Source organism: Janthinobacterium sp. FW305-129 (genome assembly GCF_020858115.1).
Classification (GTDB): Bacteria; Pseudomonadota; Gammaproteobacteria; order Burkholderiales; family Burkholderiaceae_D; genus Janthinobacterium.
This window is the reverse complement of sequence record NZ_JACYMM010000009.1, coordinates 139,429-254,771: the sequence shown is the minus strand read 5'-3', so window position 1 is coordinate 254,771 and position 115,343 is coordinate 139,429. Positions and strand designations below refer to the sequence as shown.

Annotated in this window: 96 protein-coding genes (1 of these 96 running past the window's edge); 52 read left to right on the top strand and 44 right to left on the bottom strand. The window is 63.4% G+C overall.

The features are described from left to right. Positions 1-51: 51 nt before the first annotated feature. The 7 genes from IGS61_RS19630 to IGS61_RS19600 form a co-directional block, all read right to left on the bottom strand. Positions 52-225 (bottom strand): Flp family type IVb pilin, encoded by a 174-nt coding sequence (locus IGS61_RS19630; protein ID WP_230541201.1) that lies wholly within the window; start codon positions 223-225, stop codon positions 52-54. Positions 226-308: 83 nt separating this feature from the next. Further along, the gene (locus IGS61_RS19625; protein ID WP_158300249.1) at positions 309-455 is read right to left on the bottom strand and encodes a hypothetical protein; all 147 of its coding nucleotides are present in this window, start codon (positions 453-455) and stop codon (positions 309-311) included. Between the two features lie 255 nt (positions 456-710). Next, entirely contained in the window at positions 711-1,412 is a 702-nt protein-coding gene (locus tag IGS61_RS19620; protein ID WP_230541200.1) for a response regulator, read from the bottom strand. Beyond that, positions 1,409-3,076 (bottom strand): sensor histidine kinase, encoded by a 1,668-nt coding sequence (locus IGS61_RS27980; RefSeq protein WP_230541199.1) that lies wholly within the window; start codon positions 3,074-3,076, stop codon positions 1,409-1,411. Before IGS61_RS27980 ends, IGS61_RS19620 begins: the two co-directional genes overlap by 4 nt. A 149-nt stretch (positions 3,077-3,225) precedes the next feature. Beyond that, positions 3,226-4,197: a sensor domain-containing diguanylate cyclase gene (locus IGS61_RS19610; protein ID WP_230541198.1), complete on the bottom strand. Its 972-nt coding sequence runs from the start codon at positions 4,195-4,197 to the stop codon at positions 3,226-3,228. Between the two features lie 5 nt (positions 4,198-4,202). Further along, positions 4,203-4,829, bottom strand: a complete 627-nt coding sequence (locus IGS61_RS19605; RefSeq protein ID WP_230541197.1) for a chemotaxis protein CheC — start codon at positions 4,827-4,829, stop codon at positions 4,203-4,205. A gap of 2 nt (positions 4,830-4,831) precedes the next feature. After that, positions 4,832-5,200, bottom strand: coding sequence for a response regulator (locus IGS61_RS19600; protein WP_230541196.1), 369 nt, complete (start codon positions 5,198-5,200; stop codon positions 4,832-4,834). Between the two features lie 206 nt (positions 5,201-5,406). On the opposite strand from IGS61_RS19600, the gene rpiA reads away from it, so the two are divergent. Continuing rightward, on the top strand, positions 5,407-6,084 hold the full coding sequence (gene rpiA / locus IGS61_RS19595; protein ID WP_230541195.1) for a ribose-5-phosphate isomerase RpiA: 678 nt from the start codon (positions 5,407-5,409) through the stop codon (positions 6,082-6,084). Positions 6,085-6,120: 36 nt separating this feature from the next. On the opposite strand, the gene IGS61_RS19590 is transcribed toward rpiA, so the two are convergent. Both IGS61_RS19590 and IGS61_RS19585 read right to left on the bottom strand, forming a co-directional pair. Then, a complete protein-coding gene (locus IGS61_RS19590; protein ID WP_230541194.1) occupies positions 6,121-6,645 on the bottom strand; it encodes a DUF6622 family protein in 525 nt (174 codons plus the stop codon). Positions 6,646-6,821: 176 nt separating this feature from the next. Continuing rightward, on the bottom strand, positions 6,822-7,094 hold the full coding sequence (locus tag IGS61_RS19585) for an oxidative damage protection protein (RefSeq protein WP_034750797.1): 273 nt from the start codon (positions 7,092-7,094) through the stop codon (positions 6,822-6,824). 219 nt (positions 7,095-7,313) lie between these two features. Between IGS61_RS19585 and kdsA the strand changes: the two genes are divergently transcribed. After that, on the top strand, positions 7,314-8,159 hold the full coding sequence (kdsA, locus tag IGS61_RS19580; protein ID WP_034750794.1) for a 3-deoxy-8-phosphooctulonate synthase: 846 nt from the start codon (positions 7,314-7,316) through the stop codon (positions 8,157-8,159). Between the two features lie 62 nt (positions 8,160-8,221). On the opposite strand, the gene argA is transcribed toward kdsA, so the two are convergent. Further along, positions 8,222-9,532 carry an amino-acid N-acetyltransferase gene (gene argA / locus IGS61_RS19575; protein WP_046685875.1) on the bottom strand — a complete coding sequence of 437 codons (1,311 nt, stop codon included), beginning with the start codon at positions 9,530-9,532 and terminating at the stop codon, positions 8,222-8,224. A 56-nt stretch (positions 9,533-9,588) separates the two neighbouring features. On the opposite strand from argA, the gene hrpA reads away from it, so the two are divergent. Next, positions 9,589-13,770: an ATP-dependent RNA helicase HrpA gene (hrpA, locus tag IGS61_RS19570; protein ID WP_230541193.1), complete on the top strand. Its 4,182-nt coding sequence runs from the start codon at positions 9,589-9,591 to the stop codon at positions 13,768-13,770. 76 nt (positions 13,771-13,846) lie between these two features. Here the strand turns inward: hrpA and IGS61_RS19565 are convergent, their stop codons facing one another. Further along, complete coding sequence (locus IGS61_RS19565; RefSeq protein ID WP_230541192.1) at positions 13,847-14,407, bottom strand: PRC-barrel domain-containing protein; 561 nt, start codon at positions 14,405-14,407, stop codon at positions 13,847-13,849. Positions 14,408-14,590: 183 nt separating this feature from the next. Here IGS61_RS19565 and IGS61_RS19560 point away from each other — a divergent pair, with 183 nt between their 5' ends. The 3 genes from IGS61_RS19560 (at position 14,591) to IGS61_RS19550 (ending at position 19,475) form a co-directional block, all read left to right on the top strand. After that, the gene (locus tag IGS61_RS19560) at positions 14,591-15,835 is read left to right on the top strand and encodes an extracellular catalytic domain type 1 short-chain-length polyhydroxyalkanoate depolymerase (protein ID WP_329958076.1); all 1,245 of its coding nucleotides are present in this window, start codon (positions 14,591-14,593) and stop codon (positions 15,833-15,835) included. A gap of 308 nt (positions 15,836-16,143) precedes the next feature. Next, positions 16,144-17,358 carry an MFS transporter gene (locus IGS61_RS19555; RefSeq protein WP_230541191.1) on the top strand — a complete coding sequence of 405 codons (1,215 nt, stop codon included), beginning with the start codon at positions 16,144-16,146 and terminating at the stop codon, positions 17,356-17,358. A gap of 83 nt (positions 17,359-17,441) precedes the next feature. Next, the gene (locus IGS61_RS19550; RefSeq protein ID WP_230541190.1) at positions 17,442-19,475 is read left to right on the top strand and encodes a GNAT family N-acetyltransferase; all 2,034 of its coding nucleotides are present in this window, start codon (positions 17,442-17,444) and stop codon (positions 19,473-19,475) included. Positions 19,476-19,526: 51 nt separating this feature from the next. Here the strand turns inward: IGS61_RS19550 and IGS61_RS19545 are convergent, their stop codons facing one another. Then, positions 19,527-20,792, bottom strand: coding sequence for a putative Na+/H+ antiporter (locus tag IGS61_RS19545; RefSeq protein ID WP_230541189.1), 1,266 nt, complete (start codon positions 20,790-20,792; stop codon positions 19,527-19,529). A gap of 206 nt (positions 20,793-20,998) precedes the next feature. Here IGS61_RS19545 and imuA point away from each other — a divergent pair, with 206 nt between their 5' ends. The 4 genes from imuA to IGS61_RS19525 all read left to right on the top strand — a co-directional run bounded on the left by imuA (position 20,999) and on the right by IGS61_RS19525 (position 24,753). After that, positions 20,999-21,709, top strand: a complete 711-nt coding sequence (gene imuA, locus IGS61_RS19540) for a translesion DNA synthesis-associated protein ImuA (RefSeq protein WP_230541188.1) — start codon at positions 20,999-21,001, stop codon at positions 21,707-21,709. Next, positions 21,639-23,126 (top strand): Y-family DNA polymerase, encoded by a 1,488-nt coding sequence (locus tag IGS61_RS19535; RefSeq protein ID WP_230541187.1) that lies wholly within the window; start codon positions 21,639-21,641, stop codon positions 23,124-23,126. Before imuA ends, IGS61_RS19535 begins: the two co-directional genes overlap by 71 nt. 83 nt (positions 23,127-23,209) lie before the next feature. Then, entirely contained in the window at positions 23,210-23,914 is a 705-nt protein-coding gene (locus tag IGS61_RS19530; RefSeq protein ID WP_230541186.1) for a glutathione S-transferase N-terminal domain-containing protein, read from the top strand. Between the two features lie 80 nt (positions 23,915-23,994). Further along, positions 23,995-24,753 (top strand): alpha/beta hydrolase family protein, encoded by a 759-nt coding sequence (locus IGS61_RS19525; protein ID WP_230541185.1) that lies wholly within the window; start codon positions 23,995-23,997, stop codon positions 24,751-24,753. A 78-nt stretch (positions 24,754-24,831) separates the two neighbouring features. Here IGS61_RS19525 and IGS61_RS19520 read toward each other — a convergent pair whose 3' ends face one another. Continuing rightward, positions 24,832-25,182 (bottom strand): hypothetical protein, encoded by a 351-nt coding sequence (locus tag IGS61_RS19520; RefSeq protein ID WP_035827997.1) that lies wholly within the window; start codon positions 25,180-25,182, stop codon positions 24,832-24,834. Between the two features lie 70 nt (positions 25,183-25,252). After that, complete coding sequence (locus tag IGS61_RS19515; RefSeq protein WP_230541184.1) at positions 25,253-27,130, bottom strand: M61 family metallopeptidase; 1,878 nt, start codon at positions 27,128-27,130, stop codon at positions 25,253-25,255. A 193-nt stretch (positions 27,131-27,323) separates the two neighbouring features. Between IGS61_RS19515 and IGS61_RS19510 the strand changes: the two genes are divergently transcribed. The 5 genes from IGS61_RS19510 (at position 27,324) to coaD (ending at position 32,864) form a co-directional block, all read left to right on the top strand. Beyond that, complete coding sequence (locus tag IGS61_RS19510; RefSeq protein ID WP_230541183.1) at positions 27,324-27,800, top strand: Hsp20 family protein; 477 nt, start codon at positions 27,324-27,326, stop codon at positions 27,798-27,800. A gap of 258 nt (positions 27,801-28,058) precedes the next feature. Continuing rightward, positions 28,059-29,576, top strand: a complete 1,518-nt coding sequence (locus IGS61_RS19505) for a Do family serine endopeptidase (RefSeq protein WP_230541182.1) — start codon at positions 28,059-28,061, stop codon at positions 29,574-29,576. A gap of 51 nt (positions 29,577-29,627) precedes the next feature. Further along, positions 29,628-30,287 (top strand): response regulator, encoded by a 660-nt coding sequence (locus IGS61_RS19500; RefSeq protein WP_070221454.1) that lies wholly within the window; start codon positions 29,628-29,630, stop codon positions 30,285-30,287. Positions 30,288-30,289: 2 nt separating this feature from the next. Further along, positions 30,290-31,624, top strand: coding sequence for an ATP-binding protein (locus IGS61_RS19495; RefSeq protein ID WP_046685864.1), 1,335 nt, complete (start codon positions 30,290-30,292; stop codon positions 31,622-31,624). A 94-nt stretch (positions 31,625-31,718) separates the two neighbouring features. Continuing rightward, the gene (coaD, locus tag IGS61_RS19490; protein WP_230541181.1) at positions 31,719-32,864 is read left to right on the top strand and encodes a pantetheine-phosphate adenylyltransferase; all 1,146 of its coding nucleotides are present in this window, start codon (positions 31,719-31,721) and stop codon (positions 32,862-32,864) included. Between the two features lie 6 nt (positions 32,865-32,870). Here coaD and IGS61_RS19485 read toward each other — a convergent pair whose 3' ends face one another. The 4 genes from IGS61_RS19485 to IGS61_RS19470 form a co-directional block, all read right to left on the bottom strand. Continuing rightward, positions 32,871-33,467, bottom strand: a complete 597-nt coding sequence (locus tag IGS61_RS19485) for a 2-hydroxychromene-2-carboxylate isomerase (protein ID WP_230541180.1) — start codon at positions 33,465-33,467, stop codon at positions 32,871-32,873. Between the two features lie 15 nt (positions 33,468-33,482). Next, positions 33,483-35,681, bottom strand: coding sequence for an OsmC domain/YcaO domain-containing protein (locus tag IGS61_RS19480; protein ID WP_230541179.1), 2,199 nt, complete (start codon positions 35,679-35,681; stop codon positions 33,483-33,485). 336 nt (positions 35,682-36,017) lie between these two features. Then, a complete protein-coding gene (locus tag IGS61_RS19475; protein WP_230541178.1) occupies positions 36,018-38,420 on the bottom strand; it encodes a TonB-dependent receptor plug domain-containing protein in 2,403 nt (800 codons plus the stop codon). Between the two features lie 177 nt (positions 38,421-38,597). Beyond that, positions 38,598-39,383, bottom strand: a complete 786-nt coding sequence (locus tag IGS61_RS19470; protein WP_230541177.1) for a PhzF family phenazine biosynthesis protein — start codon at positions 39,381-39,383, stop codon at positions 38,598-38,600. 142 nt (positions 39,384-39,525) lie between these two features. Between IGS61_RS19470 and IGS61_RS19465 the strand changes: the two genes are divergently transcribed. From IGS61_RS19465 to IGS61_RS19450, 4 genes are all read left to right on the top strand, one after another. Continuing rightward, positions 39,526-39,891: a toxin-antitoxin system TumE family protein gene (locus IGS61_RS19465; RefSeq protein WP_219888546.1), complete on the top strand. Its 366-nt coding sequence runs from the start codon at positions 39,526-39,528 to the stop codon at positions 39,889-39,891. Continuing rightward, positions 39,888-40,238, top strand: coding sequence for an HVO_A0114 family putative DNA-binding protein (locus IGS61_RS19460; protein ID WP_230541176.1), 351 nt, complete (start codon positions 39,888-39,890; stop codon positions 40,236-40,238). Before IGS61_RS19465 ends, IGS61_RS19460 begins: the two co-directional genes overlap by 4 nt. 165 nt (positions 40,239-40,403) lie before the next feature. Next, a complete protein-coding gene (locus tag IGS61_RS19455) occupies positions 40,404-43,541 on the top strand; it encodes an error-prone DNA polymerase (RefSeq protein ID WP_230541175.1) in 3,138 nt (1,045 codons plus the stop codon). A gap of 39 nt (positions 43,542-43,580) precedes the next feature. Further along, the gene (locus IGS61_RS19450; protein WP_230541174.1) at positions 43,581-44,060 is read left to right on the top strand and encodes a GNAT family N-acetyltransferase; all 480 of its coding nucleotides are present in this window, start codon (positions 43,581-43,583) and stop codon (positions 44,058-44,060) included. Here IGS61_RS19450 and IGS61_RS19445 read toward each other — a convergent pair whose 3' ends face one another. Continuing rightward, positions 44,061-45,470, bottom strand: a complete 1,410-nt coding sequence (locus IGS61_RS19445; RefSeq protein ID WP_230541173.1) for an FAD-binding oxidoreductase — start codon at positions 45,468-45,470, stop codon at positions 44,061-44,063. Between the two features lie 183 nt (positions 45,471-45,653). Between IGS61_RS19445 and IGS61_RS19440 the strand changes: the two genes are divergently transcribed. From IGS61_RS19440 to IGS61_RS19420, 5 genes are all read left to right on the top strand, one after another. After that, the gene (locus tag IGS61_RS19440) at positions 45,654-46,559 is read left to right on the top strand and encodes a ChaN family lipoprotein (RefSeq protein WP_230541172.1); all 906 of its coding nucleotides are present in this window, start codon (positions 45,654-45,656) and stop codon (positions 46,557-46,559) included. Between the two features lie 105 nt (positions 46,560-46,664). After that, entirely contained in the window at positions 46,665-47,420 is a 756-nt protein-coding gene (gene exbB, locus IGS61_RS19435; RefSeq protein WP_329958075.1) for a tonB-system energizer ExbB, read from the top strand. A 2-nt stretch (positions 47,421-47,422) separates the two neighbouring features. Next, a complete protein-coding gene (gene exbD, locus IGS61_RS19430) occupies positions 47,423-47,848 on the top strand; it encodes a TonB system transport protein ExbD (protein ID WP_230541171.1) in 426 nt (141 codons plus the stop codon). Further along, entirely contained in the window at positions 47,845-48,618 is a 774-nt protein-coding gene (locus tag IGS61_RS19425) for an energy transducer TonB family protein (RefSeq protein ID WP_230541170.1), read from the top strand. The genes exbD and IGS61_RS19425 overlap by 4 nt, the downstream gene beginning before the upstream one ends. Before the next feature lie 51 nt (positions 48,619-48,669). Further along, on the top strand, positions 48,670-50,937 hold the full coding sequence (locus IGS61_RS19420; protein ID WP_230541169.1) for a TonB-dependent receptor domain-containing protein: 2,268 nt from the start codon (positions 48,670-48,672) through the stop codon (positions 50,935-50,937). A gap of 30 nt (positions 50,938-50,967) precedes the next feature. Here the strand turns inward: IGS61_RS19420 and IGS61_RS19415 are convergent, their stop codons facing one another. Next, positions 50,968-51,375, bottom strand: a complete 408-nt coding sequence (locus tag IGS61_RS19415; protein WP_070221439.1) for a PRC-barrel domain-containing protein — start codon at positions 51,373-51,375, stop codon at positions 50,968-50,970. 247 nt (positions 51,376-51,622) lie between these two features. On the opposite strand from IGS61_RS19415, the gene IGS61_RS19410 reads away from it, so the two are divergent. The 3 genes from IGS61_RS19410 to ftsB all read left to right on the top strand — a co-directional run bounded on the left by IGS61_RS19410 (position 51,623) and on the right by ftsB (position 55,085). Then, positions 51,623-53,275, top strand: coding sequence for a CTP synthase (locus tag IGS61_RS19410; protein WP_230541168.1), 1,653 nt, complete (start codon positions 51,623-51,625; stop codon positions 53,273-53,275). A gap of 141 nt (positions 53,276-53,416) precedes the next feature. Further along, positions 53,417-54,700 (top strand): phosphopyruvate hydratase, encoded by a 1,284-nt coding sequence (gene eno, locus IGS61_RS19405; RefSeq protein ID WP_034750709.1) that lies wholly within the window; start codon positions 53,417-53,419, stop codon positions 54,698-54,700. Positions 54,701-54,761: 61 nt separating this feature from the next. Further along, a complete protein-coding gene (gene ftsB, locus IGS61_RS19400) occupies positions 54,762-55,085 on the top strand; it encodes a cell division protein FtsB (RefSeq protein ID WP_035821182.1) in 324 nt (107 codons plus the stop codon). A gap of 311 nt (positions 55,086-55,396) precedes the next feature. Here ftsB and IGS61_RS19395 read toward each other — a convergent pair whose 3' ends face one another. The 5 genes from IGS61_RS19395 to IGS61_RS19375 all read right to left on the bottom strand — a co-directional run bounded on the left by IGS61_RS19395 (position 55,397) and on the right by IGS61_RS19375 (position 61,031). Next, positions 55,397-55,678 (bottom strand): hypothetical protein, encoded by a 282-nt coding sequence (locus IGS61_RS19395; protein WP_230541167.1) that lies wholly within the window; start codon positions 55,676-55,678, stop codon positions 55,397-55,399. A 152-nt stretch (positions 55,679-55,830) separates the two neighbouring features. Beyond that, positions 55,831-56,973, bottom strand: a complete 1,143-nt coding sequence (locus IGS61_RS19390) for a glycerophosphodiester phosphodiesterase (RefSeq protein WP_230541166.1) — start codon at positions 56,971-56,973, stop codon at positions 55,831-55,833. After that, positions 56,973-59,381 carry a TonB-dependent receptor gene (locus tag IGS61_RS19385; RefSeq protein ID WP_230541165.1) on the bottom strand — a complete coding sequence of 803 codons (2,409 nt, stop codon included), beginning with the start codon at positions 59,379-59,381 and terminating at the stop codon, positions 56,973-56,975. Before IGS61_RS19385 ends, IGS61_RS19390 begins: the two co-directional genes overlap by 1 nt. A 140-nt stretch (positions 59,382-59,521) precedes the next feature. Further along, complete coding sequence (gene hslO, locus IGS61_RS19380) at positions 59,522-60,502, bottom strand: Hsp33 family molecular chaperone HslO (protein ID WP_070291788.1); 981 nt, start codon at positions 60,500-60,502, stop codon at positions 59,522-59,524. A 4-nt stretch (positions 60,503-60,506) separates the two neighbouring features. Then, positions 60,507-61,031 (bottom strand): gamma carbonic anhydrase family protein, encoded by a 525-nt coding sequence (locus IGS61_RS19375; protein WP_230541164.1) that lies wholly within the window; start codon positions 61,029-61,031, stop codon positions 60,507-60,509. A 206-nt stretch (positions 61,032-61,237) separates the two neighbouring features. Here IGS61_RS19375 and IGS61_RS19370 point away from each other — a divergent pair, with 206 nt between their 5' ends. From IGS61_RS19370 to bamC, 8 genes are all read left to right on the top strand, one after another. Beyond that, complete coding sequence (locus IGS61_RS19370) at positions 61,238-62,113, top strand: alpha/beta fold hydrolase (protein WP_230541163.1); 876 nt, start codon at positions 61,238-61,240, stop codon at positions 62,111-62,113. A gap of 90 nt (positions 62,114-62,203) precedes the next feature. After that, positions 62,204-63,037, top strand: coding sequence for a 3',5'-nucleoside bisphosphate phosphatase (locus tag IGS61_RS19365; protein ID WP_230541162.1), 834 nt, complete (start codon positions 62,204-62,206; stop codon positions 63,035-63,037). A 102-nt stretch (positions 63,038-63,139) separates the two neighbouring features. Next, positions 63,140-64,024, top strand: coding sequence for a protease HtpX (gene htpX, locus IGS61_RS19360; RefSeq protein WP_070303511.1), 885 nt, complete (start codon positions 63,140-63,142; stop codon positions 64,022-64,024). Between the two features lie 38 nt (positions 64,025-64,062). Beyond that, positions 64,063-64,686 carry an L-threonylcarbamoyladenylate synthase gene (locus IGS61_RS19355; protein ID WP_230541161.1) on the top strand — a complete coding sequence of 208 codons (624 nt, stop codon included), beginning with the start codon at positions 64,063-64,065 and terminating at the stop codon, positions 64,684-64,686. Positions 64,687-64,780: 94 nt separating this feature from the next. Then, a complete protein-coding gene (locus tag IGS61_RS19350; protein ID WP_077407640.1) occupies positions 64,781-65,458 on the top strand; it encodes a site-2 protease family protein in 678 nt (225 codons plus the stop codon). Between the two features lie 42 nt (positions 65,459-65,500). Then, complete coding sequence (locus IGS61_RS19345) at positions 65,501-66,073, top strand: class I SAM-dependent methyltransferase (protein WP_099666949.1); 573 nt, start codon at positions 65,501-65,503, stop codon at positions 66,071-66,073. Between the two features lie 84 nt (positions 66,074-66,157). After that, on the top strand, positions 66,158-67,036 hold the full coding sequence (gene dapA, locus IGS61_RS19340; RefSeq protein WP_034750679.1) for a 4-hydroxy-tetrahydrodipicolinate synthase: 879 nt from the start codon (positions 66,158-66,160) through the stop codon (positions 67,034-67,036). Positions 67,037-67,116: 80 nt separating this feature from the next. Next, complete coding sequence (gene bamC / locus IGS61_RS19335) at positions 67,117-68,313, top strand: outer membrane protein assembly factor BamC (RefSeq protein ID WP_230541160.1); 1,197 nt, start codon at positions 67,117-67,119, stop codon at positions 68,311-68,313. A gap of 173 nt (positions 68,314-68,486) precedes the next feature. Here bamC and IGS61_RS19330 read toward each other — a convergent pair whose 3' ends face one another. Continuing rightward, complete coding sequence (locus IGS61_RS19330; RefSeq protein ID WP_131687525.1) at positions 68,487-68,741, bottom strand: hypothetical protein; 255 nt, start codon at positions 68,739-68,741, stop codon at positions 68,487-68,489. Between the two features lie 353 nt (positions 68,742-69,094). After that, positions 69,095-70,216 (bottom strand): cupin domain-containing protein, encoded by a 1,122-nt coding sequence (locus IGS61_RS19325; protein ID WP_230541159.1) that lies wholly within the window; start codon positions 70,214-70,216, stop codon positions 69,095-69,097. 93 nt (positions 70,217-70,309) lie between these two features. Here IGS61_RS19325 and IGS61_RS19320 point away from each other — a divergent pair, with 93 nt between their 5' ends. Then, a complete protein-coding gene (locus IGS61_RS19320; RefSeq protein WP_230541158.1) occupies positions 70,310-70,855 on the top strand; it encodes an FKBP-type peptidyl-prolyl cis-trans isomerase in 546 nt (181 codons plus the stop codon). Positions 70,856-70,909: 54 nt separating this feature from the next. Here IGS61_RS19320 and IGS61_RS19315 read toward each other — a convergent pair whose 3' ends face one another. The 4 genes from IGS61_RS19315 to IGS61_RS19300 form a co-directional block, all read right to left on the bottom strand. After that, positions 70,910-71,947 (bottom strand): hypothetical protein, encoded by a 1,038-nt coding sequence (locus IGS61_RS19315; RefSeq protein ID WP_230541157.1) that lies wholly within the window; start codon positions 71,945-71,947, stop codon positions 70,910-70,912. Next, positions 71,944-74,637: a DNA mismatch repair protein MutS gene (gene mutS, locus IGS61_RS19310; protein WP_230541156.1), complete on the bottom strand. Its 2,694-nt coding sequence runs from the start codon at positions 74,635-74,637 to the stop codon at positions 71,944-71,946. The genes IGS61_RS19315 and mutS overlap by 4 nt, the downstream gene beginning before the upstream one ends. Before the next feature lie 390 nt (positions 74,638-75,027). Next, complete coding sequence (locus IGS61_RS19305) at positions 75,028-75,585, bottom strand: hypothetical protein (RefSeq protein WP_230541155.1); 558 nt, start codon at positions 75,583-75,585, stop codon at positions 75,028-75,030. Then, complete coding sequence (locus IGS61_RS19300) at positions 75,582-77,822, bottom strand: serine/threonine-protein kinase (RefSeq protein ID WP_268993950.1); 2,241 nt, start codon at positions 77,820-77,822, stop codon at positions 75,582-75,584. The genes IGS61_RS19305 and IGS61_RS19300 overlap by 4 nt, the downstream gene beginning before the upstream one ends. Positions 77,823-78,132: 310 nt before the next feature. Between IGS61_RS19300 and IGS61_RS19295 the strand changes: the two genes are divergently transcribed. Continuing rightward, the gene (locus IGS61_RS19295) at positions 78,133-78,396 is read left to right on the top strand and encodes a PAAR domain-containing protein (RefSeq protein ID WP_230541153.1); all 264 of its coding nucleotides are present in this window, start codon (positions 78,133-78,135) and stop codon (positions 78,394-78,396) included. Here the strand turns inward: IGS61_RS19295 and IGS61_RS19290 are convergent. The 7 genes from IGS61_RS19290 to IGS61_RS19260 form a co-directional block, all read right to left on the bottom strand. Further along, the gene (locus tag IGS61_RS19290) at positions 78,393-79,715 is read right to left on the bottom strand and encodes an aspartate aminotransferase family protein (RefSeq protein WP_230541152.1); all 1,323 of its coding nucleotides are present in this window, start codon (positions 79,713-79,715) and stop codon (positions 78,393-78,395) included. The genes IGS61_RS19295 and IGS61_RS19290 overlap by 4 nt on opposite strands. An 82-nt stretch (positions 79,716-79,797) precedes the next feature. Next, on the bottom strand, positions 79,798-80,694 hold the full coding sequence (locus tag IGS61_RS19285; protein ID WP_230541151.1) for a MurR/RpiR family transcriptional regulator: 897 nt from the start codon (positions 80,692-80,694) through the stop codon (positions 79,798-79,800). Between the two features lie 44 nt (positions 80,695-80,738). Then, on the bottom strand, positions 80,739-81,023 hold the full coding sequence (locus IGS61_RS19280; protein ID WP_230541150.1) for a hypothetical protein: 285 nt from the start codon (positions 81,021-81,023) through the stop codon (positions 80,739-80,741). Positions 81,024-81,194: 171 nt separating this feature from the next. Further along, a complete protein-coding gene (locus IGS61_RS19275) occupies positions 81,195-83,855 on the bottom strand; it encodes a TonB-dependent receptor (RefSeq protein WP_230541149.1) in 2,661 nt (886 codons plus the stop codon). A gap of 227 nt (positions 83,856-84,082) precedes the next feature. After that, positions 84,083-87,229 carry an EAL domain-containing protein gene (locus IGS61_RS19270; RefSeq protein ID WP_230541148.1) on the bottom strand — a complete coding sequence of 1,049 codons (3,147 nt, stop codon included), beginning with the start codon at positions 87,227-87,229 and terminating at the stop codon, positions 84,083-84,085. Between the two features lie 172 nt (positions 87,230-87,401). Then, a complete protein-coding gene (cphA, locus tag IGS61_RS19265) occupies positions 87,402-89,972 on the bottom strand; it encodes a cyanophycin synthetase (RefSeq protein WP_230541147.1) in 2,571 nt (856 codons plus the stop codon). 62 nt (positions 89,973-90,034) lie between these two features. Next, positions 90,035-92,212 (bottom strand): cyanophycin synthetase, encoded by a 2,178-nt coding sequence (locus tag IGS61_RS19260; RefSeq protein WP_230541146.1) that lies wholly within the window; start codon positions 92,210-92,212, stop codon positions 90,035-90,037. A 467-nt stretch (positions 92,213-92,679) separates the two neighbouring features. On the opposite strand from IGS61_RS19260, the gene IGS61_RS19255 reads away from it, so the two are divergent. Together IGS61_RS19255 and IGS61_RS19250 are read left to right on the top strand one after the other, a co-directional pair. Continuing rightward, positions 92,680-94,950 carry a cyanophycin metabolism-associated ABC transporter gene (locus tag IGS61_RS19255; RefSeq protein WP_230541145.1) on the top strand — a complete coding sequence of 757 codons (2,271 nt, stop codon included), beginning with the start codon at positions 92,680-92,682 and terminating at the stop codon, positions 94,948-94,950. 2 nt (positions 94,951-94,952) lie between these two features. After that, a complete protein-coding gene (locus IGS61_RS19250) occupies positions 94,953-95,423 on the top strand; it encodes a cyanophycin metabolism-associated DUF1854 family protein (RefSeq protein ID WP_230541144.1) in 471 nt (156 codons plus the stop codon). A 42-nt stretch (positions 95,424-95,465) separates the two neighbouring features. Here the strand turns inward: IGS61_RS19250 and IGS61_RS19245 are convergent, their stop codons facing one another. Further along, a complete protein-coding gene (locus IGS61_RS19245; protein WP_230541143.1) occupies positions 95,466-95,984 on the bottom strand; it encodes a hypothetical protein in 519 nt (172 codons plus the stop codon). 155 nt (positions 95,985-96,139) lie between these two features. Then, complete coding sequence (locus IGS61_RS19240; protein WP_230541142.1) at positions 96,140-97,654, bottom strand: AMP nucleosidase; 1,515 nt, start codon at positions 97,652-97,654, stop codon at positions 96,140-96,142. Between the two features lie 113 nt (positions 97,655-97,767). Between IGS61_RS19240 and IGS61_RS19235 the strand changes: the two genes are divergently transcribed. From IGS61_RS19235 to IGS61_RS19220, 4 genes are all read left to right on the top strand, one after another. Further along, positions 97,768-98,367, top strand: coding sequence for a TetR/AcrR family transcriptional regulator (locus tag IGS61_RS19235; RefSeq protein WP_230541141.1), 600 nt, complete (start codon positions 97,768-97,770; stop codon positions 98,365-98,367). Between the two features lie 17 nt (positions 98,368-98,384). Next, positions 98,385-99,188 carry a type I methionyl aminopeptidase gene (map, locus tag IGS61_RS19230; protein ID WP_230541140.1) on the top strand — a complete coding sequence of 268 codons (804 nt, stop codon included), beginning with the start codon at positions 98,385-98,387 and terminating at the stop codon, positions 99,186-99,188. Between the two features lie 2 nt (positions 99,189-99,190). Next, a complete protein-coding gene (locus IGS61_RS19225; RefSeq protein ID WP_230541139.1) occupies positions 99,191-99,592 on the top strand; it encodes a hypothetical protein in 402 nt (133 codons plus the stop codon). A 78-nt stretch (positions 99,593-99,670) separates the two neighbouring features. Further along, entirely contained in the window at positions 99,671-100,321 is a 651-nt protein-coding gene (locus IGS61_RS19220) for an FABP family protein (RefSeq protein WP_230541138.1), read from the top strand. On the opposite strand, the gene IGS61_RS19215 is transcribed toward IGS61_RS19220, so the two are convergent. Then, positions 100,318-102,780, bottom strand: coding sequence for a tetratricopeptide repeat protein (locus IGS61_RS19215; RefSeq protein ID WP_230541137.1), 2,463 nt, complete (start codon positions 102,778-102,780; stop codon positions 100,318-100,320). The genes IGS61_RS19220 and IGS61_RS19215 overlap by 4 nt on opposite strands. 81 nt (positions 102,781-102,861) lie before the next feature. Then, entirely contained in the window at positions 102,862-103,641 is a 780-nt protein-coding gene (locus IGS61_RS19210) for an AraC family transcriptional regulator (protein WP_230541136.1), read from the bottom strand. Positions 103,642-103,742: 101 nt separating this feature from the next. Between IGS61_RS19210 and IGS61_RS19205 the strand changes: the two genes are divergently transcribed. Beyond that, positions 103,743-104,636, top strand: coding sequence for a DMT family transporter (locus tag IGS61_RS19205; protein ID WP_230541135.1), 894 nt, complete (start codon positions 103,743-103,745; stop codon positions 104,634-104,636). 38 nt (positions 104,637-104,674) lie between these two features. Then, a complete protein-coding gene (locus IGS61_RS19200; protein WP_230541134.1) occupies positions 104,675-105,262 on the top strand; it encodes an O-methyltransferase in 588 nt (195 codons plus the stop codon). Here the strand turns inward: IGS61_RS19200 and IGS61_RS19195 are convergent, their stop codons facing one another. Next, positions 105,263-105,772 carry a GAF domain-containing protein gene (locus tag IGS61_RS19195; protein ID WP_329958074.1) on the bottom strand — a complete coding sequence of 170 codons (510 nt, stop codon included), beginning with the start codon at positions 105,770-105,772 and terminating at the stop codon, positions 105,263-105,265. Positions 105,773-105,839: 67 nt separating this feature from the next. Then, positions 105,840-106,730, bottom strand: a complete 891-nt coding sequence (locus IGS61_RS19190; RefSeq protein WP_230541133.1) for a LysR family transcriptional regulator — start codon at positions 106,728-106,730, stop codon at positions 105,840-105,842. Positions 106,731-106,815: 85 nt separating this feature from the next. On the opposite strand from IGS61_RS19190, the gene IGS61_RS19185 reads away from it, so the two are divergent. The 7 genes from IGS61_RS19185 to IGS61_RS19155 all read left to right on the top strand — a co-directional run. Next, positions 106,816-107,808 carry an aldo/keto reductase gene (locus IGS61_RS19185; RefSeq protein WP_230541132.1) on the top strand — a complete coding sequence of 331 codons (993 nt, stop codon included), beginning with the start codon at positions 106,816-106,818 and terminating at the stop codon, positions 107,806-107,808. A 124-nt stretch (positions 107,809-107,932) separates the two neighbouring features. Next, positions 107,933-108,757, top strand: coding sequence for a CheR family methyltransferase (locus tag IGS61_RS19180; RefSeq protein ID WP_230541131.1), 825 nt, complete (start codon positions 107,933-107,935; stop codon positions 108,755-108,757). A 1-nt stretch (position 108,758) separates the two neighbouring features. Further along, positions 108,759-109,367 (top strand): chemotaxis protein CheB, encoded by a 609-nt coding sequence (locus IGS61_RS19175; RefSeq protein WP_230541130.1) that lies wholly within the window; start codon positions 108,759-108,761, stop codon positions 109,365-109,367. 106 nt (positions 109,368-109,473) lie between these two features. Continuing rightward, positions 109,474-110,598 (top strand): hybrid sensor histidine kinase/response regulator, encoded by a 1,125-nt coding sequence (locus IGS61_RS19170; protein WP_230541129.1) that lies wholly within the window; start codon positions 109,474-109,476, stop codon positions 110,596-110,598. Then, positions 110,595-113,993, top strand: a complete 3,399-nt coding sequence (locus tag IGS61_RS19165) for a hybrid sensor histidine kinase/response regulator (protein ID WP_230541128.1) — start codon at positions 110,595-110,597, stop codon at positions 113,991-113,993. Before IGS61_RS19170 ends, IGS61_RS19165 begins: the two co-directional genes overlap by 4 nt. 57 nt (positions 113,994-114,050) lie before the next feature. Further along, on the top strand, positions 114,051-114,449 hold the full coding sequence (locus IGS61_RS19160) for an MAPEG family protein (RefSeq protein ID WP_230541127.1): 399 nt from the start codon (positions 114,051-114,053) through the stop codon (positions 114,447-114,449). Positions 114,450-114,555: 106 nt separating this feature from the next. Then, positions 114,556-115,343, top strand: the beginning of a protein-coding gene (locus tag IGS61_RS19155) for a RecQ family ATP-dependent DNA helicase (protein WP_230541126.1). The gene runs 901 nt beyond the window's last position; the window shows 788 of its 1,689 coding nt (coding positions 1-788); it begins with the start codon at positions 114,556-114,558; its stop codon lies beyond the right edge, outside the window.

Below are 115,343 nucleotides of genomic sequence, written 5' to 3'. Positions count from 1 at the left end.
GTGGGGCAGCGTAGTCCGGGCTGGCGCTGGGCCGGCCCGGACAGCACCGCGTCAGGCATTGGCGGTGGTGAGCTTGGAGCCGATGGTGCTGAAGGTTTTTTTCAGCTGCGTGCCGACGATGGTGACGGCGGCGATGATCACCACGGCAATCAGGGCAGCGATCAGGCCATACTCAATTGCGGTGACGCCATCTTCTTCGCGGATAAAGTTTTTGATGAGGTTCATGACAACTCCTGGTGGTGGTTAAGGTACAGCGGTGGGTAAAACGGCATTGCAGTGTTGCTTTCTGGTGCTTTGACCTGGCGGGGTCATGGGCTCTCGCCCAGTGCCAGCAGTCCGATGATGCAGACCACCGCCATGAGGGCCGCCACCAGGGCATAGCGGTAGAACGCAGCCTTTTCCTTGCCCTGCAAATAGGTGATCAGGGCTGTCGGAAGGAACTTGTCAAAGCGCATGCTGTGCTCCGTGTCGTGGTGGGCCGCGCGGTGATTTGCACTCCGGTAAATCCACTATAGAAGTCGGCACATTGATCTACATCAGAAGAACATCCTTTTATTGCAAGGAGGAACTGCTTGTTTTTTTCGTGACAATTGTCATGGTCGAGCTGGACGCGCGGGGGCGTGCCCAGGCTGGCCATTGAGGCCGCTGGCGTCGCTGCAGGGAGGGGGAGGCGCGCGGCGAGGCAGGCGCCGCGCGGTGCTGCGGTGGTGTCAGGCGCCGGGCGGCAATTGGCCCAGCTGGTGCTTGGTGGCGTAGGCGTACAGCTCCAGGCGGTTGTACACGCCCAGCTTGCGGTAGATCGAGGTCAGGTGATTGCGCAAGGTATGTTCGGAGATGAACAGCTGGTCCGCCAGCAGCTTGGCCGGCGTGCCGCTGCCGTGCACCAGCGCGGCGATGATCTTGCGTTCCTTGATGGTCAGGCTGGCGACGGCGATGGCTTGCGCCGAGCCGCCGCCCGGCTGGGTCAGCTGCGTCAGCATGCGTCCCAGCATCGCGTGCTCCAGCCACAGTTCGCCGTGATACACCTTTTCGATGGCCTTGAGCACCATTTCCGCCGGCGCATCCTTGCTGACGATGCCGCGCGCGCCTTTGAGCACCGTCTGGTCCAGGATGGCCTGGTCGTGGCTGGCCGTCAGCACCAGCACGCGCGTGCTGCCGCATTGCGCCAGCGCGGGCAGGATGGCCAGCGAGCTGATGCCCCCCAGGTCCAGGTCCAGCACGATCACATCCGGTTGCAGCGCCTTCGCCAGTTCCAGCGCCTCGGCGCTGTCGGACGCCGTGGCGACCACGCGCATGCCCGAGTGTTCGCCGCCGATCAGCCGCTCCAGGCCCCACAGCATGGTCTTGTGATCGTCCACCAGCATGACGCTGATGGTATGGCTGGGCGGTGGCATGGCACGACTGTCATTCATATGGGGATCTCGATTTGCACGGAAGTGTTGCCCAACATGCTATGCGTGACGCGGGCCGTGCCGCCCAGGGCGGCGGCGCGCTCGGCCAGCGAGTCGGGCAGGAAGTCGGGCACGTGCGCGGCCGCGCATTCGTTGTCTATGCTGATGTGCAACGCGCCCTGCACGCAGGTCAGCTTGACGGCGCCATGGCGCGCCGACGTATGCTTGCGGATATTGCTCATGCCCTCGTTGACGATCTGGAACACCTCGGCCGCCAGGCGGTCGTTGATGTGCAGGTCGCCTTCGATATGCAGGGCGATGTCGATGCCGTAGAACTCGCGGATTTGCGTGGCCTGGCGGCGCAGCGCCACCAGCAGTTCCGGCTCGCTTTGCACCTGGCCATTCTTGAACGTGCGCGCGTAGCTGCGCAGGTCGGTGATCACCTGGCCCGACATGAGGATCAGCTTTTCCAGCTCGGGCAGCAGCGGGTTGCCCGGCGTGGCTTCGTTGCGCAGGGCGGCCAGGCCGTGGCGCAAGCCGATGTACGGCTGGATGGCCGTGTCATGCAGGTCGCGCGCGATCTTTTCGCGCTCGCGCGAGGCCGCCTGCGACGCCAGGCGGTCGAGCAGGTCGATATTTTCAATGACGGGAAACGCTTGCGCGCCGATATGGCTGAGAAACAGGGCATCCGTCTTGCTCATGCTCGTGGCGGACACGACAAAGATGCGTCCCTTGCCATTGCGCAAGGGCAGCGGCGCGCTGATGAATGCATGCGCTTCGAGCAGTTCGGCCAGGCGGGCGCCGGCCGCATCGTCATGCCGCAGCCAGCGCCCGCTGTCGGGATCGAGCATGCGCGCGCCGCCCGTCCACGGCAGCCAGCGGCCGGCGGGCTGGTTGTACAGCGCGATTTTATCGAGCGGAAAAGCAAGCAGGGGGCTGGCCGCGTCGTCGCTGAGGAGCGAACTGGTATGCACGACGCCCGTGCCCGTATAAATCACGCTGCGCAGCGACCAGACCCGCGAGCCCTTGTCCTGCATGATCAGCAGGCAACTGCGGCCATTGAAATAACTGCGGGTCTTTTCCAGCACCGAGGTGATGGTCTGGTCGACGCCGAAACGGGGATTGGACAGCTGGCTGACGTCGCGCAGCAGCGCCAGGTGGCTGCGCTGGGTGATGGCCGAACCGCCCCAGTAGGCGATCATGTAGCCGAGCGCCAGCAGGAAGGTGGTGCGCAGCAGCAGGCGCGACAGTTCCGCATCCGTTTCGCCGAACAGGGCGGTGGCGGCGAACAGGCCGGCCGAGGCCAGGGTGACGCGCGCACCTTCCTCGAAGCCCCGCTGGAACGAGGAGGTCAGGATGGCAAAGAAAAAAAACAGGAAGAATAAATTGTTGTGGCTGCTGGTGGAAAACACGATCAGCGCATACCAGGCCACGTCCAGCCAGTACAGCAGGATGTCCTGCGGCAGGCTGAAACCCAGCAGGGCCAGCAGGTAGAGCAGCAGGCTGTGCAGGGTGTACGCGGAAAAGATCAGCCAGGTGATCTTGCTCAGCTTGCCGGCGCTTTCGGGGTCGATGAACAGAGTCAGCAAGGTAGCGCTCGACAGCAGCAGGCGCATGCCGTTCACCATGGTCGTATCCATGCCGGCACCCGGCAAGCCGGATCTGAGGGGAGGATCGAGATTCACAAGCGCTCCTGGCCGTGCCCCGCATGGGCGGGCCGCGCAGGGATAGATACCACAGATAAATTCTTGTTGTTGTTGCTGCAATCAGTAACGAGTCTACGCACACGCCGTAAAGATGTCTACTGGAATCCTTTGCCCTGCGTTGCTTTTTTTTACAGCGGCTGCACCATCACGCGGTTGCGCCCGGCACCCTTGGCCAGGTACAGGGCGCGGTCGGCGGCGCCGATCAGGGCGGAGATGGCCAGCGGCTGCTGCGGGTGCTGCGTGGCGATGCCGATGCTGACCGTGACGTGCTTGACGTCGTTGCCCGTCTTGGCATGCGGAATGCGCAAGTCGGCCGCCCGCTGGCGGATCGCCTCGGCCATGCTCAGCGCTTGCTCGGCCTCCGTGTCGGGCAGGATGGCGGCAAACTCTTCGCCGCCATAGCGCGCCAGCAGGTCGGTGGGGCGCTGCAGCATGGCGGCCAGTTCGGCCGCCACGCGGATCAGGCAATCGTCGCCCTGCTGGTGGCCGTAGTGGTCGTTGTAATCCTTGAAGTGGTCGATGTCGATCATCAGCAGCGACAACGGGCTGCTGGTACGCGTGGCGCGCCGCATTTCCTTTTCGATGGCCACGTCGAAGTGGCGGCGGTTGGCGATGCCCGTCAAGCCATCGGAAAAGGTTTGCGAGCGCAAGACCATGGTCTGTTCGCGCAGCAGCTTTTCGCGGCCCACGGCGATGGTGACATCATTGATCTGGATCAGGCAGTGGCGCGGCGAAGCGGGTAAATTGATCGGTGTGACGGCGATCGCCTGCTGCATGCGTTCCTCGCCGTCGTTGCCACCTGCGGTCGCGCCATGCGTGTACAGGGCAAACGGCGCCTTGTGCAGCGTTTGCGACAGCAGCGACTGGAAATTGTCGCGCAGGGCCTGGGTGATGGCCGAATCGATGCGCTTGTGCCGCAGTTCCGGAAAGACGGCGAAAAAATCCTGGCCCAGCACGGCGTTCGCCTGACAGGCCGAGTGGCGCGCCATCCAGTTATTCCACAGCACGATGCGGTGCTGCTCATCGAGCACGATGGCGCCCAGGTTCACGGCGCCGAGTATGCTCTCGAGCAGGGCAAGTCGGTGTAAGGCATCCGGCATGATCGTCACGCCTGTCCCAGAACCTTGGCCAGGTAGCGGCTGACCTGCTGCTTCAGGTCGTGCAAGGCGGACAGGTCGAGCACGAATGCCACATAGCCATGGATCTGGTGCTTGGACAGCACGAAGTCGATATGCAGCATCAGCACGACGGCCTCGTCATCCTGGCCGCCGAACGAGGACAGGATTTCCGCGCTGGTGCCCACGTGGTACAGAGGCAGCGAACCATGCAGTTCGCTGTCGAACAGGTTGGCCAGGGTTCCGACGCAGGAATTGAGGATGATGTTGCCGATCTCGCTCATCGCTTCCTGTTCCATCTCCGTCAGTTCCTGCAGCGGCATGGCGTCGCCCACCATCAGGCGCACGATTTCCAGGCTCTTATCTTCGGGAAACATCAGGATGGCTTCGGTGGCGAAGGCGCCATCGTAATGCTGGCTGACGCCGCAGATGCGATCGCCATCCTTCTTGCTTCCCAGCAAGGCGGCCGCGTCGGCACGGTTCAGGAAGGTGATCGACGGCACCGACATGGTGACTTCTTCATTCACGATCTCGCTCATGGCCGCCGCCGCATGGCCCACCCCGATGTTGAATATCTCTACCAAGGCATCGTTTTCGAGTTCGGAGAGATTGACCATGCTCACAGTCCCAGGGAATCGATCAGCTGGTGGATGCGCGTTTCCGTGATCGGTTTTTCCATGAAGCCGACTTTCATTTCGCTGGCGCGGTTGCGGGTTGCGTTCTGCACATTGGCCGTGACGAGAATGATGTGCGTCTGCGGGCACAGCGCGCGCAATTGTTCCGCCGCTGCGATGCCGCCCATGCCGGGCATGTTGACATCCAGTAGTATCAGCACAGGGGTAACGGTCTTGACTTTTTCCAGGGCTTCCTCACCCGTCGCCGCCTCAATCACTTGCCAGTCGGCATGTTTGCTGAGGATGAACTGATGCGACATCAAACGTGAAACCCGGCTGTCATCGACAACAAGTACCTGCTTACTGTGATTCATGTGCTATTCCTGAAACGTCATATCGGTCAATCGTTCCATTTTCGCATATTTTAGAGGGCATAGAGTGTAATTGGGTGCGCAATTGCCCTAGGGCAAGGTTTTCCCGTTTGCCTGTTGTATTGAGTCGCCCCATCGGTCATGATGGCCGGCTGGCCGGGCTGGCAATCCGTTAAAATAGCGCCATTCCTCACTTTAGCCTGAATGCCATGACCCAAGACGAATTGAAGCAAGCCGTAGCCCGCGCCGCCATTGACTATGTAGTCGATGGTGAAATCATCGGTGTCGGTACCGGCTCCACCGCCAACTTTTTCATCGATGAACTGGCCAAGATCAAGGACCGCATCAAAGGCACGGTTGCGTCGTCCGAAGCGACGGCCGCGCGCCTGGCAGGCCATGGGATTCCCGTCTTCGACCTCAACGACGTCGAGTCGATCGCCGTCTACATCGACGGCGCCGATGAAATCACGGCCAGCGGCGCCATGATCAAGGGCGGCGGCGCGGCATTGACGCGCGAGAAGATTGTTGCTTCCGTAGCGAAACAGTTCGTCTGCATCGCCGACGGCTCCAAACTGGTCGAGACCCTCGGTGCCTTCCCGCTGCCGGTGGAAGTGGTGCCGATGGCGCGCGCCGCCGTCTCGCGCCAGCTGGCCGCGCTGGGCGGCACGCCCCGCTTGCGCCTGAAGGCCGGCAGCACCGAAGCATTCATCACCGACAACGGCGGCGAAATCATCGACGTCGTGGGCTTGCAGATTGCCGACCCGGTGGCGCTGGAGCAGCAGATCAACCAGATCGTCGGCGTCATCGCCGTCGGCCTGTTCGCCGTGCGCGGCGCCAACGTTTGCCTGCTGGGCATGCCGGAAGGCGTGCGTACGCTGGCCTACTAAGACGATAGCCGGCGTTCGCCGGCGTTTGCATCTGATCTACACGGCGGCCCCTTGCGGGCCGCTTGTCATTTGCGCCGCCCGGTACACGGCCACGGTGCGCAGCAAGCCACCGAGGAAGATGCCGCTGAAGCAGCCATAGGCGAGGCAGACTGGCAGGCTGAAGCCGATTGCATGGGCGTAGGCCGGCGCGATGGCCAGGGTCACGGCGACAGCATATTTCATGCAGAAGATACTCATCATCAAGGTCAACGGCACCCAGCTGCCGGGGCGCTGCACGCTGGCCCGTTCGGGAATGGCGACTATCTTGCGCGTATCGACCAGCGACCATGCCAGCGCCGCGCCGGCCAGGGCGCCGATTGCCCAGGCGAATGGCGCGCTGCCGGCCAAGCCGAAGCTGCCATGCACGCCGCTCAGGGACAGGGCCAGCATGACCAGGGGAATGATGCACAGCTTGCGCAAGGTTACTTCGCGCGCGCGGCTGGCCAGCACGCCGCGGTACACGAGGAAGCCCAGGATGGCCCAGACATACAGGGGAGTGTGGCTGAAGATTTGCTGCAACATGGTGTCCGCCTTGGAATGAGGTTGTCGATGGCGTACTGTGCCAGCCGGCGGCAGGGGCGGCGAGCGGGGTGCGACGAAACGGGGAAGGTAAGCCGTGAAACAGCATCAGGCTGCGTGAAACGGGGAGGGGAATGCTACCCGTGGCGCGGCGGCCACGGACATTCAAAGCGAAAAACTTACTCGGTAGGGGGGACGTAACCCATGGCCGCATCGGCGCCATCACCGAAGAAATGCTTTTCCATCTGCGTGGCCAGGTATTTGCGGGCGCGCGCGTCGGCCAGGTTCAAACGGTTTTCATTGACCAGCATGGTCTGGTGCTTGAGCCAGGCGGCCCACGCTTCTTTCGACACCGATTCGTAAATCTTCTTGCCCAGTTCGCCCGGGTACGGCGGGAAATCCAGTCCTTCGGCTTCCTTGTTGAGTTTGATGCAGTGGATCGTGCGGGCCATCTGTGCTCCTGAATCAGTGTAGAGATAAAGCGTGATTATAAGGTACTTTGCGTGTCTCCTCGCGGGGCCGTCGCGGCCTGGCCACGCGCCGTTTGCCGCGCCCTTGCGCTGGATCAAATTTGATCTGCGCCGCCCTAGCTAGTAAGATGCCTTGTCGCGCCAGCCGCTGGCTGCGCCTCTTCCAAGCAAGTAGTAATAATTAACCAATATGGAATCCCTATGACCTCAGTGAAAGTCCATGGCATCGATGTCAGCAATACAGGCAGCTTCGCGCTGTTTGGCGGCATCAACGTGCTCGAATCGCGCGATCTCGCCATGCGCGCCTGCGAAGAATATGTGCGCGTCACGCAAAAACTGGGCATTCCCTATGTGTTCAAGGCCAGTTTCGACAAGGCCAACCGTTCCTCGATCCATTCCTACCGCGGCCCGGGCCTGGAAGAAGGCATGCGCATCTTCCAGGACGTCAAGGCGGCGTTCGGCGTGCCCGTGATTACCGACGTGCATGAGCCATGGCAGGCACAGCAGGTGGCCGAAGTGGTCGACGTGCTGCAATTGCCCGCCTTCCTGGCGCGCCAGACGGACCTCGTCGTGGCGCTGGCGAAAACGGGTAAAGTGATCAACATCAAGAAGCCGCAATTTTTGAGCCCTGGCCAGATGGCCAATATCGTCGAGAAATTCAAGGAAGCGGGCAACGACCAGTTGATCCTGTGCGACCGCGGCACCTGCCTCGGCTATGACAACCTGGTAGTCGACATGCTGGGATTTGGCGTCATGAAAAAGACCTGTGACGACTTGCCGATCATTTTCGATGTCACGCATGCGCTGCAGCAGCGCGACCCCGGTGGCGCCGCCTCGGGCGGCCGCCGCCAGCAAGTGGCGGACCTGGCCCGCGCCGGCCTGGCCGTCGGCATCGCCGGCCTGTTCCTGGAAGCCCACCCTGACCCTGACAACGCCCGCTGCGACGGCCCCAGCGCCTTGCCGCTGGACCAGCTGGAACCGTTCCTGGCGCAGTTGAAGGCGCTCGATGACCTGGTGAAATCGTTTGCCCCGCTGAACATCAAATAATTGATTATCAAATATTGATATTGCGCAAAGAAAAAGCCCGGCATGCCGGGCTTTTTCACGTGTTACAGGGTTTTAATTAGGACTTGCGATTTGCGTTGCCAGTTATACATATGCTGGCGATCCTTCGGCAAGTCGTCGACGGTGGCCGGCACGAAGCCGCGTTTCTTGAACCAGTGCGAGGTGCGCGTGGTCAGCACGAACAGTTTGTTCAGGCCGGCGGCGCGCGCGCGGTTTTCCATGTGTTTCAGGATACGCTCGCCGTCGCCCTGGGCTTGCACTTCCGGATTGACGGTCAAACAGGCCATTTCCGCCATTTTTTGCGCCGGGAACGGGTACAGGGCGGCGCAGCCGAAGATCACGCCGTCATGCTCGATGACGGAGAAGTAATCGATTTCGCGTTCGATCAGCTCGCGGCCCCGCTTCACCAAAGTGCCGTCCGCTTCCAGCGGTTCGATCAGTTTGATGATGCCGCCCACGTCCTCGATGGTGGCCTGGCGCAGGCTTTCCAGGTTTTCGTGGCTGATCATGGTGCCCACGCCATCATGGGTGAACAATTCCAGCAGGGCCGAACCGTCCATCGAGAACGGTACGATGTGCGAGCGCTCGACGCCGTTGTGGCATGCCTTGACGCAATGTTTCAGGTAAAACGCCGTGGCGTCGGGCAGGAAGCCGGCCATCAGCACGGCTTCGGCCTGGTGCGACGACAGTTCGCGGATTTCCACGCCCGTGGCGTCTTCCATCATCGGCGTTTCGGTAATGAAAATCAGCTTGTCCGCGTGCAGGGCGATGGCGGCGCTGCACGCCACGTCTTCCATGGTCAGATTAAACGCTTCGCCCGTCGGCGAGAAGCCCAGCGGCGAGAGCAGCACCAGGCCGTCCGAACCGAGGATGGAGTGGATGGTTTCGGCGTCGACCTTGCGCGTGATGCCCGTCAGCTCCAGGTCCACGCCATCGATCACGCCCAGCGGGCGCGCCGTGATGAAGTTGCCGGAAATGATACGGATGGCCGCATGCGACATGGGCGTGTTCGGCAAGCCCTGGCTGAACGCGGCCTCGATATCGAGGCGCAGCTCGCCGGCCGCTTCCTTGGCGCATTCCAGCGCGGCGATATCCGTGATGCGCACGCCGTTGTGAAAACGGCCTTCGACGTTACGCAGCGCCAGTTGTTCCGCCACCTGCGGCCGCGAGCCGTAGACGACGGTGACATTGATGTCCAGCGCATGCAGCAGGGACAAATCATGGGCCAGCACCTGCAGCGCCCCGGCGCTGACGAGTTCACCGGGGAAGGCGACCACGAAGGTCTTGCCGCGAAAGGCGTGGATGTAGGGCGCGACGGAGCGCAGCCATTGGACGAATTGGGTAGGGTTTTCCATTAAGCGCATTATAATTCGCTGCGCGATGTGCGCGCTTAAAATACCTGTAAAAAACAATGTCTTCAGCCAGCAATAAGTCTTCCCCTCCTTCCACCGTTGCAAATGTGCCCGCCAGCGGGGATGTTGCCATGCCTGCCGCCACGCCTGCGCAAGGCCGATCACGCCCGCCCGTGAGCCAGCAAAGGCAGCAATCGCCGCGCGCGGAACAGCAGAAACAGCAACAGCAGCAGCGCGCGCCGCGTCCGCCGCGCGAGGGGCAGGAAAGCCGCGACGCGGCCCGTGCCGCGCGCGAAGCGGAAAAGGCTTTCCGCAATCCGCTGCCGCCGATTACGTATCCGGAAGACTTGCCCGTCTCGGGCCGGCGCGAAGAAATCGCCAAGGCCCTGATGGACAACCAGGTCATCATCGTCTCGGGCGAGACGGGTTCCGGCAAGACGACCCAATTGCCGAAGATTTGCCTGGAACTGGGACGGGGGCAGAAGGGCCTGATCGGCCACACGCAGCCGCGGCGTATCGCCGCTTCCTCGACGGCCAAGCGCATCGCGCAGGAGCTGGGCACGCCGCTGGGCGAAACCGTGGGCTTCAAGGTGCGCTTTGCCGACACGCTGACCAAGGGCGCGTCCGTCAAGCTGATGACGGACGGCATCTTGCTGGCCGAGACGCAGACCGACCCGTTGTTGAAAAATTACGACACCATCATCATCGATGAAGCGCACGAACGCAGCCTGAACATCGATTTCCTGCTTGGCTATCTGAAACAGCTGCTGCCGCGCCGGCCCGATCTGAAAATCATCATCACCTCGGCCACCATCGATGCCGAGCGCTTCGCGCGCCATTTCGGCACGCCGGAAAAACCCGCGCCCGTGATCGAAGTGTCGGGCCGTTTGTACCAGGTGGAAGTGCGCTACCGCCCCGTGGAACGCGAGCAGGTGGCCATGCCGGGTGCCGCGAACGCGGACAAGCCCGGCCAGAGAACGGCTGCCGCGCGCGAAAAGCGCGACCTGATGGACGCCGTCGTCGATGGCGTGGAAGAGCTGTGCCGCATCGGCTCGGGCGACGTGCTGGTGTTCTTGCCGGGTGAGCGCGAAATCCGCGACTGTGCCGAAGCGCTGCGCAAGCACCATCCGCCGCACGTGGAAATCCTGCCCCTGTTCGCCCGCCTGTCGGCCGAAGAGCAGGAGCGCGTGTTTAAAACCAGCAATGCGCGCCGCATCGTGCTGGCCACCAACGTGGCGGAAACCTCGCTGACGGTGCCCGGCATCCGCTATGTGGTCGACGCGGGCCTGGCGCGCGTGAAGCGCTACAGCTACCGCAATAAAGTCGAGCAGCTGCAGGTCGAGCCGATCGCCCAGTCGGCCGCCAACCAGCGCGCCGGCCGTTGCGGCCGCGTGGCCGATGGCGTCTGCATCCGCCTGTACGAAGAGCAGGATTATTTGCTGCGCCCCAAGTTCACGGAGCCGGAAATCCTGCGTTCCTCGCTGGCGGCCGTCATCCTGCGCATGAAGTCGCTGCACCTGACGGATGTGGAAACCTTCCCCTTCATCGAGCCGCCGCTGGCGCGCGCGGTGGCCGACGGTTATCAACTGCTGCAGGAACTCGGTGCCGTCGATGAAGTCAACAAACTCACGCCGCTGGGCAACAAGCTGGCCAAGCTGCCGCTCGACCCCCGCGTGGGCCGCATGATTTTGGCCGCGCTCGATAACGCCTGCCTGACGGAAGTGCTGATCGTCGCTTCCGCTTTGTCCGTGCAGGACCCGCGCGACCGCCCGATGGAGCACCAGCAGGCGGCCGACGAGGCGCACAAGAAATTTGCCGATGAAAAGTCGGAATTCCTGAGCTATTTGAAAATCTGGCGCTGGTTCGAATCCGCCATCGAGCACAAGAAGACCAACCGCCAGTTGCAGGACAATTGCCGCACGAATTTCCTGTCGCAGATGCGCTTGCGCGAATGGCGCGACGTGCACTCGCAGTTGTTGACCATTGTCAAGGAACAGGGCTGGCGCCTGAACGAAGCGCCCGCCACCTATGATAATCTGCACATGGCCTTGTTGACTGGCTTGCTGGGCAATATCGGCTTCAAGGGCGAGGACGAGCCGGGCGCGGGGTATTTGGGCGCGCGCGGCATCAAGTTCCACATCTGGCCTGGTTCTTCGCTGCTGAAAAAACCGGGCAAGTGGATCATGGCGGCCGAGCTGGTCGACACGACGCGGCTGTACGCGCGCTGCGTGGCGCAGATCCAGCCCGAGTGGCTGGAAAAAGTGGGCGAGCACCTGCTGAAGAAATCGTGGGGCGAACCGCGCTGGGAAAAACGCTCGGCGCAAGTGACGGCGTCCGAACGGGCGACTTTATATGGACTGGTGGTGTACAGCCAGCGCCGCATCAATTACGGCAACTTCAACTTGCCGGAAGCGCGCGAAATCTTCATCCGCGACGCCCTCGTCGGCGGCGACTTCGACACGCGCGCGCCGTTCTTTGCGCACAACCATAAACTGATCAAGGATATCGAAAACCTTGAGCACAAGTCGCGCCGCCTGGACGTGCTGGTCGACGATGAACTGATCGCCGCCTTCTACGACAAGTTGCTGCCGGCGGACGTGTGCAATGGCGCCGGTTTCGAAAAGTGGCACAAGGAAGCCACGCGCGAGAATCCGAAGCTGCTGTACCTGAACCGCGAAGAGCTGATGCGCCACGAGGCGGCCGGCGTGACGACGGACCTGTTCCCGAAAACCATGTCCGTGACGGGCCTGGAAATGGGCCTCACGTATCACTTCGAGCCGGGCAGCGTGCGCGATGGCGTGACCTTGAGCGTGCCCCTGTATGCGCTGAACCAGTTGCCGCGCGAGCGTTGCGAATGGCTGGTGCCGGGCATGCTGAAGGAAAAAGTGCACCTGCTGCTCAAGTCCTTGCCGCAAAAGCTGCGCCGCCACTGCGTGCCGCTGCCTGATTACGCGGCCAAGTTCTGCGAGCGCGTGCATGAAGCGGGCGTGTTTGGCCGCGGTGACCTGATCGATGCCATCATCCTCGACATCCGCACGCAAATCACGATCAATGTGCTGACGACGGACTTCAAGCCGGAAACCCTGCCTGCCCATCACTTCATGAATTTCAAGGTGATCGACGAGCATGGCCGCCAGCTGGACATGGGCCGCAACCTGGCCACCCTGCAGGCGGAATTCGGCGGCCAGGCGCGCCAGAGTTTCCAGAAGCTGGCCGAAGTGTCGGGCGTCTCGGGCACGGGTACGCCCGGCGCCAAGGTGGCGGGCGCGCAGGTGGCGTCGCGGCTGCAGGCGCAAGCGCAGGGCGCCGCCAACGCGGCGGCCGGCAAGGGTGGCGCGCCGGCCAGGGGCGCTGCCCCGGCCCCGGCATCCCCGAATGCCACCGTCTCGCAGCACATGGGTTTGACGGCCTGGACCTTCGGCGAGCTGCCGGAGCTGCTGGAAATCGTGCAGGGCAAGCTGACACTGATCGGTTTCCCCGCCCTGGTCGACAAGGGCACGCATTGCGACCTGGAAGTGTTCGACGACCCGACCGTGGCCGCCCGTACGCACAAGGTCGGTTTGCGCCGTTTATTTGCGCTGCAGATGAAGGAGCAGATCAAGTACGTCGAGAAAAGCATTCCTGGTTTACAGCAGATGGGCATGCAATTCATGGCTCTGGGCTCGCAGGAAGAGCTGCGCGAGCAAATCATCAACAAGGCGCTCGATATTGCCTGCTTGCAAGATCCGCTGCCGCTGGACGCCGCCTCGTTCGCCAAGCGGCAGGCGGAAGGCAAGTCGCGCCTGGTCTTGCTGGTCAATGAAATCGCCCGTTTGCTGTCGCAAGTGCTGACGGAATTCCACGGCTTGCCGAAGCGCCTGCAAAATATTCCTGCCGCGGCCGCATCCGATATCCAGGCGCAGCTGCAGGGCCTCGTGCATAAACGTTTCCTGACGGAAAACGAGTACACGCAACTCGCGCATTTCCCCCGCTATCTGAAGGCGATCAATGTGCGCCTGGAAAAACTGCGCGCCGATCCCGCCCGCGACACCAAGTTGATGGCCGAATGGCAATCGGCGGCCGCGCCGTACTTGCGCCAGGCCAAGGACCGCCAGGCCGGCAAGAACACGGATCCGAAACTGGTCGACTTCCGCTGGATGCTGGAAGAGCTGCGCGTGTCGCTGTTTGCGCAGGAGTTGCGCACGCCGATGCCGGTGTCTGCCAAGCGGCAGCAGAAGGTATGGGAATCCATGCAGCGGTGATGGCACCTCTATAAACCTAGAGGCGCCGTGACGCTAACGATGGTCAGCAATGTAGCTAATCCCACCTTCGTTTATCCTATTCATCGTCGCTGAGTGATGAGCGCGAGCCGCTCTGGCTGCCCGTGCCGGCGCGGCTGCCGCTCATGGAGGTGCCGGACATGCTGCCTTCGCTGCCCGATTGCAGGCTGGCGCCGCCGCGCAGGTCGCTGCCGGATGGCATGCGGCTGCCCGCCATGCTGCCGTAGCGCGTGCCGCTGCCATAGAAGGCTTCCATCTGCTGGTTCCAGGCGTCGCTGCCCATGTCGGGCCAGTTGTTCTTGTCGAAGCCGGGCGCGTCTTTCAGCTGGCTTTTGTCCACGTTCAGCAGGAAGCGCTTGTTGACGGTGTCCAGCGTCAGGCGTTCCCAGGGCACGGCAAACAATTTGTCGCCCATGCCCAGGATGCCGCCGAAGGACAGCACGGCATAGGCGATCTGGCCCGTGCGCATGTCGAGCATGATTTCCTTGATATCGCCCAATTCCTCGTCGTTGTGATTGTAGACTTCGTCCCCGATCAGGGTATCGGCGCCCATCAGGGCCGGCCCGGGGCCGTCGTGGTTGCGGTACATGCCCAGGATGTCGCGATCCAGGTAGCTCATGGTGTTCTCTCCTCGTGAAGTGCTGATCGAACACCCAGATTACGCATGCACACAGGGTCGCATTTGATCTGCCTCAATGGTGCCAAGGGCACTTTTATCCGTGCGCAAACGTACGGTGCCGTGGTCCAATTGCGGTACTCTATGCGTTCTACGGAGGAGGCCGCACATGCTGACGATGCAACGATGCACAGGGATGAACTTGCGGGTCGCTCCACCACGACAGCTGCGCTGCAAGCCATGGTGAAGCCCGCCACCAAATGGCTGCGCGGGCTATTGCGCGCCGGCAAGGCGCAGCAGCGCACGGCGACCAAGCTGGCCAAGGTGCTGTTCGGGCCCGTGCCGGCCAAGCCCAGGGTCCGCAAGGCAGTGAACAAAACCGGTGCCAAGGCCAGGCCGACGCCGCGCGCCCGACCCGCCAGCGACGCGCTGCCGTCGCTGGCGCCGTTTGCCACGCCCCTGTCGCCCCCGCGCGTGCGCAAGCGAACGGCGCCCCCGCCGGGCAAATGGCTGGCCGCCCACTATGCGCCGCTGCCGGAGCTGGGGCAGTTGCCGGGCCGGCGCCTGCCGTATTTCCTGTACCTGCCCGAGAAGGCGCCCAGCGCCGCCATGCGCAGCCGGGGCCGGCCGCTGCTGGTGATGCTGCACGGCTGCGAGCAGAGTGCCACGCAGTTTGCCGAAGGCACGCGCATGAACCGCTTGGCCGAACGCAAGGGCTATGCCGTGCTGTATCCGCAGCAATCGCTGCGTTCGCATGCGCGCCGCTGCTGGAAGTGGTACGACAAGCTGACGCAGGAGGGCGGCGGCGACGTGCGCCTGATCGTCGGCGCCATCGAGCAGGTGGCGGCCCGCCATGCGATCGACCGCGCGCGCATCTATATCTGCGGCATTTCCGCTGGCGCCGGCATGGCGCATATCGTGGCCCTGAACCATCCGCATCTGTTCGCCGCGCTGGGTCTGCATTCGGGGCCCGTGTTTGGCGCCGGGCATAACCTGATCGGCGCGCTGGGCGTGATGCAGCATGGCGCCGCCGCCCGCTTGGACGCGGCCATCGATGAAGTGCTGGCGCGCCAGCCCGCGTTCCCCGGCCTGCCCACCATCCTGCTGCAGGGGCTGGCCGACAAGGTGGTGCGGCCCATTAACCAGACGCAGCTGGTGCGCCAGAGCGTGCGCGTCAACCGCATGCCTGCCGACACGCTGGTGACGGCGCAGCGCCTGCCCGGCGGCGCGGCGGGCGGGCGCAATCCGGCCCATGCTTATGCGCTGCACGATTATCAGGTGGGCAAGCAGGTGCTGCTGCGCGTGGCGCAGGTCGAGCACCTCGAGCACGCGTGGAGCGGCGGCGACGCCAGCCTGCCGTTCAACGACAAGGCCAGGCCCGACGCCAGCAAGATGCTGCTCGATTTCTTCGCCGGCCACCGCCGCCGCTGAGCCGCCGCGCCGCGCGCCGCAACGGCGCGGCAGGGCACTGGTACGCATCGCTCTTTCCTTCCCCGCATGCCCGCTGCCGCGCGCCGGCATGCGGGCCGCGCCCTTTTCAGCCCGGGTACCATTGCCGCCATACCATGCGCATTTTCATAAGTGGTATTGCTGCGGTATTTAAAAATCACAAAAACAGGCGTCAAAAACCCTAACTGGTATACAATTGGTACACGTTTTCAGTGTGAGACGTGTCTGCCGTCCCATGCCCCGACGGCGGGCACGCACTGACGGCAGCCACCCACGTTACGGAACGCGCCATGTCCATCAAGTCCAGGCAGTTGCTGTGTTTTTTTGCGTTTTTTCTCGTTTTTGAGTTGAATATCTATCTGTCGAACGACATGATCATGCCGGCGATGCTGGGCATCGTCGACGAATTCAAGGCGGAGGAAAAATTCGTCCCCCTGGCCCTGAGCCTGTATTTGCTGGGCGGCAGCTCGCTGCAGATATTCCTGGGGCCTTTGGCCGATACCATCGGCAAGCGCAAGCTTGTGCTCACCGGCAATACCTTGTTCCTGCTGGCGACCTTGGCCGTACCGTTTGCCACTTCCATCGAGCAATTTCTCGCCGTGCGCTTCATCCAGGGCATGGGCTGCTGCTTCATCTTCGTCGGCTATGCCATGATCCATGAACTGTTCGACGACATGGCGGCCGTCAAGCTCAGCAGCATTCTGTCGAGCACCACCATCCTCGCGCCCCTGGCCGGCCCCATCCTCGGCAGCGCCATCATCAGCCGGCTGGACTGGCGCTATGTGTTTTTCCTCTCCGGCCTGCTGGCGCTGCTGTCCCTGCTGGGCCTGTTCAAGACCATGCCGCGCACGGCGCCGGCGCGGCCGCGCCTGGACCTTGCCGCCATCGTGCGCAGCTATGCCGCCATTTTCAGCAACGGGCGCTTCATGTTCGGCATGTTCACGGCCGGGCTGGCCACCGTGCCCCTGACGGCCTGGATCGGCTTCTCGCCCATCTTCGTGCTGCAGGAAATGGGCGCGTCCTACGCCACGTATATCGCGCTGCAATGCGTGATTCTGTCGGGCTTCGTGATCAGCAGCATCGCCATCCAGCGCCTGCGCCAGGATTTTCCGCTCGTCCATCTGCTGCGCCTGGGCGGGCTGATCGCGGCCGCCGGCATGCTCGGTGCGGGCCTGGGCCGCCATCACGTCGACGTGTTTGCCGCCTGCATGTTCGTCTATTCCATCGGCTTCGGCCTGTTCAACGGCGCCCTGATACGCAGCGCGATCACGGCCAGCAAGGAATCGATGACCTTGACGACGGCTGCCATGAGCTTGCTGTACTGCATTTATCTGTCCGCCTGGCTGCAGTTGTACAACGTGCTGTGCCAGCGCTTCGGCTATTCGCTGGAAACGTATGCGCTGCTGAATATCCCCGTCATCGTGGTCATCACGGCCTGCCTGCTGTTGTTTACGCGGGGCATGGCGGGGCGCCGGGAAAGCGGGGTGCGGCTGGCCCGGCACTGATGGCGCAACGATGCGCATGTTCCCGACCTTGTTTTACCTCCTGCGACGTTTATTGACACTCTCCTGCGGAAAATGGTGCGCCCATGAAAATAGATGACCTGGCCTCGAAACACGATCAAGCAAAGATTTTCAACCTGGAATACGAGTTCCGCATTCACCGGCTGAAACTCGATTACATCACTCTGGCCGATATCCGGCCCCCCGGCATTGATTTGGCTCAACTGGCTGCGGAGCACCAGGCGGGCATCGCGGCCCTGCGCAGCTTCGTCGCCGGCAATTTTACGCATTTCAATGCCGCAAGCTGTTCCTCGCTCAGCTGCATCCCCACGCGCGCGCTCGGCGACGACGAGCGCTACCTGCACCGCATCTGGATGGGCGGGCCGCTGCCGGCCATCGCTGCCGAGGCGATCGGGCAGTGGGGCGCGGCGCTGGAAGAAGTGCGGCACAACGGCGGCGCGCCGTATGTCTCCATCCTGTGGGTGTGGGATGCGCAGCAGCTGCGCAATGACGAACGCTTCAGCCCCACGGGCGGTGCCGGGCGCTACACGATAGGCCGCTACGCCATCGGCGGCACGACCCTGCACATCAACTCGCTGCGCGCGCTGGCGCTCGATTTCGCGCCGGCCCGCTTCGATATCCTCGACACCCTGCATACGCAGCGCTACTTCGCCACCCTGTCCGATTATTTCCGCATCCTCATCATGTGCGAATACGGCGGCATGTACATGGATGTCGATACGATCCCGCACAATCCGGCGACGATTTTCCTGATGAAGCCGGAAGTGCCCGACTATTTCCAGCATGGGGAAGGCGAGGGCGAAGCGCGCCGGCATGTCAGCTGGATGAATCTGTTTCTCGATGAAACGGGCATGCTGATCGCCAAGAAGAACGACGCCGCGCTGCGCGTGATCCAGCGCAATGTGAATCTCGCGTATGCTGGCATTGAAGAGGCAATCCCCCGTTCCTGCCCGCAATTCGAGGCGCAGCTGTTTGGCCAGTTCTATGCTGAATGGAAGAAGAATCTGGGCGTGACCGTGCTCAGCCATGCCGAGTTCTACCAGCGCTATTGCGTGCTGTACGACGGCGTGCGCGAAGCGGTGGCGGGCGGCATCCGCGGCATGCGGCTGCTGGACGATATCATTACCGGCATGCACATCCCCTTGAGCGACGAGGAGCGGCGCGCGTATGCGCGCTGCGTGGCCCGGCTGGACGACATCGGCTGGCAACTCGACGATCCTTTGATCTTGCCCAATATCGTCGACGTGTTCGACATCGAGGAAGTGCCGCGCATGGCGTATGCTGCCCAGCTGCGGGCGGATATCGACCATTTTCACTATTACTCCGTGCTGTCGGACGACCCGCAGCTGGACCGCGTGAATGACGTCTTTTGCCGCTACCTGCTGGCCCACCGTTCGCAGCATATTGCCGCCGGCAATTTCTGGCGCCCCACCGTGGGCCGCCACGGCAGCCGCATGCCGGCCCCCGGCGATGCCGTCCCGCCAGGCGACGAGGCACAGGCGGGCTTGCTGTCGCATGCGCCGCTCACGCTGGTGGCGGGCGAACTGCTGGGCGACGAGGCGAAGAATCGCATGGCCAAATTGCTGTTTGCCACCAGCTATCTGGAATACTGTTCGTTTGGCAATAAACTCAATCTGCAGTTCGTCGAATTGCAGCGGCGGCAGAATATCGATCCGTATCTGGCGCACATCCACGGCCTGCATGACGAGGACGACCGTTTCATCGGCTTTTTCACGGCCGCGACGATGGCCGAGTTCCAGGCTTGCGGCGCCGAGTCATATTACCGCGATGACATGAAGGCGCTCGACGATGCGTATGACGCCTTCGTGCTCGCGCATGCGCGCGCCGACGACTGTTTCGTCAGCAGCCTGGCCATCGACGAGAAATACCGTGGCCAGGGCTTGTTCCGGCAAATGTTCCATGAAATCCGCGACCTGGCCAGTCGCAAGGGCTGTGCGCGCATCACCCTGACGGTGTGGGAAAAGAGCGAAGCGCTGCAAGTGTATCTGCACAAGGGTTTTCGCAGCGTGGGCACGTTCGACTATGCCTACAGCCTGTTCTATGACCGGCTGCATTTCCTCGTGTATGAAGGAAACTGAGGAGGGTAACTGAGGGGGCGGGGGCGGCAGGCAGCCGCCCCGCGAGGGTGCTTACAAAGCCAGGAAGGCCAGGCCGGCCACGGCCGTCGGCAGCAGGGCGCCGGCCAGCAGGCCGACGGCGCCGATCGATTCATCCTTGAAGCCGCGGCGCAGCAGGGCCACGCCGGCCGGGTTCGGCGCATTGGCGATGACGGTCAGGCCGCCGCCGGCCACGGCGCCGGCCATCAGCATGTATTTCGCTTCGTCCGTCATGCCGACGATCAGCGAACCGAGGTAGGTGAGGGCCGCATTGTCCGTGATCGCCGTCAAGCCCAGGGCGCCGAAGAACAGGGCCAGAGGTTTCAGGCTGGAAACGATGGGCTGCAGCCACCATTGCTGCATGCCGCCCAGTACCACCAGGCCGCCGAGGAAGAAGCCGACCAATAAACCTTCCTTGAGGATCAGCGGGCTTTGATAGCGCTCATACGCCTGCACGAAGCCGAGGAAGAACAGGAACAGGCCGATGAACAGCACGGGATGATGCGCCAGGGTAACGACGCCGGCCAGCACGATCATGTGCACGAGGCTGACGGCCAGCGGCACTTTCGGCGCTTCCACTTCGCCCGCTTTCGGCTTGATGTCGGAGGTGTTGCTGTGCAGATATTTGCGCAGCAATATGCTCACGCCCGTGGCATTCACCAGCACGGCGATGGCGGCTTTCCAGCCGAAATGGGTGGCCATGTAGGCGCTGTCCCAGTTCCATGTGGTGGCCACCATCAGCACGGGCGGCGCCGCGTACGAGGTGAGGGTGCCGCCGATGGAAACGTTGACGAACAGCACGCCCAGCGCACCATATTTCAGCCATTCGGGGATGCCCGGACGGAAGATTTGCGGCGCCAGCATCAGCGCGGCCAGGGTCATGGCGGCCGGTTCCGTGATCAGGGAGCCCGTCAGGGGCACGAGCGCCAGGCCCAGCCAGACGAGGGCCAGTTCCGTGCGCAGCGGCATCACGCGCGCCACGCCCTTGAGCAGGCGCTGCACGGCGTCCAGCACGGGGCGCGAGGCGGCCACGACCATGACGACGAAGACGAACAGCGGCTCCGTGTAATGGCGCGACTCGGCATACTCGATGGCCGCATCGCTGCCCGAGACAAAGGCCATGATGATGATCAGGATGAAGGCCCAGAAGCCGAACACGACTTCCACTTCGCCCAGCAGATGCAGCAAGCCCGCATGGCGGGGGTGGCGCCGCGATAATGTTTCAAACGACTTGGCGGCGAAGGTGTGGATGAGCGCAAGGCCGAAGACGATGGCGCTGATGATTTGGATGGTGGTCAAATGCGTTTCCTTATGGACGGAGGAAGCCGCCCGGTGCATTGCCGAGCGGTAAGGAGAGTGCTTATGGTACAGCAATCGATGCCAGAAACGGGGTTTTTCGGACATGGCGGAGCGGCCCCGGGCACGTTCTCTGGCAGATAAGCCTTGCCAAAAGCGGGGCCGGATAGTACTGTATATGCATACAGTATTTATCTCCCTAGCCAATTATGCAACATTCCCAATTGATGGCGTCGCCGGAAGCCTTGCATCCGTCTTTATGGCGCGCATCGCAGCTGGGCCAGGGCGCCGCGCGCTGCCTGGACACGGGCTTTGCCGCCTTGTCCGCGCAGCTGCCCGGCGGCGGCTGGCCCAGCGGCAGCCTCATCGATCTGCTGGTGCAGCAGCCGGGCAGCGGCGAATTGCGGCTGCTGGCGCCCGCGCTGGCGCAGCTGCCGGGCTTGCCCATCGTGCTGCTGCAGCCGCCCCATCCGCCGCAGGCGCTGGCCCTGGCCGCGCAGGGGCTGGCGCCGTCGCAATTGCTGTGGCTCAAAAGCGCCGGCAGCAAGGATGCCCTGTGGGCGGCGGAAAACATCTTGCGCAGCGGCATGTGCGGCGCCCTGCTGTTCTGGCAATCGCACGTGCGCGCCGACAGCCTGCGCCGGCTGCACCTGGCGGCGCAGTCGGGCAATACCCTGTTCTGCATGCTGCGCCCGCTGCACGGCGCGCAGGATGCGTCGCCGGCGCCCTTGCGCCTGTCCGTGCGCCCGGCCGCCGGCGGCATCGAGATCGGCTTCATCAAGCGCCGGGGGCCGCAGCGCGACGCGCCGTTGTTCCTGCCCCTGCAACCTCCTTCTTTATTGCTGCGTCATGCGACTCTGGATCGGCCTGTACCTGCCCCGGCTCCCGCTCGAAGTGTTTTGCCCGCGCTGGTCGGCTGACAGCCTCGGCGTGGTGCTGGAGCAGGAGCAAGTGATGGCCGTGTCGCCGCTGGCATTGGCCGCCGGCGTCAAGCCGGGCATGCGCCGCGCGGGCGCGCTGATGCTGGCGCCGCAGGCGCGCCTGCACGAACGCTCGCCCGAGCTGGAAGCGCAGGCCCTGCAGGCCGTGGCGCTGGCGCTGCTGCAATATTCGCCGCTGGTGGCGCAGGGCGAGGAAGCGACCCTGCTCGTCGACGCGGGCGCCAGCCTGCGCCTGTTCGGCGGCGTGCGCGCCCTGTGCCGGCACATCGCGGCCAGCTTGCGCGCACTCGGCTACACGGCCCAGCTGTCGTGCGCCCCCACGGCACGCGGCGCCTGGCTGCTGGCGCGCGCCGGCACGCGCCGGGGCCGCGTGCTGGGCATGGCCAGTCTGGTGCGCCGCCTCGACGGCTTGCCGTGCGCCTTGCTGCCGCCTGCGCGCGCCTGGCTGGACTGGTTCGAAGGCATCGGCTGCCGCACCCTGGGGCAGCTGCGCCACTTGCCGCGTCCGGGCTTGCAGCGCCGCTGCGGCGGGGCCTTGCTGGCCATGCTCGACGACGCGCATGGCCACGGCACGGAACTGTTCGTCTGGATCGAAGCGCCGCCCACGTTCCGCGCCAGCCTGGAATTGTTCGACCGCGTCGAGCACGCCGACGCGCTGCTGTTCGGCGCGCGCCGCCTGCTGCAGCAAATGACGGGCTGGCTGTGCGCGCGGCAATTCGCCGTCGAGCGCATACAGCTGCTGCTGGCGCACGAGCGGGGCAGGGTGGCGCGCCCGCCCACCGTCATCGACCTGGCCTTGGGCGAGGCCGTCTGGCGCGACGAGCATTTATTGCGTTTGCTCAAGGAGCGCCTGGCGCAGCTGGTGCTGGATGCGCCCGTGATCGGCCTCACCCTGGAAGCGCTGCAGGTGCAGCCGATGGCGCCGCCCAGCGATAGCCTGTTTCCCGAGCCGGGCGGCACGCCGCAGGAACGCCAGCGCCTGCTGGAATTGCTGGTGGCGCGCCTGGGCGCCGAGAATGTCTTGCAGGCAGTGCCGCGCGCCGATTACCGCCCCGAGGCGGCCAACCGGTGGCTGCCGCTGCCGGCCAAGGTCAGCGGCAAGAGCGCGCCACCCGACTTGCCGCCCGGCTTGCCCGGCATGCCCCGTCCCGGCTGGCTGCTGGCCCAGCCCATCGCCCTCTTGATGCGCGAGCACCGGCCCTTCTATGGCTCGCCTTTGAAAATGGTGTCCGTGGCCGAACGCATCGAGGCGGGCTGGTGGGGCCAGTCGCAGGCGCGCGATTATTTTATTGCGGAAGGCCTCGACCACGCCCATTACTGGGTCTACCGCGAACGCATCGCCGGCAGCGGAGAAGACGCCGCGCCGCGCTGGTTTTTGCATGGTTTGTTTGGCTGAAGGCGCTGTCCTGCTGAAACTGCCATGCTTGGCTATACTTGCTTTCTTGCGCCACGTCATACACTCACTCAATAAGGATTTTCATGTCCCAACTCTCCGACTTCCCCATCACCCAAAAATGGCCGGCCCGGCATCCCGAGCGCCTGCAGCTGTACTCGCTGCCCACGCCGAACGGCATCAAGGTGTCCATCCTGCTGGAAGAGCTGGGCCTGGCGTACGAGCCGCACCTGGTCAGCTTCGAGCAGAACGACCAGCTGTCGCCCGCCTTCCTGTCCCTCAATCCCAACAACAAGATTCCCGCCATCCTCGATCCGGACGGTCCCGGCGGCAAGCCGCTGGCCCTGTTCGAGTCGGGCGCCATCCTGCTGTACCTGGCGGAAAAGACGGGCAAGTTCCTGCCGCAGGACGCGGCCCTGCGCTACGAAACCATTCAATGGCTGATGTTCCAGATGGGCGGCATCGGCCCCATGTTCGGCCAGGTGGGCTTCTTCCATAAATTTGCCGGCAAGGAATACGAAGACAAGCGTCCGTTGCAACGCTATATCGGCGAAGCGAAGCGTTTGCTGGGCGTGCTCGAGCAGCGCCTGCAGGGCCGCGACTGGATCATGGGCAGCCAGTACACGATTGCCGACATCGCCATCTTCCCGTGGGTGCGCTGCCTCGTGGGCTTCTACGGCGCCGGCGAGCTCGTCGGTTTTGATAACTTCCCGAACGTGCGGCGCGCGCTGGACGCGTTTCTTGCCCGTCCCGCCGTCATCAAGGGGCTCGACATCCCGCAGCGCGGATAAGGTTGGCCAACTGCGGCAGCGGCCGGGCGGCGCTACAATGCGCAATCGGCCGCCCTGCGCGGCAGCTTTGATCTGAGACAATGAAATCCACCCGGCAAGATTTTCCCGGCGCGCACGGCCATGTGCTGGCGGCGCGCCTCGACGCGCCCGACGGCGCCATCCGCGCCTACGCGCTGTTCGCCCACTGTTTTACTTGCGGCAAGGACGTGCTGGCCGCGCGGCGCATCGCGCAAGGCTTGACGGAACACGGCATCGCCGTGCTGCGCTTCGACTTCACGGGACTGGGCGCCAGCGAGGGCGAGTTTGCCGCCACGAATTTCTCGTCGAATGTGGACGATTTGATCGCCGCCGCCGATTTCCTGCGGGCAAAACATGCTGCGCCGCAATTGCTGATCGGCCACAGCCTGGGTGGCGCCGCCGTGCTGGCCGCCGCCGCGCACGTGCCGGAAGCGACCGCCATTGCCACCCTGGCCGCGCCGAGCACGCCCGCCTACGTGACGCGCATGTTCAGCGAGCACCTGGAGCAGATCGCTGCCGAAGGCGAAGCGCTGGTGCAGCTGGAAGGGCGGCCCTTCCGCATCCGCCAGCAATTCGTCGACGACGCGGGCAGCCATAGTTTAAAGGAGCACATCGCCGGCCTGCGCCGTGCCCTGCTGGTGATGCACGCGCCGAACGACACGACGGTAAGCCTGTCGAACGCGATGGATATCTTTACGGCCGCAAAGCACCCGAAAAGTTTTGTCTCGCTCGACGATGCCGACCACTTATTGACGGGGCGCGATGATGCCGCGTATGTCGCCAACGTCATCGCCGCCTGGAGCGCGCGTTATATCAGCTAAGTAAGCAAGCGGTCGCCCATGAAAAACGCCGCGTCAGCAGAAGCTGGCGCGGCGCGCAGTAGATTTGGTCAGGTGTTCTCAGTCTTCGTCAAATTCGGCGGATAAATCCTTCCAGCCTTTACTAATTGCAAAGGCGGAAAATTCCTCGGGCGCTTCCAGGACGATCAGTTTCTTGTCCTGCAAGCCCAGGTCGCCGTGGCCGAAGTCGGGGCCGACGTAGCCGAGGCTGCGCAAGCGGGCCAGGATGTGGCCGACCAGGGTCTTGTCCTTGTAGGCGCCCGCTTCGAGCGGGGCGGCGAAGTCGACGTAGACGTCGATGATGCCGTAGCCTTCGTCGAAGATGCGGATGGCCTTGATGTCGTGGGCACGGCCGGAGCCGTCGGTGGCCTTGAAGGGGCCGCTGAGCTGGATGTCGGTGTCATTATTCATGCTGCCAGCATACACCAAAAGCCGGCCCCGCATGGGGCGCGCGGCGCAAAATCACCGGGCAATCCCCGCCTCAGCGCGCCTGCAGGATGGCCGACAGGCGGTCGCGCGTGCCGGCGATGCGCTCCAGTTGCGGGTAGCGCAAGCCGCCGTGGTAGTCGAGCGCCACCGTCTGGAATTGCTTGCCCTTTCTGACCAGCAAGTTGATCGGCTGCGGGCTCGTCCTGGCCGCCTGGATGGCCGCCTTCAGCAGCTTGGGCGTGTAAGCCGTGCCATTCACGGCGAGCAAGGTCGTGTTGCCCGACAAACCCGCCTGGAAGGCGGGGCCATCCCACAGCAGCTTGCCCAGCTTGCCATCCTTGTCGATGGTCAAGCCCAGAGAATAGCTCAGGTCCGTACTCTCGCCGCGCTCTTCATTGGCTTTCAGGAAGGGCGTGGGCGTGTCGCGGTAGACCAGCTTCCAGCCGGCGCGGGCCAGGCCATCGAGCGGCGCGCCGGGGCCGTGGCTCTCCAGGCGCGTGCGCAAAAAAGTGGCCCAGTCGTGCGGCTGCACGGCGTTCAGGGCCGCCACCACATCCTCGAACGTGTAGGGCAGGGGCGTGGTGCTGCCATCCTGCACGCCAAAGAAACTGCGGGCGAAGTCGTCCAGCGAGCGGCGCTCGCGGGACAGTGCGCGGATGGTGGTGTCGACGTCGAGCCAGACCAGCGCGCCTTCCATATAGTAATCCTCGTCGCGCTGCCAGCTGCTCCAGGCTATGGGGCGCCGGCCATTGATGATGGGATCGTTCGTCGTATCCTGCATGGTGCGCCAGCCGCGCCCGGGCATGACGTCGTAATGGGCCGCCGTCGCGGCAAACAGGTCGCGCATGTTGGCTGCCGCCACCAGGCCGGAGCGGGCTGCCAGCACATTGCCCCAGTACTGCGTCTGGCCTTCGTACACCCACAGCAGGCTGTTTTGCAGCGGCGTGTTGAAATCCGGCGTGTCCTGGCCGGCGGGGCGGCGGAACTTGCCGTTCCACGAATGCGCCAGCTCGTGCGGCAGCAGCGCGCGCTCCGCCTCGTTCTTGTCCCACTCGCTGAAATAGCCGGGCTTGACGCCGTTTTCGCTCGATTGCAGGTGTTCGCGGCCGATGCCGCCGAACTCGTCGCTCAGGGCCAGCAGGAAGTCATAGTGGCGGTAGTGGCGCGCGCCGAACAATTTATAGGCTTGCTGCAGCATGGCCCGGTGTTGTTCGATTTGCAGCGGCGACGCTTCCAGGCTGTCGGCGCTGTCGGCCATCACGTTCAGGTGCACGGGGATTTTGGCGCCCGGATCGAGGTCGATGCGCTCGAAATGGCGCCCCGCGAAGACGGGCGAGTCGACCAGGGTGTCGAGGTCCAGCGGCTCGAAATCGACTTGCTGGCCGGCTGGCGTGGCCGCCCGCGCGCGCACTTCCAGGGCGCTGGCAAATTCCCAGCCGGCCGGCAGGGTCAACGATGGCTGCACGAGGATGTCGCGCGCGGCGCGCCCGGCCGGATACAGTGTCATCGCATGCCATTGCACGCCCAGCATGGCACCCGTCATGGTGATGCGGCCCTGGCTCGTGTCGACGGGCGAGAGGAACTGGTATTGCGCTTCCACGCTGCTGGCGCCGGCCGGCACGTCGAGGTGAAAGGCGAACATGTTGACGGGATCGCGCCGCCATTCCAGGGGCTGGCCGTTGGCGGACAGGCGCAGGCCGGCCAGCTGGTTCAGGGGGCCGCTGGGACCGTGATTGCCCGGCACCCATTGCGGATACAGCAAGGTCAGCTTGCCGGGCGCGGCGGGAATGCTTGCGCGGATGCTGAACAGTTGCTGCGCCACATTGCTGGCGTCCACCTGCAGCACGATGGGGGGAGCCGTGGGCGAGGCGGCCTGGGCCGCAGTGGAAACGAGCAGGGACAAGGCGAAAGAGAGGAAGGCACGGGACATGGGGCGGCGGCTGGGTGGCAAACGGCGAGTCTAGCATTCTGTAAAAATTTCTTACAAATTTGAGGCCGTCTGGGGCGTTTTGCGCCAATTTCAAGGCCTTGAAAGGCGCTGGAGAGGCCGTATATCGGTAACAGGCGGATGCTCACGGTGAGGTCCGCCCCTCTTATCGCTTCATTTGAAAAGGATATTTATCATGCGTACTTTTGACCTTGCCCCCCTGTACCGTTCCGCCATCGGCTTCGACCGCCTGGCACAGTTACTCAACGAACAACGCGCCGATGCGCAACCGAGCTATCCGCCGTACAACATCGAACTGGTATCGGAAGATAAATACCGCATCGTGATGGCATTGGCCGGCTTCTCGCGCGAAGAGATCGACATCATCACGGAACGCGATTCGCTGCACGTCACGGGCCGCAAGCAGAAAGATGGCGTCGAGCGCACGTTCTTGCACCGCGGCATCGCTGCCCGCGATTTCGAACAGCGTTTCCAGCTGGCCAACCACGTGAAGGTCACGGGCGCCACGTTTGAAAACGGCATGCTGACCATCGACCTGGTGCGTGAAGTGCCGGAAGCGCTGAAACCGCGCAAGATCGAAATCGGCACCGGCGGCGATACCATCGCTGCCGCCGCTAACGTGAATGCGCTGGAACAGCGCCAGGCGGCCTGATCTGACTGCGGCGCCCCTCGGGCGCCCGGGCTAGCCTCTCCCATGCAGTAAAATACTGGCCGGTTGATCCGGCCAGTGTCACGTCTGGAGCCAGTTCGGGTCCTCCTTGATCGGCATGCAACATGCGTGCGGCAGGCAAGATTAAACCTTGCTTAAAGGCGCAAATGCCTGTTTCCAAATGGAAAAATGTTAAGCACCGCCTAAGACTCGTGGCCCACTATTGCATACATCAAAATCTCATTAAATGAGGAGCAATTCATGGAACAGCAAACGAATACCGCATCCCTGAAAATCAAACGCACCGTAGCCGCGCTGGCCGCGATCGGTGTGCTGGGTGCCGGCGGCGCCATGGTGGTGCATCAGAACAATGCCGGCGCGAATGCCGCAGCGGCCGCCGCCGCACCCGCACCCGTGGCTGCCGCCGTGGCGCCTGCCGCCAGCGCGCCGCTGGTGGCCTTGCCCGACTTTAGCCAGATCGCCGCGCGCAACAGCCCGGCCGTCGTCAATATCAGCGTCACGGGCAGCACCAAGGTGGCCTACGATCCCTCGGCCCAGGCCGGCAATGACGATTTCGGCAACGATCCGTTCTTCGAATTCTTCCGCCGCTTCCAGGGGCCGCAAGGCGGACAGCGCGGTGGCCGCGACGTGCCTACGCACGGCCTCGGTTCCGGCTTCATCGTCAGCCCCGACGGCGTCATCATGACGAATGCCCACGTGGTGCGCGATGCGCGCGAAGTGACCGTCAAGCTGAACGACCGCCGCGAATTCCGCGCCAAGGTGCTGGGCACGGATCCGAAGACCGATATTGCCGTGCTGAAAATCGACGCCAACAACCTGCCCATCGTGCCGCTCGGCCATTCGAGCGACCTGAAAGTGGGCGAGTGGGTGCTGGCCATCGGTTCGCCGTATGGCTTCGACAGCACGGTGACGGCCGGCGTCGTCAGCGCCAAGGGCCGTTCCCTGCCCGACGACAGCAATGTACCGTTCATCCAGACGGACGTGGCGGTGAACCCCGGCAACTCGGGCGGCCCGCTGTTCAACACGCGCGGCGAAGTGGTCGGCATCAATTCGCAGATCTACAGCCAGACGGGCGGCTTCCAGGGCCTGTCGTTCGCCATTCCGATCGACCTGGCCGGCCGCATCAAGGACCAGATCGTCGCCACAGGCAAGGCCAGCCACGCCAAGCTGGGCGTGACGGTGCAGGAGGTCAACCAGGGCTTTGCCGACTCGTTCAAGCTGGCCACGCCGGAAGGCGCGCTGGTGGCCAATGTCGAGCGGGGCAGCCCGGCCGACAAGGCGGGCCTGAAATCGGGCGACGTGGTGCGCAAGGTGAATGGCCAGCGCATCATCGGCTCGGCCGACTTGCCGGCGCTGGTGGGGACGTCCTTGCCGGGCGACAAGATCAGCATGGACGTCTGGCGTGATGGCAAGATCGTCAGCCTGACGGCAACCCTGGGCAATGCGGCCGACAAGGTGGCCGAAGTGGCGAAGAACGACAGCGCCGCCGGCAAGGTAAAGCTGGGCCTGGCCCTGCGTCCGTTACAATCGGATGAAAAGCGCGAGGCGGGTATCAGCGCCGGCCTGCTGGTGGAAGACGCGGGCGGCGCGGCGGCGAATGCCGGAGTGCAGCCGGGCGACGTGCTATTGTCGGTGAATGGCCGTCCCGTCAACACGGTCGAGCAGGTGCGCGACGTGGTGGAAAAATCCGCCAAGTCGGTGGCCTTGCTGATACAGCGCGGCCCCGATAAGATCTTCATTCCTGTGCGCCTCGGTTGATCTGGCGCAGGATGCAAGGTCGATAAAACAGTCAAGATGAAGGAGTAGGGCATGCGCTTATTGCTGGTAGAAGACGATACGATGATCGGCGAGGTGGTGCTCGACTTGCTGCGCGCCGAGCATTACGCGGTGGATTGGGTCAAGGATGGCGACATGGCCGATACGGCCCTGCAGACGCAGACCTATGACCTGGTGCTGCTGGACCTGGGCTTGCCGCGCAAGGATGGCCTTGACGTGCTGCGCTCGATGCGCTTGCGCAAGCTCGACACGCCCGTCCTCGTGGCCACGGCGCGCGATGCCGTCGAGCAGCGTATCGCCGGCCTGGACGCGGGCGCCGACGATTACGTATTAAAACCGTATGACCTCGATGAATTGCTGGCGCGCATACGCGCCCTGCTGCGGCGCGCCTCGGGCCGCCCGGAACCCGTTTTCGAGCACCAGGGCGTGTCCATCAATCCGCTGACGCGCGAAGTGATCGCCGAAGGCCATCCCGTGAACCTGTCGGCGCGCGAATGGGCCGTGCTGGAAGCATTGATCGCCCGCCCCGGCATCGTGCTGTCGCGCGCGCAACTGGAAGAAAAACTGTACAGCTGGAAGGATGAAGTCAACAGCAATGCCGTGGAAGTGTATATCCACGGCTTGCGCAAGAAGCTGGGCAGCGACTTGATCCAGAACGTGCGCGGCCTCGGCTACATGGTGCCCAAGGCATGAGGATGAAGGTCACGGTGACGCATTCGCTGCGCGGCCGCCTGCTGTGGTTCTTGCTGGCGGCCATCATCATGGCGGCCCTGGCGCAGGCCTCGATCGCCTACCGCAGCGCCCTGTACGACGCCGACCAGATCTTCGATTACCACATGCAGCAGATGGCCCTGTCGCTGCGCTCCGGCGCGCCGCTGGCCAACCATGCGCAAGCCTTGCCGGCCGACCCTGTCAACAACGACATGGTGGTGCAGGTGTGGACGCCGGACGGCGTGCAGGTGTTCCGTTCGATCACGCGCGCGGAATTGCCGCAGCGCGCCGTGCTGGGCTTTTCCAACGTGAAAGCCAACGGCACGACTTACCGCATCTTTTCCGTGCAAACCAGTTCCCAGACCGTGCAGATCGCCCAGGACATGGCCGTGCGCAAGCGCATGGCCGGCAGCCTGGCGCTGCGCACGGTCGGTCCCATCGCGCTGATGGCGCCGATTCTGATGCTGGTCGTCTGGTGGGTCGTCAGCGGTTCGCTGGCGCCCGTCTCGCGCGTGCGCAAGCAGGTGGCGGCGCGCCAGGCGGACGATTTATCTCCCGTCTCGGAAGCGGGCTTGCCCGACGAAGTACGGCCCCTCGTGCATGAACTCAATTTGCTGTTCGGGCGCGTCAAGACGGCGTTCGACGCCCAGCAGCACTTTGTTGCCGACGCCGCGCATGAATTGCGCACGCCGCTGGCGGCCCTGAAACTGCAGGTCTTGAGCCTGGAGCGGGCCGAATCGGAAGAAAAGCGCAGCCTGGCGATTTCCCGCGTCAGCGCCGGCATCGAGCGGGCCACGCGCCTGGTCGAGCAATTGCTGGTACTGGCGCGCCAGGAAGCGAGCGCCGCCAGCGGCGACCAGCTGCAGGCGGTGGACTTGAACGACGTCGTCAAGCGCGCGCTGGGCGACATGGCCGGCATCGCGCAGGCGCGCAAGATCGACCTGGGCCTGCATCACATGGATGCGGCCAAGGTGGCGGGCCAGGCCGATGCGCTCAACATCATGCTGCGCAACCTGGTCGACAACGCCATCAAGTACACGCCGCAGGGCGGCACGGTCGATATCGACCTGCGCGCCAGCCCCGTCGGCGTGACCTTGTCGGTGGAGGACAGCGGCCCCGGCATCCCGCCCGAGGAGCGCGAGCGCGTCTTCAGCCGCTTCTACCGCGTGCCCGGCACGGACGCCAACGGCAGCGGCCTGGGGCTGGCCATCATCAAGGCCATCGCCGAGCGCCATGGCGCGCGACTGGTGCTGGACAAATCCGAGCGCCTGGGCGGCCTGTGCGTGCGCGTGGAGTTCCCGCAAGCCGTGAAAAAATAGCGTTTTGATCATGATCTTTGGCCTGTTGCATTGACGCGCACGCCGCTGGCATATATTGTCTGCGCAATAAGCAATCAAGCAAACGGAGCGCAGCATGCAGAAGATCGGCTTTTCAGGCACCCTCGACCCCATCACCAACGGCCATATGTGGGTGATCGGCGAGGCGCGTTCGCTCGCCGACGAGGTGATCGTGTTCCTGTCGCAAAACCCCGCCAAGAAGCCGCAGTTCCCGGCCGAAGACCGCAAGCGCATCATCGAGCAGAGCGCGCGCGAGTGCGGCTGGGAGAATGTGCAGGTGGTCATCGTCAAGGGCGACTACACGGCGCGCGCGGCGAAAAAGCACGGCTGCGACTACCTGATCCGCGGCATCCGCACGACGGCCGATTTCGACTATGAAAACCTGATCCAGCAAACGAATGTGGACGTGCTGCAGGGCGCCAAGACGATCTTCGTCATGCCGCCGCGCGACCTCGGCTCCGTCAGCTCCAGCTTCGTCAAGGCGCTGGAAGGCCCCGTGGGCTGGAACTGGACCATGAAGAAATTCGTCCCCGGCCCCGCCTACCAGGCGTGGATACTCGACTGCCTGCGCAAGGAGTGGGAAGCGCTGTGGAATTACGCGACCGCGTCGCAGGCCGACATCGCGCTGGCGGACCACTGGTTCGCGCACCTGACGGGGCCGCAGGCTTACGGCGGCGCGGACCGCCACTATCACAACCTCGACCACCTGGTGCACGGTCTGTCCGAGATCCGCGTGTGGGCCGACAATACCTATGCGCCCAAGCGCGACAGCGCGCTGGTCAAGAAGGCGTTCTGGTTCCACGACGCCGTCTACAGCCACGACGAAGACGCCCTGTATTCGAGCGAAGAGGCCAGTGCCCAGCTGTGGCTGGCCAGCGGCCTCGATGCGGGCGACAACCAGGATGTGGCGCAATTGATACGCGCCACCGACCATTTCCAGGGCCCCGGTATCAGCCACGCGCTGAAAGACGCCATGCTCAGCGCTGACCTGGCCATCCTGGGGCAGGACGAAGAGGTGTACCAGGCCTACACGCAAGCCATCGTGCGCGAATACGCGCACGTGGACCCCGCGCGCTTCAACGAGCAGCGGGGCCTGGCGCTGCAGCATTTGTGCGGCAAGGCGCAGGCGGGCCAGCTGTTCGGCGATGCATACTTTGCCGACCAATACAACGAACGGGCCATTGAAAACATGCAGAAGGAAATCGCGGCGCTGGCCGGCTGATGCTCGTCAGGGGCGGGCGGCGGCATGCGCCAGCGCATCGTCGAGCCGGTCGTTGCCCCAGAAGAGTTCGCCGCCGCTGAGGAAGCTGGGGGCGCCGAACAGCTTCAGCGCTTGTGCCTGCTCGGTCTGGCGGCGCAGCCGTAGCTTGTTGTCCTGCGTCAAAGCCAGCGCCAGGATGGTGCGCGCATCGAGGCCCAGTTCCTGCAAAGCCTCGCTGACGGCTTCGAGGTTGTCGATGTCGCGGTCTTCGGCGAAATTCATCGTCATCATGCGGCGCGCAAAGGGTGCAATCCAGCCCTGGTCCGCGCCGATCAGCGCCACGCGCATGGGCAGCAGCGCCGTGCGGGGGAAGGAACTCGGTTGCTGCCATGGCAAACCGTACTTTTCACACTGGCGCGCCATGTCGCGCCACGTGTAGTCGCCCTTGATTTTTTGCAAGACGAACGGCGACGTCTCCCAGCCCAGCGCCTTGAAGACGACGCCCAGCAGGAAGGGTTTCCAGATCACTTGCACCTGCTTTTCACGCGCCAGCGCGTCGATGCGCATGGCGCTCAGGTAGCTGTAGTTGCTGCCGAAATCGAACCAGAATTCCAGTGTGGCCATGGCATCGTTTCCAGATCAGGCCGCCGCCGCCCTGGCGCGCGCCGCGTGCAGTTTCTTGAAGCTGTCGATCAGGCGCTGGTGCCGGTCGAGGCCTTCCAGCTGCATGCTGGTCGGGGTCAGGCCGAAGAAGCGCACGCTGCCATCTACCGAGCCCAGCACCGCGTCCATGCGGTCGTTGCCAAACATGCGGCGGAAATTGACGACGTAATCGTCCAGTTCCAGCTCGTCGTCGAGTTCCACTTCCAGCACCACGTTCAAGGCTTGATAGAACAGCTTGCGCTCGAGCGTGTTGTCGTTGTACTGCAGGAAGGTTTCCACCAGTTCTTTCGCTTCCTCGAATTGCTGCAAGGCGAGATGAATCAGCAGCTTCAATTCCAGGGTCGTCAGCTGGCCCCACACCGTGTTTTCGTCAAACTCGATGCCGATCAGGGTGGCGATGTCGCCGTACTCGTCGAGTTCGCTGTTTTCCAGCCGGTCGAGCAGGTCTTCCAGGCCGGCATCGTCCAGCTTATGCAGGTTCAGGATGTCGGCGCGGAACAGCAGCGCCTTGTTGGTGTTGTCCCAGATCAAATCTTCGACTGGATACACTTCCGAATAACCGGGCACAAGGATGCGGCAGGCCGTGGCGCCCAGCTGGTCATACACGGCCGTGTACACTTCCTTGCCCATGCCGGCGAGGATGCCGAACAGGGTCGCCGCTTCCTCGGCATTCGAGTTTTCGCCATGGCCGGAAAAATCCCATTCGACAAAATCGTAATCGGCCTTGGCGCTGAAGAAGCGCCACGAGACGATGCCGCTCGAATCGATGAAGTGCTCGACGAAGTTGTTCGGCTCGGTGACGGCTTCGCTGGCAAACGTGGGTTGCGGCAAGTCGTTCAAGCCTTCGAAGCTGCGGCCCTGCAGCAATTCCGTCAGGCTGCGCTCGAGCGCCACTTCCAGGCTCGGGTGCGCGCCGAACGAGGCAAACACGCCGCCCGTGCGCGGGTTCATCAGGGTGACGCACATCACCGGGTACACGCCGCCCAGCGACGCATCTTTTACCAGCACGGGGAAACCCTGTTCTTCCAGGCCCTGGATACCGGCCAGGATGCCCGGGTATTTCGCCAGCACTTCCTGCGGCACGTCGGGCAGGGCGATTTCGCCTTCGATGATTTCGCGCTTGACGGCCCGCTCGAAAATTTCCGACAGACATTGCACCTGCGCTTCGACCAAAGTATTGCCGGCGCTCATGCCATTGCTGACATACAAGTTTTCAATCAGGTTCGACGGGAAATACACGACCTCGCCGTCGGAATGGCGCACATACGGCAGCGAGCAGATGCCGCGCTCGGCATTGCCGGAGTTGGTGTCGATCAGGTGCGAGCCGCGCAGCTCGCCATCGGCATCGTAGATGTCGCGGCAGTATGCGTCGAGAATCTCCTTCGGCAGCGCATCCTTGCGGCCCGGCTTGAACCAGCGCTCGTTCGGGTAATGGACAAAATCCGCGTTGGCGATGTCCTCGCCCCAGAATGACCCGGCGTAGAAATGGTTGTTGCTGAGGCGCTCGATATACTCGCCCAGGGCCGACGCCAGCGCGCTTTCCTTGGTCGCGCCCTTGCCGTTGGTAAAGCACATGGGCGAATGCGCGTCGCGGATATGCAGCGACCACACGTTGGGAATGATGTTGCGCCACGAGGCGATCTCAATCTTGATGCCCAGGCCCGCCAGCAGGCCAGACATATTGGCGATGGTCTGTTCCAGCGGCAAGTCCTTGCCTACAATATAAGTGCTGGCTTCGCTGGCCGGATTGAGCATCAGCAAGGATTGCGCATCGGCATCCAGGTTCGCGACTTCTTCAATGACGAATTCGGGGCCCGTTTGCACCACTTTTTTCACCGTGCAACGGTCGATCGAGCGCAGGATGCCCTGGCGGTCCTTGGCCGAGATATCGGCCGGCAGCTCGACCTGGATCTTGAAAATCTGCTGGTAGCGGTTTTCCGGATCGACGATATTGTTTTGCGACAGGCGGATATTTTCCGTGGAAATATTGCGCGTATCGCAATACAACTTCACGAAGTAGGCCGCGCACAGTGCCGATGATGCCAAAAAGTAATCGAACGGGCCGGGCGCCGAGCCATCGCCCTTGTAGCGGATGGGCTGGTCGGCGATGACCGTAAAATCGTCGAACTTGGCTTCGAGACGCAGCTTGTCGAGAAAGTTGACTTTAATTTCCATGAGGTAATCCAATACTGTGCTTATGAGTTAGGCGCTATTATCCTTGCTTTCCGCCGCGGGACAAAGATTGTTCACTGCGGCCGTGCTGGCCGGGAGCCACTGGGGCAATGATGCAGGCATGATAGTTCATGGCTTTTCACCTATCGGACAGAACGTTATCTATATGATTACTCTTGCTGATATACAAAAATCGCAAGCTGTGATGGACGAGCTCGCGTCGCAGTGCGATGTTGGCCTTGGTCGTGCTGCGCGGACGTGAGTATATTGCCGCCCGCCTAAAAAAACAGCGGCTGCCCATGCTGGCGCAGCCGCTGTTGCTTCAGGCGGATACGGTGATCAGAACTTCACCCACAGCCGTCCGAAATACGAGGCGCCGTTCAGGCCGAACTGCACGCTGTCGTATTTGAAGCCGTTATCCGTCTCGTCCGCGTTCTGCGTGGTGGGCTTGACGTTGAAGATGTTGTTGCCGCCGAAGGTCAGCTTGGTGTTCTTGTTGATGCTGTAGGTGAAGCTCAGGTCGGCGGACGTCTTGGCCGCGTAGCGGGCGTTCGGTACGCCTTCGGCCGTGCCGCTGAAGGTGCCCAGGGTTTGCGGGCCAAAGTAGATGATGCGCAAGTCCGACTCCAGCTTGCCCGTGATGTAATCGAAGCCCAGCGTGGCTTTCGAACGGGGGCCGCCCTGTTCGATGAACAGGCGTTCGCGTTCGGACAGCAGCACGTCTTCAAAGCCCGTCAGCGAGGCGGGCGTCTTGACCTTCGTCACTTCCGTCTTGCTCAGGTTCAAGGCCAGGAAGGTGTTCAGGCGGTTGCCGGCGAATTCTCCCTTGTGCGAGGCCGTCAGGTCCAGGCCGCGCGTGCGCGTGTCGATGGAGTTGACGAAGAATTGCGCCTCTCCCACGCCCAGCAAGGCCAGGCGCGCGGCCAGGTCCGGGTAGTTGTCGGCATTGAAGCGGCCCGACAGCACGATGCGGTCCTTGATCTTGATGTTGTACAAGTCGGCCGTCACGGAAATGGCTTGCGTCGGCGTCCAGGTGGTGCCGAACGTAAAGCTGGTAGATTTTTCCTCTTTCAGCTTGGGAATGCCGGCCGCGTTGGCGACGGCGCCGCCGTTCGGCGCCAGCACCACGTCGGTGGGCACGCCGCCGATGAAGTCGGTGAAGGTGGACGAGAAATACACTTGCTGCAACGATGGCGCACGGAAACCAGTGCTGGCCGAGCCGCGCAGCAGCACGTTCGGCGCCACTTTATAGCTGGCGGCCAGCTTGCCCGTCACGGTGGAGCCGAAATCGCTGAATTTTTCATAGCGCAGGGCCGCCTGGGTTTTCAGGCGCTCCGTCCAGTCCAGTTCCACGTCGCCATACGCGGCGATGCTGTGGCGTTTGGCCTTGGTGGCATCGCCGGGCTGGAAGCCGGGAAAGCCCTGGCTGCCCGCATTGCCGCCCACGCCCACGCCGTCGGCATCGATGTAGGAGTTCGGCTCGCCCGCCATGATCTTGTATTCCTCGCTGCGGTACTCGGCGCCGAAGGCCACGTTCATGCCGCTCATCACCGTGTCGTAGTAGCGGCTGAAATCGGCGTTGCTGGTCAGCTGCTGGAACGAGAAGCCGCCCGCGTCAAAGTTGCTGGCGCTGACGCCCTTGCCGCCGTTCATCAAGTCGAGGTTGGCGATCGAGGCGTTCAAGGTATGGCTGATGTCGTAGCGCATCTTGTTGTAGCCATAGGTTTGCGAAAAGTCAGCATGCCATTCGCCGATCTGGCTGCGGTGGCCGATGGTGGCGTACTGGTCGTCGATCTTGCCGTTAATGAAGGGTACGAAGCCGTCCGGATACATGGCGGCCGAATTGCGCGATGGAATGTCGTCGCTGCCGATGCCGCCCCGGCCGAATGCGGCGCTGGAGGCGTCGCGCGTCTGCGCGCCGGCCGTGAAGTACAGCTTGCCCGTGCCGCTGGTGGCGTAGTCGCCATTCAGGTACAGGGTTTTGTTCTTGGACTTGGTGTCGCCGATGATGCGCATGCTGTCCGCGTCGGCGCGGTTCGAGCGGCCCCGGTCCAGGTATTCGCCCGTGATGGCCAGCGTGCCCTTGTCGCCCAGCGCGATGCCGCAGTAGGCGGAGGTCATGTAATTCTTGCCGTCGCCTTCGGAATACTGGCTGTAGCCGGCCACCGCTTCGCAGCCCAGGCTTTTCTTCAGTTCGATGTCGATCACGCCGGCAATGGCGTCCGAGCCGTACTGGGCGGCGGCACCGTCGCGCAGCACTTGCACGTTCTTGATCGCCAACAAGGGAATCGCATTCATGTCCGTGCCCGTGTTGCCGCGGTTGCGCGCGCCGAACAGGTTGACCAGGGCCGTCGTGTGGCGCCGCTTGCCGTTCACCAGCACGAGGGTCTGGTCGGAACCGAGGCCGCGCAGGGCGGCCGAATCGATCAGGTCGGCCCCGTCGGCGCCCGTCTGGCGCGTGGAGTTGAACGAGGGCGAAATGTATTGCAGCGATTGCGCCAGATCAAACTGGCCGCCTTGCTCGGCCACCCGGGAAATCGGGATGATATCGACGGGTACCATGGTATCGGTGGCGGAACTGGCGACGCGGCGCGAGCCGACCACGCTGACCGTTTGCACGGGACCGTCCGTGGCGGCCGCTTCCGTGCTTTGGGCCATGGCGGCGGGACTGAAGGCGGCCAGGGCGGCGCTGCCGTACAGGCTGATGAGGATGGCTTTACGCAAGGTGGTAAGGGTCGGCACGCAGTGTCTCCAAGTGGCTGATGAGCAAGATTCGTGACTTGATTCTAGTGCCATCATTTCAGCATTCACCAGCGATACTTTGTTTTGTTATTACAAATTTGCCGTAACTGTTGTTTCCTGGTTGATTATCTTTTTGCCGCTGCCCGGCTTGCCTTGTACTGGTGCGCAATGCTCCATTCAGGTGCTGCGCTGCACCATGCCGCCCACCCAGATTGCGTCTGCGCTGTATTGCACCTCGATCAGACACGGCTGCTGCGTCACGTGGCCCTGATGCAGGCGCAACGACTGTTGGCGGTGCGCCGCCAGCGCGCCCGCCGCCACGCCCGTGGCGCTGTCTTCCAGGGCCGGATCGCGGTGGTTGAAGTTGCGCCCCTCGTACTCGTGTTCGCCCGTGCGGCAATACACGTAGCAGCCGCTGACCTGGTGCAAGGCGCTCCAGTCGGCGATCAGTTCCAGGTTCGGCCGCAAGGAGCGCAGGGTGGTGCGGTCGGCCACTTCCAGCAGCAGCTTCGGGCTGCCGACGGAGGCGATGACGGGCGGCGACAGCAAGTGCATGTGCTGGCCCATGAGTTCGGACGGCACATATTTTTCCAGCATGACGGCCGGTGCCGGCTGCGAAGTCAAACCAATGAATAGCCCTTCCGCGCGGCGCACCAGCTGCAAGGCTTGCCCGCGCATGGCCGTGCTCACCGTCAAGGTTGCCGTGGCGCCGGGCGCCGTCAGCAGCACATGCGCGGCGGCCAGAGTGGCGTGCAGGCACAGGGGGCTGCGCGTGTGCGGATAAAAATAGTCGAGCACGATGCCGCCGTCCGCCTGCCGGTCGATGAAGACGCAGGCACTCACTTGCCGCTCGCGGGCGAAGGACTGGCGTGCCGTTTCGCCGCTGCTGTCGTTCTCCACGACCAGCGCCGCATTGCCGCCACTGGGCGCGGCGCCGAAACATTTTAATAAGTGGACGATCATGGCGGTCGATGCAAAAGGTAAAACACCAGCATAAACGAAAATAGGTACAAAGCTTCTCGATGTCTTGGCCGGATGGAGTCAAAGGCTGCAGTTATTGAGGCTTTCGTGGAATTGGCATATCAACAGATGATATACTTCCCGCATGCGGATCGATCCTGCCATTGATACATTGCTGGACCTGGATGGCTCCATCCTCGACCAGGATGGCGGTTATTGGATCAAGATAGAAGCCAGGCGGACGGAGGTATCGGATGAGATTCCTCATGGCATACGCTACTCGCTGACGCTGCATGAACCATATGGCAAACGCATTCTCGGTTACGACAATGCGCACATGGTAAAGCCGCCAAAGAAATTCAAATATGCGGGACGTATCGTGGCATTCGACCATAAACACCGGCATCCGTCAGATCAGGGCGTGCCATACGAATTCAAGGATGCGCAGCATCTCATCAATGATTTCTTTGCTGACGTGGACCGCGTTTTGCTGGAGGTGAAAAAGCAATGAAACCGATTTTTATTGGCATCATGCCGCAAGAGAAAATCCGCGAACGCGTGCTCGCCATCGCTCGCGGCATATATAAACCGGAGGAGGATGAGCCCAAGGTCTGGTTCACTTCGATCAAATCGCTGGCGGAAGTCCTGAGCGACGAAAACCGGGCGTTGTTGCACGTGATTCTGGAAACGCAACCGGAATCCATCTCTGCATTGGCTGAGATAACGGGCCGTAAACCGAGCAACCTGTCACGCACATTGAAAACAATGTCCAATTACGGCATCGTGGAATTGAAACGGGAGCGAAATCAAGTTCGCCCCGTAGCCACAGCGACGGAGTTCCGCATAGTTGCTAACTGATTTACCGGACTATCAATGTGATCTGTCATGCGACAGGCCAAAGCCAAGCGCAGGCCGGCAGACGTTCCGTGCGCCCATCAAAATGAATACTATCCGACTAGAACCGGTTACTTGATTCAGGATGAGTATATTATACTGTGTTTATGTACAGTATTGAGGTAGATCATGTGGGGCGCCGTCTTACCCGAGTATGCTGAGTTGTACTGCCTGAGCAATTTCAGCTTCCTGCATGGCGCCTCGCATGCGGAAGAGCTGGTGGCGCGCGCAGTCCAGCTCGGTTACAAGGCGTTGGCCATCACGGACGAGTGCTCGCTGGCCGGCGTCGTGCGTGCCCATGCGGTGGCCAAGCGGGCCGGTTTTCCCCTGATTATCGGCGCGCATTTTCATTTGACGCAGGCCGACGGCAGTCCGGGGCCGTCCCTGCTGGCGCTGGTGCGCGATGTCGATGGTTACGGCAACCTGTCGGAATTGATCACCATGGCGCGCACGCGGGCGGCCAAGGGGCGCTATCTGTTGACGCCGGACGATTTCACGGCGCCGTCGCCGGAGTTTGCCCATTTGCGGGGGCTGCCCGGCTGCCTGATGATCTTGCTGCCCAGCTATCCGGCCAAGGCGGAAACCGTGCGCGCGCAGGGAGAGTGGATGGCATCCACCTTTGGCGGCGAGCGCAGCTGGATAGGCTTGAACCTGCTGCAGCGGGCGCAGGATGACGCGCACCGCGGCGCCGTGCAAGAGGCGGGGCAGGCGCTGGGCTTGCCCGTGGTGGCCGTCGGCCATGTGTGCATGCACGTGCGGTCGCGCAAGCCCCTGCTCGACACCCTGTGCGCGATCCGCGTGGGCAAACCCGTGGGCGAGTGCGGCTATGCGCTGGCGCAAAACGCGGAGCAGCATTTGCGCGCGCGTTTGCGCCTGGCCAATGTGTATCCGCCGCAAGTACTGGCGGAAACCGTGCGCATTGCGGGTCAGTGCACGTTTTCGCTCGACAGCCTGCGCTATGACTATCCCGTCGAGTTGGTGCCGCACGGCCACACGCCGGCGACGTATCTGCGCGAAGAAACGTATGCGGGCGCGCGCATGCGCTTTCCGCTCGGTATTCCGGCCAACGTGCAGGAGCAGATCGAGCAGGAGCTGGAGCTGATCCGGGATCTTTCCTACGAAGCGTACTTTTTGACCGTCTACGACATCGTGCGCTTTGCGCGCTCGCAAAACATCCTGTGCCAAGGCCGGGGTTCGGCCGCCAATTCGGCCGTCTGCTATTGCCTGCACATCACGGAAGTGGACCCTGCGCGCGGCAATTGCCTGGTCGGGCGCTTCATGTCGCGCGAGCGCAACGAGCCGCCCGACATCGACGTCGATTTCGAGCACCAGCGGCGCGAAGAGGTCATCCAATATATCTACGGCAAATATGGCCGCGAGCGGGCCGCGCTGGCCGCCGTGGTGATCAGCTACCGGCCCAAAAGCGCCTTGCGCGACAGCGGCCGGGCGCTGGGGATCGACCTGGCCATCGTGGAAAAGGTGGCCAAGGCGCATCGCTGGTTCGACGGCAAGCGCGATCTGCTGGAGCGCCTGGCCGAATGCGGGCTCGACCCGGAGGCGGCACTGTCGCAGCAGTGGGCGGGCCTGGCGCAGCAATTGCTGGGCTTTCCCCGCCACCTGTCGCAGCATCCGGGCGGCTTTGTCATCGCGCAAGGAAAATTGTCGCGCCTGGTGCCGATCGAAAACGCCAGCATGGCCGAGCGCAGCGTCATCGAGTGGGACAAGAACGACCTGGAAGAACTGGGCTTGATGAAGGTCGACGTGCTGGCGCTGGGCATGCTGTCGGCCTTGCGCCGCGCCCTGGAACTGGTGAGTGGGCGGCGCGGCGAGGAATTTCGTTTGCAGGATATTCCCGCCGAAGACCCCGCTACCTACGACATGATGTGCGAGGCGGATACCATCGGCGTGTTCCAGATCGAGTCGCGCGCGCAGATGAGCATGTTGCCCCGGCTGCGGCCCCGTGAATTCTACGACCTCGTCATCGAAGTGGCGCTGGTGCGTCCCGGGCCCATCCAGGGCGGCATGGTGCATCCGTATCTGCAGCGGCGCCAGCAGAAGGAGCCGGTCGAGTATCCGAAGGGCCTGGAAAAGGCGCTGGGGCGCACCCTGGGCATCCCGATCTTCCAGGAGCAAGTGATGCAGGTGGCCATCATCGCGGCCGATTTCACGCCCGGCGAGGCGGACCAGTTGCGGCGCGCCATGGCGGCCTGGAAACGCAAGGGCGGCATGAACAATTACCATGACCGCATCGTCGACGCCATGGTGGACAATGGCTACGAGAAAGTATTTGCCGAGGCCATCTTCAGCCAGATCGAGGGTTTCGGCGAATACGGTTTTCCCGAGTCGCACGCGGCCAGTTTCGCCCTGCTCACGTACGCCAGTTCCTGGCTGAAATGCCACGAACCGGCCGCCTTCCTGTGCGCTTTGCTCAACAGCCAGCCCATGGGCTTTTACAGCCCCTCGCAACTGGTGCAGGATGGCCGCCGCCATGGCGTGCCGGTGCTGCCCGTCGACGTGGCCGTCAGCGGCTGGGAGGCAACCCTGGAAGGCGAGGGGCGTGCACCGGCCGTGCGCCTGGGCTTGAACAGCCTGTTCGGCATGCGCGCGGATGCGGCCCAACGCATCGAGGATGCGCGCGCCATCGCCGCCTTCGCCGACGTGGCCGACCTGGCCCGGCGTGGCGGCCTGGATCGCCATGACTTGCAGGTGTTGGCTGCCGGCAACGCCCTGCATGCGCTGGCCGGGCACCGGCGCGCGGCGCTGTGGCAGGCGGCCGGCGCCGTGCCCGACAGGGACTTGCTGCGCGATACCACGCAAGAGGAAGACTTGCCCGTGCTGGCCGCGCCGACGGAAGGCGAAAGCATCGTCAGCGATTACCGCGCGCAAGGCCTGACCCTGGGCCGCCACCCGCTGGCGCTGCTGCGCGCACAGTTGCTGGAGGAACGCTTTCTGCCAGCCGCGACGCTGGCCAGCTACACGGATGGCCAGCTGGCGCGCGCCTGCGGCATCGTCACCGTGCGCCAGCGTCCGGGCACGGCCAAGGGCGTCATCTTCATGACCCTGGAAGACGAGACGGGCACCGTCAATGTCATCGTCTGGCCCGACCTGGTGGAAAGCCAGCGGCGCGAAGTGCTGAGCGCGCCGCTGCTGGGCGTGTACGGCGTGTGGCAGCGCGAGGGCATCGTGCGCAACCTGGTGGCCAAGCGCCTGGTCGACATGTCGCACTTGCTGGGGCGCTTGCGCACGAGCAGTCGCGATTTTTGTTGAGGCTTGTCAATGTCGCCCAGGCGGTGGCATGATTGTCATATGACTACTTTACCCGAACCGACACTGCGCCCCGCCCTGGTCGCCGACGCGCCCGCCATCGTCGCCCTGATCGACGACCTGATGCCCTTTCTGACCCTGCACCCCGATGGCGCGGGGGCGGAAAAGTTCATCGAACATTGCCGCCGGCCCGCCATCGAAGGCTATCTGTCGCAGACCCGCTATGCGTATCAACTGGCGCATATCGACGGCGTACTGGCCGGCGTGGTGGCCATGCGCGACAACACGCATCTGTTCCACATGTTCGTGCCGCGCGCGCTGCACCGGCGCGGCATGGCGCGCCGCCTGTGGCAGGCAGCCCGCGATGCGTCGCTGGCCAGGGCCGATGTGACGGCGTTTACCGTCAATTCCTCCCTGTATGCCTTGCCCCTGTATGAAAGCCTGGGCTTTGTCGCCACGGGGCCGAAGGTGGAAATGGATGGCATCGCCTTCGTGCCGATGCGCATGGAATGGACGGCCTGATTACCAGCGCACGATCTTGCCCGGATTCATGATGTTCTTCGGATCCAGCGCGTGCTTGAGGGCGCGCATGGTGTCGATGGCGCCCTCGCCATGTTCTTCCACCAGGAAAGCCATCTTGTGCATGCCCACGCCGTGTTCTCCCGTGCAGGTGCCATCCATGCCGATGGCGCGCGTGACCATGTCGCTGTTGACCTTTTCCGCGCGGGCGATGTCGGCCGGGTCGTCGGGGTCGACCAGCATCTGCACGTGGAAATTGCCGTCGCCCACGTGGCCGATGATGGCGTAGGCGAGGCCCTGCGCTTCGCAATCGGCCTTGGTGGCGAGGATGCATTCGGCCAGGCGCGAAATCGGCACGCAGCAGTCGGTGGAAATGGCGCGGCTGCCGGGGCGCATCTGCAGCAGGGCGAAATATGCGTTGTGGCGCGCAGCCCACAGGCGCGAGCGGTCTTCGGGGCGGCTGGCCCACTCGAAATCGCTGGCGCCGTGCTCGGCCGTGATGGTTTGCACCAGTTGCGCCTGCTCGGCCACGCTGGCCGGCGTGCCGTGGAATTCAAACAGCAACAGCGGCTTTTCCGGCAGCGCCATCTTGTCGTAGGCATTGATGGCCTTGACGCCATTTTCATCGAGAAACTCGACCCGTGCCACAGGTATGCCCATCTGGATGGTCTGGATCACGGCGCTGACGGCTTCCCCCGTGCCGGGAAACGAACACACGGCCGCCGAAATCGCTTCCGGCAGCGGATACAGTTTTACCGTCACTTCCGTGATGATGCCCAGAGTCCCTTCGCTGCCGACAAATAGACGTGTCAGGTCGTAGCCGGCCGATGATTTTTTCGCCCGGGTCCCCGTCCTGATGATGCGGCCATCGGCCGTGACCACCGTCAGGGCCAGCACGTTTTCGCGCATGGTGCCGTAGCGCACGGCGTTCGTGCCGGACGCGCGCGTGGCCGCCATGCCGCCCAGCGAGGCATTCGCGCCCGGGTCGATGGGGAAGAACAGGCCCGTGTCGCGGATTTCCTCGTTCAGTTGCTTGCGCGTCACGCCCGCCTGCACGGTGGCCGTCAAGTCTTCATCATGCACTGCTACCATGTGATTCATTTGCGACAGATCAATCGTCACGCCGCCATGCAGGGCCAGCACGTGGCCTTCGAGCGAGGTGCCGCTGCCGTAGGCGATGACGGGCACGTCGTGCGCGCTGCACAGCTTGACGGCGGCCGCCACTTCCTCGGTGGAGTGGGCGAAGATGACGGCGTCCGGCAGCATCGGGGGATAGCTCGACTCGTCGCGGCCATGGTGTGCGCGCATGGCTTGTGTCATGGAAAAGCGGTCGGCAAAGATCAGGGAAAGTACGGCAGCAAGAGATTCTGGCAGCGGTTTTTTCAGTACCGCCAACTGGTCAGTTTGATTCACGCAAGTCCTCCGTTTTTTTTATTCTACTCCGCGCCCGGGGATTTCACCGAAGCACTATTTTTGCCAGTTGTAAAAAATTGCGCATGGTGCGCCATGCATGGGTTGTAAATGAGAATCATTTCTATTAGAATGCCCGCCAGTAGTTATTTTGCAATGCGTGCTTCCCCCCGAAAGGCCATGCCCATGAGATTTCCCCTGTCCCTCGCCGCCGTCCTGCCCGCCTGCGTGCTGGCGCTGAGCGCCTGCAGCAGCGTTGCGCCCGCCACTGGCACGTCCTCCGCCGCCACGGCGCAAGACGTGCGCCAGCTGGGCGAGATCGTCGATCTGCGCAGCGGCCAGCGCGTGACTGCCGATCAATTGCTGGCCCAGCTGGCCGCCGCCCCGCGCGTCATCGTGGGCGAGCAGCACGATCAGCTCAGCCACCACCGGATCGAGCAGTGGCTGCTGCAGCAGCTGCAGGGCCAGCGTCCGCAAGGCAGCGTGCTGCTGGAAATGCTGAACCCGGACCAGCAAGCCAAGGTGGACAAGGTCAAGCCGTGGCTGCAGACGGACCCCGTCGTGCGCCCCGAACACGTGGCCGAGCTGCTGGCCTGGCAGCCGGGCTGGAAGTGGGCACAATATGGCGACCTGGTGATGACCGTGATGCGCGCGCCGTATCCCGTCTGGTCGGCCAACCTGGACCGCAGCGAGATCAAGCAATTGTTTGTCGACAAGCCGGCCGTGCAGGGCAAGCATTCGAACCTGGCCAACGATGGCAAGGTGCATGACAAACTGAAAGACATCATCCGCGTGATGCACGACAACCAGATCGACGCGCCGCGCCTGGCCGCCATGTTGTCGGTGCAGCAGCAGCGCGACCGCCGCATGGCCGAGCGCCTGCTGGCCGCGCCCGCGCCGGCCCTGCTGATCGCCGGCGCCTACCACGCGCACAAGGACCTGGGCGTGCCGCTGCACGTGCGGGACTTGACGGGCGGCCCCGCGCCGCTGGTGCTCGTGCTGGCGCAGCAGGGCGCCACGGTGCAGGCGCCGCAGGCCGATTTCGTCTGGTACACGCCGGTGGCGGCGCCCGCCATCGCCAGCGCCAAATAAGTCATTGCATCTCCGCCGGGCGTTCAGCCCGGCACTCCTCCCCAGCAAGTCTCTTCGCAGCAGCCAGGTAGTCCGTCCGATTTTTTCTTACCTGTTGAAGCTTCCATGCGTATTTCCTGTCTCAAAGCCGCTGCTGGCGGCGTGTTTCTTTCCATCTTTCATTCCGGCGCACAAGCGTCCGCCTTGCCGCACGATATGTCGCCGCTGGGCATGTTTTTCGCCGCCGACCAGGTGGTGAAAAGCGTGCTCATCGGTTTGTTGATCGCCGCGCTGGCCACCTGGGTGGTCTTGCTGGTGAAGGGCGCCAGCTTGCTGCAAGCGCGGCGCGCGGCGGCGCAAGCCGTCGCCGTGCTGAAGACGGCCACGTCCTTGCCGGACGCGGCCGCCAAAGCGGAGGGCGCAGGCAGCACTTCGCTGGCGCAGCAGCTGCTCGACGACGTGCAGCAGGAACTGAACCTGTCGCACGCCAATGCACCGGCGGCGGCCCTGAAGGAGCGGGCCGGTTTTCGCCAGGAACAATTGATCGCGCACAAGGTACGCAGCATGACGCAAGGCATCGGCTTGCTGGCCAGCATAGGCGCCGTGGCGCCCTTCGTCGGGCTGTTCGGCACCGTGTGGGGCATCATGAACAGTTTCATCGGCATCGCCGTCAGCCAGAGCACGAACCTGGCCACCGTCGCGCCCGGCATCGCGGAAGCCTTGCTGGCGACAGCGCTGGGCCTGGTAGCGGCGATTCCCGCCGTCGTCATCTACAACGTCTTGAGTCGCGGCATCAATCAGGTCAAGGCGCAGCTGCGCGCCGCTTCCGCGCAAGTGCTGCTGATGCTCAGCCGCGACCTCGACATGCGCCAGCAGGCCTGAGCATGGCGTCCCTCTTTCCTTCGCCGGACGACGACGCGGCCGACATGCCGGAGTTGAGCGAGATCAATGTCACGCCCTTCATCGACGTGATGCTGGTGCTCTTGATCATCTTCATGGTGGTCTCGCCGCTGGCCACCGTCGACCTGAAGATCGACCTGCCGGCCGCCACGGCCAAGCCCGAGCCGCGTCCCGACAAGCCCCTGTTCGTTTCCCTGAGGGCTGACCACAGCCTGTATCTGGGCGAGTCGCCCGTGGCGCGCGAGCAGCTGGGCAGCCTGCTCGACGCGCAGACGGGCGGCGACCGCCAGCGCACCCTGTTTTTCCAGGCCGACAAGCAAGCCGCGTATGAAGACGTGCTGGGCGTGATGGATGCCCTGCGCCAGGCTGGCTACCTGAAAGTGGGCCTGGTGGGCCGGGAGGGCGGGTGAATCCCCGTCCGGTATTGAGCTGGGGCATCGCCACGTCGCTGGTGGCGGCCGCCGCGCTGGCGCTGCTGCTGTGGGCGGCCTGGCGGCCTGCGCCCCTCGCATCCGCGCAACCGCCCGCCAGCGTGATGGTCGTGTTTGCGGCACAGGCGATGTCGCCGGAGACACAACAGGCGGCAGCGGTCGGGGCGCGCCAGTCGGCCGCGTCCAGCGCCGCCCGGCCGCCCAAGAGCGCCATCCGGCAAGAGGCGCTGCCCGTGCTGGCACGCGCCGCCGCGCCGGACATCGTTGCTGCGGAAAAAGAGGCGAAGGCAGCGGCCAGTCCGTCGCCTGATCCCGGCAAGGATGCCGCGAAGGAAGCTGCCGTGCCCGCGCAGGCCAGCAGCAGCGCCACGCCGGCGCCAAGTTCGGTGCGCGGTCCGCAGGCGGCGCCGTTCGACAGCGACACGCCATCGAACAGCGCGGCACCGGCCAGCTGGCAAAGCCGGGTGCTCGGTCACCTGGCCCATTTCAAGCGCTATCCGGGCGACGCGCGCCAGCGCAAGCGGGCTGGCGCCGCCTGGGTGCGCTTCCAGGTGGACCGCGACGGCAAGCTGCTGGCCAGCGAGCTGGTCACTTCGTCGGGCACGGTGCTGCTCGACCGCGAAGCCTTGCAAGTGCTGCAGCGCGCGCAGCCGCTGCCGGCCCCGCCCGACAACGTCTTGCACCAGGGCACGGTGACCGTCACCTTGCCCGTCTCGTTCAAGCTGGAGCCAGGACAGGACAAGGCATGAGGATGCCGATTGTTGTTCATTAAAAATCTAACCATAACAAATCGAGGGTGTATGCATATCAAGACAATGGCACGAGCCGTGGGCGTCTGCATGGCGTTGCTGGCGCAGCAGGCATGGGCGCAACAAGCACAGGAACCGCAAGAGCGCGGCAAGGTCGCGTTTTCGCCGCTGAACGTATCGGGTGAAACTATTCCGGTGGAACAGCAGGCGCTGGAAAAACCGGGCGCCGTCAGCGCGCGCGGCGCGGACACGCGCTTGCAGCCCGTGGACCAGATCGTGCGCAGCATGCCGGGCACGTTTACCCAGATCGATCCGGCGCAGGGCGCCGTCAGCGTCAACATCCGCGGCCTGTCGGGTCTGGGCCGCGTGAACATGATGGTCGATGGCGTGAGCCAGAATTACTATGGCAGTGCGCCGTCGTCCGTGTCGCACGGCGGCGTGCCCAGCAGCCAGTTCGGCGCCCTGATCGACCCGAATTTCATCATCGGCGTGGACGTGTCGCGCGGCAATGTCGTCGGTGGCGACGGCGTCAATGCGCTGGCTGGCAGCGCCAATTTCCGCACCATCGGCGTCGATGACGTCGTCTTCGCCGGCGAAAAAACGGGTGCGCGCACGAAGATGTCGGCCGGAAATAATGGCGTGGGGCGCAGCGCCATGCTGGCCGTGGCAATGAAAAACCCGGCCTTCGATGGCGGCAGCGTCGGCTTCATGGCCGCCACCAGCGCTAGCGTAATCGGCAACAACTACAAGAATGCGAAGGGCGTCAACAGCGAGGAATTCGGTTTCGGCTACAACCGCTATTACAAGCAGAAACCCAAGTCGCAGTTGCTCAAGCTGGACCTCACATTGAGTGATTTCCACTCGCTGGAACTGTCGGCACGCGATTACCGCAGCACGTTTACGCGCCGCGACATTCGCAGCGATGACTACTACGTAAAATATCACTACAAGCCGTTTTCCGAATTGATCGACCTCAATGTGGTGGCCAGCAGCAGCCGTGGCAACCAGAAATACATGCCCGAGGCGCTGACCAATTTCATCAACACGAATGCGGCCAATCGCGCCGACGCGGTCGACATCAACAATACCAGCAGCTTCAGGCTGGCAGGCGGCGATGCGCTGGTGACCATCGGCGGCAAGCTGATGCGTAATAAATACAGCAAGCACGTGGAAAGCCTCGTCGACGATCCGGACAACCCGGATGCGAACCAGCAGTCGATTGAAAACAATACGTTTGGCCCCGAAGGCGTGCAAAAGATCAACAGCCTGTATGCGGGCCTGCAATACAACCGTGGCATTGTTCAGGTCAATGCGGGTCTCAACTACACGCACTTTGATTTGAGCGGCCACAAGCCGGCCTGCGATCCGCGCGTGCAGTGTTTCCCGCAAGGGGCGAGCAATATTGCGCTGAAGGAACATGGCATCAATCCTTCGCTGCTCGTTTCCGCGCAGGTGACGCCGTGGTTCCAGCCGTTTGCCAGCGCCGAGCGCACCATGCGCGGGCCGAATCCGCAGGAAGTGTTTTTTTCGAATGACGGCGGGGCTTCGATGAACCCGTTCCTGAAGGGCGAGCGGGCGACCACTTACCAGCTGGGCTTCAATTCCAGCCTGCATGGTTTGCTGAGCGCCAACGATGCGCTCAATTTCAAGGCCCTGTATTTCAAGAGCAAGATCGATGGCTATATCACCAGCCAGTCCTTCCTCGTGTGCGACCGCGGCCGCAAGTGCAATATCGCGGAAGTGCTTGCCAATGACTGGCAGAATGTGGATGACTACATGACGAACATGTATATCTACATTAACTCGGCCACGCCCGTGTATTCGCGCGGATGGGAACTGGAAGCGCAGTACCAGCTGGGCCCCGCGTATGCGCGCCTGTCGTACACGCGCGAAACGACGCGCCAGCCTACCTCGATCGCCAGCGCCTGGTTCGGCGCGGCCGACATCAGCGAGCTGCCCAGCGTGTACTACAACCTCGACGTGGGCACGCGCTTGCTCGATAACAAGCTGGAAGTGGGCGCCATCCTCAAGCACACGGGCTCGAACCGCCGCCTGTCGCCGGACAATGAAGCCGATGAAGCGACGGGCGAAGTGCTGAAGGCCGAGAATCCGAAGATCCCGGCCGTGATCGACTTGTATGCGAGTTACCAGGTCAGCAAGAATCTGTTCCTGCGCCTGTCCGTGCAGAACGCCATGAACAAGGATTTCTCGGAAGCGCTGAACCGCCTGAACTCGATGCCGTCCCAGTCGCAGGAAAATACGCCGCTGAGCACGGCGCGGGGCAGGACGTATGTGGCGGGGCTGGAGTACCGGTTTTAAGGTGCACCCCAGCCCTGCGCCGTGGGTGAATTAATACTCGCGTGGTGTCGTTCCGTAGTAACTGTGGATCGAATTGGCCCACGTCTGGTCCGCCATGTTCGGCCAGTTATCCGTATCGAAGCCGGGGGCGTTTTCGATGCGCTCCTTGTCGACGTTCAGGGTGAAGCGCTTGTTGACGGTGTCGAGCAGCAGCGCTTCCCAGGGCACGGCGAACAGCTTTTCGCCGATGGTGAAGACGCCGCCGTGCGACATGACGGCGTAGGCAATCTTGCCGCTGCGCATGTCGATCATGATTTCCTTGATTTCGCCCAGGTGTTCATCCTTGGCATTGTGCACATGGTCGCCGATCAGGGTGTCGGCGCCCATCAGTTCAGGGCCGGGGCCTTTGTGGCCGCGGTTGACATACATGCCGTAGGCGTCGCGTTCTTCGTAGCTCATGGTGGACCTCCTGTTGAAAAATCCCAGTCTGCGGCCAGGGCCCGGCAGGGTCTGTTCGCTCGCCCACACAAAGTATGGAATTGGAAATATTTCAATTATTGCTATCAGGTAATTTTGTTGTGCGTAGACAGCAGGAGGGGGAGGGATAGTCGGTATTTGGCGCAAATTTCCGCGCGCAGGGGGCGACGCAGGCGGGCTTTAGTGTATAATTTCAATTTCCCGCACGTGCCGTTCGGCACCATCTGCAATGACCAAATTTGTCTTCGTCACTGGTGGCGTTGTGTCTTCCCTTGGAAAAGGGATTGCCGCCGCCTCCCTCGCCGCGATCCTCGAATCGCGCGGCCTTAAAGTCACCATGCTCAAGCTCGACCCGTATATCAACGTCGATCCTGGCACGATGAGCCCTATGCAACACGGTGAAGTATTCGTCACCGACGACGGGGCCGAAACCGACCTCGACCTCGGTCACTACGAGCGCTTCATCTCCACCCGCATGAAAAAGGTGAATAACTTCACCACCGGCCAGATCTATGAATCGGTGATCCGCAAGGAGCGCCGAGGCGAATATCTGGGCAAGACCGTGCAGGTGATTCCGCATATCACCAATGAAATCCAGGATTACATCCGCCGTGGCGCCGAAGGCTACGACGTGGCCCTGTGCGAAATCGGCGGCACCGTCGGCGATATCGAATCGTTGCCATTCCTGGAAGCGGCGCGTCAGCTGAGCCTGCGCGCCGGCCGCAAGAACACGGCCTTCGTCCACCTGACCCTGGTGCCTTACATCGCTTCGGCCGGTGAACTGAAGACCAAGCCGACCCAGCACTCGGTGCAAAAGCTGCGCGAAATCGGCATCTTGCCGAACGCCTTGCTGTGCCGCGCCGACCGCGCCATCCCGGAAGACGAGCGCGCGAAAATCTCGCTGTTCTCGAACATCGAGGAAGACGCCGTCATTTCCGTGTGGGACGTCGACACCATCTACAAAGTGCCGCAGATGCTGCACGACCAGGGCCTCGACAAGATCATCTGCGATGCGCTGGACCTCGATCCGGCCCCGGCCGACCTGTCGATCTGGAGCAAGCTGATCTACACGATGGAACACCCGAAGGCGGAAGTGACCGTCGGCATGGTCGGCAAGTACGTCGAGCTGACGGAATCGTACAAGTCGCTGATCGAAGCGCTGCGCCACGCCGGCATCCACACGGAAAGCCGCGTCAACATCGAGTACATCGATTCGGAAGAAATCGAAACGACCGGTTGCGAGAACCTGGCCAAGTACGACGCCATCCTGGTGCCGGGCGGTTTCGGCAAGCGCGGCGTGGAAGGCAAGATCAAGGCGGCCCAGTTCGCCCGTGAAAACAAGATCCCTTACCTGGGCATCTGCCTGGGCATGCAAGTGGCCCTGATCGAATACGCGCGCAACAAGGCTGGCATGCCGAACGCGAATTCGACCGAGTTCGACCTTGATACGGATCAACCTGTCGTTGCACTGATCAATGAGTGGCAAAACCACGATGGTAAAGTCGAGTTGCGCGATGAAAACTCGGACCTGGGCGGTACCATGCGCCTGGGCGCGCAGACCTGCGCCGTCAATCCGGGCACCCTCGCCGCCGAGATCTACGGCAGCGTGGTGACCGAGCGTCACCGCCATCGCTACGAAGCCAATAATCACTACCTGGCCCGTGTCGAAGCGGCTGGCTTGATCGTCTCGGCCCGCACGCCGAGCGAAGATTTGTGCGAAATCATGGAATTGCCGCGCACGGGTGAAAATGCCCATCCATGGTATATGGGCGTGCAATACCATCCCGAGTTCAAGTCGACGCCACGCACCGGCCATCCGCTGTTTACCTCGTTCATCAAGGCAGCGCTGGCGCACAAGGAAGCCAACGCCGCCGCGGAATAACGCGGGTCGCTTGCGACAGTATTACCCGTAAGACAGCTCCCGGCCAGATGGTTCCCGCCGGGAGTTTCTTTGCCCCCTTTGTGCAATTGCGCATCAGAACGCAGTGTGCAGCCCCTGTTACGCTTAACTTTGGAGAATGACATGAGTGCTATTGTTGATATTATCGGTCGCGAAATCCTGGACTCGCGCGGTAACCCGACCGTCGAATGCGATGTGTTGCTGGAATCGGGCGTGATGGGCCGCGCGGCCGTACCGTCGGGTGCCTCGACCGGTTCGCGCGAAGCCGTGGAATTGCGCGATGGCGACGCCAAGCGCTACTTCGGCAAGGGCGTGCTGCAAGCATGCGAAAACATCAATACCGAAATCTCCGAAGCCATCATGGGCCTGGACGCCAATGAACAGGCTTTCCTGGACCGTACCCTGATCGACCTGGACGGCACGGAAAACAAATCGCGCCTGGGCGCCAATGCCATCCTGGCCGTCTCCATGGCCGTGGCCAAGGCTGCCGCCGAAGAAGCGGGCTTGCCGCTGTACCGCTATTTCGGCGGTTCGGGCGCCATGCAGATGCCAGTGCCGATGATGAACGTCATCAACGGCGGCGCGCACGCCGACAACAACCTGGACATCCAGGAATTCATGATCATTCCCGTGGGCGCCCCGTCGTTCAAGGAAGCCGTCCGCTACGGCGCGGAAGTGTTCCACACGCTGAAAAAGATCCTGCACAAGAAGGGCCTGAACACCAACGTGGGCGACGAAGGCGGTTTCGCCCCATCGCTGGCCAACCATGAAGAAGCCATCAAGCTGATCATCCAGGCCATCGAAGAAGCGGGCTACGAGCCGGGCACGCAGATCGCCATCGGCCTCGATTGCGCCGCGTCCGAGTTCTACAAGAACGGCAAGTACGAAATGGAAGGCGAAGGCCTGAGCCTGACGGCCACCGAGTTCACCAACCTGCTGGCGACCTGGTGCGACAAGTACCCGATCATCTCGATCGAAGACGCGATGCATGAAGGCGACTGGGACGGCTGGGCGATCCTGACGGCGGAACTGGGCAAGAAAGTGCAACTGGTCGGCGACGACCTGTACGTCACCAACACCAAGATTCTGAAAGAAGGCATCTCGAAAGGCATCGCCAACTCGATCTTGATCAAGATCAACCAGATCGGCACCCTGACGGAAACCTTCGCCGCTATCGAAATGGCCAAGCGCGCCGGCTACACGGCCGTCATTTCGCACCGCTCGGGCGAAACGGAAGACTCGACCATCGCCGATATCGCCGTGGCTACCAACGCCCTGCAGATCAAGACCGGCTCGATGTCGCGTTCGGACCGCATGGCCAAGTACAACCAGCTGCTGCGTATCGAGGAAGACCTGGGCGACATCGCCAGCTACCCTGGCCGTGATGCGTTCTATAATCTGAAGTAAGCTGATGTAAAACCCACTGGCCGGCCGGAGATATCCGGCCGGTTTTTTAACTGAATCCCCCATGCGCCTGATTACGCTCGCCCTGGCAGCCCTGCTGCTGCTGATCCAATTTCCCCTCTGGCTGGGTAAAGGCGGCTGGCTGCGCGTTGCCGACATGGAAGCCCAGGTGGCGGTGGCGAATAAAAAGAATATGGAATTGAAGGCGCGCAACGCCAAGCTCGAATCCGAAGTGCGCGACCTGAAAGATGGCACGGGCGCCGTCGAGGAGCGTGCCCGCTATGAGCTGGGCATGGTCAAACAGAATGAGATTTTCGTGCAGATCGTGCGCAAGGGACAAACCCCGCCACTGCTGGAAACACCGGTGGACGCTGCTGCGCCGCACTAAGAAAGACCACTTCCCACTAGCCAGCCTGGACCGATTGCCAGGCTGACATGTCACATTACTACCTTGTTACCTTGTACTGCTACGCACGACTGGCCGCATGGCGCGGCGCTGTGGGTATTGCCTGCTGCTTGCTGATCAGAAACGGGCCTTGCCGGTCGTGATCAGGTAAAAATGGATGCTGGTGACCACGACGGCGACAGCGATCAGTGCGGTTTCGAGAAATATCATAAAATTTCCTTTAAATTATTAGTGCTTGGTTAGCGCAAAAAACGTCCACGGCGAGGCGCAGGCAACGCGCCCTGGGCGTTTTTTTAGCCGCGCGAGGCCAGGAAGCGCAGCTCAGCTGCCAGGTTCGGCATCAGGTGCTCGTAGCGGTTCGCTTCCGAGTTCAGCAGGGCGAAATCGCGCTTGCTTGGGCGCACATAGCGCTCGTCATCGGCGCTGGTGGATGTGGTGGCGATGACTTCCTTCTGTGCCAGTTCGCTGTACGGCTTGGAAGCGAGCAGGGCGCCCAGGAAGGCGCGTGTGGCGCGGCCCAGGTTGCTGAAGTAGTTGTCGTTGTCGTTGCTGTAGGTGTTGGTAAAAGTGGACATATGCCCTCCATGAATGGTCTGTTGTTGCATTGCACAATAATGGAGATTGCGATATGCGTCCAATTTCAAATTCCAATTTCAGAAATTCAAGAAACGAATAATAAGGGCGTAGCCGCCGGCCACGCCCTGAAAAAGAATTTGTTACCAAATGTTTATCCGGCGGCGATGCGTCCCAAACCGGGATCGTCGCTGAAAAAGCCGTCCAGTCCCGTCTCGATGTAGCGCCGCATTTCCGCCACGGAACCGGCTTCGTTGCGCGCATTTTCTCCATTGCCGTCGCGGAAGTCGGCCGCCAGGAAACGGTTTTCCGGACGGAAGGTCCAGGTGTGCAACAGCAAGCCGGCCTGGTGCGCGTCGTCGACGATGGCGGTGGGCTTGGCCAGGCGCTGGTCGGCGCCCAGCGGGATGATGCCTCGCGTTGGCGGCGCCACCACGTCCGCATAGGCGGCAATGTCGCGCAGGCCGGCCGGCGTGGTCATTTGTCCAAACGTCAATTTTCCACCCGCCTTCACGACATCCATCGGGCGCATGTCGCCGCCCACCACCAGCTGCATCAGGCGCACGTTGGCGCGCCGTCCCAGCTTCTCGCGCAGGTACTTCAAATTGGCCACTTCGAAGGACTGGATTTCGATCGGCGCGCGGCGCGTGTACTCGTGCGCCAGCATGGTCGACAGGAAACGGTCTTCCAGCGCCAGGCCCGCATCGCGGAAATACGTGGAACTTTTCAGCTCCGGCACGAGGCCGATGATGCGGCCGCTGGCGGCTGATTGCGCTGCAACAAAATCGATGATTTCTTCCCACGTGGGGATCTGGAATTGGCCATCGTACAAGGTGTTGCCGGTGCGTACTTTCGGCAAGCGTTCGATGGCGCGCAGGGTCTTCAGTTCGGCCAGGGTGAAATCGTCGACGAACCAGCCTTCGTGCCATTCGCCGTCGACCATCTTCTTGCCGCGCCGGCTGGCAAACTCGGGCCGGCGCGCCACGTCGGTGGTGTCGATCAGGTTGTTTTCATGGCGCGCCACGAGGATGCCGTCGCGCGTGGCCACCAGGTCCGGTTCTACGTAGTCGGCGCCGTCGAGGATGGCCTTGGCGTACGACGCCAGGGTGTGTTCGGGGCGCAGGGCGCTGGCGCCCCGGTGGGCGAACACGAGCGGGCGGCCTGGCTTGGTTTCCAGCAGGCCGGCCGCAAAGCCGGGTGCGGCGGCCAGGGCCAGGCCGCCCACGGCCGCCTGGACGAAGCTGCGGCGCGAAAAGTGCCGTTGCGGCAGCACAGGGGCGAGATGCGGCGCGCGCATCAGAAGTCCGCCGTCAGGGTCAAAAAGCCCTGGCGCGGGGCGATGGGGAAGGTGTTATACGTCTTGTCGGCCGCGCCCACGACCACGTTCAGCGCACCTTCGCGGTTGGCCAGGTTGCTGACGTTCACGCGCCAGCGCGGATTCTTCAGCCAGCCGGCCATGGCCGGCAGCTTGCCCGACACGCCCAGGCCCATCAGGAAATAGCTGGGCACGGACAAATCGTTGGTGTACGTCGCGTAGCGCTTGCCCACATAGTCTCCCGTCAGTTGCACTTCGATATCGCCAAACGTAGCGGAAGCGACGAACTTGTTCAGCCACTCCGGCGAGCCGGGCACGTTCTTGCCCGCCGTCAGCACCAGCGCGGCGCCATTGTTGTAATTGTCCGCATACTGCGAGCGGTTGTACGACAGAGCATTGTAGAACGAGAAATTGTTGCCGAAGTGCACAGTACCCGCGATATCGATGCCGTCCGTGCGCACGCTGCCCACGTTGGCCAGCACGGGGTTGCCACCAATGATGGAGGAAATCACGGGCGTGGGGCTGATCTGCAGCAAACGGTTGCTGAAATCGACGTGGTATACATTGACCTGGCCATCGATGGCCGTGATGGCGCCCAGGTTCAATGGGTGGCTGCCGCGCACGCCCACTTCATAGGTGAGGGCCGTTTCCGGCTTGGCGTCGCGCTTGAACAAATCAAAAGCGGCCTGGCTCGACAAGCTCCATGGCGAGGCGCCGCCGCCGCCATAGGTGACGAACTGGCGCATGTTTTTCTGGATGTTGAAGTACAGCTGGTCTTGCGGCGTGAAGTCCCAGCGCGCGCCCACTTGCGGCAAGAACCATTTTTTCGTGTTGATGGTGCCGACGGGCAGGGCGGTCGAGCCGCCGGAAATGGCGCCCTTGGCCGGCTGCACGGGGAATTGGCCATCGGCAAACTGCAGGCTGGACTTGAAGCCGGCCTGCAGGGCGATATCGGGGCGGATGCGCCATTCATCCTGCAAGTGCAGCTGCACCACCTTGTTGTCGATCTCGCTGCCGTACTGCGTGATCAGAGGATTGCTGGGGCGGTCGTACGGCGAAGTGGGGTTGTTGACGTCGAGCGCATACCAGCGGCGGTAGGCGGATGAGCGGTTCTGTTCCAGCCACAGGCCCGCTTCCAGCTGGTGCTCGCCGATTTCCTTGCGCAAGGTGGAAAGGATGCCGCCGCGCTTGATGTCGTATTCCGTCGTGCGCACGGCGTAGCCCGAGTTGCCGAACACCTGTTTCAGGTTCTGTTTCGGGTAGTACACGCTGAACAGGCCCGGCAAGCCGGCCACGCCGATGGGGCCGGCGACCACGCCCGCGCCGTCATCCTTGTGGTAGTACACCTGGTTGGACCAGGTCATGCCTTCGGACAAGTTGGCGTCGAACTTGGCGTAGGCCAGGTAATCGGTGCGCTGCGCATCGCTGTAGTAATTGCGGTAATTGTTGCCGTCCGCAGCGGGCGTCGCGCCCGTGGGCGACAGGTAGTTCAGGGCCGCCTTGAAGTCCGGGTACAGGAAAGGGCGCGTGTAGGGCGAACTCGTTTCGCCCGCCACGTGCACGGTGCTGTCTTCGTTCGGCTCGATCTTGTCCGAGTAATTGAAGAACAGGGTCAGCTTGCCCGCTTCGCTGCGGTTGACGTATTTGGCGTTGAACTGGTCGCCGCCCTGGCGCGCATCGAAGTCCCAGGCCCGCGCTTCGTGGTGCAGGATGGAAAAATAGGCGCTGCTGCCGTCGCCGAAGGCGCCCGTGTCGTAGCGGGCAAACGTGCGCGAGGTACGGTGGCTGCCCACCGTCTGCTGCACGCTGGCGCCCTGCGTGGCCAGCGGGTCGCTGGAATACGTTTCGATGGTGCCGCCCAGGTTGCTGGTCGAGGCCGTTGCCAGGTCGCCCGCGCCCGAGGACAGCACGACGCTGCGCACGTTTTCGCTGATGACGGCGCGCTGCGGCGACAGACCGTTGTAGTTGCCGTATTGCTGGTCACCGAGCGGCACGCCATCCATGGTGTAGCCGAGTTGCTGGCCGGAAAAACCGTGCACGAACAGCGACAGGTTTTGCTCGTTGTTGCCCCATGGATCGGCCGTCTGGAAGCTGACGCCCGGCAAGGTTTGCAGGGCTTTCAGGGGATTCGTGCCGGGCAGGATTTTCTGGATTTCATTCTTGCTCAGGGCCACCGAAGAACGCGTCTTGCGCGAGGAAATCTCCACGGTGGCCATGGGAGCATTATCGTCGGCAGCCGGGGCGGCGGCCATCTCGGTGGTGGCCGCCGCCACGGCGGCCGCGACGGCCGTTTGCGCCAGCGCCGGCAAACTCAAGCCTGCGGCGCAGGCGCCCAGCAACACGTGGAAGGAATGGCGGCGCAGGGCCAGCGTCAAGTGGGTGGTCATCATCAGCCTGTGGAAAATATTGGAAGTAATACAAGCTGCGCAGCGTAACGGCGGCGCGTGACGGGCTGATGACGAACTGATGACGGGACGATGACAGTGGAAACAAAGGCGCCGCCTGAGGGGCGGCGCGGGGAATATTACAATTAGTTAATGCTTGCGGCGGGAGGGATCAGCACTTCGGCCGGCGCATCCGTGATGAACAGCTGCGCGCAATCGACCTTGTCGAATTCATAATGCTGGCCGCAGAAATCGCAATTTACGCCGACCTGGCCCACTTCTTCCAGGGTGCTGTTGACTTCTTCCTCGCCCAGCATCTTGAGCATATTGCCCACTTTTTCGCGCGTGCAGCTGCAATGGAAGCTCGGGTGCAGCGGGTCGAACACGCGGATCGTTTCTTCCCAGAACAAACGCTGCATCAGGGTATCGATGTCCGTCGACAGGATTTCCGCCTCTTTCAGGGTCGAGGCCAGCATCACGGCGCGGTTCCACGTGTCGAGTGCGTCTTCTTCCGAGACGGGCGTCGCTTCCGCCTTGCCGCCATGGTGCGGCAGCTTTTGCAGCAGCAGGCCGCGCGAGACGGTGTCGTCCGTGGCCAGCCACAGGCGCGTGTCGAGCTGTTCCGAACGCAACATGTAGTTTTCGATCACGGTGGCCATGTCGTCGCCGTCCAGCGGCACGATGCCCTGGTACGGTTGCTGGCCCGGCACCTTGTCGGCCGGATCCAGTGTGATGATGAAGCGGCCCTTGCCCGTGGCGTTGAGCAATTGCGGCACGGTGGCGACATCGGGGATGGCGGCGTCCGGGTCCAGCTTGGCCGTGGCGCGCAGGCGCAGGTCGGAATCGCACTCGACCACCATCAGGCGCACGGGACCGTCACCGTGGATTTGCATGATGATGGAACCGTTGAATTTCAGGTTGGCCGACAGCAGGGCGGCGGCGGCCACCATTTCGCCCAGCACTTTTTTCACGGCCGTCGGGTAGGCGTGGCGCGACACCACTTCCTGCCAGGTGGTCGATACGTCGATGAACTGGCCGCGCACGGCGGCGTTGTCGAAAATAAACTTTTGCAGGGTATCCTGGCCGGTGGCGGCTGCGCTGACGGCGCCCGTGGTTTCAGTCGTCATTCTTTTATCCAATCTTCTTGAGTTGCGTATTAAATAGCTGGCCGCGTTGCACATAGTTCACGGCGTTGCCTTGTAGCCTGGTGATATCGTCTGCCGTCAGGGCCCGCACGGCTTTCGCCGGTGAGCCGAGGATCAGCATATTGTCGGGAAATTCCTTGCCTTCCGTGACCAGCGCGCCCGCGCCGACCAGGCAGCCTTTGCCGATCTTCGCGCCGTTCAGGATCACGGCCTGGATGCCGACCAGGGCGCCATCGCCGATCGTGCATCCATGCAACATTGCCTGGTGGCCGATGGTCACGTTCTCGCCGATGTCCAGCGGGTAGCCCGGGTCCGTATGCAGCACGGCGCCTTCCTGCACATTGCTGTTGGCGCCCACGCTGATGCGTTCATTGTCGCCGCGAATCGTGGCGCCGAACCATACGGAACTGTTGGCGCCCAGGGTCACCTTGCCGATCACGTTGGCCGTGTCGGCAACAAAAGCGGAAGCATCAATCTGCGGCGCATCGGCGCCCAATTGGTAGAGTGTCATCGTCAGCCTGTGGCGGTGGTGGAAGCGCCGGGCACGGCCGGACGCGGAAATGTACGCTATTTTACGCTGTTGCAGGACAAGTCCTGCCGCCGACCGCCAATCCGGTATAATTATCGAACGGTCGTACTTTTATGTGCGCACTATCTACAGACACAGCATGTGGCGCCATCCGCGCCACTTTCAAGGCAGGCAATCAGATGAAACCCATGAAACTTTCCCGTTCCGAATTCATCAACATCCGCGGCGCCCGCACGCACGTGCGCCACTGGGGCCGTGTAGGCGCGCCCATCCTGTTCATGGTGCACGGCTGGATGGACGTGGCGGCCTCGTTCCAGTTCGTCGTCGACGAACTGGAGGGCGACTGGCACGTGATCGCCCCCGACTGGCGCGGTTTTGGCTTGAGCGACTATACGCAATCGGACACCTACTGGTTCCCCGACTATCTGGCCGACCTGGACGCCATGCTGCTGCACTATTCGCCGGACGCGCCCGTTAACCTGCTCGGCCACAGCATGGGCGCCAACGTGGCCGGTCTGTACGCGGGCGTGCGCCCCGAGCGCATCAGCCGTTTTATCAACCTGGAAGGCTTCGGCATGATGGCAACGAAGCCGGAGCAGGCGCCTGGCCGCTACGCCAAGTGGCTAGCTGAATTGCGCGAGCCGCCCGTCATGCGCAGCTATCCGAGTCAACAGGCCGTGGCCGAGCGCCTGCAAAAGACCAATCCGCGCCTGCCGGACGAGCGCGCGGCCTTCCTGGCGGAACACTGGTCGGCGCAGAACGAGGCGGGCGAGTGGGACATCATGGGCGACCCGCGGCACAAGCGCGTCAATCCCATCCTGTACCAGGTGGAAGAAGTGATGGCGTGCTGGCGCCGCATCACGGCGCCCGTGCTGTGGGTGGAGGCCGATGGCACGAATATGTGGCAGTGGATGGGGCCAAAGGAAGAAGCGCGCATTGAAATCGACCGGCGTTTGGCCTGCATCAAGGATGTGCGTTGCGAGATGATGCTGGACGCGGGCCATATGCTGCATCATGATCAGCCGGCAGAGTTGGCGCGGCTGGTGGAAGCCTTTTTGGCCTGATGTGTGTCTGGAACGCTGCAGCGCGATTTGACAAGCAGCGTACAATGAAAACTTCTTCCATGCTGAGCCCGTGCAGGGTATTGTTTTCACATGCTTAAAGTTGACCTGCATTGTCATTCGAATATCTCCGACGGCGTGCTGTCACCTGCCGCCGTGGCTGCGCACGCCCGCAAGGCGGGCGTCGATGTGTGGGCGCTGACGGACCACGATGAAGTCTCGGGCGTCGCCGCCGCGCGCGCGGCCGCGCTGGACCTGGGCATGCGCTTCGTGGCCGGCGTGGAAATTTCCATTACCTGGGCCGGCGAAACCGTGCACATCGTCGGCTTGCAAGTCGATGAAAACAATCCGGGCCTCGTGCAGGGCTTGCACCAGACACGCTCGGGGCGCGACGCGCGTGGCCGGGAAATCGCCCGCCAGCTGGACCTGGCCGGCATCCCCGACGCCTATGAAGGGGCCTTGAAATTCGTCGGCAACCCGGATCTGATGTCGCGCACGCACTTTGCCCGCTACATCGTGGAAATGGGGAAATGCGCGAACATCCCCGACGTGTTCAAGAAATACCTGTCGGAAGGCAAGCCAGGCTACGTCGAGCACCGCTGGGCCACCCTGGCCGAGGCCGTGGGCTGGATACGCGGCGCGGGCGGCGTGGCCGTCATCGCCCATCCGGGCCGCTACCGCTTCAGCGACATGGCGCAAGGCGTGCTGTTCGATGAATTCAAGCAACTCGGCGGCGTGGCCATCGAAGTCGTCACGGGCAGCCACAGTCCGGACCAGTATCCGGAATACGCGCAACTGGCCAATGCCTACGGCTTCCTTGCCTCGCGCGGCACGGATTTCCATGCGCCGGGCGAATCGCGCGTGGATTTTGCCATGCTGCCGCCTTTACCATCGAATGTCACGCCCATCTGGCACGACTGGTTCTAGGGCGCGGCTGGCCTGCGCCTGCCATGCGGGCTTGAAAATGCGCCTGTCCGTACTTATCTTTTCGTTATTCTTGTCATGCATAGTCATCTGGAGCCATCGCCCATGAAACGTATCGTCCTTTTTATCGCAACCAACCTGGCCGTGATGCTGGTGCTGTCGCTCGTCCTCAGCTTGTTGGGCGTGGGCAATCCGGCGCGGGGCAGCACCTTGAACCTGGGCAGCCTGCTGGTGTTTTCGCTGGTGGTGGGTTTTACAGGGTCGATTTTTTCCCTGTTGATCAGCAAGCCGATGGCCAAGTGGAGCACGGGTGCGCGCGTGATCGACAACCCGACTTCGTCGACGGAATTGTGGCTGGTCAATACCGTGCGCGCCCTGTCCGAGCGGGCCGGCATCGGCATGCCGGAAGTGGCCGTGTACGAAGGCGACGCGAATGCGTTTGCCACGGGCGCTTTTAAAAATTCGGCGCTGGTGGCCGTCTCCACCGGCTTGCTGCAAAGCATGAACCGCGATGAAGTCGAAGCCGTGCTGGGCCACGAGATTGCCCACGTGGCCAATGGCGACATGGTCACCTTAACCCTGATTCAGGGCGTGGTGAATACCTTCGTCGTCTTCATGGCCCGCGTCGTGGGTTTCTTTGTCGATAATGTATTGCTGAAAAATAACAACCGCGAAGGCGGCGGACGCGGCATCGGTTACTTTGTGACCGTGATGGTGTGCGAAGTGATCTTCGGCTTGCTCGCTTCCATCATCGTCGCCTGGTTCTCGCGCCAGCGCGAATTCCGCGCCGATGCCGGTTCCGCCAAGCTGCTGGGCAGCCCCACGCCGATGATGCATGCGCTGGCCCGCCTCGGCGGCGTGCCGCCGGGCGAGCTGCCGCAATCGATGCAGGCGCTGGGCATCAGCGGCGGCAATGGCGGCTGGGGCGCGCTGTTCGCCACGCATCCGCCGATCGAACAACGCATCGCCGCGCTGCGCGGCGTACAATAATGCTAACTTAACAAGCTGGTTCGCCAGAACGCTGACACATGAGTCAATTTTTCCAGATTCACCCTGACAATCCGCAATTGCGCCTGATCAAGCAGGCGGCGCAAATCATCCAGTCCGGCGGCGTCGTGGCCTTGCCCACGGATTCCTGCTACGCGCTGGTGTGCCAGCTCGACGACAAGGGTGCCGTCGAGCGCCTGCGCCGCATCCGCGGCGTGGATGAAAAGCACCATCTGACCCTGCTGTGCCGCGACTTGAGCGAGCTGGGCGTGTACGCCCGGGTCGACAACCGCCAATTCCGCCTGCTCAAGGCGGCCACGCCGGGCGCCTATACCTTCATCCTGGAAGCGACGCGGGAAGTGCCGCGCCGCCTCAGCCATCCTTCGCGCAAGACCATCGGCCTGCGCGTGCCGCAGCACCGCATCGTGCAATGCCTGCTGGAAGAGCTGGGCCAGCCGCTGCTGGGCGCGACATTGACCCTGCCCGGCGACGAAGAGAGCCTGACGGACGCCGACACCATCCGCGAACGGCTGGAAAAGCTGGTCGACCTGATCATCGACGGCGGCGTCTGCGCGCATGGCCCCAGCACCGTGATCGACCTGACGGGAGCGGAACCGGAAGTGGTGCGCGTGGGGCGGGGCGACCCGGCCGTGCTGGGCTTGTAGCGGGGCTTTGCGGGGCCGTTCTGGCGCCGCTCTTCACCTGTTCTTAATGACAACGTAAGAAAGAGCCTGGATCGGCTCTGGTAGAATCGCAGTCATGAGCGATTTCAATACGATAGTCCAGACCGTTGCGGTGTACCTGGTGCCGGTGCTGTTTGCCATTTCCCTGCATGAGGCGGCGCACGGCTACGCCGCCCGCTATTTCGGCGACCCCACGGCTTCGAACGAGGGCAGGCTGAGCCTCAATCCCATCCGGCATATCGATCCTTTCGGCACGATATTGCTGCCCTTGATGCTGTATTTCACGATTCAGGTGCCGTTCGGCTATGCCAAGCCGGTGCCCGTCGATTTCAGCCGCCTGCGCAATCCGAAAAAGCAGATGGCCTGGGTGGCGTTTGCCGGTCCCGGCGCCAATTTCGTCATGGGCCTGGGCTGGATGATCGCCTTTGTCGTGCTCAGCGTGTTGCCGCCGACGGAAATGGGCATGTTTTTCCGCAAGATGGCGGGCGCGGGCGTCAGCGTCAACGCGGCCATGTTCGTCTTTAACCTGATTCCCGTGCCGCCGCTCGATGGCGGACGCATCATGACGGGCTTGCTGCCGATGCAGCTGGCGCGCCCGTACGCCAGCATCGAGCGCTACAGCCTGTACGTGTTCGGCGCCCTGGTGCTGCTGATGTACACGGGCATCCTGAACCGCGCCTTGCTGGCGGCGATCGAATTTGTCATCGGCATGTTTGTCACCCTGGTCACGCCCCTGACGGCCCTGTTGACTTGAAACAAGCAACTGGATGGTCGCACATAAATGATGGAAGTACCGATGCAAGTAACTGAACCAATATTAGAAACCGAAGCGATTTCCGGCTGGCTGCGCCGCTGGGCGCCCCTGATCCCGGGCGGCGAAGTGCTGGACCTGGCGTGCGGCGCCGGCCGCCACGCGCGCCACCTGGTGAGCCTGGGCCACCCCGTGATCGCGCTCGACCATGATCCGGAAATGCTGGAAAAGGCGGCCGGCACGGGCATCACCACTTCGCTGGTGGACCTGGAAGCGCCGGGCGCCGTGTGGCCCTTCGCTCCCGGCCGCTTTGCCGGCATCGTCGTCACCAATTATCTGCACCGGCCCCTGCTGGAAGCGATGGTGGCCAGCCTGGCGCCCGATGGCGTGTTGCTGTATGAAACGTTTGCCGAGGGTAATGAGCAGTTCGGCAAGCCGTCGAATCCGAAATTCCTGTTGAAGGAAGGCGAAATGCTGACCTGGGCGGTGCAGCACGGCTTGCGTGTGGTAGCGTATGAGGATGGGCGCGTGGAACAGCCAAAAGCTGCTCTGGTGCAACGAATTTGCGCCGTCCGGCCGGATTTTCCACGGTTGGCAGCCCTGCTGCCGACGTTTTGAGCGGCCATACTATGTCAGAATGCACCACAGGCGCGGGCTATCCGCTACAATCGTTGTTTTATTTATCGGCGCTATAAACTTACTATGATCAAGGGCAGCATTGTAGCAATCGTCACCCCGATGCACGCAGACGGCAGTCTGGACTTTCCAGGTCTGCGCAAGCTGATCGACTGGCATATCGCCGAGGGTACGGACGGCATCGTCATCGTTGGCACGACGGGCGAATCGGCAACAGTCAGCGTGGAAGAACACTGCGAACTGATCCAATTGACCGTCGAACATGCCAAGGGACGCATTCCTATCATCGCCGGTGCCGGAGGCAACTCCACGGCCGAGGCCATCAAACTGACGCGTTACGCGAAAGAAGCGGGCGCCGATGCTGTCTTGCAAGTCGTGCCGTACTACAACCGTCCTACCCAGGAAGGCATGTACCAGCACTTCAAGGCCATCGCCGAAGCCGTCGACATTCCCGTCATCCTGTACAACGTGCCTGGCCGCACGGTTGCCGACATGAGCAACGAGACCATCGTGCGCCTGTCCGCCATCCCGAATATTGTCGGCGTGAAAGATGCGACCGGCAATATCGGCCGCGGCATCGACCTGCTGCGCCTCGTGCCGGCCGACTTCGCCGTGTACTCGGGCGACGATCCGACGGCCATGGCGCTGATGTTCTGCGGCGGCCACGGCAATATCTCCGTGACGGCCAACGTCGCGCCGCGCGCCATGCACGAACTGTGCGTCGCGGCCATGGCGGGCGAGCGCGCCACGGCGATTGCCATCAATAACAAAGTTTTCCCTCTGCACCAGAAATTGTTTGTCGAGCCCAATCCGGTGCCCGTCAAATGGGCGATGGCCGAAATGGGCCTGATGCCTGCCGGCATACGCTTGCCACTGGTGCCGCTGGCTGAAAATTGCCATGCCACCGTGCGCGATGCCTTGCGCGACGCCGGCATCCTGTCTTAAGCCGAACTTCAAGCCCGGACTTGACCAGTCCGGACCTTCCCTGATTCCAGCTGCTACTTAGCTTCTTATCCAGTTACGACATGACTAATTGCAAGAAAACCAAACCGGCGCCTGCCACCATCGCCGTCCGCGGCATCGTCATCGGCGCCGTCGCAGCCAGCCTCGCGGGCTGCGGCATGATCAGTTCGGTAGTCGGCGGCGACAAGGTCGACTACAAGTCGGTCAAGAAAGCCAGCACCCTGGACGTGCCGCCTGACCTGACGCAATTGCAGCAGGATAACCGTTACTCCCTGCCGGATTCGAAAAACGGCGTGGCGACGGCTTCCGGCTACAACGCGCAGCGCAACGCCACGGCCGGTACCCCCGTCATCGTGGGCGCCGACGGCGTGGTGGGTGTCGTGCCGGTCACGGCGGGTAGCGTGAAGGTCGAGCGCGCGGGCAACCAGCGCTGGCTGGTCGTCAAGCAGTCGCCTGAAGTGCTGTGGCCGCAACTCAAGCAGTTCTGGGAAGATTCGGGCTTTACCATCGCCATCGACCAGCCCACGGCTGGCATCTTGGAAACCGAGTGGAACGAAAACCGCGCCAAGTTGCCGCAAGACTTTATCCGCAACACCATCGGCAAGGCCTTCGACTCGCTGTACTCGACGGGCGAGAAAGACAAGTTCCGCACCCGCGTGGAGCGCCTGGCCGACGGTTCGACCGAGATCTACATCAGCCACCGTGGCGTGGAAGAGGTCGTCACGGGCCGCGACAAGGAAACCACCACCTGGACCGCTCGCCCGAACGATCCGGGCCTGGAAGCGCAATTCCTGGCCAAGCTGATGACGCGCCTGGGCGCGGCCAGCGACGAAGCGCAGGCGAAGACGGCTGTCGACGCCGCCATCGTGCAGCCGCAGCACGCCAAGCTGGTGGGCGACGCCGCCACGCCGGCGCGCGCCATCGAAGTCGATGAAGGTTTCGACCGCGCCTGGCGCCGTGTCGGCCTGGCGCTGGACCGCGTCGGCTTCACCGTGGAAGACCGCGACCGCACGCAAGGCACGTATTTCGTGCGTTACGTGGATCCGGACGCGGTCAAGAAAGATGGTTTCTTCTCGAAATTGTTCAGCTGGGGTTCGTCGTCCGCCGACAAGGACAAGGAAGCGCAGCGCTACCGCGTCCTGGTCAAGGCGGGCAATGGTTCGACCAGCCTGGTCAGCATCCTCGGCAACGAAGGCCAGCCGGCGACCTCGCCAGTGGCCGAGAAGATTCTGGGCTTGCTGAACGAGCAGTTGAAATAAGCGCTATCGACGCGGCAGGCATCAGAACCTGCCGCATCTTAATAAAAAGGCTGGCCCGGGAAACCGGTCCAGCCTTTTTAATTGCCCGCGTCCCGCATTTTATCCTGCGGATAAAACACCGGACGTAAAAAAGCCGGCCCGAAGGCCGGCTTTCTTTCCTGCGGGGTGCTAAATTACTTAGCAGCCGATGCAGCAGCCGAAGCAGCCGAAGCAGCGTCGGTAGCGGCCGAAGCGGCAGCGGTTGCAGCAGCAGCAGCGTCGGTAGCGGCCGAAGCAGCAGCGTCAGCAGCAGCAGCTGGAGCAGCTTCAACTACTGGTGCTGGTGCTGGGGTTTCTACTACTGGTGCTGGTGCAGGAGCTTCTTCTTTTTTGCTGCAAGCAGCCAGAGCAACAACCATCAGGGAGGCGATCAGCAGGGATTTTTTCATTTGTTTTCCTTAATTATTTCAAAAAATAAATCAATATTGTTGCGATGAATAATTACCGGTAATTATCGCTCGTTAGGTCGTCTTCGAAGGCTTTTCGTACCAGGTGGTGCCTGCCAGACAACGGAAACTTCCTAACCGAATATTATAGCGATTTTTGGTGCGTCGCAATAGGAGCAAGAGGCAAATTCGCAACTATTTTGTGATATCGCAATATTTGCCGAAGCAAATTGCAAGCAAGTGTAAGCGATTTGCGAAAGCGCGACAAAACGATATAAAAATAATATGTTTCATTGCGCTGGCGCAGATGCTGCTATTTTACCTACTGTAATACCACTTTGCTACGACACCCTCATTCAAGCCAGTTCGATCCAGCCATCCTGATACCAGGTATATAAGGCATCCATCACATCATCGGAAGCTTGCGCCACGGCCGCGCCATCGAGGGCACGTTCGTTGGCCAGGGTTTCCAGTGCCGTTTTATCGGCCTTGCCTATGGCAAACGATTCGCCATTAATGAAGACATTCTTGCCACGATACAGCATCAGGGTCTTGCGCGACAACACGACACCCTTCTTCTGTGCGGCGTCGGCGAAGCGGCCCACCGTCAGCGGCTTGGACAGCGGCGTGAAAAACACGTTGTGCTTCGGTTCCGACAGGTGTTCGCCGAGGAAAATGGTCACGTCTTCTTCCGTGAAGCGCACCTTGTTCATTTCTTCCGTGATGGTGCTGAGCATGTCGCGGGGGATTTCCGCCGGCTTGCCCGAGGCTTTCAGGTCCGGATCGCTGTAAATGCCCGGCAAGTCGATCGAGTCGGCCATGAATTGCAGGAAGGCTTCGCCCAGTTCCTGGAACGTGGGCGAGCGGAAACCGATCGAATACGTCTGGCAGTCGCCGATGGCTACGCCGTCGTGCGCGTAGTGGGGAGGCAAATACAGCATGTCGCCCGGCTCCAGCGTGAATTCTTCGTCCGGCGTGAAGTTGCTGAGGATTTTCAGCGGCAAGCCGTCGATCAGGCTCAGGTCCTTCTGCGCGCCGATGCGCCAGTGGCGCTTGCCCTGGCCTTGCAGCAGGAACACGTCGTAGGAATCGAAATGCGGGCCCACGCCGCCGCCGTCGGTGGCGAAGCTGACCATCAGGTCGTCCAGGCGCGCGTCCGGCAGGAAACGGAACTGGCGCAGCAGGGCGTCGGCCTTGGCGCTGTGCAGGTTGGCGCCCTGCACCAGCAGGGTCCATTCCTTCTGTTTCAGCGAAGGCAGGCTGGTCAACGGACCTTGCTGCATGTTCCAGTGGCCATCCGCATGGCTGACCAGGCGCGATTCGACGTGGTCGAGGGTGGCCAGCTCGGCCAGGGCCTTGATATCGAACAGCGCCTTGAAGCCAGGTACGGCTTGACGGATCAACAAGGGTTTTTTATGCCAGTAGTCGCGCAGGAATTGCGCCGGCGTAATATCGCCGAGGAGAGTTAATTTTTTCATGCGCCCATTATAACAACCGGAAATGCAGGAATGCGCCTGTCGTTGGCGGCGTGAAGGTATAATTTGCCAGCTTATACAATGAAAGGAAGCATAATGAAGATTGCCAAAAATACGGTCGTGACTGTCAACTACAAACTGTCAGACGCGCAAGACAATCTGATCGAAGACGGCCGTCAGCCGATGGTCTACCTGCACGGTGATTATGAAAACACCCTGCCGAAGATCGAAGAAGAGCTCGACGGCAAGGAAGTTGGCTATTCCAACACGATCCAGATCGAACCGGACGATGCTTTCGGTGAATACGACCCAGCCCTGGTCAAGGTCGAGCCGCGCAATCGCCTGCCTGAGCCGCTGGAAGTGGGCATGCAGTTCGAAGGCATGCCGGAAAGCGATTCGGCGGACGAAGAAGCGATGATCTTCACGGTCACCGATATCGCCGACGACAAAGTCGTGCTGGACGGCAACCATCCACTGGCCGGCATCGCGCTGCGCTTCTCGCTGACCGTCGCTGACGTGCGCGCAGCCACCGACGAAGAAATCGCCCATGGCCACGTGCATGGCGCACACGGCCATGACCATGGCGATGAAGATGATGAAGGCGAAGAGGGCGATCACTTCCGCACGCATCCGATCCACTAATACCGCTTGTGCCAGGCCGGCTCTATGCCGGCCTGTTCATTTGTGCCGCTGTTATTAACGGCGTAGCGTCGACGCCTTGGCCCGCGCTTGCGCCGATGGCCGCGTGGCACGTTGACGTACCTCAAAGAATGGCGTCTTGCCGGGCCGTACGGCGATGGCGGACCAGTCGTTGTCGATGCTGACGTGGCCCAGGTTGCCTTTCCAGCGGATTATCGGCCCGCCAGCCTTGGCTACGGCCTTTTTGTTCTTGCCTTCCTTGCCGTCCGCGTCGCCATTGCGCTGCGTATCGACCAACAAGACCTTGCCGCTGAATTTCTTTGCCAGCGTGCGGATCTGCTTGCGCGGGCCCGCAAAGCCATCCTGCTTCGAGCTGAAGCTGGGCAGCAGCGAATTGTCGTCTTCGTCCAGCGCACCCACGTCGCCGTCGGAAAACAGCACGATACCGTCGAGTTTCTTGCGCTGCGCCATGGCGAACAATCGCTGCAGCCAGGAACGGTTGGCCACCAGGCGGTCTTCGAACTCGCTGTTGCGTCCCGCTTCCGGCAGGAAATGGTTGTTATTTGCGGGCAGGTTGACGGTGGCAAACAGCACGCCGCCGTATTCCCAGTGGGCATTTTCTGCGTAGCTGCGGAACTTCGCCGTCGATGACAGCCGCGACAGGGTCAGCTTGCGCTGGCCCAGGCTCTGGTCGTCGGCGAAATACACGTCGCGCAGGCGGTTCAGGCGTTCGATGGCATTGATGCGGCCGCGCGAATTGCGGCAGTTGGCCCAGTCGCTGGCCGACAGCGAGACGATCAGCGGCGGCCCGCTGGCGTCGAGCACATCCTTGCGCTGGCTGTACAGCTTGTCGCTGCACGATTCGCTGGCCGCCTTGATGCCCGTGGCCACCACGAAAGAGGCATTGAAGGCGCTCGTTTCCGCGATGGCTTTTTTCAGGGGGCCATCGTCGGGCCCCGCGTTGAAGGAATGGCCCAGCACGGCAAACTCGAAGCCGGCCTGGTCGCCCGGGGCGGCCAGCGCCGCTTGCCATGGCAGGCTGGCAGCCAGCAAGCTGGCGGCCAGCAGGCGTATCGTGCCGCGCCGGATCGTCATGCGGCGGCCAGCCGTTTCAACTGATACAGCTGCTCCAGCGCATCGCGCGGCGTGAGCGCATCGGGATCGAGGTCGGCGATGGCGTCGAGCAAGGCTTGCTGCGCTTCATTGAGCGCGGCCAGCGGCGCCGCCGCTGCCTCTTCTTCCTCTTGCGCATACGGATCGGCGGCCGGGGCGGCGAACAGGTCGCGCTGCGGCGTGGCGTCGAGCGCCTGCGCTTCCAGGCGCGCCAGGTGCTTGCGCGCGGCCTTGATCACGGGTTGCGGCACGCCGGCCAGCTGCGCCACCTGCAAGCCGTAGCTTTGCGAGGCGGGACCGGCTTGCACGGCGTGCAGGAAGACGATGCTGTCCTTGTGTTCGACGGCGGACAAATGCACGTTGGCGGCGCTCGGATGACTGTCCGGCAATTGCGTCAGCTCAAAGTAGTGTGTGGCAAACAGGGTGAAACTACGGCTGGTGTCGATCAGATGGCGCGCGATGGCCCACGCCAGGGCCAGGCCGTCGAAGGTCGAGGTGCCGCGGCCCACTTCATCCATGAGCACCAGCGAGTGTTCGGTGGCGCCGTTCAAAATCGCGGCCGATTCCGTCATTTCGACCATGAAGGTCGAGCGTCCGCCCGCCAGGTCGTCGGTGGCGCCGATGCGCGTGAAGATGCGGTCGATGGGGCCGATGGTGGCGGACGCGGCCGGCACGTAGCTGCCCACGTAGGCCAGCAGGGTGATCAATGCCACCTGGCGCATGAAGGTCGATTTACCGCCCATGTTCGGGCCGGTAATCAAGAGCAGCCGGCGCTCGTTGACGAGGCGGCAATCGTTGGCGATGAAGCGCTCGATCTGCTTTTCCACCACGGGGTGGCGGCCTTCGACGATGTTGATGCACGGCTCGTCGACCAGTTGCGGAGCGGCCCAGTTGTGCTGCTGCGCGTGTTCCGTCAGCGCATTCAGGGTGTCGAGCTGGGCCAGGCCTTGCGAGATCGTCTGCAAGGTGCCGATGTGCGGCGCCAGCTCGGCCAGCAGCAGGTCGTACAGCATCTTTTCGCGCACGAGGGCCTTGTCTTGCGCCGACAGGGCCTTGTCTTCGAACACCTTGAGTTCCGGCGTGATGTAGCGTTCGGCGTTTTTCAGGGTCTGGCGGCGGCGGTAGTCGTCCGGCACCTTGTCCGTCTGGCCGTGCGTGACTTCAATATAGAAGCCGTGCACCTTGTTGTATTCGACGCGCAGGTTGGCGATGCCCGTGCGTGCCCGTTCGCGCGTTTCCAGGTCGAGCAGGAACTGGCCCGCGTTTTCCGACAGCGCGCGCAGTTCGTCCAGTTCGGCGTCGAAGCCGGTGGCAAACACGCCGCCGTCGCGCACCATGGCGGCCGGTTCCTGCGCCACGGCGCGCACCAGCAAGTCCAGGCAGGCCGTCGGCGTGGCCAGGGCTGCGTGGATGGCGGCCAGCAAGCCCGTTTCGCCACCCTGGCCAGGGCCATAACAACGGACCACGTCGCCGCGCAGGGCCGGCAGTTGTAATAAACCGTCGCGCAGGGCGGCCAGGTCGCGCGGACGCGCCGACAGCAGGGCGATGCGCGTGGTGATGCGTTCGATGTCGGGCACTTGCGCCAGGGTGGCGGCGAGCGGACCGGCCGCTTCGCTTTGCGCCAGCGCGGCGATGGCTTCATGGCGCGCGCGGGCCACGTTCTGGTCGCGCCGCGCATGGTGCAGCCAGTGGCGCAGCATGCGCGAACCCATGGCCGTGCGGCAATGATCCAGCAGGGAAAATAATGTCGGCGATTCCTGGCCGCGGATGGTTTCCGTCAATTCCAGGTTGCGGCGCGTGGCCGCATCCAGGCCGATGAATTCGCTTTCCGTTTCCGTCGTCAAGGAGCGCACGTGCTGCAAGCCCCGTCCCTGCGTCGATTGCGCATAGCGCAGCAGGGCGCCGGCCGCGCCGAACGCGGCGCCGAGGCCATCGGCGCCAAAGCCCGTCAGGGTCGCCACGCCCAATTGATCCAGCAGGGCCTTGTGGCCGCCCACCACGTCGAAATGCCAGTCCGGCACGCGGTTGATGTGCGTGCCCGCGTAGTCGTCGAACAGGTTGCCGTTGTCGCCGCTGAGAATTTCCGCCGGCACGATGCGTTCCAGTTCCTGCTGCAGGCGCGCCGCCACGGTGCTGCTGTCGCCGGAAAACTCCATCAGCTTCAGGGCGCCGCTGGCCAGCGACAGCCAGGCCAGGCCCGTCGTGACCGTCTTGCGTTGCGTGATGCTGCACATGGCCAGCAGCGGGCGCTCGGCCTTTTCGGGCAGCAAGTCCGCATCCGTCAGGGTGCCCGGCGTGACGACGCGCATGACCTTGCGCTCGACCGGCCCCTTGCTGGTGGCAGGGTCGCCGATCTGTTCACAAATGGCCACCGACTCGCCCAGCTTGACCAGCTTGGCCAGATAGCCATCGAGCGAATGAAACGGCACGCCGCACATTTTAATCGGGTTGCCGCTGGCCACGCCGCGCGCCGTCAGGGTAATGCCCAGCAGGCGCGAGGCTTTTTCCGCATCCTCGAAAAACAGCTCGTAGAAATCGCCCATGCGGTAGAACACCAACATCGTGGGATGGTTTTCCTTAATGCCAAGATATTGTTGCATCATTGGCGTAAGCTTTTCAGCGGAATTCTTCTTTGCCGCGGCGGCGTTGATTTCTTTTGGGACGGTGGTCATGTGTTCTTTGTCGTTGGTCCGGCGGCAGGAAAAGGCATGCCTGCCGGGCTGTGGGTGGTGCTGTGTGCGTGCCAGGCCGCGCCAGGGGGCGGAGCTTGGGTTCAAGGCCGTCATTTTACCGCTTTCGGCGGACGGGGCGGCGTATTGCGTGCGGATGTGAAAAAGCCGCGCGGATGGAGGTCGGCACGGCTTGGATATATTGTTGATCATTGCGCCGGTAGCCTGCTTCTTGGCCTCGGTTATACCTGTTTTATAGGTTTGAAGGAAAGGCCTAATGTACTGGCTATTAGGTGCCGCAGTTGTCTGCCTCAGGCTTCCTAAGCAAGATATCCAGTTGTTCAACCTAGATTAATAGAGGAATGCATCGGCCTTAGTCGGCGACTGTGCCGGTTAGGTATCAACCTTCCCACCCACGGATGCTTCAGGGTCAAAACTGAAGACGCGCAATTCCGGCAGGTCTTGTTCGCCGCGAATGATGCGCACGGTCAATACAAACGAGAGTTCCCAACGGCCCTTGCTCTGGCCGACATCAAGATTGTGCTTCCATTCCTGGCGGATGCGGCGCAGATCGGGCAGGGCTGGATCAGGCGGTAATACATGGGATTCAAAATCCAGAGGCACCTGATACGTGGCGCCGGCGGCTTGCAGGAAAGGCGACGGCAGCGAATAGCGAGTGGGTACATCGGGGCCGATCTGGGTCAGCTGAGGTACGCTGATGAGGCAGCAATCGACGATCTGGAAGGATGTGAAACCACTGTCTTTGCTGCCACAGCAATTGACTTCCAGATAGACGTGTTGGCCTTGCTGGAAGTGCACGCCACCCATGTAAGGGCCGTGGCGCGGGTCGGCGCTGCCGTCGCAGGAAGTAAATGCATAGTCGAGCTGGTTGGTGATTTGGTCTGCATCAAAATGCACGGATAACTTCATCCAGGGGCTTACAGGCGTCATTTTTTATTGTCTCTTTCCAGGTTGATGATAAATTGTTGGTAGCGAGCATCTCGCCGTAGTGTCAACAGGTCGGGTGCCGATTCGATCAGATTGAGAGGGTAGCCGTGCTCCATCGCTTGTTTTAAAGCCGCCAGCGCTTCGTTGCGCCGGCCTATCAGCTCATAGGTCAGCGCTGCCCTGAAATGGATGTCTGGCAAAGTGGGCGCAAGTACAACCGCTCGCGCTACATGCTTCAGCGCATCGTCTTGCGAGCCCGCGTAGGCTGAATACAATGCCAGCCGTGAGTTGACCTTGGGGTCGTCCGGAGAGTGTTGCAGCATGACTTTAATCAGCTTGATGGCACGATGGTAGGAATCGTGTGACAAATCAATTTGGCCGGGAACCCAGCGTTGGGCATCTCCTAGGTTCGCCCATAGCAGGTAGTTACCCGGATTACCCTTGTTTTCCGAGACGGCATTCTTAAACGCCTGGACTGCCCCCAGATAGTCGCCCCTGTTAAATAGGGCGTTGCCCAGGTTGGTATACAGTTCCCAGTCGGGATGCACCTGCAATCCTTGTTGCAGAACTTGCAGGGCTTCATCACTGCGATTCAAACGGTCTAGTGTAGCGCTGAGCTGGGCATAGGCATCGGCCAGGTGCGGAGCCATCTGTATGTATTGACGGAAGAATTTTTCAGCGTCATGGTAATCGCCCTGGTTGTAGTGCATTTTTCCCAGCAACGAAATGAAAGGGAGATCGCGGGGATATAGGGTGACGGCCTTGTCAAGCACTTCCCGGGCTTGGTCAAATTTCTGTGCTTGGATGAGCAGACGTGCCTTGCCGTACATGCCCAGTGGGTTGTTCGGCTCAAGGTTCAGTGCCGCGGTGATTTCCTGCATCGCTTGCTGACGTTTACCATGGTATTCAAGAGCCCAGGCTTGCGCCACATGGGCAAGCGCCAGTTGATCGTCGGTTGCCAGTGCTTGTTTCGCTGCAATATCCGCGCGTTGCAACCATGTTTCATCACGGTTGGTACCCAGATAGCGCAATGTGAAAACCAGTGACAGGCCGGCATTTGCCGCCGCATGCTCTGGATTGTGTTTGAGTATGGTGCTGAAATGTTCAATAGCCTGTTTCTGGTTGTTATCTTGATCGAACGCGCGTAATGCCGCCATCCCCGCCGCCATGCTGGCCATTTCCGAATACGGCGCCGGCGCTTTTTCGCCGGTGACGAACGATTTGACGGCAGGAACGATGTTGGGCAGCTGCCATCCCGCCAGCACGGCCAGCAGGGCCACGCCCGCGCCCCATTTCAGCGTGCGCTTGCGGGGCAGGGGCAGGCGGATGGAGACGCTGGCGGGTGGTTCTTCCTTCGCGGGCGTATCGTCGGCAAGGGATGCAGCCACGGTGACAGCTTCCCCGCGCTGCGCCCCTATCGCCTCGCGCACGTCGCGCATGGTGCGTGGCCGTTCGGCCGGGTCGTGCGCCGTCATCGCGCGCACGAGGGCGTTGATGGCGGGCGGCACCGTATCCGGCAGGTCGGGCCACGGCTCCGTTGCCTGCATGTGGGCGGCGGCCAGGGCCAGGCCGTTCAGGTGGGCAAAGTGGCGCTGGCCGGCCAGCATTTCGTACAGCATGGCGCCCAAGGCATACACGTCGCCGCGCGTGTCGGGCAGGCGGCCCATCAGGCGCTCGGGCGCCATGTAGGCGATGGTGCCCTGCAAGTCGCACAGGGTGGTCGTTTGCGTCGCTTGCGGGTCGATGTGGCGCGCCAGGCCGAAGTCGAGGATGCGCACCTTGCCATCCGCTTCCAGCATCAGGTTCGACGGTTTCAGGTCGCCGTGCACGAGGTCCATGGCGTGCGCTTCGTCCATGGCGTCGGCGATCTGGTAGGCGATGTCGAGCGCCGCCTGCAAGTCAGCCTTGCCGCCGTGCATGAATTGCCCCAGGGTCTGGCCTTCGACCAGTTCCATGACGATGGACTGGCTCGTGCCCTGGCCCTCGATGGCGAAAATGCGCACGAAGGCCGCATGCTTGAGCGAGGCGGCCAGGCGCGCTTCATTGATGAGTTTTTCGGGATGCAGCACGTCGGCTTGCGGCTTCAGGCGCTTGAGCGCCACGCTACGACACAGCTTGGCATCCCACGCTTCGAATACATGGCCGAAACCGCCTTCGCCCAGCAAGCGGCGCACTTCGTAGTGCCCGCTGATCGTGTCGTCTTGCGGCGGGGTCTGACGCAGGGAGTCGAGCAGTTCCATATACCTTGGCTTCAGAGTGCATCAGCGTGGACGTCAAGCATCGAGAGGGTCAATGCGATGTTTGAATGCCCAAGATGATTGATTTTGAGTAACATCCTGATTTAAAACGATTGTTTAGAATAAGTCAATTAATATTGGCAAGGAGTGAACAAAAGTTGCTGCCGGATGGCGATTGCTATTTTTGCGCCCGGCATGCCGGCCATGTGCGCGAACGCAATGACGAATGTTTCGTAGCACCCGATAATGCCAACGGGAGAGGCACCGCATGGACCGGTGCCGCGTTGTGTGCCGGACAAGGATAGGAGTCATTATGCGTGGCGTGATCCGCTTGAACGACCCCACCAGCCACGGCGGCAAGGTGGTGGGCGCGGCGCCGGACAGCACGGTGCTGGGCGTGGCCGTGGCGCGCAAGGGCGACCCTTGCGTGTGCCCGGTCAAGGGCCACGTGCGCTGCGTGATCGCCGAGGGCGATCCGCAGGTGCTGATCGATGGCGTGCCCGTGGCGTTTGATGGGCACAAGACCAGCTGCGGCGCCAGCCTGATGTCCACCGTGGGCAGCAGCGGGCGGCCTTAGCCGATGCAAGCGTCGATGGACGCGCCCAGCTTGTCGACGATTTCCTCGACGTGGCTGGCGTCGATGATGTAGGGCGGCGCCAGCAGGATGTGGTCGCCGTGCAGGCCGTTGATAGTGCCGCCCATGGGGTAGCACATCAGCCCATTTTGCATGGCTTGCGCCTTGATGCGCGCGTGCAGACGGCGGGCCGGGTCGAACGGCTGCTTGCTGGCGCGGTCCTGCACCAGTTCCAGGCCCAGGAACAGGCCGCGGCCGCGGATGTCGCCCACGTGCGGGTGCTCGCCAAAGCGCTGGCGCAGCCGCTCCTGCAGCAAGCGGCCCATGGCGCGCACGTTGGCCAATAAATCGCGCTCCTCGATCTGCTGCTGCACGGCCAGGGCGGCGGCGCACGCGGTGGCATGGCCGATATATGTGTGGCCGTGCTGGAAGAAGCCCGTGCCAGCGCGGATGGTTTCGCGGATATCCTGGGATACCATCACGGCGCCGATGGGCTGGTAGCCGGCGCCCAGGCCCTTGGCGATGCAGATCAGGTCGGCCGTGACGCCTTCCTGCTCGCAGGCGAACAGGCTGCCCGTGCGCCCCATGCCGCACATGACTTCGTCGAGTATCAGCAGGATGCCGTGGCGCTGGCAGATGGCGCGCATGCGCGCAAAATAGCCGGCGACGGCGGGCAGGGCGCCGGCCGTGGCGCCGACGACGGGTTCGGCGATGAAGGCCATGACGTTCTCCGCGCCCAGCTCGGCGATATGGTCTTCCAGTTCCTGTCCCAGGCGCGCCACGTAGTCGGCATCCGTTTCATGCGCCTGCTGCTCGCGCCACGCGTAGCAGGGCGACACGTGGGTCACGCCAATGAGCAGCGGCTCGAACTGCTGGCGGCGCCAGGCGTTGCCGCCCGTGGCCAGCGCGCCCAGGGTGTTGCCGTGATAGCTCTGGCGGCGCGCGATGACGTGGCGGCGCTGCGGCTGGCCCCGCTCGACGAAATACTGGCGCGCCAGCTTGAGCGCGCTTTCCACCGCTTCCGAGCCGCCCGAGACGAAATACACGCTGTCGATGCCGGCTGGCGCGCGGGCGACGAGGAAATCGGCTAACTGCTCCATCGGCTCGCTGGTGAAAAACGAACTGTGCGCGTATGCCATCGTGGCAATCTGCCGCTGCACGGCGGAAATCACGGCCGTATCCGAATGGCCGAGGCAAGAGACGGCGGCGCCGCCGCAGGCATCCAGGTAGCGCTTGCCGTTCGCATCGATCAGGTAAGGGCCGTCGCCGCCCATCGCGACAGGATAGTTGGCGGTCAGGCTGCGGTGGAAGACATGGCTCATGGCATCGCTTTCTTATCGGCAAGGGGGAATGGCCGATTATAGGATGCGCTGCGCCGCATTGCAACGTTTGATGTATTTGTTTTTAATTTACATCATTTGATGTTTTTGCATAGGCGCCCAGCGCCCGCAGCTGGTTTTCCGCCGCGCCGATGGCGTGTACGGCATCGTGTCCCGCGCGCGCCACCAGCAGTTCCACCAGGCTTTCTACGGCCGCGATGCCGGCCACGATGGACGGGAAGAACGAGGGGCTGTCGACGGCGATGACGATGCTGGCCTCCGCTTGCAGGGCCAGCGGCGAGATGGCGCTGTCGCTGATGGCGACCACCTGGCAGCCGGCCTGGCGCGCCGTTTGCGCCACCAGCAGCGCTTCGCTCGAATACGGGGCGAAGCTGACGACGACGACGGCCTCCCCGGCCTGCAGGGCGCGCAAGTCCATTTCCAGGGTGCCACCCTGGCCGCTCAGCAGCTGCACGCTGGGGCGCAGCAGCCGGTACAGGTAGTGCAGGGTGTAGGCGATGGGGTGGGCGGCGCGAAAGCCCGCCACGTGCACGCGGGGCGCCGCCTGCAGCAGGCTGGCGGCCGCGTCCAGGGCCGCGTGGTTGGCGCTTTCCGTGGCGGCCAGGTTGCGCTGCTGCACCGCGAACACTTCGGTGACCAGGTCGCGCTCTTTCCCCTCTTTGCCTGCCAGAGCGCCCGCCTTTGCCGCGTAGCCGCTTGGCCCCGCGCGCAGACGTTCCACGAAAATGGCTTTCAGTTCCGGCCAGCCGGCAAAGCCCAGTTGCTGCGCCAGGCGCACGAGGGCGGCCGACTGCACCTGGGCGCGCGTGGCGATGCCGCGCATCGAGGACACGGCCACCTCATCTGGATGGTCGGCCAGGTAGCGCGCGCCCGCCTGGAATTGCGGGCTCAGTTCCGCATGGCGCGCCTTGATCAGGTCCATCAGTGCCGCATAGTTATCGGGGGGTGTCGCTGCCTGCATCGCCTTGCCTCGTTCAATGGGTTGCGGCGATGGTACAGGATTCGTCAGCGCGTCGGTAGCGGCGTGCCTTGCGCCCGGGCGGCCGTGCGCGGACGCAGGCGGGCAAACAGGTGCGGCCCGGCCGGTTTGCGGCGCGGTCCCGTCGTCAGTACGCGCAAGGCGGTGGGCAGCGGCACGTCGTGGCAATGCAAAAACAGGGCGGCGGCGCCCGTGCCGGCCATCTCCTGCAAGGCCAGCGCATGTTCGACCAGCGCCGCTGTGCGCATGTCGAGCCGCACCGGGATGTCGGGTTGAAATAACTGTGTATCGATGGGCCGTGCATTGCGCATGCTGTCCCCCGCCGGGTTCGCTAGTCAAGCTATCAGAATAAAAGCGCCCCGGCGCCACCACTTTGCGCCAGATCAATTCCACTGTCGGATAGATTCCATAGAGCAAAAAAAACGCCAACCGTTGCCGGCTGGCGCTGAAAACCCTCGAAGGAAGAAAGGGTGGGGGACGGGCTAGTAGCTCCAGCGGACGGAGAGTCCCACGACCTTGTCATAGCGCCGCACATCGCGCACATACTCCGGCGTGTCGTGGTAGTCGCGGTAGGTCGAGTCGAGCAGGTTGTTCGCGTCCAGCGTCACCGTGGTATGCGGGTTGAGCTTGTACGAGACGGACGCGTCCAGGGTTTTCGTCGGCGCCACGGTCAGGTGGATGCCCTTGCCGCGATAGTTGTAGTCGTCGACGTACTTGTCGCGCCAGCTGTAGGCCAGGCGCGCCGACCACGGTCCCTGTTCGTACAGGCCGACGATATTGGCCGACCACTTCGACATGCCCGTGAACGGGTGTGCGCTGCCATTGAGTTCTTCCAGTTCGCCCGTCATGTAGGTGGCGTTGGCCTGCAGGCCCAGGCCGCCAAGCCAGCCGGGCAGCTTGTCGTAGAACTGCTGGTAGGCCATTTCCATGCCTTGCAGATGGCCCTTCGAGGTGTTGCGCGGACGGGTGATGTCGTACTCGATGCCGTTGTACGTTTCCTTGGCCGAACCGGACAGGATGTAATTCTTGAAGTTGTGGCGGAATACGGTGGCCGTGACGGAGCCCGTCTGCGCGAAATACCATTCCAGCGCCAGGTCGAGGTTCTTGCCTTCCACCGGTTTCAGGTCGGGATTGCCGCCGCCGCCCGTCGGGCGCACCATTTCCAGGCTCTGGCCCAGGCTTACGCCGGGATTGAAGTCGGCGAAGTTGGGGCGCTGCACGGCCTTGCCTGCGGTCATGCGGGCGATCAGGTCCTGGCGCAGCATGGCTTTCAGGGTCAGGCTGGGCAGCACGTCCGTATCCGACGTCTTCACGCGCACGGGCGTGATGATGCCGTTTTGCGAGGAATTGCCTTGCAAGTCCTGCTTCGTCTGCACCACGCGCACGCCCAAGGTGCCATCGACCGGTACTTGCGCCAGGTCAAAGCCGATGCGCGCCTTGCCGTAGACGGCATTGGTTTTTTCCACATCCTTGTAGTGGGTCATCGGATCGTCCGGACTGCGTTCGCTGCTGCCCGTAAACAGCTGGCGCAGCACGGCCGTGTTGTTAAGCATGAAGTCGCGGCAGGGCGTGAGCCAGCTTTGCAGGCCGAAGTTGCCCGTGTTTTCGTGCGAGGCGCAGGCCAGGCCGGGAATCGCGTCCGCATACATGGTCGAAGACAACCCGCCCTGGCCATTTTTTTCGCGTATCGATTCGGCCTTGCGCTTGGCCAGACGCACGCCGCCCGAAAATTCTCGGAAGAAGCCGGTGCTGTCCATGTCGTAGGTGACGTCGCCGCGCCAATCGGTGGAGCTGCCTTCGTCGTGGCTGTGGTTATCGTAGAAGCCGAGCAGCGTGTAATTCTTCGGGTCCAGCATGTTGTAGCCGGGGTAGCTGATCTGCGCGCCGCCGTTCACGTTTGTGCTGCCGATGATGCTGGTCGGGTGGGCGAGGAAGTCGAGGATGGGGAATTCGCGCTCGAAGTTGCTCACCGTGCGCGCCAGTTCCGTGGTGGCGCGCAGCTGCGGCGTGATATCCCAGCGCGCGCCGATGGCGCCTTGCGAGCCGATCGAGCGGTCGCGCCGCGCCTGGGTCGAACCGAGCGTGAACGGCGACCATGGGCCGTCGATCTTGCCCACCGTGGCCGCCTGGCTGGTGCCGGGGATCAGGGTGATGTCGGGATTTTGCCCCCAGGGCAGCGAACCGACGAAGAACTGGCTGTCGAACGCATGCTTGATCAGGGTCGACATGCCTTCCGCATACACTTCCACCTGCGAGTTCGGACGCCACTGGAAGGCGGCATTCGCCGCGTAGCGCTTGCGGTCGCCCACGGTCGGGATCATGCCGACGGAATCGGGGCCCGTGATGTTGCCCGCTTCGGGGCGCTTGACGGGTTCGGCGTTCCAGATCGTCTCGTCGTAATATTTGCTGCGCTGGTAGGACAGGCCGAGCAGGGCGCCGAATTCGCCGTATGGGGTCTTCCAGCGGTTCGAGACCATGCCGCTGACGTTCGGATCCGTCGAGCCGGACTTGTCGCGGTGCTCCGCGCGCACATTGCCTGAGGCGGTAAAGCCCTTGAAATCGAACGGGCGGTTGGTGCGCACGTCGACCACGCCGGCCGTGCCGCCTTCGACCATGTCGGCGCCCTGCGATTTATACACGTCCACGCGCTGCAGCATGGCCGTCGGGATGTCGGCCAGGTACAGGCTGCGGCCCACGGAGGTGAACATTTCGCGGCCGTTGAGCAGGGTCACCACGCCGGGCAGGCCGCGGATGATGACGGAACCGGCTTCGCCGCCTTCGCGGCGGATCTGCACGCCCGTCACGCGGCCGAGGATTTCGGCCACGTTCTTGTCGGGGAATTTGCCGATTTCATCGGCGACGATGGAATCGACCACCTGGTCGTTGTTCTTCTTGATCGTCTGCGCGCTTTGTGCGGCGCGGCGCACGCCCGTGACGGCAACGACGGCGATGCCGGCATTGTCTGCGGGCGCTGCCGCCGGCGCCGTTTCTTCCACTGGTGCTTCCGCGGCGGGCGCCTGTTGCGCCCAGACGGAAGCTCCGCTCAGCAGCCCTGCGCCGGCCAGCGCGGCCACCGTGGCCTTCAAGGTCAGCCGTGTGTTGTGTCGGGACGTGCGGGTGCCCGTTGCCATCAATTGCTTCATCTTGTCTCCACCTGTATTTTAGTTATGTTGAGAACGCTGCGGCAGTTGCCGCCGGAGCTGAAACTTGCTCAAGAAACATGGTAGGGGGTATGACTTTGCCCCACAAATGACTTCTTTTGCGATGTCCATATCAATTCCGGTATCCCTGCTGCATTCATGCGCCCTGGCGGCGCGCCGCGCGTCGTCGAATCCGGCGCATGCGCGTTGCGGGCGCTCCACAGGAGGCGTCAGGCGGCGCAGGGCGCGGCGCTTTGCGCCAGCCAGGCCATGAAGTGCGCCTGCGGCATGGGGCGGGCAAAAAAGTAGCCCTGCAATTCATCGCAGCCGGCGTGGCGCAGCACGTCGGCATCGGCCGCGCTTTCCACACCCTCGGCGGTGACCGTCAAGCCCAGGGTATGGCCAAGGCCGATGATGGTTTTCGTCACGGCCAGGTTTTGCGGCGAACCGTGGATGTCCTGCACGAAGCTCATGTCGATTTTCAGCTTGTCGAGCGGGAAGCGGCACAGGTAGTTCAGGCTCGAATAGCCGGTGCCGAAATCGTCGATCGACAGCGCAAAACCCAGCGCCTTGATGGCGTGCAGGGTGGCGATGGTGTCGTCCACGTTGTCCATCAGGATCGATTCGGTCAGTTCGAATTCGATCTGTCCCGGCGTGACGGGAAACTCGCGCAGCACCTCGCGCAAGGTGGCCGCCAGGGTGCCGCTTTTCAGCTGGATGGCCGACAGGTTGATCGACACGGCGATGTCGCCCGCGCCCGCCTCGCGCCAGGCCACCTGCTGGCGGCACGCTTCGCGGATGACCCACGCGCCGATGGGAACGATCAGGCCCGATTCCTCGGCGGCGGGGATGAAGCTGTCGGGCGCGATCAGGCCGTGCTGCGGATGCTGCCAGCGGATCAGGCTTTCCACGCCATTCAGGCGGCTGCTTCCAGCATCGATGCGCGGCTGGTAGTACAGCACCAGTTCCTGCCGCTCGATGGCGTGCCGCAGATCGCTCTCCAGGTGCAGCTGCTGCAACTGCTGCTCCTGCATCTGCGGCGTGAACATGCGCGCGTGATCGCGCCCGCCGCTCTTGGCCTGGTACATGGCCGCATCGGCGTGGCGCATCAGGGTATCCATGTCGTCGCCGTGGTCCGGATAGATGGCCACGCCCACGCTGCACGAGACATACAGCTCGCTGCCTGCCACCTGGTGCGGCTCGCGCATGGCCGGTATCAGCCGCGTGTCGAGCAGGGCGGCGATGGATGCGGCGTCGCCGATGCCGTTGAGGATGACGACGAATTCGTCGCCGCCCAGCCGGCTGACGGTATCGCCTTCGCGCACCAGCTGCAGCAGGCGCATTGAGACCGATTGCAGCAGGGCGTCGCCCACATGGTGGCCCAGCGCGTCGTTGACGTGCTTGAAGCGGTCCAGGTCGATGAACAGCACCCCCACCTTTTCGCCGCTGCGGCGCGCCTGCGCGATGGCCGCCGCCAGGCGCAGTTTCGACACGTGCCGGTTCGCCAGCCCCGTGAGCGCGTCGTGGTGGGCCATGTGCTCGATCTGCCGCTCGCTGGCCTTGCGTTCGCTGATGTCGAGCGAACTGGCGATGAAGTGCGTGGTGACGCCATCGAGGCCGCGCACGGCGTTCATCACCAGCCAGGCCGGATAGCTTTCCATCGACTTGCGCTGCACCGAGATTTCGCCCTGCCAGTAGCCGCGCCGCGCCAGCGTCCGGCGCAGACTGTCGAGCTGCTCGGGCGGGTTGTCGGGCGCCAGCAGGAAGGCGGGGCGCTTGCCGATCAGCTCCACCATGTCGTACAGCGAATGGCGGCGGAAGGCCTGGTTGACGGTGATGATGCGCATGCCGGCGTCCATCACGATCAGGCTTTCGGCGGAGGCCTCGAAGACCTTGGCCCATAGTTCCAGGCGCGACTCCATCAGCTTCATCTTGTTGATCGGCGTGAAGGTCGACAGCACGGCGCGCTGGCCCTGGTAATCGATCAGGCGCGCGGAAATCAGGGCCCAGGTGGGCGTGCCGCCGCCGCTCCAGCACACCTCGAATTCGTCGACGGCGCCCAGGTCGCTCAAGCGCTGGAAGAAGCGCGAACGGGCTTGCGGATGCATGCCGCCCACCCACGGGTCCAGTTCCAGGCCGCCCTGCCACGCGTGCGCGGCCTGGTTCGCGTGCAGCACCTGGTGGTGCGGGATCGAGGTAACCATCAGCGGGATGGGAATGGCGTCGACCAGCTGGCGCTGCGCATCGGCCGCGCTGGCGCGCGCCACCAGGTCCTGCTGCGCCATGCGCTGGAAGTCGAGCTGCTGCAGCATGGTGTTGAAGGCGCGCACCAGACGCCCCGTTTCATCTTCGCTGTCCCAGACGGCGCGCAGGCTGTGGTCGCCCGTTTCGCGCACTTCCTGCGCCACGCGCGCCAGGCGCCGGATGGGCAGGGCGATCTGGCGCGCGACGAAAAACACCAGGCCCAGTATCATCGCCAGCAGCAGCACGGCCGTGCCCAGGTGCAGCCACATGCGCGTGAAAAAGCCGTCCACGCGCAGCTGGATCAGGCGCTGCAATTCGTTGCCCGTATCGCGCCATGCCAGGCGCAGTGTGGCGAGGGCCACCGCGTCGCGGTGCAGCAGTTCCCGCGCGCCGGCGGGGTTGGCTTGCGCGCCGGCCAGCGCCTGGGTACTGGCGCGTAACTGCGCCACGGCGTGCCGCAGGGCCGCGCGCGAGCCATCCAGGTGCTGGCGCAGCAGCGGCGTGCTGGCCGCGAATGCCTCCGTGTAGTCGCTGCCGATGCCGCCCATGGTGGCATCCATGCGTCCTTCGAGGATCAGGAACTGGGTTTGCAGGCGCTGGCGCTGCGCGCCTTCGGCTGTCGCCAGCTGCAGGGCCAGGGCGCGCGAGCTGTTGATCACTTCCAGCAGCTCGCGAAAGCGCAGGATCACCAGCGACATCGTGTAATAGCTGTCCAGGTCCGGGTCGAGGATCAGGTTCGACTGGTTGCCCACCCGCGTGAGCAGTGCGCGTCCGGCCACAAAGGCGGGCGAGGGCGCGATGCCGTCGTCCGGCGTAGCGGAAGGGCGGCCGGCCTGGCGCAGCAGGGCGGCAAATTGCGTATTCAGTTCCGCGCTGTGCATGCCGGCGCCGAAGCGCCGTTCGGCCTGTTCCACGGCTGCCGCCTGCGCGCCCGGCGGCAGCAGTGCATCGCGGATGGCGGCGATGTAGTCATTGCCCGCCATCTCCTTGCGCGAGAAATCGATGGCGAGATATTTTTCGTTGATGAGGATGCCGGAAATGAAGATCACGGCGGACAGGTCGAGCAAATAGATCAGCGCCAGCTTGCGCCCCACCGTCAATTTTCCGATCATGCGCGAGATTCTGCCCAGCATGCGTGCCCCACCTTCTCGTCAGCCCATTTATGTTTTCTTATCAGCAATTTCCATGCCTGAATTTACAAGCTTGCAAGGGGGCTTTTGCACCATGCGGGTGCGCGCAGGAAGGCGGCGGGCGCCAATAAAAAGGGCGGCCCGCAGGCCGCCCTCGTGTGCCGTCAGGCTGCGCTTAGGCTTCGGCGACGCGCTTGGCGATGTGCGCCAGCGCTTCTTCCACCTGGTCGATCAGGATCAGGCACAGGTCGCCTTCACCGAGGCGCGCCAGGGCCTTGTCGATGGCGACGAATTCGCCGTTGATTTCATCGATATGACTGGTGCGCTTGGCGCCGTCCAGGCCCTGGCGCAGCAAGGCCACCACTTCGCCGTCGGCGCGGCCGCGCTGGCATTGATCCTGGTACAGCAGCACGTCGTCGAAGGCGGCGCCGAGGATTTCCGTCTGCTGGCGGATGTCTTCGTCGCGGCGGTCGCCGGCGCCGCTGATGACCACCGAACGGCGCTTGGCCGGCATGCTTTCGACGGCCTGCACCAGCGCCAGGATGGCGTCCGGATTGTGGCCGTAGTCGGCGATCAGCGTGGCGCCCTTGTAATCGAAGACGTTGAAGCGGCCCGGCGCATTGTCGGCTTCATTGGCAAAGGTTTTCAGGCCCAGCGCGATGGTTTTCCAGTCCAGGCCCACGGCCCAGGCGGCGGCCAGCGACGCCATGACGTTGTCGACCTGGAAGCCAATGGCGCCGTTGCGCGTGATCGGCACCTGCGACAGGGCGATTTCGTGGCGTTCCTTGCCCTGCGCCGCGACCAGCTTGCCGTCTTCCACGTACACCACGCGGTTGCCTTGCGCGCGGTGCGTGGCCATCACGGGATGCGTCTTGTCGGCGGCGAAGAAGGTCACCGTGCCGCTGCAATTCTTGGCCATGCGGGCCACGGCCGGGTCGGTGGCGTTCAGCACGGCCACGCCGCTGTCGGCCACGTTCTGCACGATTACGCGTTTGAGCACCGCCAGGTCTTCCACGGTGGTGATGTAGTTCAGGCCCAGGTGGTCGCCGGCGCCGATATTCGTCACCACGGCGACCTGGCAGCGGTCGAAAGCCAGGCCTTCGCGCAGCATGCCGCCGCGCGCCGTCTCGAACACGGCCGCGTCGACGTCCGGGTGCAGCAGCACGTTGCGCGCGCTGCGCGGGCCGCTGCAGTCGCCGCTGTCGATCTGGCGCCCTTCGATGTACACGCCATCCGTGTTCGTCATGCCGGTGCGCAGGCCGGAAGCCGTCAGCAGGTGGGCGATCAGGCGCACGGTGGTGGTCTTGCCGTTGGTGCCCGTGACGGCGACAACGGGGATGCGGCCATCGTCGCCCTCGGCGAACATGGCGGCGATGATGGCTTCGCCCACGGGGCGCGGCTTGCCGAACGAAGGCGCCAGGTGCATGCGCAGGCCCGGCGCGGCGTTCACTTCGACGATGCCGGCATTCTGCTCTTCCAGCGGTTTCAAGATGCTTTCGGAGACGACGTCCACGCCGCAGATGTCCAGGCCCACCATGTGCGCGGCGGCGACGGCGCGCGCCGCCACTTCCGGGTGCACGTCGACGGTGACGTCGGTGGCCGAGCCGCCCGTCGACAGGTTGGCGTTATTGCGCAAGATCACGCGCTGGCCCACGGGCGGCACGGATTCGGCCACATAGCCTTGCTTGGCCAGGCTGGCCAGGGCGATGTCGTCGAAGCGGATTTTCGTCAGCGAGGTGGCGTGGCCGCTGCCGCGGCGCGGATCCAGGTTGACCTGGTCGACCAGTTCGCGCACCGTGTGCTGGCCGTCGCCCACCACTTGCGGCGGGTCGCGGCGGGCGGCTGCCACCATCTTGTTGCCGATGACGAGCAGGCGGAAATCGTGGCCCGGCAGGTAGCGTTCGACGAGGATGTCGTCGCGGAATTCCTGCGCCGCGAGGAAGCCGGCCGTCAGCTGTTCGCGCGTGGTGACATTGACGGTGACGCCCTTGCCCTGGTTGCCATCCTTTGGTTTCACGACGACGGGCAGGCCGATTTCGCAGGCGGCGGCCCAGGCGTCGTCCGCATCGACGACGACGCGGCCTTGCGGCACGGGCACGCCGGCCGAATCCAGCAGTTTTTTCGTCAGTTCCTTGTCCTGCGCGATGGCTTCGGCGATGGCGCTGGTGCCGTCCATTTCGGCGGCCTGGATCTTGCGCTGTTTGCTGCCCCAGCCGAACGTCACGAGGCTGCCTTCGGTCAGGCGGCGGAACGGGATGTTGCGCGCCACGGCGGCGTTGACGATGGCGCCCGTCGAAGGGCCCAGGCGCACGTCTTCATCGAGTTCCTGCAACTGGTGCAGGGCGCCGGCCAGGTCGAACGGCGCATCGGCCAGCGCGGCCTGGCACAGCTGCTGCGCCAGTTCCAGGGCCAGGCGGCCGACGGCTTCTTCCGAGTATTCGACGACGACCTGGAAGATGCCCGTTTCCAGGGTCGGCGTGGTGCGGCTGAAGGTGACGGGGCAGCCGGCTTGCGCCTGCAGGCCCAGCGCCGCCAGTTCCAGCACCTGCGCCATCGGCGCGGCGTTGTAGTTGCCCAGCGGTTGCAGCGGGCTCAGTTGCGGAAAGAGTGCGCGCAGGCGGGCTTCGAAGCCGGGCAGCTGCGCGATGTCGAGTTCCTGCGTGGTGCAGGAAACAATGGCTTCCACGGCGGTGTCGTGGCTCCAGAGGTTAGGGCCCCGCAAGGCCCGTACGCGAGATACTTCCATAATTAAACCGTAATCCTGTTGTGTTCTTGTGGGCCCGGCCGTAGCCGGGCTTGAGTGCTGCCTTAGTTGCCGATGCAGCCAGGGGCCGCGTCAAAGGTGCGCAAACCTGCGCAAATCAGGTCGACGGGCAGGTTCATGGCCCAGGCGGCGGCCGCCACGGCCAGCACGCTGTCGACATTGCCGGCCGTGGCCGGTTTCAGCAGGTCCAGGCACAGCAAGACCGTTTCGATGCCGCCTTCGGCCAGCACGATGTGGTTGCCGCGCACGAATACGGCGCGCTGGCCGGCGGCCAGTTGCGCCGCGATGGCCGGCAAGCTGCCATCCTGCGCATACAAGGTCACCGTGCCGTCGCACAGTTCGGCCAGTTCCAGCACGTGCGCGTTGGCGGCGTTGAGCACGGCCACGCCGGTCGGCACGACCACGTCGACCTGGCTGCGCACGGCCTTGTACAGGCCCGCTTCGTCCAGCACGTCGAAATCCTTGACGCTATCGAGGCTGCCCATGTCCGTGACGATGCCGACCTGGCATTTGTCATAGGCGAGGCCTTCGGCCAGGATCATGCGCGGATTGCTCTCGAACAGGGCCGTCTGCACGGTGCGGTTGAGCAGCAGGCGCTGGCCCGCGTCCCAGTTCACGCAATCGCTGCTGACGACTCTGCGCTGGTCCAGATACATGCCTTCGCTGCAGACGGCGCCCGTGTGCAGGCCCGACAGGTTGAGCAGTTTGCACAGCATGCGCACGATCAGGCTGGCGCCGCGCGTGCCCGTCACGCCGATCAGCGGAATGCGGCCCGTTTCCTCGGCGGCGAACAGGTGGTCGACGATGGCCGCGCCCACAGGGCGGGGCTGGCCCACGCCCGGCTTGATGTGCGCCAGCAGGCCGGGGCTGGCATTGACTTCGATGATGGCGCCGCGCTGCTCTTCCAGCGGACGCGTGATGTCGGTGGTGACCAGGTCGATGCCGGCGATGTCCAGGCCCACCACGCGCGCGGCCAGCAGGGCCGCATGCACGACGGATGGATGCACGTCGTCCGTGACGTCGATGGCCACGTTGCCGTTCGGCTGGATCAGCACTTTCTGGCCCGCCTGCGGCACGGACAGGGCGGTCATGCCCTGGCGCTGCAGTTCCAGCACGATTTCGCCCGATTCATGCGGCTTGACGGTGCCCAGCGGGAAATCTTCGCCTTCGCCGCGGCGCGGGTCGGTATTGATCTGCGTGTTCACCAGTTCCAGCACGGACGAGACGCCGTCGCCGTCTACCCACAGCGATTCGCCCTTGGCGGCCGCAATCAGCTTGTTGCCGACGACGAGCAGACGGTGTTCGTCGCCCGTGATGAAGCTTTCCACCAGCACGGCCGAGCTGTCGCCCTTGCGCGCGGCCAGTTCATAGGCCGCCTTGACGTCGGCTTCCGTCATCAGGTTCAGCGACACGCCGCGGCCATGGTTGCCGTCATACGGCTTGACGACGACGGGCACGCCGATGTCCTGCGCTTCTTCCCAGGCCGCTTCGGCGCTGCGCACCAGGCTGCCTTTGGGCACGCGCACGCCGCACGATTTGAGCAGGAATTTGGTCAGATCCTTGTCGCTGGCGATGCCTTCGGCGATCGCGCTGGTGCGGTCCGTTTCGGCCGTCCAGATGCGGCGCTGCGCGGCGCCGTGGCCCAGCTGCACCAGGTTGCCGTCGTTCAGGCGCAGGGAAGGGATGCGGCGCTCGGTGGCGGCATCGACGATGCTGGCCGTGCTTGGGCCCAGGCAGCGCGAGTCGACCATGTCGCGCAGGGGCGCCAGGGCCGCTTCCAGGTCGTAGGCTTCATCGTTGATGGCGGCCATCAGCAATTCGCGCGCGGCGGCCAGGGCCGCGCGGCCCACGTGCTCTTCGCGCGTGCGGAAGGCCATCTTGTAGACGCCGCGCTGGCTGGTCGAGCGCGTCTGGCCGAAGCCCGTGCGCATGCCTGCCAGGTTTTGCAGCTCCAGCACCACGTGTTCGAGGATGTGGGCCGACCACGTGCCTTCGCGCAGGCGCTCGAAAAAGCCGCCCCGTTCGCCCACGCCGCAGCGGTGCTCGATCATGCCGGGCAGCCACGCCACCAGGCGCTCGTACAGGCCGGGCAGGGTATTGGATGGATAGTCTTCCAGTTCGCCGATGTCGACCCAGGCTTCAATCACCGGGCGGTAAGTCCAGATGTTGGGGCCGCGCAAGTGGGTGACGCGCGCAAATTCGATGTTCTTCTTCTTGATCATGTAAGTGGTTTCTTGATAACAAGCCAGGCGTCTGGGCGCCAGATACTTTATGTTGGCTCTACAGAGTCTTTTCAGGCTCGTGCTTGGTTCTTTATCCCGGGTATGCGCAGTGTGCCACTTTTAGCGGCCTCTTGTCGCGTTTGCTTCTCGTATTCTGCTGGTGTTGTCATTCTAATTGTTACTAATTGTTGCCATACTTGTTATAAAGATACCGACTCCGGGCTAAGCTGGAGCATTTGCGCAACAGCGGGCTGTTGTATACTTGCCTGCGTACGATGAGCGCGCATTTTTTTGCGCCGTTTTGCCATCATTCATTACCGGCAGGCATCCATTCGATACAATACAGGAAATTGCCACTGGTGCATCCACCTCGCCACCGCGCAATACACAAACATTGATCGGGCGTCTGCCCCATCCCCCAAATCCCGCCCTGAAGGGCTTGGCCTCGAGCCGGAGTATGCTTTACGATGACAACTGAACTGAGTGTTCCTGCAACAACTATTCCCCTCACTTCGCTGCCGGAACACTGGCTGGCGGAAGTGGAGAGCAACCTTTCTCCAGGGGAGAACGTTTTAAGTAGCGTTGAGGTTGACCTCGATGCGCGATTACGTTTCACAAAAGGCATAATTGTTGTCACCGAGAAGCGTTTACTGGCCCGTTCCCCGGGCGACACCGCCTGGAAAAGTTGGTCTTTCCGCCCTGGATTGCGCCTGACGCACCATGACCACGCCGGTGTCGGCCACCTGGAACTGTTCGACGACCACGGCCGCCTGGCTTCGTGGCGTTTTACTTTGGGCCAGAATTTGCATGCGATCCGCGTGCTGGAACAGTTCGTCGAGCGCCTCGACAGCCACCTGACGGGCCAGCCCGTGCTGGAAGCGGAGCAGGAAGTGTGTCCAAGCTGCAAGGCGCCTCTGGAGCCGGAGCAGGAAGAATGCCCGATCTGCGCCAAGGTGCTGCACACGCCGCCATCGACCTGGACCCTGTTCCGCCTGTGGCGCTTCGCCCACCCCTACCGCGGCCAGCTGGCGCTGGGCTTCATGCTGATGCTGCTGAGCACCGCCGCGCACATGATTCCTCCCTACCTGACGGCGCCGCTGATGGACAATGTGCTGATCCCGTATCAAAACGGCAAGCATATCGACCCGTGGCTGGTGGTGTACTACATGAGCGGCTTGCTCGGCTCGGCCCTGCTGGCCTGGCTGCTGGGCTGGGGCAAGACCTATGTGCTGGCCCTGGTGTCCGAACGCATGGGCGCCGACTTGCGCTCGGCCACGTATGAACACCTGATGAAACTGTCGCTGGAATTTTTCGGCGGCAAGCGCACGGGCGACCTGATGGCGCGCATCGGCAGCGGCAGCGACCGCATCTGCGTCTTCCTGTCGCTGCATTTGCTCGATTTCGCCTCCGACGTGTTGATGATTATCATGACGGGCGTCATTTTGTGGTCGATGAACCCGTGGCTGGCCATCATGACCCTGGCGCCATTGCCCTTCATCGCCTGGATGATTCACCTGGTGCGCGACCGCCTGCGCACGGGCTTTGAAAAGATCGACCGCGTGTGGAGCGAAGTGACCAACGTGCTGGCCGATACCATCCCCGGCATTCGCGTTGTCAAGGCGTTTGCGCAGGAAAAGCGCGAAGCGGCGCGCTTCCGCGACGCTAACGCGCACAACCTGGCAGTCAACGACAAGTTGAACAAGGTCTGGTCGCTGTTCTCGCCGACCGTCTCCTTCCTGACGGAGATGGGATTATTGGTCATCTGGTGCTTCGGCATCTGGCAACTGTCGCGCGGCGAAATCACCGTCGGCGTGCTGACCGCCTTCATCGCCTACAGCACGCGTTTCTATGGCCGTCTCGATTCCATGAGCCGCATCGTCTCCGTGACGCAGAAATCGGCGTCCGCCGCCAAGCGCATCTTCGACATCCTCGACCACGTGTCGAGCGTGCCGGAACCGGCGCAACCGGTCAAACTGGACAAGATCGAAGGCAGGATCGATTTGCGCGAAGTCGGTTTCCGCTATGGCAACCGCGCCGTCAACCGCGGCATCACCCTGAACATCAAGGCGGGCGAGATGATCGGCCTGGTGGGCCACAGCGGTTCGGGCAAGAGCACGCTGGTCAACCTGATCTGCCGTTTTTATGATGTGTCGGAAGGCGCGATTTTGCTCGATGGCGTCGACATCCGCTCGTTCGCCGTGTCCGACTACCGCCGCAACATCGGCCTGGTGCTGCAGGAGCCGTTCCTGTTCTTCGGCACCATCGCGGAAAATATCGCCTACGGCAAGCCGCACGCGACGCGCCAGGAGATCATCGCCGCCGCGCGCGCCGCGCATGCCCACGAATTCATCCTGCGCCTGCCGCAAGGCTACGATTCGATGGTGGGCGAGCGCGGCCAGGGCTTGTCCGGCGGCGAGCGCCAGCGCATCTCGATCGCCCGTGCGCTCTTGATCGACCCGCGCATCCTGATCATGGATGAAGCCACGTCGTCGGTGGACTCGGAAACGGAAAAAGAAATCCAGAAGGCGCTCGATAACCTGGTGCAGGGCCGCACGACGATCGCCATCGCGCACAGGCTGTCGACCCTGCACCGGGCCGACCGCCTGGTGGTGCTGGACCGCGGCCAGGTCGTCGAAGTGGGCAGCCACGATGAACTGATGGCGAAAGAGGGCGCCTATTTCCGCCTCTACGAAGCACAGGCGCGCAATAACGAACTCGCCCTGGATGACAAGGAATAAGCATGGCCAGCACAACTTTTACATTACACCGCGACCCTTTCGGCAAGCTGGTGATGACGGACGCGGACGGCCAGGTCTTTGAAGGCGTGGCGCCCGTGCGCGCCTTTCCCATCCAGTCGCCCGACGAAGGCATTTCGCTGGTGCTGGGCAATGGCAAGGAAGTGGCGTGGATCGATCACATCGACACCATGCCGGAGCCTGCGCGCAGCCTGCTGCAGGAAGAACTGGAAGGGCGCGAATTCATGCCGGAAATCGCGCGCGTGAAAAGCGTGAGCAGTTTTGCCACGCCGTGCACCTGGTATGTGGACACGGACCGGGGCGAGACGCAGTTCGTGCTGAAAGGCGAGGAAGACATCCGCCGCATCGGCGCCACGTCGCTCTTGATCGCCGACAACCACGGCATCCACTTTTTGATACGCGACATGTTCAATATCGACAAGACGACGCGCAAGATTCTGGATCGCTTCCTGTAAGCGATGCAGCAATCAAAAACGGCGCCTTCACGGCGCCGTTTTTCATTGTTGCAGCATATCTGTGTGTTTTTCGCGCATCGTCTCAAGTTGCCCTTGCAAGCATGCTAATAAATCGGTGCGTGCAGGCAGCGGCAGTTTGTCCGAAAAACTGATGGCGTACTGGGGCTGGTCGGCCGCATACTCGATGCCGAACTGCATTTTTTTACCGGCGACAAAGTGCTCCAGTTGCTCGATGGCGGCAGGCAGGGGTACGGCGCCGGTCAGATAGCCAGGTTCATCGCTCTGCGTTGTCTGCGTGCGCATGGCCTTGCCCTGGCCGGCGGCAGCCAGCCAGAATCCCGTGGGGCCCGGCAGTTTCGGCTGGAGTTGTATCGGCCGCACATTGAGCTGGCTGACTGGCAGGCTGTTCCTTCCCGCCTTGACACTGCCCCGCAATGTCGACGCTGAAGTGAGCAGCAGGAACTCGTGTCTTTCCAGATTTTCCCCGACCATCACCGTCGCGGTCAGCTTGATGCCGCATACGTCAAAGCCCGCTTCGGCGCGCTCGATGATCGGGTGCATGCTGACCTGCCTGGGTGTGACGAGCATTGCCGACAGCGCGGGCGCCGACAGGCAAAGTGGCACGGCAAGCGCGCACCATCGAACAAAATGCATGGATGTCCTTTTTTTTTGAGTGCCCGGGTGGATCCGTTGATCCACCCGGTGGAGTCGATGGCTTACTGAAACGCCACTTCCGCAAAGCTGCGCAATTTGCGGCTATGCAGCCGGTCCACGCCCTGGCGGCGCAGCAGTTCCACGGCGCGGATGCCGATGCGCAGGTGCTGGTCGACCCGTTCGCGGTAGAAGTGATTGGCCATGCCGGGCAGCTTGATTTCGCCGTGCAGCGGCTTGTCGCTCACGCACAGCAGGGTGCCGTACGGGACGCGGAAACGGAAGCCGTTGGCGGCGATCGTCGCGCTTTCCATGTCCAGCGCGATGGCGCGGCTCTGGCTGAAACGGCGCTCCGGCGTGCGCTGCGGCAGTAGTTCCCAGTTGCGGTTGTCCGTGCTGGCGACTGTGCCCGTGCGCATGATGTGTTTCAGATCATGCCCCGTGAGCTGGGTGATTTCCGCCACGGCCGTTTGCAGTGCCTGCTGGATTTCCGCCAGCGGCGGGATCGGCACCCACAGCGGCAAGTCTTCGTCGAGCACGTGGTCTTCGCGCACATAGGCGTGCGCCAGCACGTAGTCGCCCAGGCTTTGCGTGGTGCGCAGGCCGGCGCAATGACCCAGCATCAGCCAGGCGTGCGGGCGCAGCACGGCGATATGGTCGGTGATGGTCTTGGCGTTGGCCGGTCCCACGCCGATATTGACCATGGTGATGCCGCTGCCGTCCGTGCGCAGCAGGTGATACGCGGGCATCTGCGGCAGGCGCGGCGGGGCGGCGCCCAGCGCATCCTCGCTTTCGACCGTCTGGCCGACCCGGCGCGTGACGACGTTGCCCGGTTCGACGAAGGCGACGTAGCCGTCGTCGTCCGAGGGTGCGGCCGCATCGGGCGCGCGGTCCATCATGGCGTGGCCCAGGCGGATGAATTCGTCGATGTAGAACTGGTAATTGGTAAACAGGACGAAGTTCTGGAAATGCTGCGGCGAGGTGCCGCTGTAGTGGCGCAGGCGCTGCAGCGAGTAATCGACGCGCGGCCCCGTAAACAGCGACAGCGGCTGCGCTTCGCCATGCGCCGGTTCGTGCGTGCCGTTGGCGATGCCGTCGTCCATGGCCGACAGGTCGGGCAGGTCGAACAGGTCGCGCATGGCCAGGCGGCGGCCCGCATCCATATTGCCTTCGATATGGTCATGCTCGGCGAACGAGAAATGCACAGGGATGGGCTGGGCGCTGACGCCCACTTCCAGGTGCACTTTCTGGCCGCTGTTATGGTTTTTCAGCAGCAGGGTGAACTGGTCCAGGTAGTAATCGCCGAACAGGTCGGGGCGCGTCAGGGTGGTTTCAAACACGCCGGGGCCGGCGACAAAACCGTAGGCCAGCGGCGAGTCGGCGCGCGCCACGGTGTCCGTCTGGATGCGCACGAAGGGGTAGCAGGCGCGCACGCGCTCGTGCATGTCTTCGCCGGCGACAAAGCGCTGCAGCGCGTCGCGCAAGTGTTCGATGCTGCTGCGGTAAATGGCTTGCACCTGTTCCAACGCCAGGCGTGGATCGTCGAAGCGGGAGGAGGCGATGAAGGGGGGCGTAAGCAAGCGGATTCTCCTTGTGGCGGTTCGTGCATACCATTGTAAGGCAGCAAGGCAACTCATGTTGGCGCATGTCGGGGGCGCTTGACGGATTCAAATAGAATCTGTATTCTATTTGAATGGTCAGACTCGCCAAATTCAACGAAAACAACTTTATCGACAGCGCGATCGCCGTCGCCGCCCAGTGCGGCGTGGCCGCCGTGTCGATGGCCGCCATCGCCGTCAAGGCCGGCGCGCCCATCGGTTCCGTGTATCACCGCTTCGATTCGCGCAATGCGATTCTGGCGCGCGCCTGGCTGCGCGTGAAGAGCGACTTCCGCGAGGAGGTAGCCAGCCGCTGGCTCGGCGGCGACACCTGGGCTGGCGTGCACGGCCTGCTGGACTGGTGCCGGCGCAAGCCCGTGTATGCGCGCTTCCTGCTGCAATGCGAGGACAGCCCCGATTTCTGCAGTGGCCTTGGCGAGGAATTGCTGGCCGCCGTGGAAGAGGAACAGGCGGCGCTCGACGCCTGCTTTGCCCGCTGCGCCGAAGCCATGCCTGCCACCAAGGAGCTTGATCTCGATCACATGCTGCTCAAATTCGTGCTGATCGACGCGCCCGTGGCCGTCGTCAAGCCTTACCTGACCCAGGAGCGGCCGATACCGGCCAGCGTCGACGCCATGCTGCGCGCCTCGCACGACGCCGTGCGCGGCTGGGCGACCCAAACCATCACACACTGACAAAGAAAAGAATCCCCATGCGCTATTCCACCCAGCTTGAACACGGCAAGAAAATCCCCCTGCACGACGAAGAAGGTTTCATCGGCATGCGCGCGGCCGGCCGCATCGCCGCCGATACGCTCGACTACATCGCGCCTTTCGTAAAACCGGGCGTGTCGACGGCCAAACTCGACGCCCTGTGCGAAGAATTCATGCGCGCCGCCGGCGCCATTCCCGGCACCATCGACTACCACGGCTACAAGCACGCCAGCTGCATCTCCGTCAATCACGTGGTCACGCACGGCATTCCGTCGGAAACGAAAATCCTGAAAGTGGGCGACATTCTCAACATCGACGTGACGCCGAAGTTCCAGGGCTGGTTCGGCGACACCAGCCGCACCTTCAAGGTGGGCGCCGTGTCCATCCTGGCCAACCGCCTCGTCAACACGGCGTATGACGCCATGATGGCCGGCATCCACACCGTGCGTCCGGGCGCGACCCTGGGCGACGTGGGCGCCGCCATCGAAGCGGTGGCCAAGTCGCAGGGCTTTTCTTCCGTGCGCGACTTCTGCGGCCATGGCGTGGGCCAGGTCTTCCACGACACGCCGCAAGTGCTGCACTATGGCCGCGCCGGCACGGGCATCGTGCTCGAACCAGGCATGATTTTCACGATCGAGCCGATGCTCAACGTGGGCAGCTACCAGGTCAAGGTCTTGCCAGACAAATGGACGACGGTGACGAAAGACCGTTCGCTGTCGGCGCAGTTCGAGCACTCGCTGGCCGTGACGGAAACGGGTTTTGAAATCTTCACCCTGACCGGTTCGACCGAGCCGCTGGTCTGAGCATGGATGCGGCCAGTGCCAGCTTGACGCAGCGCCTGCTGAACAAATACCGGCGCGACCCGGAAGACGCGCTGCAGCATGTGGCGCTGGCCGTGCTGCAGCAGGAAGGCATCCGCGACGACAGCGTGCTGCGTTCTGAACGCATCGCGGCCCTAGCGCCGCCCGTCGCCGGCGTGGTGCGGCTGGCCGAGTGGCTGGCCTATGTGGACTGGGAAGGCTTCGACAGCGCCCTGTACGCGAATGTCGACGCGGTGGCGGCGCTGATTGCCGGTGAATTGCTGTTGCCCGAGGTGGCCGCCAACCTGCTGCAAACGCGCGATGCAGCCGTGTTTGAAGCGCAGCGTCCCGCGCTGGCCGCTGCGGCCCTGCTGTTCATCGAGCGCCACACTACGCAGTTTCCCTGACGGCTGGCGCTTTGCCGCCGGCGGGCGCGCGTCTTACAATGGCGGCAAGCACTGTTGCCCCATTTTGAAGACTTCCGCATGAGCGATTTTCCCGAAGATATCTACACCGAGCCGTCCGCCGACGTGCACACCCTGAACAACCTGGGCCCCCTGACGGGCATGGCCGGCATCTGGACGGGCACGCGCGGCCTGGACGTCAAGCCGAAAGCGGATGGCCCGCGCAAGCAGGCCTTCGTCGAGCGCATCGAACTGCAGCCGATCGACCCCGTCACCAACGGCCCGCAGCTGTTCTACGGCTTGCGCTACTACATCCACATCACCAAGCCGGACCAGGTCAAAACCTACCATGAACAGGTGGGCTACTGGCTGTGGGAGCCGGCCACGGGCGCCGTGATCCAGACCCTGGCCATCCCGCGCGGCCAGATCGCCATGGCCTCGGGCACGACGACGGCGGACGCCACCAGTTTTGAACTGGTGGCCAAGCGCGATTCGACGGCCTACGGCATCTGCTCGAACCCTTTCCTCGAACACGCGTTCACCACCGTCGAATACCGCATCAAGGTCGATATCCATGCCGACGGCACCTGGGGCTACGACGAAGACACGGTCATGTTGATCCGCGGCAAGGACGAACCGTTCCACCACACGGACCGCAACCTGCTGACGAAAATTGGCGAACCGACGCCGAACCCGATGGCCCTGCAGGCGCTGGCGGCAGCCGCCGCTTAAGGCTGTCCCTGGGCCACGGCCTTGATCGCGCGCTCCTCGCCCATGGCGGCGGCGATCTTCCAGCGCTGCATGGCGCTGGCGCGGTCGGGGCGTTTTAATCCAGCGCCTTCCCAGTCCATCAGGCCCAGGTTGTAGATGTCGCCCGCGCTGCCTTTGTCGGCGGCCAGGGTGAACCATTTGCGCGCTTCCTTGTGGTTGACGGGAATCTGGTAGCCGCGCACGTGGTACAGGCCCAGTAGATGCATGGCTTGCGCATTGCCCTTGTTCGCCGCCTGTTTCAGCAGATCCAGGCCGCGCGCCATGTTGCGCGGCTCCTGCCAGCCTTCGGCCAGCATCACACCCTTCGCCGTCAAGGCATAACTGTCGTTCTTCACCAGGCCCTTGCCGACCAGGGGCTTGGCGGCTACCTGGCGCGCTTCGCGCTGCCGCGCCGTCGGCGCGACGGCGGGGCCGCTCTGGCCTTCGCCCATCAGCAGCATCCAGCCATATAGTCCATACGCGCCCGCGTCGCCCTTGCCGACCAGGTTTTCCAGCATGGCCAGCGCCTGCGCCTTGTCGCCATTTTCGTACAGCTTGACGGCCTTGGCGGCACTTGCGTCCTGCGGCACGGCGGCCGGCGCATGGGGGGCGACGGGTGCCGAGGCCATGGCCGCCTGCTGCGGCGGCGCAGCGGGACGCACGCGCACGGGCAAGCCATAGCTGGTGGCCAGCACGGCTAGGCTGGCTGGTGCGAGGATCAGCACTTGCGCCAGCTGGTTGCGGCGGCCCTTGCCGGCGATGCCCATGGCCCGTGCGGCTTGCTGCTCGCCGCCCAGCGCTTCACTGAGCACGTTTTTTACCTTGCGGTTGAACAGCCAGTAGCCGGCGCCCGTGACGAGCAAGCCGGCGACGGCGGCGGCCCCGCGCCCGGCGAAGAACCAGGTGGCGATGGCGGCAGCCAGCGCGGCCAGCGCGCTTTTCCACCAGAATTGCTTGGCCAGCCGCGTGTAGACCTGGCGCAGGGCACCGAGCACGCAGGTGCGCACGTTCTGCGCATACTCGGCCGAGACGACATCGACGTGCGCATGGTCCGCGTCGCCGCTGAGGACCGATTCGATCACGTCCGCATTCAGTTCCGATGCGGCCACGTCGCGCAGCGGCGTTAATAGCCCCTGCACGTGGGCCGAGAACAGGCCGTCATCCAAGCTGCCGGCCAGCGCGTCGCTGAGCGCCTTGAGGTCGCCACGCAGCAGTTTTTCCACGATGTCGTCCAGGGTCAGCCAGCGCAAGTCCGTGCCGTACGCCACCAGGTGGTGCTTTTCCGCGTTGCACGATGCATCCAGCCGCACGATGCGCAGCTTGGCCGCATACAGGGCGTCGACTTCCTGCGGCTGGTCTTCATTGTAAATGCTCACTTTCGCCAGGGCCAGGCTGCTGGCAATGGCGGCCAGTGAGTGCACGCTCTCCTTGTCGCGGATGCGGCGCGCGTCGTCGGGCGCCTGCTTGGGCAGGCTGACGCTGTAGCCGGGCGCCACGTGCACGTCGACCCAGGCCGCCTTGCCCACCTTGCCGGAACCGTCGCACGGGTTGCAGCGCAAGTCGCCCACGCCGCTGCAGGTGCGGCACGTGATCTTGCCGCTGGCGCGGCAGGTGCCGCAATTGATGTTGCCGGAACCGTGGCAAGTGTTGCAGCTGACCTTGCCGTAGCTGCAATGGTAGCAAGAGCGGTATTCGGTGCGGTACTGGGGCCGCGTTTCGCTGTGGTAGCTGGTGTGCGAGCTGCCGTTGCTGTAGGTGGTAGTGGGCACTTGCACCGTGATGTAGTCGGTGACTTGCTCGGACACCGTGCCGCTGCCGCTGCAATACGAGCATGACACCTTGCCGCTGCCGTAGCAGCCATAGGCGTCGCAGCTGACGGTGCGCCCGCCGTGGCAGTTCCAGCACGTTTCCGTCGTCGCGCCGTGGCAGGTGTGGCAGCCGATGCGGCCTTTTCCGGAACAGGGGCTGCAGGTATCGAGGTGCCAGTACTTGACGGCGTGCGGCAGGTAGACGCCCGCTTCGACGCCGTTGTAGGCCTGGCCCGGCTGGCGCAAGGCATTGTCGAGCTTGGCCGCCGCGCGGCGCAGCCGCTCCTTCTCCTGCGCGTGAGCGAGTGCTCCCACCTCGTGGGAGCCACAGCGGCAGTCATTTCCCGTCGGCGCAAAATAGCCATTGATGACGCGCTGCTCGAAGCGCGCCTCGAGCGCGTAATTGGCTTGCAGGGAAAAATCCTGCAGCACGTCTTCCTCGCCCAGCGGCGTGATGTCATGCGGCTCGAAGCGCGTCTTGTCCTGCACCAGCGTGCGCAGCTTGCCCAATACGGTGGGAACTTCCTCCTTGCCGAGCGTGAGGGGCGCTGGCGCCGTCACGGCCGTCTCTGTCACCTGCGGCGCATCCTCGCTGCCTGGGGTTTCATGGGCCGTCTCGGTGCTGGGGTTCATGCGCATCCTTTTGCTCTCTGGAAAGATGTTTGAATTTTAGCATCCCAATATGACAAAGCATGACAAAGCGGACCCGCTTTTTCAGCGCAGGCCGCGGCGGAACTGGTCCGGCGTGCCGCCGCTCTGGCGGCGGAACATGGCGATGAAAGCGGAGGCCGTGCTGTAGCCCAGTTCCAGCGCGATCGCCTGCACGGTTTCTCCCCGTTCCAGCATCGGCAGGGCGGCCAGGAAGCGCTGGCGCTGGCGCCATTCGCCGAACGGCATGCCCAGTTCGCGCTGGCAGCGCCGGGCCAGCGTGCGCTCGGTAACATGCAATTGCGCGGCCCACTCGGACAGTGAGCGGTTACTTCCAGGCTCCGCCTGCAGGGCGGCCAGCAAGGCCGCTATGACGGGCTCGTCGCTGCCGGGCAAATAGTTGCGGCTGCACGGCGCCAGCTGCAACTGGTCGACCAGCACCTGCGCCAGGCGCTGGTCGGCTGCGCTGGCGGGCGTGGTGACGTTTCTTTCGGCGAAGTCGGCCAGGATGGCTTTCAGCAGAGGGCTCAGCACCAGCGCGCACGGCTGCGCCGGCAACTGCGCGCACAGGCTGGCATCGATGTAGGCCGAGTGAAACACGACATCCTGGCGGATATAGCCGTCATGCAAAGTTTCCGGCGGTATCCACACGGCGTACTGGGGCGGCGACAGATAGCGCTGACCCGCCACCATGATTTCCATCACGCCCGTGGAGCAATACGTGAGCTGGCCCCACGGATGGCTCTGGTAATCGAACTGCTGATGCGCGTGATAATCGTCGAGGCGAAAGTACACGGGATAGGGCAGGGCGTCGGAAACGGCGGGGAAATGCTGGTTGCTGGCCATGGTGTCTTTGTCCTGTTCTTCGCATCGATTGTCCGGTTTTCATTATATCCATGGAATCAGACCATGCGAAAATGGCAGTCATTGAATCGTGGAGTACTTGCATGAAAGCCAAGCATTATCTGTTTCCCGTGATCGCCGTGCTGATCTGGGCCATCAATACCATCGTCAGCAAGATGGCTGTCGGCGTGATCGATCCGGCCGCCATCTCGTTCTACCGCTGGCTGCTGGCCGGCGTGCTGCTGGCGCTCGTGTTTGCCCGCCCCGTGTGGAAGCAGCGGGTCGTGGTGAAACCGTATCTGGGGAAACTGTTTGTGCTGGGCATGTTGGGCATGGTCATGTACCAATGCCTCGCCTACATCGCCGCGCAAACGACGACGGCCACCAACATGGGCATTCTGGCATCGATGATGCCGCTGCTGGCCGTGGGCCTGTCCGTGCTGGTGTTGAAGGAGGCGCCCACCGTGGGCGGCGTGTTCGGCGGCCTCGTGTCACTGCTGGGACTCGGTTACCTGCTCAGCCATGGCGACCCGGCCGCGCTGCTCGCCCATGGCGCGGCCGTGGGTGACGCGCTGATGCTGCTGGCGTGTTTGTCGTATGCAGGCTATGGCGTGCTGCTCAAGCGCTGGAAGATTCCCCTGAATAACTGGCATTCGCTGCTCATCCAGGTCTGGTGCGCCGTGCCCGTGCTGTTCGTGTATTACCTGAGCCAGTCGGCGCCGCCCGTCACCGGCGCCGGCTTGCCGCTGGTGCTGTTTGCCGGCATCCCCGCCTCCATCATAGCGCCGTTTTTGTGGATGCACGGCCTGGCCAAGCTGGGCCCCAGCCGCGCCACCACCCTGATGAATCTGCTGCCCGTATTTACCGTCATCATCGCCATGCTGTTCCTCGGTGAAACCTTGCACAGCTATGACGTGATCGGCGGCGGCGTGACCCTGCTGGGCGTGGTGATGGTGCAATATCTGAAGCGCCCCCTGCGCCGTCGCGCCAGTGCCTAGTTTTTTTGCTATGCTGGTGCTTTGAACAAGGAGCCATCATGCCGGACATTGATACCCTGTTGAGCGAACTCGAAGCCTTCGGCAACACCAATGATGCGGCGCACGCGGAACGCGCCAGCCGCATGCTCAACATCACGCGCGACACGGGCGAGCTGTTGGCCGTGCTCGTGCACGCGCGCGGCGCGCGCCGGGTGCTGGAAATCGGCACCTCGAACGGCTATTCCACCCTGTGGCTGGCGCGCGCGGCGCAGGCGCTGGGCGGCAGCGTGGTGACGGTGGAAAAGGCGCAGGACAAATTCGACATGGCGCACGCCAACTTTGCGCGTGCGCAATTGCAAGGCGTGATCGGGCAGCTGCTGGCGGACGCGGGCGACGTGCTGCGCGATGCGGCGGACGGCGCCTACGATTTCATCTTCCTCGATTCGGCGCGCCAGCAGTATGAACAATGGTGGCCGCAGCTGGACCGCGCGCTGGCGGCGGGCGGCGTGCTGGTGGTCGACAACGCCAGTTCGCACTACGCGGACATGGCGCAGTTCCTTGACGCCATCCGCGCCGACAGCCGCTACACGGCCTGCCTGGCGACCGTCGGCAAGGGCGAATTCATCGCCGTCAAGTCCGGCAACTGATTACTCGGCGACGATAGCCGCTTCCAGCACGCGCACCAGCGATTCGACGCCTTGCGCATCGACCTCGTCGAAGCGGCTGATCAAGGGGCTGTCGAGGTCGAACACGCCGATGATGTGATCCTGCGCAAACACGGGCACCACCAGTTCCGAACGGGAATTGACGTCGCAGGCGATGTGGCCGGGAAACGCGTGCACGTCCTGCACGACGATGGACTTGCCTTCGACCACGGTGGTGCCGCACACGCCGCGTCCTTTCTTGATGCGGATGCAGGCCGGCTTGCCCTGGAACGGTCCCAGCACCAGTTCCTCGCCTTTCAGAAAGTAGAAACCGGCCCAGTTCAGGCCCGGCATGGTATTGAAGACCAGCGAACTGAAATTGGCCGTATTGGCGATGAAGTCGGTTTCGCCCGACAGCAAGCCTTGCAATTGCGAGCGCAGGTCCGCATACATGGCTTGCTTGGCGGCGGGGGTATCGGTGCCGTAGGCGGCGTCGCTGATAGTAAACGTCATGGTCGTGGTGGCGCGCAAAATGGGGAAGGCCTTATGGTAGCGCGTCTGGCGCATCCGCGTGCGGCCCTCACTTTTGCAGGTGTTCCTGCGCCAGCCGGCGCAGCAGGGGCAGGGCCGCATGGCCGTGTTCTTCCCGCCAGGCCAGGCCGATGCCGGCCGCCAGTTCTTCTCCTTCCAGCAAGGGCCGGTAAGCCACGCCAGCCAGGCGCAGCGCGCGGAACGAGTCGGCCAGCAGCGCCATGCCCTTGCCGGCCGCCACGTCGCCGAGCAGCACGTGGTGGTCCACGGCTTCGCGCAGGAAGGCGGGCGCGAAGCCATGGCGGCGAAATACCTGCTGGCAATGGTCGAAGAAGGCGGGCTGGCGCGCCCGTTCGAACCAGTAAATCGGTTCTGCCGCGATGTCGCTCAGACTGAGCTTGCGCTTCTTCGCCAGCCGGTGCCCGGCGGGCAGGGCCAGCATCATGGGCTGGCGCGCCAGCGGCTGCACGGCCAGTTCGAACGTGGCGCTGGGCAGCGCAAGCAGGGCCGCGTCGAGCTGGCCCTTGCGTACGCTGGCCACCAGGCGCGGCGACGGCGCCGCCGTCAATTCCAGCCGAATATTGCCCAGTTGTCCTTCCAGCGCCGCCAGCATGGGGCGGAACAGGCCCGCCTCCACAGAACTGGTCAGGCCCAGGCGCAGGCGCGCCGGGGCGGCATCGCTCTGCAGCGACGTTTGCGCCGCATCCAGCAAATCGAGGATGTGCAGCGCCTGCGGCAGCAGGGTGCGGCCCGCCTGCGTCAAAGCGACGCCCTGCGTGTCGCGCTCGAACAGGCGCGCGCCCAGCCGGTCTTCCAGCAGCCGGATGGCGCGCGACAGGGGCGGCTGGGTCATGTGCAATTGCTCGGCCGCCTGGCGGAAATTCAGGCAGCGGGCGACGGCGCAAAACAGGGTCAATGCATGGGTATCGAGGGCTCTCATACTAGAAAGGTATCACGAAATTGCGCATTCCCCCACCGGCCAGTGCGGCCTAGACTGGCCGCATTGACACTTGAGGGAGATCAACATGCAACTGCAACAACGACGCATCGGCCATAGCGGCTTGAACAGCTCGGCACTGGGCCTGGGCTGCATGGGCATGTCGGAATTCTATGGCGCCACGGACGAGGCGCAATCGATGGCCACGCTGGAAGCGGCCCTGGCGGCGGGCGTGACCATGTTCGACACGGCCGACGCCTACGGCTTCGGCCACAACGAGCAATTGCTGGGACGTTTTTTGCAAGGCCATCGCGGCCAGGCGCTGGTCGCCACCAAGTGCGGCCTGGCGCGCGAGGCGGGCAGTTATGCGCGCCGCGTCGATAACTCCCCCGCCTACATCCGCCAGGCGTGCGAGGCGTCGCTGGCGCGCCTGGGCGTGGACGCCATCGACCTGTTTTATCTGCACCGCCTGAACCTGGACACGCCGCTGGAAGACTCGATGGGGGCGCTGGCGCAGCTGCGGCAAGAAGGAAAAATTCGCGCCGTGGGCCTGTGCGAAGTGAGCGCCGCCACCTTGCGGCGCGCGGCGGCCATCTGCCCCGTGGCGGCCGTGCAGAGCGAATACTCGCTGTGGACGCGCGAGCCGGAGCAGGGCGTGCTGGCCGCCTGCCGCGACGTGGGCGCCAGTTTCTTTGCCTACAGCCCGCTGGGGCGCGGTTTCCTGACGGGCGCCATCGCCGATGCGGCCAGTCTCGACGCGGGAGATTTCCGCCACTTCAATCCCCGTTTTGCCGCTGGCAACCTGGCGCGCAACCAGGCCATCGTCGCGCTGGTCCGTGACCTGGCGCGCGCGAAAGGCTGCACGCCGGCCCAGCTGGCGCTGGCCTGGCTGCTGGCGCAAGGCGACGACATCATCCCCATTCCCGGCACCAAGCGCATTGCCTATCTGCACGACAACCTGGGCGCGCTGGCCGTGCGGCTGGACGGGGCGGAGCTGGCGGCGATGAACGCGGCCTTTCCCCTGGGCATGGCGGCGGGCGCGCGTTATACGGAGGAAGGCATGAAGGGCGTGGATGCCTGAAAAAAGACGCGCGAGTGTACGCCAGCGTACCTAACTGATGTTTTCCCTGCGGGATAATCGCCGGCGATCTGCTAGCATTTGGCAGGTTGCACGGTATTCAACGGTCAGGTATCCGATGAGGTGGATGTTGTTAGATGATGATATTTTCGATATAGAACTGAAATTGTTGCTTGAAGGAATATTGCTGCGCTATCAGCACGATTTCCGCGATTATTCGGTGGCGTCCCTGCGCCGGCGCATGCGCCAGGCCATGGAGCGCTTCGGCTGCGCCAGCCTGTCGCAATTGCAGGACCGCATCTTGCACGAGCCGGCCATGTTCGCGCAGATGCTGCAATTCTTTACGGTGCAAGTGAGCGAGATGTTCCGCGATCCCGCGTATTTCCGTGCCTTGCGCGAAAAAGTCGTGCCCATGCTGCATACCTATCCCTCGATCAAGATCTGGGTAGCCGGCTGCAGCAGCGGCGAAGAAGTCTGGTCGCTGGCCATCTTGCTGGACGAGGAAGGCTTGCTCGAACGCAGCATGATTTATGCGACCGATATCAACGTGGAAGCGCTGGCCGCCGCCGAAGCGGGCATCTATCCCATCGAGCGCATCGCCCAGTTCAGCGAGAATTACCAGTTGGCGGGCGGCAAGCGCTCGCTGTCCGACTATTACACGGCCGCCTACAAGGGCGCCATCTTTGACCGGCGCTTGCGGCGCCAGTTCGTCTTCGCCGACCACAGCCTGGCGACGGACAGCGTGTTTTCGGAGGTGCACATGGTTTCCTGCCGTAACGTGATGATTTACTTCAATAAAGACTTGCAGGACCGCAGCCTGGGCCTGTTCCACGAAGCGCTGGTAAACCGGGGCTTCCTGGGCCTGGGCATGAAGGAAAGTCTGCATTTCAGCCGCCACGCTGCCAGCTTCAACGAGCTGAGCCCGGCTGAGCGCATCTTCCAGCGTGCCTGACATGCTGCCGACCTGCGACGTGGCGCCGCCGCCACCTGGCCTGCGCCTGATCGCCATCGGCGCTTCGGCCGGCGGCGTGGAAGCGCTGGGCATCGTGCTGCGTGCCTTGCCCGCCACCTGCCGTGCCACCGTGGTGGTGGTGCTGCACCTGGCGCCGGGCCGCTCGAGCCAGTTGCCGCACCTGTATGCGGAACGTTGCCAGCTGCCTTTGCGCGAAGCGCAGGACAAGGAACCGCTGCAAGCGGGCACCGTGTATTTCGCGCCGCCCGATTACCACCTGCAAGTCGAGCCCGATGGCTGTTTTTCCTTGTCGCAGGAAGAGCCCGTGTATTTTTCGCGTCCATCCATCGATGTCCTGCTGGAAACGGCAGCGTACGCCTACCGGCGCGCCATGCTGGCCATCATCCTGACGGGCGCCTCGGCCGATGGCGCGGCGGGCCTGGCGCGCGTGCGGCAGCTGGGCGGCAGTGCCTGGGTGCAAGACCCGCAGCGGGCCAGTTGCGGCATCATGCCGGCCGCCGCGCTCAAGCGGGCCGGCGCCGACCGCGTGCTCGATTTGCCGCAAATGGCAGCCAGCCTGGCCTTGCTGGACAACGCGGGGGACAAGTGAATGGGAGTGGAGCAGTGCGTGTAATATATGCAAAAACTGAAGCAATATTTATATCCATATCGAAATATTATGGCATCTTGCCGTGACGATGCCTGAAGACTACTCCGTGACCGCACCTATCCATATCCTCGTCGTTGACGACATCGCGCAAAACCTGGTCGCCGCCGAAGCCGTGCTGGCGCGGCCCGGCATTGTCATCCTGAAAGCCAGCTCGGGCGCGCAAGCGCTGGAATTGCTGTTGACGCATGAAGTGGCACTGGCCCTGATCGACGTGCAAATGCCGCAGATGGATGGTTTTGAATTGGCCGAACTGATACGCGGCAGCGAGCGCACGCGCAGCATTCCCTTGATTTTTCTCACGGCCGCGTCGCGCGAACCGAGCTACAGTTTCCGTGGCTACGAGGCGGGCGCCGTCGATTTCCTGTACAAGCCCATCGACGTGAAAGCCTTGCAAAGCAAGGTGGCGGTGCTGGTGCAGCTATACCAGCAAAAGCGTGAATTGTCGGCCCAGCTCGACGAGCTCAAGCATGCGCTGCACCTGAATGAACTGTTCACGGCCGTGCTGGGCCACGACTTGCGCACGCCCCTGTCGGTGGTCATGAACGGCGCCATGCTGTTGCCGATGATGAGCGACCACCCGAAGGTGATCGTCACGGCGCAGCGCATCGAAAGCAGCGCCAAGCGCATGGCGCGCATGGTCGACCAGTTGCTGGACCTGGCGCGCATCCGTTCCGGCACGATGGAGTTGCGCAGCAGTACGCACGACTATCTGGCGCTGGCGCGCGCCATCGTCGAGGAATTCGAGACGGCCGGCCAGGCCCCGCTTATCGAGCTCAGCAGCGTGGGCGAGCTGCACGGGCAATGCGATGCGGGCTTGCTGTCGCAAGTCATCTCTAACCTCCTCAGCAATGCCCTCACGCATGGCGAGCCGGGCACGCCCGTGCAACTGGCCCTCGACGGACGGGACGCCTGCAGTATTGAATTGCGCGTCGCCAATCGTGGCGTGATTCCCGCCGCCTTGCTGCCGACCCTGTTCGAACCGTTCCAGCAGGCGAGCGAGAAGCGCCGGACGGGGCAGGGCCTGGGACTGGGCCTGTACACGGTGAACATGTTCGTCCAGGCCCACGGCGGCACGGTCGAGCTCAGTTCGACGGCCGCGCAGGGCACGCTGGCGACGGTGCGCATCCCGCGCCAGTGCCAGGTGCGCGTGCAAGCGGAACTGCCCACATGAGCGCGCCAGCCTGGCCGCGCGGCGGCGGCAGCATGGGCGAACTGGTGCGCCAGCGCGACTGGTCCGCCACCAGCCTGGGCGCCGTCGATGGCTGGCCCGCCCATTTGCGCGCCAGCGTCGACATCGTGCTCAATTCGCCGATGGCGATGGTGCTGATGTGGGGCCCGCAGCACGTCATGATTTACAACGACGACTACATCCAGATCGCAGGCGAGCGCCATCCGGCGGCGCTGGGCGGCACGGTGCCGGCCGTCTGGCCGGAAATCTGGGACTGGAACGCGCGCATCCTCGAAGCGGGATTGCGCGGCGAGACGCAGGTGCACCGCGAATGCTGTTTGCCGCTGTTGCGCGACGGACAGCGCACGGACGTCTGTTTCGACCTGTTTTACGCGCCCGTGCATGGCGCCGATGGCCAGGTCGATGGCGTGCTGTGCACGGCGCTGGAGTTGACGGCGCGCATGGAGGAGGGGCGCCAGCTGAAACTGGCCACGGCCGAGTTGGGCAAACTCAACGCCAACTTGCAGATGGAGAGCGAGGCCGTGCGCGCGGCCAACCGCCGCCTGGGCGAGGAGCGGGCGCTGCTGCGCGCCCTGTTCCAGCAGGCACCGAGCTTCATGGCCCTGCTGCGCGGGCCGCGGCACGTGTTTGAATTGGCGAATGAACATTATCTGCGCCTGGTGGGCCACCGCGATCTGCTGGGCAGGTCCGTCGAAGAGGCCTTGCCCGAAGTCAAGGCACAGGGATTCATCGAACTGCTCGACCAGGTCTACCGAACGGGCGTGCCCTTCGAAGGGCGCCAGGTCAAAGTGGATTTGCAGACGGCGGATGGGCAAACGGGACAGCGCCAGATCGACTTCGTGTACCAGCCCATCAAGGATGACGAGGGCACGGTGACGGGCATCCTCGTCGAAGGCATCGACGTCACCGAACGCATGGAAAGCGAGGAGCGCTTGCGCCTGGCCCAGCAGGCGGGCGGCATCGGCACCTTCGAATGGTTCCCCGAGACGGGCGCGATGGTGGTCTCGCCCACCTTCCGCCGCCTGTGGGGCATTGCCGACGAGGTGGAAGTCACGGAGCGCCTGCTGGTGAGCCTGGTTGACGAACGGGACTTGACGAAGGTTGGCCCCAGCAAGCTTGATCTGGCGCCCAATCCGCTGGAATACGTGGAGTACCGCATCCGCCGTCCCGCCGATGGCGCGCTGCGCTGGATCGCGCGCCAGGGCGAGGTGTTCGCCGGACGCGTGCCGGGCCAGCGCCGCTATGTGGGCGTGTCGTTCGACGTGACGGAACGGCGCCAGATCGAGGATGAACTCAACGCCAGCCAGGAGCGCATGGCGGCCATTTTCGGCCAGGCTTCGGTGGGCTTGTCGGAACTGGGCCTCGATGGCCGTTTCCAGCGGGTCAACGGTGCCCTGTGCTGCATGCTGGGCCGTTCCGCCGAAGAGTTGCTGAGCCTGAACATGAACGACATCATGCATCCGGCGGACGTGCCCGGCAACGGCGTGCTGTTCCGGCGCCTGGTGGAAACGGGCGAGTCGTTCTCGCTGGAAAAGCGCTACCTGAAGCCCGACGGCTCGCAAGTGTGGGTGTCGAGCAATGTCAGTCGCCTCGTCGATGAGCAGGGTCATACGCGTTCCCTGATCGCCGTCAAGACGGACATCACGGAGCGGCGCCGCGTGGAAAAGGCGCTGCATGAATTGAACGAAACGCTCGAGCACCGGGTCGAACAGGAAGTGAGCGAGCGCACCAAGGCCGAAGACGCCTTGCGCCAGGCGCAAAAGATGGAAGCCGTGGGCCAGCTGACGGGCGGCATCGCGCACGATTTTAATAATGTGCTGCAAATCATTTCCGGCAATTTGCATTTGCTGCAGCACCTGGCGGGCACGGATGGCCTCATGCGCCAGCGCCTGGACACGGCGATTGCCGCCGTCGAGCGGGGCGCCAAGCTGTCGTCGCACCTGCTGGCGTTTGCGCGGCGTCAACCGCTCAAACCCGTGGTGGCCGACCTGGCGCGCGTGGTGCGCAACATGGATGCGCTGCTGCGGCGCGCCCTGGGCGAAGCGATCGACATCGTGCTGGTGGGCGGCGGCGGGCTGTGGAATACCCTGGTCGACCGCAGCCAGATCGAGAACGTCATCCTGAACCTGGCCATCAATGCGCGCGACGCCATGGATGGCGTGGGCAAGCTGACCATCGAGCTGGGCAACGTCGTGCTCGACGAACAGTATGTGCACAATCTGGTCGACGTGCCGGCGGGCCAGTACGTGATGCTATCGGTGACGGACACGGGGCGCGGCATGAGCGGCCCCGTGCTGCAGCGCGCGTTCGAACCGTTCTTCACCACCAAACCGGAAGGGGCGGGCACGGGCCTGGGCTTGTCGATGGCGTATGGCTTTGTCACGCAAAGCCGCGGCCATATCCGCATCTACAGTGAACCTGGCGTGGGCACGGGAGTCAAAATCTATCTGCCCCGTTCCCTGATGGCCGAAGCGGACGAGGAACTGGAATTGAGCGGCGTCGTCACGGGCGGCACGGAAACCGTGCTGGTGGTGGAAGACGATGTGGGCGTGCGCACCACCGTGGTCGACATGCTGGGGGCGCTCGGCTATACGGTGCTCAAGGCCGAGGATGGCGAAAGCGCGCTGGCCGTGCTGCACAGCGGCGCGCAGATCGACTTGCTGTTTACGGACGTGATCATGCCCGGCCCCGTCAGCAGCACGGAGATGGCGCGCCAGGCGCGCGAGTTGCAGCCCGACATTGCCGTGCTGTTTACGTCCGGCTATGCGCAGGATGTCATCGTGCACGAAGGACGGCTGGACGCGGGCGTGGAATTGCTCAGCAAGCCATACCGGCGCGAAGAGCTGGCGCGCAAGCTGCGCCATGTGCTGGCCAACCGCCAGCAGCAAATGCGTGCGCGCCAGTTTGAACGGTCCGGTGCGCCCGTGGCTGGCACGCTGGCGACCGGCAGCGCGGCGGCCAGCGTGCGGGGAAGCGGCACGCCGGGACTGGACTTGACGGGCCATGCGCCGGAACCGCAGGGGGACATGCCGACATCGATGAAGATACTCGTGGTGGAAGACAATCTCGATTCCCAGCTGATGGTGTGCGAACTGGTGGGCATGCTGGGCCACACGGTCAGCGGCGTGTCCGATGGCGAGGCGGCGTGGGAATTGCTTAATGAGCAAGAATTCGATATCCTGTTTACCGATGTCAGCCTGCCCGGCATGTCCGGCATCGCGCTGGCACGCATGGTGCTGCGCGAAAAACCGGACATGCGCATCATCTTTTCCACCGGCTATGGCAAGGAATCGATGGACGAGCTGGGCTTTTCCGCCAGTGTCTTGCGCAAGCCCTATGACTTGACGGAGTTGCAAGCGGCACTCGACCAACCCTGACGGGCACGCGCCGCCTCGGCGGCCTGCCCGTCCCACCCACCACCCGCAGAGGTAAAGATGACTCCTGAACTGACCATGCTCGCCTGCAGCCTCGTGCTGGCGCTGGTGCAAATCCTGCTGCCCGCGCTGTTCCGCACGCGCGAAACGGGCACGGCCTATAACGTGAGCGCGCGCGACGGCGACGGGCCGCCCGTGGGCAAGATCACGGGCCGTTTGCAGCGGGCCCAGGCGAACCTGTTCGAAACCCTGCCCCTGTTCGCCGCCGCCGTGCTGATCGCCCACGTGACGGCGCAGGAAAGCGCGCTCACGCTCTATGGCGCGGCCCTGTACCTGGCCGCGCGCGTGCTGTATCTGCCCCTGTATGCGTTTGGCGTGCCCGTCGTGCGCACGCTCGTCTGGTGCGTGTCGATCGCCGGTCTGCTGATGCTGTTCTGGGCCATCCTGTTCGCTTCCTGAATTCCTACGCCAGCTGTGGCGCCCGTCCTATGGCGGTGCGCCAGGCCCGGCCGTAAAGTGGCGGCAAGCTGGCAACTGGCGCCGGCATGTGAGGGACCGGACCACGATGGCGACTACTATTTCTGCAGTGCAAGATCCGGGCCGCGCCCGCCAGCGCAAGATCCAGCGGCTGCTGCGCTCGGTATTCGGCATCGCGCGCCTGCGGGCGGGCCAGCAGGACGTCATCGACAGCGTGCTGGCCGGACGCGACACCCTGGCCATCATGCCCACCGGCAGCGGCAAGTCGCTGTGCTACCAGCTGCCCGCCGCCCTGTTGCCGGGCGCGACTTTGGTCGTGTCGCCGCTGATTTCACTGATGAAAGACCAGCTGGAAAAGCTGCACGCACTGGGCATTACGGCCGTGCAGCTCAACAGCAGCCTGTCGCGCGCGGACGAGGATGCCGCCATCGCCCGCATCGCCCAGGGCGGCCGGCTCATCATCTTTTGCACGCCGGAACGCCTCGCCAATGCCGCCTTCCTGTCCCTGCTGGCCGGCGCGCCGCCCAGCCTGGCCGTCATCGATGAAGCCCATTGCATTTCCCAGTGGGGCCACGACTTCCGTCCCGCCTACCTGGACATCGCTGCCGCCCTGCGCGCGCTGGGTCGCCCGCCCGTGCTGGCGCTGACGGCCACGGCCACCGGGGAAGTGGTGGCCGATATCGACGCGCAACTGGAAGCGCGCAAGCTGAACGTCATCAATACGGGCATCTACCGCGCCAATTTGCGCTACCGCGTGATCCAGGTCACCAATGCCGGCGAGAAACAGGATGCAGTCCTGCGCCTGCTGCGCGAGACGCCGGGCACGGGCATCGTGTATGCGGCCACGGTAAAAGCCGTCGAGGAGCTGGCGGCGCG

Bases quoted from the DNA above. Each gene is read 5' to 3' on its own strand.
- IGS61_RS19600 (WP_230541196.1), bottom strand. From the start codon at position 5,200: ATGAATCACAGTAAGCAGGTACTTGTTGTCGATGACAGCCGGGTTTCA.
- IGS61_RS19245 (WP_230541143.1), bottom strand. From the start codon at position 95,984: ATGCACCCGATCATCGAGCGCGCCGAAGCGGGCTTTGACGTATGCGGC.
- IGS61_RS19330 (WP_131687525.1), bottom strand. From the start codon at position 68,741: ATGAAAAAATCCCTGCTGATCGCCTCCCTGATGGTTGTTGCTCTGGCT.
- IGS61_RS19235 (WP_230541141.1), top strand. From the start codon at position 97,768: ATGGTCAGACTCGCCAAATTCAACGAAAACAACTTTATCGACAGCGCG.
- IGS61_RS19410 (WP_230541168.1), top strand. From the start codon at position 51,623: ATGACCAAATTTGTCTTCGTCACTGGTGGCGTTGTGTCTTCCCTTGGA.
- IGS61_RS19465 (WP_219888546.1), top strand. From the start codon at position 39,526: ATGCGGATCGATCCTGCCATTGATACATTGCTGGACCTGGATGGCTCC.
- bamC (WP_230541160.1), top strand. From the start codon at position 67,117: ATGACTAATTGCAAGAAAACCAAACCGGCGCCTGCCACCATCGCCGTC.
- IGS61_RS19495 (WP_046685864.1), top strand. From the start codon at position 30,290: ATGAAGGTCACGGTGACGCATTCGCTGCGCGGCCGCCTGCTGTGGTTC.
- IGS61_RS19555 (WP_230541191.1), top strand. From the start codon at position 16,144: ATGTCCATCAAGTCCAGGCAGTTGCTGTGTTTTTTTGCGTTTTTTCTC.
- imuA (WP_230541188.1), top strand. From the start codon at position 20,999: ATGCAACATTCCCAATTGATGGCGTCGCCGGAAGCCTTGCATCCGTCT.
- IGS61_RS19415 (WP_070221439.1), bottom strand. From the start codon at position 51,375: ATGAGCTACGAAGAACGCGACGCCTACGGCATGTATGTCAACCGCGGC.
- IGS61_RS19565 (WP_230541192.1), bottom strand. From the start codon at position 14,407: ATGAGCTACCTGGATCGCGACATCCTGGGCATGTACCGCAACCACGAC.
- hslO (WP_070291788.1), bottom strand. From the start codon at position 60,502: ATGACGACTGAAACCACGGGCGCCGTCAGCGCAGCCGCCACCGGCCAG.
- IGS61_RS19625 (WP_158300249.1), bottom strand. From the start codon at position 455: ATGCGCTTTGACAAGTTCCTTCCGACAGCCCTGATCACCTATTTGCAG.
- cphA (WP_230541147.1), bottom strand. From the start codon at position 89,972: ATGGAAGTATCTCGCGTACGGGCCTTGCGGGGCCCTAACCTCTGGAGC.
- IGS61_RS19550 (WP_230541190.1), top strand. From the start codon at position 17,442: ATGAAAATAGATGACCTGGCCTCGAAACACGATCAAGCAAAGATTTTC.
- IGS61_RS19315 (WP_230541157.1), bottom strand. From the start codon at position 71,947: ATGACGATCCGGCGCGGCACGATACGCCTGCTGGCCGCCAGCTTGCTG.
- IGS61_RS19210 (WP_230541136.1), bottom strand. From the start codon at position 103,641: ATGGCCAGCAACCAGCATTTCCCCGCCGTTTCCGACGCCCTGCCCTAT.
- IGS61_RS19470 (WP_230541177.1), bottom strand. From the start codon at position 39,383: ATGATCGTCCACTTATTAAAATGTTTCGGCGCCGCGCCCAGTGGCGGC.
- IGS61_RS19320 (WP_230541158.1), top strand. From the start codon at position 70,310: ATGAAGATTGCCAAAAATACGGTCGTGACTGTCAACTACAAACTGTCA.
- IGS61_RS19260 (WP_230541146.1), bottom strand. From the start codon at position 92,212: ATGATCAAGAAGAAGAACATCGAATTTGCGCGCGTCACCCACTTGCGC.
- IGS61_RS19180 (WP_230541131.1), top strand. From the start codon at position 107,933: ATGTTGTTAGATGATGATATTTTCGATATAGAACTGAAATTGTTGCTT.
- IGS61_RS19270 (WP_230541148.1), bottom strand. From the start codon at position 87,229: ATGCTGGGCAGAATCTCGCGCATGATCGGAAAATTGACGGTGGGGCGC.
- IGS61_RS19290 (WP_230541152.1), bottom strand. From the start codon at position 79,715: ATGAGCCATGTCTTCCACCGCAGCCTGACCGCCAACTATCCTGTCGCG.
- IGS61_RS19250 (WP_230541144.1), top strand. From the start codon at position 94,953: ATGGCCAGCACAACTTTTACATTACACCGCGACCCTTTCGGCAAGCTG.
- IGS61_RS19325 (WP_230541159.1), bottom strand. From the start codon at position 70,216: ATGAAAAAATTAACTCTCCTCGGCGATATTACGCCGGCGCAATTCCTG.
- IGS61_RS19195 (WP_329958074.1), bottom strand. From the start codon at position 105,772: ATGACGTTTACTATCAGCGACGCCGCCTACGGCACCGATACCCCCGCC.
- IGS61_RS19285 (WP_230541151.1), bottom strand. From the start codon at position 80,694: ATGCAGGCAGCGACACCCCCCGATAACTATGCGGCACTGATGGACCTG.
- IGS61_RS19185 (WP_230541132.1), top strand. From the start codon at position 106,816: ATGCAACTGCAACAACGACGCATCGGCCATAGCGGCTTGAACAGCTCG.
- IGS61_RS19225 (WP_230541139.1), top strand. From the start codon at position 99,191: ATGGATGCGGCCAGTGCCAGCTTGACGCAGCGCCTGCTGAACAAATAC.
- hrpA (WP_230541193.1), top strand. From the start codon at position 9,589: ATGTCTTCAGCCAGCAATAAGTCTTCCCCTCCTTCCACCGTTGCAAAT.
- IGS61_RS19220 (WP_230541138.1), top strand. From the start codon at position 99,671: ATGAGCGATTTTCCCGAAGATATCTACACCGAGCCGTCCGCCGACGTG.
- IGS61_RS19280 (WP_230541150.1), bottom strand. From the start codon at position 81,023: ATGCGCAATGCACGGCCCATCGATACACAGTTATTTCAACCCGACATC.
- IGS61_RS19165 (WP_230541128.1), top strand. From the start codon at position 110,595: ATGAGCGCGCCAGCCTGGCCGCGCGGCGGCGGCAGCATGGGCGAACTG.
- ftsB (WP_035821182.1), top strand. From the start codon at position 54,762: ATGCGCCTGATTACGCTCGCCCTGGCAGCCCTGCTGCTGCTGATCCAA.
- rpiA (WP_230541195.1), top strand. From the start codon at position 5,407: ATGACCCAAGACGAATTGAAGCAAGCCGTAGCCCGCGCCGCCATTGAC.
- IGS61_RS19485 (WP_230541180.1), bottom strand. From the start codon at position 33,467: ATGGCCACACTGGAATTCTGGTTCGATTTCGGCAGCAACTACAGCTAC.
- IGS61_RS19375 (WP_230541164.1), bottom strand. From the start codon at position 61,031: ATGACACTCTACCAATTGGGCGCCGATGCGCCGCAGATTGATGCTTCC.
- IGS61_RS19515 (WP_230541184.1), bottom strand. From the start codon at position 27,130: ATGTCCCGTGCCTTCCTCTCTTTCGCCTTGTCCCTGCTCGTTTCCACT.
- IGS61_RS19530 (WP_230541186.1), top strand. From the start codon at position 23,210: ATGTCCCAACTCTCCGACTTCCCCATCACCCAAAAATGGCCGGCCCGG.
- IGS61_RS19365 (WP_230541162.1), top strand. From the start codon at position 62,204: ATGCTTAAAGTTGACCTGCATTGTCATTCGAATATCTCCGACGGCGTG.
- IGS61_RS19215 (WP_230541137.1), bottom strand. From the start codon at position 102,780: ATGAACCCCAGCACCGAGACGGCCCATGAAACCCCAGGCAGCGAGGAT.
- IGS61_RS19630 (WP_230541201.1), bottom strand. From the start codon at position 225: ATGAACCTCATCAAAAACTTTATCCGCGAAGAAGATGGCGTCACCGCA.
- IGS61_RS19205 (WP_230541135.1), top strand. From the start codon at position 103,743: ATGAAAGCCAAGCATTATCTGTTTCCCGTGATCGCCGTGCTGATCTGG.
- coaD (WP_230541181.1), top strand. From the start codon at position 31,719: ATGCAGAAGATCGGCTTTTCAGGCACCCTCGACCCCATCACCAACGGC.
- IGS61_RS19175 (WP_230541130.1), top strand. From the start codon at position 108,759: ATGCTGCCGACCTGCGACGTGGCGCCGCCGCCACCTGGCCTGCGCCTG.
- IGS61_RS19455 (WP_230541175.1), top strand. From the start codon at position 40,404: ATGTGGGGCGCCGTCTTACCCGAGTATGCTGAGTTGTACTGCCTGAGC.
- exbD (WP_230541171.1), top strand. From the start codon at position 47,423: ATGGCGTCCCTCTTTCCTTCGCCGGACGACGACGCGGCCGACATGCCG.
- IGS61_RS19505 (WP_230541182.1), top strand. From the start codon at position 28,059: ATGGAACAGCAAACGAATACCGCATCCCTGAAAATCAAACGCACCGTA.
- IGS61_RS19395 (WP_230541167.1), bottom strand. From the start codon at position 55,678: ATGTCCACTTTTACCAACACCTACAGCAACGACAACGACAACTACTTC.
- kdsA (WP_034750794.1), top strand. From the start codon at position 7,314: ATGACCTCAGTGAAAGTCCATGGCATCGATGTCAGCAATACAGGCAGC.
- IGS61_RS19535 (WP_230541187.1), top strand. From the start codon at position 21,639: ATGCGACTCTGGATCGGCCTGTACCTGCCCCGGCTCCCGCTCGAAGTG.
- IGS61_RS19440 (WP_230541172.1), top strand. From the start codon at position 45,654: ATGAGATTTCCCCTGTCCCTCGCCGCCGTCCTGCCCGCCTGCGTGCTG.
- IGS61_RS19255 (WP_230541145.1), top strand. From the start codon at position 92,680: ATGACAACTGAACTGAGTGTTCCTGCAACAACTATTCCCCTCACTTCG.
- mutS (WP_230541156.1), bottom strand. From the start codon at position 74,637: ATGACCACCGTCCCAAAAGAAATCAACGCCGCCGCGGCAAAGAAGAAT.
- argA (WP_046685875.1), bottom strand. From the start codon at position 9,532: ATGGAAAACCCTACCCAATTCGTCCAATGGCTGCGCTCCGTCGCGCCC.
- IGS61_RS19520 (WP_035827997.1), bottom strand. From the start codon at position 25,182: ATGAATAATGACACCGACATCCAGCTCAGCGGCCCCTTCAAGGCCACC.
- exbB (WP_329958075.1), top strand. From the start codon at position 46,665: ATGCGTATTTCCTGTCTCAAAGCCGCTGCTGGCGGCGTGTTTCTTTCC.
- IGS61_RS19190 (WP_230541133.1), bottom strand. From the start codon at position 106,730: ATGAGAGCCCTCGATACCCATGCATTGACCCTGTTTTGCGCCGTCGCC.
- IGS61_RS19305 (WP_230541155.1), bottom strand. From the start codon at position 75,585: ATGACGCCTGTAAGCCCCTGGATGAAGTTATCCGTGCATTTTGATGCA.
- IGS61_RS19160 (WP_230541127.1), top strand. From the start codon at position 114,051: ATGACTCCTGAACTGACCATGCTCGCCTGCAGCCTCGTGCTGGCGCTG.
- IGS61_RS19345 (WP_099666949.1), top strand. From the start codon at position 65,501: ATGCAAGTAACTGAACCAATATTAGAAACCGAAGCGATTTCCGGCTGG.
- IGS61_RS19510 (WP_230541183.1), top strand. From the start codon at position 27,324: ATGCGTACTTTTGACCTTGCCCCCCTGTACCGTTCCGCCATCGGCTTC.
- IGS61_RS19585 (WP_034750797.1), bottom strand. From the start codon at position 7,094: ATGGCCCGCACGATCCACTGCATCAAACTCAACAAGGAAGCCGAAGGA.
- dapA (WP_034750679.1), top strand. From the start codon at position 66,158: ATGATCAAGGGCAGCATTGTAGCAATCGTCACCCCGATGCACGCAGAC.
- eno (WP_034750709.1), top strand. From the start codon at position 53,417: ATGAGTGCTATTGTTGATATTATCGGTCGCGAAATCCTGGACTCGCGC.
- IGS61_RS19480 (WP_230541179.1), bottom strand. From the start codon at position 35,681: ATGGAAATTAAAGTCAACTTTCTCGACAAGCTGCGTCTCGAAGCCAAG.
- htpX (WP_070303511.1), top strand. From the start codon at position 63,140: ATGAAACGTATCGTCCTTTTTATCGCAACCAACCTGGCCGTGATGCTG.
- IGS61_RS19450 (WP_230541174.1), top strand. From the start codon at position 43,581: ATGACTACTTTACCCGAACCGACACTGCGCCCCGCCCTGGTCGCCGAC.
- map (WP_230541140.1), top strand. From the start codon at position 98,385: ATGCGCTATTCCACCCAGCTTGAACACGGCAAGAAAATCCCCCTGCAC.
- IGS61_RS19295 (WP_230541153.1), top strand. From the start codon at position 78,133: ATGCGTGGCGTGATCCGCTTGAACGACCCCACCAGCCACGGCGGCAAG.
- IGS61_RS19300 (WP_268993950.1), bottom strand. From the start codon at position 77,822: ATGGAACTGCTCGACTCCCTGCGTCAGACCCCGCCGCAAGACGACACG.
- IGS61_RS19275 (WP_230541149.1), bottom strand. From the start codon at position 83,855: ATGAAGCAATTGATGGCAACGGGCACCCGCACGTCCCGACACAACACA.
- IGS61_RS19420 (WP_230541169.1), top strand. From the start codon at position 48,670: ATGCATATCAAGACAATGGCACGAGCCGTGGGCGTCTGCATGGCGTTG.
- IGS61_RS19350 (WP_077407640.1), top strand. From the start codon at position 64,781: ATGAGCGATTTCAATACGATAGTCCAGACCGTTGCGGTGTACCTGGTG.
- IGS61_RS19460 (WP_230541176.1), top strand. From the start codon at position 39,888: ATGAAACCGATTTTTATTGGCATCATGCCGCAAGAGAAAATCCGCGAA.
- IGS61_RS19385 (WP_230541165.1), bottom strand. From the start codon at position 59,381: ATGATGACCACCCACTTGACGCTGGCCCTGCGCCGCCATTCCTTCCAC.
- IGS61_RS19560 (WP_329958076.1), top strand. From the start codon at position 14,591: ATGCACAGGGATGAACTTGCGGGTCGCTCCACCACGACAGCTGCGCTG.
- IGS61_RS19605 (WP_230541197.1), bottom strand. From the start codon at position 4,829: ATGGTCAATCTCTCCGAACTCGAAAACGATGCCTTGGTAGAGATATTC.
- IGS61_RS19200 (WP_230541134.1), top strand. From the start codon at position 104,675: ATGCCGGACATTGATACCCTGTTGAGCGAACTCGAAGCCTTCGGCAAC.
- IGS61_RS19525 (WP_230541185.1), top strand. From the start codon at position 23,995: ATGAAATCCACCCGGCAAGATTTTCCCGGCGCGCACGGCCATGTGCTG.
- IGS61_RS19370 (WP_230541163.1), top strand. From the start codon at position 61,238: ATGAAACTTTCCCGTTCCGAATTCATCAACATCCGCGGCGCCCGCACG.
- IGS61_RS19390 (WP_230541166.1), bottom strand. From the start codon at position 56,973: ATGCGCGCGCCGCATCTCGCCCCTGTGCTGCCGCAACGGCACTTTTCG.
- IGS61_RS19620 (WP_230541200.1), bottom strand. From the start codon at position 1,412: ATGAATGACAGTCGTGCCATGCCACCGCCCAGCCATACCATCAGCGTC.
- IGS61_RS19610 (WP_230541198.1), bottom strand. From the start codon at position 4,197: ATGCCGGATGCCTTACACCGACTTGCCCTGCTCGAGAGCATACTCGGC.
- IGS61_RS19590 (WP_230541194.1), bottom strand. From the start codon at position 6,645: ATGTTGCAGCAAATCTTCAGCCACACTCCCCTGTATGTCTGGGCCATC.
- IGS61_RS19355 (WP_230541161.1), top strand. From the start codon at position 64,063: ATGAGTCAATTTTTCCAGATTCACCCTGACAATCCGCAATTGCGCCTG.
- IGS61_RS19500 (WP_070221454.1), top strand. From the start codon at position 29,628: ATGCGCTTATTGCTGGTAGAAGACGATACGATGATCGGCGAGGTGGTG.